The sequence below is a fragment of the Nonomuraea sp. NPDC050643 genome, from assembly GCF_040654715.1.
GTDB lineage: Bacteria > Actinomycetota > Actinomycetes > Streptosporangiales > Streptosporangiaceae > Nonomuraea.
Map to the genome: position 1 here is coordinate 284,032 of NZ_JBFAIM010000001.1, position 113,336 is coordinate 397,367.

General features: G+C 71.6%; 100 protein-coding genes, 1 tRNA gene and 1 pseudogene (3 of these 102 cut by a window edge). 50 read left to right on the top strand and 52 right to left on the bottom strand.

The window, feature by feature from the left end; genetic code table 11:
• Window positions 1-45, bottom strand: partial view of a DMT family transporter gene (locus tag AB0I15_RS01245; RefSeq protein ID WP_358088216.1) — the beginning only. The gene continues 795 nt to the left of window position 1, outside the view; the window shows 45 of its 840 coding nt (coding positions 1-45); its start codon is at window positions 43-45; its stop codon lies beyond the left edge, outside the window.
• Window positions 46-135: 90 nt separating this feature from the next.
• Here AB0I15_RS01245 and AB0I15_RS01250 point away from each other — a divergent pair, with 90 nt between their 5' ends.
• The 4 genes from AB0I15_RS01250 to AB0I15_RS01265 all read left to right on the top strand — a co-directional run bounded on the left by AB0I15_RS01250 (window position 136) and on the right by AB0I15_RS01265 (window position 2,739).
• On the top strand, window positions 136-711 hold the full coding sequence (locus AB0I15_RS01250; protein ID WP_358088219.1) for an XRE family transcriptional regulator: 576 nt from the start codon (window positions 136-138) through the stop codon (window positions 709-711).
• A gap of 216 nt (window positions 712-927) precedes the next feature.
• Complete coding sequence (locus AB0I15_RS01255) at window positions 928-1,233, top strand: hypothetical protein (RefSeq protein ID WP_358088222.1); 306 nt, start codon at window positions 928-930, stop codon at window positions 1,231-1,233.
• 30 nt (window positions 1,234-1,263) lie between these two features.
• A complete protein-coding gene (locus AB0I15_RS01260; protein ID WP_358088225.1) occupies window positions 1,264-2,058 on the top strand; it encodes a polysaccharide deacetylase family protein in 795 nt (264 codons plus the stop codon).
• Window positions 2,059-2,088: 30 nt separating this feature from the next.
• Window positions 2,089-2,739: a DUF2461 domain-containing protein gene (locus AB0I15_RS01265; protein ID WP_358088227.1), complete on the top strand. Its 651-nt coding sequence runs from the start codon at window positions 2,089-2,091 to the stop codon at window positions 2,737-2,739.
• A 2-nt stretch (window positions 2,740-2,741) separates the two neighbouring features.
• Here the strand turns inward: AB0I15_RS01265 and AB0I15_RS01270 are convergent, their stop codons facing one another.
• The 3 genes from AB0I15_RS01270 to AB0I15_RS01280 form a co-directional block, all read right to left on the bottom strand.
• A complete protein-coding gene (locus AB0I15_RS01270; protein ID WP_358088230.1) occupies window positions 2,742-5,264 on the bottom strand; it encodes a hypothetical protein in 2,523 nt (840 codons plus the stop codon).
• 234 nt (window positions 5,265-5,498) lie between these two features.
• Complete coding sequence (gene typA, locus AB0I15_RS01275; protein WP_358088232.1) at window positions 5,499-7,349, bottom strand: translational GTPase TypA; 1,851 nt, start codon at window positions 7,347-7,349, stop codon at window positions 5,499-5,501.
• Window positions 7,350-7,406: 57 nt separating this feature from the next.
• Window positions 7,407-7,955 carry a TetR family transcriptional regulator gene (locus AB0I15_RS01280; RefSeq protein WP_358088235.1) on the bottom strand — a complete coding sequence of 183 codons (549 nt, stop codon included), beginning with the start codon at window positions 7,953-7,955 and terminating at the stop codon, window positions 7,407-7,409.
• 86 nt (window positions 7,956-8,041) lie between these two features.
• Between AB0I15_RS01280 and AB0I15_RS01285 the strand changes: the two genes are divergently transcribed.
• The 5 genes from AB0I15_RS01285 to AB0I15_RS01305 all read left to right on the top strand — a co-directional run bounded on the left by AB0I15_RS01285 (window position 8,042) and on the right by AB0I15_RS01305 (window position 14,988).
• Window positions 8,042-8,785, top strand: coding sequence for an AMP-binding protein (locus AB0I15_RS01285; RefSeq protein WP_358088238.1), 744 nt, complete (start codon window positions 8,042-8,044; stop codon window positions 8,783-8,785).
• Window positions 8,786-8,837: 52 nt separating this feature from the next.
• Complete coding sequence (locus AB0I15_RS01290; protein ID WP_358088241.1) at window positions 8,838-11,243, top strand: LuxR C-terminal-related transcriptional regulator; 2,406 nt, start codon at window positions 8,838-8,840, stop codon at window positions 11,241-11,243.
• An 88-nt stretch (window positions 11,244-11,331) separates the two neighbouring features.
• A complete protein-coding gene (locus tag AB0I15_RS01295; protein WP_358088244.1) occupies window positions 11,332-11,760 on the top strand; it encodes an AMP-binding protein in 429 nt (142 codons plus the stop codon).
• Between the two features lie 38 nt (window positions 11,761-11,798).
• Window positions 11,799-14,225: a LuxR C-terminal-related transcriptional regulator gene (locus AB0I15_RS01300; RefSeq protein WP_358088247.1), complete on the top strand. Its 2,427-nt coding sequence runs from the start codon at window positions 11,799-11,801 to the stop codon at window positions 14,223-14,225.
• A gap of 10 nt (window positions 14,226-14,235) precedes the next feature.
• Window positions 14,236-14,988 (top strand): alpha/beta fold hydrolase, encoded by a 753-nt coding sequence (locus tag AB0I15_RS01305; protein WP_358088250.1) that lies wholly within the window; start codon window positions 14,236-14,238, stop codon window positions 14,986-14,988.
• Window positions 14,989-15,234: 246 nt separating this feature from the next.
• On the opposite strand, the gene AB0I15_RS01310 is transcribed toward AB0I15_RS01305, so the two are convergent.
• Together AB0I15_RS01310 and AB0I15_RS01315 are read right to left on the bottom strand one after the other, a co-directional pair.
• Window positions 15,235-16,668: an aldehyde dehydrogenase gene (locus AB0I15_RS01310; RefSeq protein WP_358088752.1), complete on the bottom strand. Its 1,434-nt coding sequence runs from the start codon at window positions 16,666-16,668 to the stop codon at window positions 15,235-15,237.
• Window positions 16,669-16,802: 134 nt separating this feature from the next.
• Window positions 16,803-19,838 carry a M14 family zinc carboxypeptidase gene (locus AB0I15_RS01315; RefSeq protein ID WP_358088253.1) on the bottom strand — a complete coding sequence of 1,012 codons (3,036 nt, stop codon included), beginning with the start codon at window positions 19,836-19,838 and terminating at the stop codon, window positions 16,803-16,805.
• A 207-nt stretch (window positions 19,839-20,045) separates the two neighbouring features.
• Here AB0I15_RS01315 and AB0I15_RS01320 point away from each other — a divergent pair, with 207 nt between their 5' ends.
• Window positions 20,046-20,936, top strand: a complete 891-nt coding sequence (locus AB0I15_RS01320) for a hypothetical protein (RefSeq protein ID WP_358088755.1) — start codon at window positions 20,046-20,048, stop codon at window positions 20,934-20,936.
• Here the strand turns inward: AB0I15_RS01320 and AB0I15_RS01325 are convergent.
• On the bottom strand, window positions 20,918-22,243 hold the full coding sequence (locus tag AB0I15_RS01325) for a GH1 family beta-glucosidase (protein WP_358088256.1): 1,326 nt from the start codon (window positions 22,241-22,243) through the stop codon (window positions 20,918-20,920). The two genes, AB0I15_RS01320 and AB0I15_RS01325, sit on opposite strands and share 19 nt — an antisense overlap.
• 95 nt (window positions 22,244-22,338) lie before the next feature.
• Here AB0I15_RS01325 and AB0I15_RS01330 point away from each other — a divergent pair, with 95 nt between their 5' ends.
• The 3 genes from AB0I15_RS01330 to AB0I15_RS01340 all read left to right on the top strand — a co-directional run bounded on the left by AB0I15_RS01330 (window position 22,339) and on the right by AB0I15_RS01340 (window position 24,952).
• Entirely contained in the window at window positions 22,339-22,977 is a 639-nt protein-coding gene (locus AB0I15_RS01330) for a TetR/AcrR family transcriptional regulator (protein WP_358088258.1), read from the top strand.
• Between the two features lie 121 nt (window positions 22,978-23,098).
• On the top strand, window positions 23,099-23,458 hold the full coding sequence (locus AB0I15_RS01335) for a MerR family transcriptional regulator (RefSeq protein WP_358088261.1): 360 nt from the start codon (window positions 23,099-23,101) through the stop codon (window positions 23,456-23,458).
• A 36-nt stretch (window positions 23,459-23,494) separates the two neighbouring features.
• Window positions 23,495-24,952, top strand: a complete 1,458-nt coding sequence (locus AB0I15_RS01340) for a penicillin-binding transpeptidase domain-containing protein (protein WP_358088263.1) — start codon at window positions 23,495-23,497, stop codon at window positions 24,950-24,952.
• Between the two features lie 4 nt (window positions 24,953-24,956).
• Here AB0I15_RS01340 and AB0I15_RS01345 read toward each other — a convergent pair whose 3' ends face one another.
• Window positions 24,957-26,819 carry an ABC transporter ATP-binding protein gene (locus tag AB0I15_RS01345; protein ID WP_358088266.1) on the bottom strand — a complete coding sequence of 621 codons (1,863 nt, stop codon included), beginning with the start codon at window positions 26,817-26,819 and terminating at the stop codon, window positions 24,957-24,959.
• Window positions 26,820-26,902: 83 nt separating this feature from the next.
• Here AB0I15_RS01345 and AB0I15_RS01350 point away from each other — a divergent pair, with 83 nt between their 5' ends.
• From AB0I15_RS01350 to AB0I15_RS01370, 5 genes are all read left to right on the top strand, one after another.
• The gene (locus AB0I15_RS01350; RefSeq protein ID WP_358088269.1) at window positions 26,903-29,257 is read left to right on the top strand and encodes a tetratricopeptide repeat protein; all 2,355 of its coding nucleotides are present in this window, start codon (window positions 26,903-26,905) and stop codon (window positions 29,255-29,257) included.
• A gap of 339 nt (window positions 29,258-29,596) precedes the next feature.
• Complete coding sequence (locus AB0I15_RS01355; RefSeq protein WP_358088272.1) at window positions 29,597-30,370, top strand: AMP-binding protein; 774 nt, start codon at window positions 29,597-29,599, stop codon at window positions 30,368-30,370.
• 126 nt (window positions 30,371-30,496) lie between these two features.
• A complete protein-coding gene (locus tag AB0I15_RS01360; RefSeq protein ID WP_358088275.1) occupies window positions 30,497-31,795 on the top strand; it encodes an extracellular solute-binding protein in 1,299 nt (432 codons plus the stop codon).
• A 49-nt stretch (window positions 31,796-31,844) separates the two neighbouring features.
• A complete protein-coding gene (locus tag AB0I15_RS01365) occupies window positions 31,845-32,732 on the top strand; it encodes a sugar ABC transporter permease (protein WP_358088277.1) in 888 nt (295 codons plus the stop codon).
• Between the two features lie 23 nt (window positions 32,733-32,755).
• Window positions 32,756-33,589: a carbohydrate ABC transporter permease gene (locus AB0I15_RS01370; protein ID WP_358088758.1), complete on the top strand. Its 834-nt coding sequence runs from the start codon at window positions 32,756-32,758 to the stop codon at window positions 33,587-33,589.
• Here the strand turns inward: AB0I15_RS01370 and AB0I15_RS01375 are convergent.
• The 9 genes from AB0I15_RS01375 to AB0I15_RS01415 all read right to left on the bottom strand — a co-directional run bounded on the left by AB0I15_RS01375 (window position 33,579) and on the right by AB0I15_RS01415 (window position 43,381).
• Window positions 33,579-34,583 (bottom strand): 2-hydroxyacid dehydrogenase, encoded by a 1,005-nt coding sequence (locus AB0I15_RS01375; protein ID WP_358088280.1) that lies wholly within the window; start codon window positions 34,581-34,583, stop codon window positions 33,579-33,581. The two genes, AB0I15_RS01370 and AB0I15_RS01375, sit on opposite strands and share 11 nt — an antisense overlap.
• Window positions 34,580-35,194 (bottom strand): histidine phosphatase family protein, encoded by a 615-nt coding sequence (locus tag AB0I15_RS01380; protein WP_358088283.1) that lies wholly within the window; start codon window positions 35,192-35,194, stop codon window positions 34,580-34,582. The genes AB0I15_RS01375 and AB0I15_RS01380 overlap by 4 nt, the downstream gene beginning before the upstream one ends.
• Window positions 35,191-36,669: an FGGY family carbohydrate kinase gene (locus AB0I15_RS01385; RefSeq protein ID WP_358088286.1), complete on the bottom strand. Its 1,479-nt coding sequence runs from the start codon at window positions 36,667-36,669 to the stop codon at window positions 35,191-35,193. Before AB0I15_RS01385 ends, AB0I15_RS01380 begins: the two co-directional genes overlap by 4 nt.
• Window positions 36,666-38,141 (bottom strand): FGGY-family carbohydrate kinase, encoded by a 1,476-nt coding sequence (locus AB0I15_RS01390; protein ID WP_358088289.1) that lies wholly within the window; start codon window positions 38,139-38,141, stop codon window positions 36,666-36,668. The genes AB0I15_RS01385 and AB0I15_RS01390 overlap by 4 nt, the downstream gene beginning before the upstream one ends.
• The gene (locus tag AB0I15_RS01395; RefSeq protein WP_358088293.1) at window positions 38,141-39,373 is read right to left on the bottom strand and encodes a sugar ABC transporter permease; all 1,233 of its coding nucleotides are present in this window, start codon (window positions 39,371-39,373) and stop codon (window positions 38,141-38,143) included. The genes AB0I15_RS01390 and AB0I15_RS01395 overlap by 1 nt, the downstream gene beginning before the upstream one ends.
• Window positions 39,370-40,128 carry an ATP-binding cassette domain-containing protein gene (locus AB0I15_RS01400; RefSeq protein WP_358088296.1) on the bottom strand — a complete coding sequence of 253 codons (759 nt, stop codon included), beginning with the start codon at window positions 40,126-40,128 and terminating at the stop codon, window positions 39,370-39,372. Before AB0I15_RS01400 ends, AB0I15_RS01395 begins: the two co-directional genes overlap by 4 nt.
• Window positions 40,129-40,138: 10 nt before the next feature.
• Complete coding sequence (locus AB0I15_RS01405; RefSeq protein ID WP_358088299.1) at window positions 40,139-41,227, bottom strand: sugar ABC transporter substrate-binding protein; 1,089 nt, start codon at window positions 41,225-41,227, stop codon at window positions 40,139-40,141.
• Window positions 41,228-41,352: 125 nt separating this feature from the next.
• On the bottom strand, window positions 41,353-42,321 hold the full coding sequence (locus tag AB0I15_RS01410; protein WP_358088302.1) for a sugar-binding domain-containing protein: 969 nt from the start codon (window positions 42,319-42,321) through the stop codon (window positions 41,353-41,355).
• 79 nt (window positions 42,322-42,400) lie between these two features.
• Complete coding sequence (locus AB0I15_RS01415; RefSeq protein WP_358088305.1) at window positions 42,401-43,381, bottom strand: winged helix-turn-helix domain-containing protein; 981 nt, start codon at window positions 43,379-43,381, stop codon at window positions 42,401-42,403.
• A gap of 59 nt (window positions 43,382-43,440) precedes the next feature.
• Here AB0I15_RS01415 and AB0I15_RS01420 point away from each other — a divergent pair, with 59 nt between their 5' ends.
• Window positions 43,441-44,661 carry an MFS transporter gene (locus tag AB0I15_RS01420; RefSeq protein ID WP_358088307.1) on the top strand — a complete coding sequence of 407 codons (1,221 nt, stop codon included), beginning with the start codon at window positions 43,441-43,443 and terminating at the stop codon, window positions 44,659-44,661.
• On the opposite strand, the gene AB0I15_RS01425 is transcribed toward AB0I15_RS01420, so the two are convergent.
• Window positions 44,618-45,598 carry a LacI family DNA-binding transcriptional regulator gene (locus AB0I15_RS01425; RefSeq protein ID WP_358088761.1) on the bottom strand — a complete coding sequence of 327 codons (981 nt, stop codon included), beginning with the start codon at window positions 45,596-45,598 and terminating at the stop codon, window positions 44,618-44,620. The genes AB0I15_RS01420 and AB0I15_RS01425 overlap by 44 nt on opposite strands.
• Window positions 45,599-45,678: 80 nt before the next feature.
• Here AB0I15_RS01425 and AB0I15_RS01430 point away from each other — a divergent pair, with 80 nt between their 5' ends.
• Entirely contained in the window at window positions 45,679-46,851 is a 1,173-nt protein-coding gene (locus tag AB0I15_RS01430) for an MFS transporter (RefSeq protein ID WP_358088311.1), read from the top strand.
• Window positions 46,852-46,909: 58 nt separating this feature from the next.
• Here the strand turns inward: AB0I15_RS01430 and AB0I15_RS01435 are convergent, their stop codons facing one another.
• A complete protein-coding gene (locus AB0I15_RS01435) occupies window positions 46,910-47,449 on the bottom strand; it encodes a cysteine dioxygenase family protein (protein WP_358088314.1) in 540 nt (179 codons plus the stop codon).
• Window positions 47,446-48,306, bottom strand: a complete 861-nt coding sequence (locus tag AB0I15_RS01440; protein ID WP_358088317.1) for an amidohydrolase — start codon at window positions 48,304-48,306, stop codon at window positions 47,446-47,448. Before AB0I15_RS01440 ends, AB0I15_RS01435 begins: the two co-directional genes overlap by 4 nt.
• A gap of 256 nt (window positions 48,307-48,562) precedes the next feature.
• On the opposite strand from AB0I15_RS01440, the gene AB0I15_RS01445 reads away from it, so the two are divergent.
• A complete protein-coding gene (locus tag AB0I15_RS01445) occupies window positions 48,563-49,552 on the top strand; it encodes a LacI family DNA-binding transcriptional regulator (protein ID WP_358088320.1) in 990 nt (329 codons plus the stop codon).
• A gap of 45 nt (window positions 49,553-49,597) precedes the next feature.
• On the opposite strand, the gene AB0I15_RS01450 is transcribed toward AB0I15_RS01445, so the two are convergent.
• Window positions 49,598-50,920, bottom strand: a complete 1,323-nt coding sequence (locus AB0I15_RS01450; protein ID WP_358088323.1) for an aromatic amino acid ammonia-lyase — start codon at window positions 50,918-50,920, stop codon at window positions 49,598-49,600.
• Window positions 50,921-50,925: 5 nt separating this feature from the next.
• Window positions 50,926-51,306, bottom strand: coding sequence for a phage holin family protein (locus tag AB0I15_RS01455; RefSeq protein WP_358088326.1), 381 nt, complete (start codon window positions 51,304-51,306; stop codon window positions 50,926-50,928).
• A 132-nt stretch (window positions 51,307-51,438) separates the two neighbouring features.
• Here AB0I15_RS01455 and AB0I15_RS01460 point away from each other — a divergent pair, with 132 nt between their 5' ends.
• Window positions 51,439-51,714 (top strand): hypothetical protein, encoded by a 276-nt coding sequence (locus AB0I15_RS01460; RefSeq protein ID WP_358088329.1) that lies wholly within the window; start codon window positions 51,439-51,441, stop codon window positions 51,712-51,714.
• Window positions 51,715-51,739: 25 nt separating this feature from the next.
• Here the strand turns inward: AB0I15_RS01460 and AB0I15_RS01465 are convergent, their stop codons facing one another.
• Window positions 51,740-52,516, bottom strand: coding sequence for an FAD:protein FMN transferase (locus AB0I15_RS01465; RefSeq protein WP_358088331.1), 777 nt, complete (start codon window positions 52,514-52,516; stop codon window positions 51,740-51,742).
• 49 nt (window positions 52,517-52,565) lie between these two features.
• Window positions 52,566-53,267: a hypothetical protein gene (locus AB0I15_RS01470; RefSeq protein ID WP_358088334.1), complete on the bottom strand. Its 702-nt coding sequence runs from the start codon at window positions 53,265-53,267 to the stop codon at window positions 52,566-52,568.
• A gap of 52 nt (window positions 53,268-53,319) precedes the next feature.
• Here AB0I15_RS01470 and AB0I15_RS01475 point away from each other — a divergent pair, with 52 nt between their 5' ends.
• The 3 genes from AB0I15_RS01475 to AB0I15_RS01485 all read left to right on the top strand — a co-directional run bounded on the left by AB0I15_RS01475 (window position 53,320) and on the right by AB0I15_RS01485 (window position 55,030).
• On the top strand, window positions 53,320-53,712 hold the full coding sequence (locus AB0I15_RS01475; RefSeq protein WP_358088337.1) for an OsmC family protein: 393 nt from the start codon (window positions 53,320-53,322) through the stop codon (window positions 53,710-53,712).
• Between the two features lie 279 nt (window positions 53,713-53,991).
• On the top strand, window positions 53,992-54,909 hold the full coding sequence (locus AB0I15_RS01480) for a nucleoside hydrolase (protein WP_358088340.1): 918 nt from the start codon (window positions 53,992-53,994) through the stop codon (window positions 54,907-54,909).
• A 44-nt stretch (window positions 54,910-54,953) separates the two neighbouring features.
• Window positions 54,954-55,030 (top strand) — tRNA-Lys (locus AB0I15_RS01485).
• Between the two features lie 111 nt (window positions 55,031-55,141).
• On the opposite strand, the gene AB0I15_RS01490 is transcribed toward AB0I15_RS01485, so the two are convergent.
• Window positions 55,142-55,474: a hypothetical protein gene (locus tag AB0I15_RS01490; protein WP_358088342.1), complete on the bottom strand. Its 333-nt coding sequence runs from the start codon at window positions 55,472-55,474 to the stop codon at window positions 55,142-55,144.
• Between the two features lie 89 nt (window positions 55,475-55,563).
• On the bottom strand, window positions 55,564-56,424 hold the full coding sequence (locus AB0I15_RS01495) for a DUF4429 domain-containing protein (protein WP_358088344.1): 861 nt from the start codon (window positions 56,422-56,424) through the stop codon (window positions 55,564-55,566).
• 63 nt (window positions 56,425-56,487) lie between these two features.
• On the opposite strand from AB0I15_RS01495, the gene AB0I15_RS01500 reads away from it, so the two are divergent.
• Window positions 56,488-57,072 (top strand): HD domain-containing protein, encoded by a 585-nt coding sequence (locus tag AB0I15_RS01500; protein ID WP_358088347.1) that lies wholly within the window; start codon window positions 56,488-56,490, stop codon window positions 57,070-57,072.
• Here the strand turns inward: AB0I15_RS01500 and AB0I15_RS01505 are convergent.
• Entirely contained in the window at window positions 57,069-57,779 is a 711-nt protein-coding gene (locus AB0I15_RS01505; protein WP_358088349.1) for an FCD domain-containing protein, read from the bottom strand. The two genes, AB0I15_RS01500 and AB0I15_RS01505, sit on opposite strands and share 4 nt — an antisense overlap.
• A 133-nt stretch (window positions 57,780-57,912) precedes the next feature.
• Between AB0I15_RS01505 and AB0I15_RS01510 the strand changes: the two genes are divergently transcribed.
• Genes AB0I15_RS01510 through AB0I15_RS01530 form a run of 5 tightly spaced genes read left to right on the top strand, consistent with a single transcriptional unit; the run spans window position 57,913 to window position 64,309 of the window.
• Window positions 57,913-59,517 (top strand): ABC transporter substrate-binding protein, encoded by a 1,605-nt coding sequence (locus tag AB0I15_RS01510; protein WP_358088351.1) that lies wholly within the window; start codon window positions 57,913-57,915, stop codon window positions 59,515-59,517.
• Complete coding sequence (locus AB0I15_RS01515) at window positions 59,514-60,473, top strand: ABC transporter permease (RefSeq protein WP_358088353.1); 960 nt, start codon at window positions 59,514-59,516, stop codon at window positions 60,471-60,473. The genes AB0I15_RS01510 and AB0I15_RS01515 overlap by 4 nt, the downstream gene beginning before the upstream one ends.
• Window positions 60,470-62,425, top strand: coding sequence for a dipeptide/oligopeptide/nickel ABC transporter permease/ATP-binding protein (locus AB0I15_RS01520; RefSeq protein ID WP_358088356.1), 1,956 nt, complete (start codon window positions 60,470-60,472; stop codon window positions 62,423-62,425). Before AB0I15_RS01515 ends, AB0I15_RS01520 begins: the two co-directional genes overlap by 4 nt.
• Window positions 62,418-63,407, top strand: a complete 990-nt coding sequence (locus tag AB0I15_RS01525) for an ABC transporter ATP-binding protein (RefSeq protein ID WP_358088359.1) — start codon at window positions 62,418-62,420, stop codon at window positions 63,405-63,407. Before AB0I15_RS01520 ends, AB0I15_RS01525 begins: the two co-directional genes overlap by 8 nt.
• On the top strand, window positions 63,404-64,309 hold the full coding sequence (locus AB0I15_RS01530; RefSeq protein WP_358088362.1) for a dihydrodipicolinate synthase family protein: 906 nt from the start codon (window positions 63,404-63,406) through the stop codon (window positions 64,307-64,309). The genes AB0I15_RS01525 and AB0I15_RS01530 overlap by 4 nt, the downstream gene beginning before the upstream one ends.
• A gap of 16 nt (window positions 64,310-64,325) precedes the next feature.
• Here the strand turns inward: AB0I15_RS01530 and AB0I15_RS01535 are convergent, their stop codons facing one another.
• Window positions 64,326-64,583: a DUF1876 domain-containing protein gene (locus tag AB0I15_RS01535; protein WP_358088365.1), complete on the bottom strand. Its 258-nt coding sequence runs from the start codon at window positions 64,581-64,583 to the stop codon at window positions 64,326-64,328.
• Between the two features lie 156 nt (window positions 64,584-64,739).
• Between AB0I15_RS01535 and AB0I15_RS01540 the strand changes: the two genes are divergently transcribed.
• Entirely contained in the window at window positions 64,740-65,393 is a 654-nt protein-coding gene (locus AB0I15_RS01540) for a hemerythrin domain-containing protein (protein ID WP_358088368.1), read from the top strand.
• A 35-nt stretch (window positions 65,394-65,428) separates the two neighbouring features.
• On the opposite strand, the gene AB0I15_RS01545 is transcribed toward AB0I15_RS01540, so the two are convergent.
• The 5 genes from AB0I15_RS01545 to AB0I15_RS01565 form a co-directional block, all read right to left on the bottom strand.
• Entirely contained in the window at window positions 65,429-66,373 is a 945-nt protein-coding gene (locus tag AB0I15_RS01545) for a sugar kinase (RefSeq protein ID WP_358088370.1), read from the bottom strand.
• Window positions 66,370-67,137 (bottom strand): IclR family transcriptional regulator, encoded by a 768-nt coding sequence (locus AB0I15_RS01550; RefSeq protein WP_358088373.1) that lies wholly within the window; start codon window positions 67,135-67,137, stop codon window positions 66,370-66,372. Before AB0I15_RS01550 ends, AB0I15_RS01545 begins: the two co-directional genes overlap by 4 nt.
• A 173-nt stretch (window positions 67,138-67,310) precedes the next feature.
• The gene (locus AB0I15_RS01555; protein ID WP_358088376.1) at window positions 67,311-68,414 is read right to left on the bottom strand and encodes a winged helix DNA-binding domain-containing protein; all 1,104 of its coding nucleotides are present in this window, start codon (window positions 68,412-68,414) and stop codon (window positions 67,311-67,313) included.
• 82 nt (window positions 68,415-68,496) lie between these two features.
• On the bottom strand, window positions 68,497-70,080 hold the full coding sequence (locus tag AB0I15_RS01560) for a clostripain-related cysteine peptidase (RefSeq protein WP_358088379.1): 1,584 nt from the start codon (window positions 70,078-70,080) through the stop codon (window positions 68,497-68,499).
• Window positions 70,050-71,045, bottom strand: coding sequence for a hypothetical protein (locus AB0I15_RS01565; RefSeq protein ID WP_358088382.1), 996 nt, complete (start codon window positions 71,043-71,045; stop codon window positions 70,050-70,052). The genes AB0I15_RS01560 and AB0I15_RS01565 overlap by 31 nt, the downstream gene beginning before the upstream one ends.
• Window positions 71,046-71,256: 211 nt before the next feature.
• On the opposite strand from AB0I15_RS01565, the gene AB0I15_RS01570 reads away from it, so the two are divergent.
• From AB0I15_RS01570 to AB0I15_RS01590, 5 genes are read left to right on the top strand one after another with little or no spacing between them, the layout of a single operon-like run.
• Window positions 71,257-74,076, top strand: coding sequence for an AAA family ATPase (locus AB0I15_RS01570; RefSeq protein ID WP_358088384.1), 2,820 nt, complete (start codon window positions 71,257-71,259; stop codon window positions 74,074-74,076).
• Window positions 74,077-74,097: 21 nt separating this feature from the next.
• Window positions 74,098-77,307 (top strand): BTAD domain-containing putative transcriptional regulator, encoded by a 3,210-nt coding sequence (locus AB0I15_RS01575; protein WP_358088387.1) that lies wholly within the window; start codon window positions 74,098-74,100, stop codon window positions 77,305-77,307.
• A gap of 43 nt (window positions 77,308-77,350) precedes the next feature.
• Complete coding sequence (locus AB0I15_RS01580) at window positions 77,351-78,403, top strand: substrate-binding domain-containing protein (protein WP_358088390.1); 1,053 nt, start codon at window positions 77,351-77,353, stop codon at window positions 78,401-78,403.
• Between the two features lie 34 nt (window positions 78,404-78,437).
• Entirely contained in the window at window positions 78,438-79,439 is a 1,002-nt protein-coding gene (locus AB0I15_RS01585) for a hydroxyacid dehydrogenase (protein WP_358088393.1), read from the top strand.
• A gap of 49 nt (window positions 79,440-79,488) precedes the next feature.
• Window positions 79,489-81,420: a serine/threonine-protein kinase gene (locus AB0I15_RS01590; protein ID WP_358088396.1), complete on the top strand. Its 1,932-nt coding sequence runs from the start codon at window positions 79,489-79,491 to the stop codon at window positions 81,418-81,420.
• On the opposite strand, the gene AB0I15_RS01595 is transcribed toward AB0I15_RS01590, so the two are convergent.
• From AB0I15_RS01595 to AB0I15_RS01610, 4 genes are all read right to left on the bottom strand, one after another.
• Window positions 81,398-82,075, bottom strand: coding sequence for a hemerythrin domain-containing protein (locus AB0I15_RS01595; RefSeq protein WP_358088399.1), 678 nt, complete (start codon window positions 82,073-82,075; stop codon window positions 81,398-81,400). The genes AB0I15_RS01590 and AB0I15_RS01595 overlap by 23 nt on opposite strands.
• A 70-nt stretch (window positions 82,076-82,145) precedes the next feature.
• Window positions 82,146-85,721 (bottom strand): protein kinase, encoded by a 3,576-nt coding sequence (locus tag AB0I15_RS01600; protein ID WP_358088401.1) that lies wholly within the window; start codon window positions 85,719-85,721, stop codon window positions 82,146-82,148.
• A 118-nt stretch (window positions 85,722-85,839) separates the two neighbouring features.
• On the bottom strand, window positions 85,840-86,382 hold the full coding sequence (locus tag AB0I15_RS01605) for a GNAT family protein (protein ID WP_358088404.1): 543 nt from the start codon (window positions 86,380-86,382) through the stop codon (window positions 85,840-85,842).
• A gap of 12 nt (window positions 86,383-86,394) precedes the next feature.
• Entirely contained in the window at window positions 86,395-86,883 is a 489-nt protein-coding gene (locus AB0I15_RS01610) for a shikimate kinase (RefSeq protein WP_358088407.1), read from the bottom strand.
• Window positions 86,884-86,942: 59 nt separating this feature from the next.
• On the opposite strand from AB0I15_RS01610, the gene AB0I15_RS01615 reads away from it, so the two are divergent.
• On the top strand, window positions 86,943-87,224 hold the full coding sequence (locus AB0I15_RS01615; protein ID WP_138694333.1) for a hypothetical protein: 282 nt from the start codon (window positions 86,943-86,945) through the stop codon (window positions 87,222-87,224).
• Between the two features lie 13 nt (window positions 87,225-87,237).
• Window positions 87,238-87,615, top strand: a pseudogene (locus AB0I15_RS01620) (ChaB family protein); the annotation flags it as partial.
• 464 nt (window positions 87,616-88,079) lie between these two features.
• Here the strand turns inward: AB0I15_RS01620 and AB0I15_RS01625 are convergent.
• The 3 genes from AB0I15_RS01625 to AB0I15_RS01635 form a co-directional block, all read right to left on the bottom strand.
• The gene (locus tag AB0I15_RS01625) at window positions 88,080-89,909 is read right to left on the bottom strand and encodes a transketolase (RefSeq protein WP_358088411.1); all 1,830 of its coding nucleotides are present in this window, start codon (window positions 89,907-89,909) and stop codon (window positions 88,080-88,082) included.
• A 117-nt stretch (window positions 89,910-90,026) separates the two neighbouring features.
• A complete protein-coding gene (locus tag AB0I15_RS01630; protein ID WP_358088414.1) occupies window positions 90,027-91,040 on the bottom strand; it encodes an SDR family oxidoreductase in 1,014 nt (337 codons plus the stop codon).
• A gap of 7 nt (window positions 91,041-91,047) precedes the next feature.
• The gene (locus AB0I15_RS01635) at window positions 91,048-91,254 is read right to left on the bottom strand and encodes a hypothetical protein (RefSeq protein ID WP_358088417.1); all 207 of its coding nucleotides are present in this window, start codon (window positions 91,252-91,254) and stop codon (window positions 91,048-91,050) included.
• 106 nt (window positions 91,255-91,360) lie between these two features.
• Here AB0I15_RS01635 and AB0I15_RS01640 point away from each other — a divergent pair, with 106 nt between their 5' ends.
• From AB0I15_RS01640 to AB0I15_RS01650, 3 genes are read left to right on the top strand one after another with little or no spacing between them, the layout of a single operon-like run.
• The gene (locus tag AB0I15_RS01640) at window positions 91,361-92,413 is read left to right on the top strand and encodes a DNA topoisomerase IB (protein ID WP_358088420.1); all 1,053 of its coding nucleotides are present in this window, start codon (window positions 91,361-91,363) and stop codon (window positions 92,411-92,413) included.
• 45 nt (window positions 92,414-92,458) lie between these two features.
• Complete coding sequence (locus AB0I15_RS01645) at window positions 92,459-92,707, top strand: BON domain-containing protein (RefSeq protein WP_358088423.1); 249 nt, start codon at window positions 92,459-92,461, stop codon at window positions 92,705-92,707.
• Window positions 92,691-93,446, top strand: coding sequence for a metallophosphoesterase (locus AB0I15_RS01650; protein WP_358088426.1), 756 nt, complete (start codon window positions 92,691-92,693; stop codon window positions 93,444-93,446). The genes AB0I15_RS01645 and AB0I15_RS01650 overlap by 17 nt, the downstream gene beginning before the upstream one ends.
• Here the strand turns inward: AB0I15_RS01650 and AB0I15_RS01655 are convergent.
• The 3 genes from AB0I15_RS01655 to AB0I15_RS01665 all read right to left on the bottom strand — a co-directional run bounded on the left by AB0I15_RS01655 (window position 93,443) and on the right by AB0I15_RS01665 (window position 96,111).
• Window positions 93,443-95,224 (bottom strand): SpoIIE family protein phosphatase, encoded by a 1,782-nt coding sequence (locus AB0I15_RS01655; RefSeq protein WP_358088429.1) that lies wholly within the window; start codon window positions 95,222-95,224, stop codon window positions 93,443-93,445. The genes AB0I15_RS01650 and AB0I15_RS01655 overlap by 4 nt on opposite strands.
• 136 nt (window positions 95,225-95,360) lie before the next feature.
• Complete coding sequence (locus AB0I15_RS01660) at window positions 95,361-95,510, bottom strand: GPGG-motif small membrane protein (protein ID WP_020543887.1); 150 nt, start codon at window positions 95,508-95,510, stop codon at window positions 95,361-95,363.
• Between the two features lie 106 nt (window positions 95,511-95,616).
• Entirely contained in the window at window positions 95,617-96,111 is a 495-nt protein-coding gene (locus AB0I15_RS01665; protein WP_358088432.1) for a DUF1360 domain-containing protein, read from the bottom strand.
• A gap of 95 nt (window positions 96,112-96,206) precedes the next feature.
• Between AB0I15_RS01665 and AB0I15_RS01670 the strand changes: the two genes are divergently transcribed.
• Window positions 96,207-96,803: a nucleotidyltransferase gene (locus tag AB0I15_RS01670; protein ID WP_358088435.1), complete on the top strand. Its 597-nt coding sequence runs from the start codon at window positions 96,207-96,209 to the stop codon at window positions 96,801-96,803.
• Here AB0I15_RS01670 and secA2 read toward each other — a convergent pair whose 3' ends face one another.
• From secA2 to AB0I15_RS01690, 4 genes are all read right to left on the bottom strand, one after another.
• Window positions 96,804-99,005, bottom strand: a complete 2,202-nt coding sequence (secA2, locus tag AB0I15_RS01675) for an accessory Sec system translocase SecA2 (protein WP_358088438.1) — start codon at window positions 99,003-99,005, stop codon at window positions 96,804-96,806.
• A 121-nt stretch (window positions 99,006-99,126) separates the two neighbouring features.
• On the bottom strand, window positions 99,127-100,077 hold the full coding sequence (locus AB0I15_RS01680) for an EamA family transporter (protein ID WP_358088441.1): 951 nt from the start codon (window positions 100,075-100,077) through the stop codon (window positions 99,127-99,129).
• 208 nt (window positions 100,078-100,285) lie between these two features.
• Entirely contained in the window at window positions 100,286-101,101 is an 816-nt protein-coding gene (locus AB0I15_RS01685; protein ID WP_358088444.1) for an SAM-dependent methyltransferase, read from the bottom strand.
• Between the two features lie 89 nt (window positions 101,102-101,190).
• A complete protein-coding gene (locus AB0I15_RS01690) occupies window positions 101,191-102,270 on the bottom strand; it encodes an acyltransferase (RefSeq protein WP_358088447.1) in 1,080 nt (359 codons plus the stop codon).
• A 151-nt stretch (window positions 102,271-102,421) separates the two neighbouring features.
• On the opposite strand from AB0I15_RS01690, the gene AB0I15_RS01695 reads away from it, so the two are divergent.
• The 3 genes from AB0I15_RS01695 to AB0I15_RS01705 all read left to right on the top strand — a co-directional run bounded on the left by AB0I15_RS01695 (window position 102,422) and on the right by AB0I15_RS01705 (window position 104,385).
• Complete coding sequence (locus AB0I15_RS01695; RefSeq protein WP_358088450.1) at window positions 102,422-102,766, top strand: PRC-barrel domain-containing protein; 345 nt, start codon at window positions 102,422-102,424, stop codon at window positions 102,764-102,766.
• A gap of 118 nt (window positions 102,767-102,884) precedes the next feature.
• Entirely contained in the window at window positions 102,885-103,259 is a 375-nt protein-coding gene (locus AB0I15_RS01700) for a VOC family protein (RefSeq protein ID WP_358088453.1), read from the top strand.
• Between the two features lie 169 nt (window positions 103,260-103,428).
• On the top strand, window positions 103,429-104,385 hold the full coding sequence (locus AB0I15_RS01705; protein ID WP_358088455.1) for a hypothetical protein: 957 nt from the start codon (window positions 103,429-103,431) through the stop codon (window positions 104,383-104,385).
• On the opposite strand, the gene AB0I15_RS01710 is transcribed toward AB0I15_RS01705, so the two are convergent.
• Window positions 104,312-105,448, bottom strand: coding sequence for an FAD-dependent monooxygenase (locus AB0I15_RS01710; protein ID WP_358088458.1), 1,137 nt, complete (start codon window positions 105,446-105,448; stop codon window positions 104,312-104,314). The two genes, AB0I15_RS01705 and AB0I15_RS01710, sit on opposite strands and share 74 nt — an antisense overlap.
• An 84-nt stretch (window positions 105,449-105,532) precedes the next feature.
• Between AB0I15_RS01710 and AB0I15_RS01715 the strand changes: the two genes are divergently transcribed.
• Complete coding sequence (locus AB0I15_RS01715; protein ID WP_358088461.1) at window positions 105,533-106,099, top strand: TetR/AcrR family transcriptional regulator; 567 nt, start codon at window positions 105,533-105,535, stop codon at window positions 106,097-106,099.
• A 22-nt stretch (window positions 106,100-106,121) separates the two neighbouring features.
• Here the strand turns inward: AB0I15_RS01715 and AB0I15_RS01720 are convergent, their stop codons facing one another.
• The 3 genes from AB0I15_RS01720 to AB0I15_RS01730 are packed head-to-tail and all read right to left on the bottom strand — an operon-like array spanning window position 106,122 to window position 109,843.
• Window positions 106,122-106,757, bottom strand: coding sequence for a VOC family protein (locus tag AB0I15_RS01720; protein ID WP_358088463.1), 636 nt, complete (start codon window positions 106,755-106,757; stop codon window positions 106,122-106,124).
• Between the two features lie 22 nt (window positions 106,758-106,779).
• The gene (locus AB0I15_RS01725) at window positions 106,780-109,242 is read right to left on the bottom strand and encodes a hypothetical protein (RefSeq protein WP_358088466.1); all 2,463 of its coding nucleotides are present in this window, start codon (window positions 109,240-109,242) and stop codon (window positions 106,780-106,782) included.
• Between the two features lie 25 nt (window positions 109,243-109,267).
• Window positions 109,268-109,843 carry a GNAT family protein gene (locus AB0I15_RS01730; protein WP_358088469.1) on the bottom strand — a complete coding sequence of 192 codons (576 nt, stop codon included), beginning with the start codon at window positions 109,841-109,843 and terminating at the stop codon, window positions 109,268-109,270.
• A gap of 107 nt (window positions 109,844-109,950) precedes the next feature.
• Here AB0I15_RS01730 and AB0I15_RS01735 point away from each other — a divergent pair, with 107 nt between their 5' ends.
• The 3 genes in view from AB0I15_RS01735 to AB0I15_RS01745 are tightly spaced (each overlapping or abutting the next) and all read left to right on the top strand, a layout consistent with a single transcriptional unit that may run on beyond the window.
• On the top strand, window positions 109,951-111,165 hold the full coding sequence (locus AB0I15_RS01735) for an acyl-CoA dehydrogenase family protein (protein ID WP_358088472.1): 1,215 nt from the start codon (window positions 109,951-109,953) through the stop codon (window positions 111,163-111,165).
• Window positions 111,162-112,325, top strand: coding sequence for an acyl-CoA dehydrogenase family protein (locus AB0I15_RS01740; RefSeq protein WP_358088475.1), 1,164 nt, complete (start codon window positions 111,162-111,164; stop codon window positions 112,323-112,325). Before AB0I15_RS01735 ends, AB0I15_RS01740 begins: the two co-directional genes overlap by 4 nt.
• Window positions 112,322-113,336 carry the 5' portion of an acyl-CoA dehydrogenase family protein gene (locus tag AB0I15_RS01745; RefSeq protein ID WP_358088477.1) on the top strand. The gene runs 29 nt beyond the window's last position, so only the first 1,015 of its 1,044 coding nucleotides appear in the window; the start codon lies at window positions 112,322-112,324; the stop codon falls past the right edge of the window. Before AB0I15_RS01740 ends, AB0I15_RS01745 begins: the two co-directional genes overlap by 4 nt.
• A protein-coding gene (locus AB0I15_RS01750; protein WP_358088480.1) for a TetR/AcrR family transcriptional regulator crosses the window boundary here: on the bottom strand, window position 113,336 shows a 1-nt sliver of it. 590 nt of this gene lie beyond the right edge of the window; a 1-nt sliver of its 591-nt coding sequence is all that appears in the window; the start codon falls outside the window, past its right edge — the gene reads right to left on this strand; only part of the stop codon is in view: it crosses the right edge, with 1 base visible at window position 113,336. The two genes, AB0I15_RS01745 and AB0I15_RS01750, sit on opposite strands and share 30 nt — an antisense overlap.

The window sequence follows — 113,336 nt, forward strand, 5'->3', positions numbered from 1 at the left end:
CGTGCCGTACACGATGGCGCACGCCGTCGCCAGGATCACTGTCATGGATGTGCCCTTCGGTTCAACAGGTTGCACTGTTAGTACAACACACAGGGTACATTTCACTGCAAATCAAATTCACTAGACTGCACTCCCATGGAAGATCCGGAGCTGATCACCCAGGCCATCGCGAGCAACGTCCGAGCACAGCGCGCGCACCGCGGGCTGACGCTGGACGCGCTGGCCGCCAGGTCGGGCGTGAGCAGGGGCATGCTCGTCCAGGTGGAGCAGGCCCGGACGAATCCGAGCGTCTCCACGCTCACCCGCATCGCCTCCGCGCTGGGTGTGACCGTGGCCAGACTCGTCGAGGTCGCCGACGTGCCGACGGTGCGGGTGGTGGACAAGTCCGACGTGGTCACGTTCCACCAGGGCGACGTGCAGGCCCGGCTGCTGGTCGGCGCGGACGTGCCGATGATCCTCGAGCTGTGGGACTGGCGCCTGGCGCCCGACGGGCACCACGACGGCGACGCCCACCCGCCCGGCACCCGCGAGATGTGCACGGTGCTGGAGGGCGAGCTGACGCTCACCGTGTACGGAAAGAGTCATGTGATCGGCAAGGATGACGCGGTGCTCTTCACCGCCGACCGCCCCCATCGCTATGCGAACAGGGGCAAGGAGGAACTCAGGTTCGTGATGGTGGTCGCCGAGCCGCGTGAGACCCATGACCAATAACCGCGAACGGCCCCCGGATCACCCGGTGGAGTTTCATGATTACTCCATGTCTTGGACGGCTGATGCCCGTTGCTGGGTACATCCCTTGTGTACGGAGGCCGCGTGGGGCGGTCGCCGCAGGTCGCGATATTCGCACCGAGGTCGGTCCGTTTACAGCGGTCCTACCGCAGGTCGCGCAGGGTGCACCTATGGCGGAACGTCGGCAGGGGGTGGCGTGTGAGTGAGGCCCGAGCGGCGACGGAGAAGCTCCAGGTGGAGCTTCATGGTCTGGGCGTCACCACAGCGTACGAGGTGGGCGACGATGCCACCATCTCGGTGTGGATAGGCCTGGTCGTCCGCTATAGGGATGGGTTTTACCGCTGGCAGGAAGGGCCGGTGAAACGTCGGCATCTGGGTACGGATCCGGTCGGATGTGCCATGCGTGTGGCGCGCCGCTACAAGGAATTGCAGGCGGATATCCCACTCTGGTGGGACGACCTGGCCAGGGAGCTGCGGGGGGAACCGGCCCAGGACTATCCGTAGGCCCCCGCATGCGGCGTTTCGGGGGGAACCATGCGTGTGTGGGCCTTGCCGCTGGCCCTGCTCGCCCTGGTGAGCTGCGTCACCCAGTCGGTGCCGCACAACCGGCAGCAGACAAGTGCACCGATCGTGCCGATCAGGCCGGTCGTCGTCGATCCGGTGGTCCTGGCCAGACGGCTGGCCTCGATGCAGGCGGGCTGGCCGCGCAGCCGCAGGTTCGACTGCGCCCGGCTCAAGTGCGTGGCCCTGACCTTCGACGACGGCCCCGGCGAGCACACGGGCCGGCTGCTCGACGTGCTGAGCACACGTGACGTCAAGGCCACGTTCTTCGTCATCGGGCAGATGGTGGCCGCCGACAAGGGCGGGCACACCACCCGGCGGATCGTGGACGACGGGCACGAGATCGGCAACCATTCCTGGAGCCATCCGGCGCTCTCCGGGCTGCCGCACGAGGCGCTCAAACGCGAGCTCAAGCACACCGAGAACATCGTGCAGAGGCTGACGGGGGTGCGGATGCGGGTGATGCGGCCGCCGTACGGGGCCACCGACGACGACGTCGCCGCCGAGACGCGCCGCGAGGGCCTGGCCCAGATCCTGTGGAACGTCGACACGCTGGACTGGCGGGACCGCGTCTCCACGACCGTGGCCAAGCGGGCCGGCGAGGCCAAGCCCGGCTCGATCATCCTGCTCCACGACATCCACCGCACCACGGTGGACGCCGTGCCGGCGATGCTCGACAAGCTCGGCAAGAAGGGCTACACCTTCGTCACGGTCTCGGAGCTGTACGGCAAAACGCCCGCGCCCGGCAAGACGTACACCGAGCGGTGAGGTGTCAGTGCCACGTGGCACCCTTGTCGCATGGGTTTCACCGGCTTCCCCGACGAGGCGTTCCTCTTTTACGAGGGCCTCGAGGCGGATAATTCCAAGGCGTATTTCGCGCAGCACAAACATCTCTACGAGGAGGCCGTGCGGGCGCCCATGCTGGCGCTCACCGACGAGCTGGCCGCCGAGTTCGGGCAGGCCCAGCTCTTCCGGCCCTACCGGGACGTGCGCTTCGCCAAGGACAAGTCGCCCTACAAGACCCACCAGGGCGCGTTCGTCGACATGGAGCCCGGGATCGGGCTCTACGTCGAGCTCAGCGCGGAGGGCCTGTTCACCGCGGGCGGCATCTACACGCAGGCCACCGACCAGGTGGCCCGCTTCCGGGCGGCCGTCGACGAGGACCTGTCGGGCAAGCCGCTGGAGTCCATCACCGACGCGCTGGTGTCGGCGGGCTACGAGCTGCGCGGCGAGCGGCTCAAGACCAGGCCGCGCGGCTTCGACGAAGACCATCCGCGCATCGAGCTGCTGCGGCACAAGTCGCTCTACGCCGGGATGCGGTTCGAGCCGGCGCGGTGGGTGCACACGGCGGAGGTGCGCGAGCGGGTGGCGCACACGTGGCGCGCCTTCGCCCCGCTGGTCGAGTGGCTCACCACCCACGTGCGGGGCAGCGAGCTGCCCCGCCGCTGACGTCACCGGGGAGCGGTGGTGGTGGTGATCGCCACCTGGTCGCCCTTGAGGATGCGGTCCACCGTCTGGCCCGCCGCCGAGGTCGCCGCCGTCGTCCCCGCCGCCAGCACCAGGGCCAGCGTCGGGGCCGCCAGGCTGCGGATGCTGCGCAGGTTGCGCACGCGCGCCCACGGCTCCCCGGCCAGGTGCATCGTCCGCCACTCCCAGAACAGCCCCAGCCCGACGCAGACCATCGTCACCTGCCCCACCACTATGCCCACCACCTGCGCCTTGTCGACGAACCCGATGTCCGGCTCCACCAGCGTCGACAGATAGCCCGACAGCTCCGTCAGCAAGGCCGCCACCGTGAGGTGGAGCGCCTTGGTCATCGGCTGGGTGCCCCGGACGCGCGGGTAGAAGTAGCCGAACAGGAAGCCGAAGGCGGGCAGCGTGATCAGGTAGCGGCCGTCGAAGATGAAGCTGGTCAGGTCCACGCCTTCGGGCAGGCCGTACACCATGGTGAAGGGCAGGCTGTGCAGCAGGCTGACGGTGAAGGCGTGCACGCCGTTGTGCCAGGGCGTGCACCCGCACGCCGTGGCGAACGCGGTCTCCGGGTGCCTGCCGTGCCGGTTCAGCGCCGCCTCCAGGGTGTTGCGCTGGTCCTCGAAGTCGGCCATCGACATCTCGCCCGCCCCGATCCGGCCCCGCCCGATGCGGTAGAGCTCCTGCTCGGAGATGAGCAGCAGCCGTTTGTGCAGGGCGGCCCTGATGAGCCGGCGGTGCTCCTCCTGCGTGATGGGCTCGGCGATGGCCGGGCGCGGGCCCGCGAGCAGCCAGCGGGAGGTCGCCCAGGCCACGATCGAGGTGATGGCCAGCAGGGGCAGCGGCACGTCGATGTCGGCGAGGGTCGTGCTGCCGCTCGGGGTGATGTAGAGCACCATCAGTACGGCGATCATGGTGGACTCCGCGACCGGGTTGTCGATCGCGGAGAGCCGCCCGCCCAGCCGCCGCAGCCGTAGCACCAGCATCACGAAGCCGAGCAGGAGCAACCCCAGCACCCCGCGTACGAGCGGGGTCAGCGCGAGGCTGCCGATCGTGGGCACCTCCTCCGGCACGGCCAGGCTCCACGACCCCGCGTCCAGCCACTCGGTCGGCCAGCCCTGCACCAGCATGCTGATGACCACGGCGACCGCCACGGCGCCGCGCTGCCACTGCTTGGTCGCCACGGCCACGGCGGCGACCGGGATCATGGCCCAGCCCAGCGCCAGGACCAGCCGGATGCTGTCGGGCGGGTACACCCCGTTCAGCAGCGCCCGCAGCCACAGCGCCAGCGCCAGGAGCCCGATCGCGGCCTCGGCCGACAGCACCGCCAGCCGGATGATCACCGGCCTGACCCCCAGGTCCACGCTGAACGCGACCGCCGCCCCCGCCGCCGCGAGCGCGGCCACCGCGCCGCCCATCAGCAGGGACTGGCCGCTGAGCTGCCCGTGCAGCCACGACCAGCTCAGCATGCCGAGGCCGACGAGCAGCCCGAGGCCGGTCACGATCAGCAGGTCGCGGGTGTCCCAGGGCGGGCTGGTGGGCAGCACCCGCCCGGCGTGCCGCAGGGCGAGCGCGGGCACGGCCACGAACAGGACCACGTACGCCACCGGCGACCAGTCCTCCGCGAACAGCGGGATCAGCAGCGTGGGCGCGGCCAGCCCCAGCCCGACGACGAGCTCCTTGTTGGCGAGCCGCCCCCACCAGCCGTGGCCGAGCGAGCGCAGCAGGAAGACGATCAGCGCGAACGCGGTGAGCACGCCGAGCGCGGTGGCCCAGGAGAAGTCGTCCGGCACGACCACGTCGGCGAACCCGTACGAGTCCGGCGCCAGCGTCATGCTCACCGGATAGGCCCCGATGGTGAACTCGAGCCGCTCCTCCTGCTCCCGCTCCGGCGTGATGCCCTCCAGCCGCAGCACCGTCCACTCGCCGGGCAGCACGGCGATCGAGCGGCCGGTGACGATCAGCGGGAACGCGTTGGGCGCGTTGAAGTTCAGTTTCAGCAGCTCGTCCCGTTCGAGCTGGCGCAGCAGGGTCACCGTGAACCTGGCCGTGGTCTGCCGTGTGCCGGAGGTGAGGACGGGCGCGAGGCGCGTGGTGGGGGCCAGGGCCGGGCCGTCCACCTTGATGGCGCCGAACGCGGCGTCGGTGACCTGCTGAAGTGTTCCCGGGAAGCCGCCGCCCTGGCGTAACGCCTCGATGAGCGGGTCCTTGACGTTCATCCGCAGCCGGTGCAGGACGGTCACCTTGATCTGGCGCTGGCGGGGGTCGAGCCGTCCTTCAGGCACCGGCTCCAGGTCGTTCCCGCCGGTCCTGGTGACCATCACCTCGGTGGTCGCCACGCGGGCCCAGCCCACGAGGGGATCGGCGCGGGCGGCGGCGGCCACCCACGGGTTGGGCGCTGCGGTGCCCTTGGGGGGCGCAGGCCCCGCTACCGGTCTGGCTGCGACGGTGCACCAAACGATCGCCCCCAACGACACCAGAGCCAGCCCGAACGCGATTGCCATTCGGAGCTTTCCCACAATTTGGATGATTCTCCGGCATACGCGAATGTTCTATGTCATGAGGTCACGGTGTGATTACAGCTATTCCCATGACAACTTTCCTTTACGGTGAGACACGGGAGAGCCCTTTCATCGCACGTGGCGAAGCCGGGACGCTGACTGCCCGTACTTACCCGAAAGCCGCGCTTCGCTCGCAAAAAGCGAGCGAAACGCGGCCGGTGTGAAACGAAACTCCCGTCAGGCGCGCTTGGCGCGGGCGGCGGCGCGGCCACGGATCGCGGCGTCGAGCACCACCTTGCGGATGCGAACGTGCTCAGGGGTGATCTCCACGCATTCGTCCTCGCGGATGAACTCCAGCGCCTGCTCCAGCGACAGGACGCGCGGCGGGATCACCTTCTCCGTCTCCTCGCTGGTGGAGGAGCGCATGTTGGTGAGCTTCTTCTCCTTGGTGATGTTCACGTCCATGTCGTCGGAGCGCGAGTTCTCGCCGACGATCATGCCCTCGTAGACCTCGGTGGTCGGCGAGACGAACAGCGTGCCGCGCTCCTGCAGGTTGAGCATCGCGAACGCGGTCACCGGGCCGGACCTGTCGGCCACCAGGGAGCCGTTGTTGCGGGTGCGCAGCTCGCCGAACCACGGCTCGTAGGAGTCGAACACGTGGTGCACCAGGCCGGTGCCGCGCGTCTCGGTCAGGAATTCCGTACGGAACCCGATCAGGCCGCGGGCCGGCACCACGAACTCCATCCGGATCCAGCCGGTGCCGTGGTTGGTCATGTGCTCCATGCGGCCCTTGCGCACGGCCAGGAGCTGGGTGACCGCGCCGAGGTATTCCTCGGGGCAGTCGACGGTCAGCCGCTCGACGGGCTCGTGCACCTTGCCGTCGATGGTCTTGGTGACCACCTGCGGCTTGCCGACGGTCAGCTCGTAGCCCTCGCGGCGCATCTGCTCGACCAGGATGGCCAGCGCCAGCTCGCCACGGCCCTGCACCTCCCACGCGTCGGGCCGGTCGGTCGGCAGCACGCGCAGCGAGACGTTGCCGACGAGCTCCTTCTCGAGGCGGTCCTTGACCATGCGGGCGGTGACCTTCGAGCCCTTGACCCGGCCCACCAGCGGCGAGGTGTTGGTGCCGATGGTCATCGAGATGGCCGGCTCGTCCACCGTGATCAGCGGCAGCGGGCGCGGGTCCTCGGGGTCGGCCAGCGTCTCACCGATCATGATCTCGGGGATGCCGGCGATGGCGATGATGTCGCCGGGGCCGGCCTCCTCGGCCGGCTTGCGCTCAAGGGCCTCGGTCATCAGCAGCTCGGTGATCTTGACCCGCTGGATCGACCCGTCGGTACGGCACCAGGCCACCTGCTGGCCCTTGCGCAGCACACCCTGGTGGATCCGGCAGAGCGCGATCCGGCCCAGGTAGGAGGAGGCGTCGAGGTTGGTGACGTGGGCCTGCAGCGGCGCGTTGGGGTCGTAGGTGGGCGCCGGGATCGTCGACTTGATGATGTCGAACAGCGGCTCGAGGTCCTCGGAGTCGGGCATGCCGCCGTCGTCGGGACGGTTCAGCGAGGCGCGGCCGGCCTTGGCGGAGGCGTAGACGATCGGGAAGTCGATCTGCTCCTCGGTGGCGTCGAGGTCCATGAACAACTCGTAGACCTCGTCCACGACGTCCTTGATCCGGGCGTCGGGGCGGTCGACCTTGTTGATGCACAGGATGACCGGCATCTTCGCGGCGAACGCCTTGCGCAGCACGAAGCGGGTCTGGGGCAGGGGGCCTTCCGAGGCGTCCACCAGCAGCACGACACCGTCGACCATCGACAACCCGCGCTCGACCTCGCCGCCGAAGTCGGCGTGGCCGGGGGTGTCGATGATGTTGAGGGTCATGCCGCCGTGCTTGACCGCGGTGTTCTTCGCGAGAATGGTGATGCCCTTCTCGCGCTCGAGGTCGTTGGAGTCCATGACGCGGTCGTCGACGTCCTGGTTCGCACGGAAGGCCCCGGACTGCCAGAGCATGGCGTCGACCAGCGTAGTCTTGCCATGGTCGACGTGCGCGATGATCGCGATGTTCCGCAGGTCGTCGCGGCTGTTCAAAGGCATGATGACGTCTCGCTCTGTGTCGTGGGGGCGGCCGCGCGAAGTCGCGACCTTATAAGTCTAGTTGATCCCCTCTGATGGCAAGAGCGGGACGAGGTGGCGATGAGCGTAAGCGCGGGCGTCGTCGTCGTTACGGAGCGGAATCGCGCTGTCGGGAACGAGCACGAACGACAATGCCACACGGACGAACGTCTCGGCCACCTCGGCGTCGCCCACGTGGGCCGTCAGATAGTCCCTGGCCACGGTCAGATAGGCCCCGGCCTCCACCGTGAGCAGGGGCAGGATCGTCCCGGGCTCGGTCGCGATCAGCCTGCTCAGCAGTGGGTGCCCGCGGACGAGCCGTAACGTGATCGCGAACCCCTCCGCCACCTGGTCGGCGCGCGTCGGCAGCGGGGCCAGCGCCTGCTCGAACGCCCGCAGGAAACGTCTCAGCTCGCGCAGGATCACCGCCTGGATCAGGTCGCCCTTGCGCGCGAAGCGCCGGTAGACGGTGACGCGCGACAGCCCCGCGCGGCGGGCGACCTCGTCCATGGTCAACCGGCGCAGGCCCTGCTCCAGCAGCCCCGCGTAGGCGGCGTCGAGGATGCGATCGAGGGAGTCGTCCGGCATGGATCAAGCCTAGGCCGCCGCACCTACATAGCCGGTTGCACAATTGTGCGCATGGCAATCTTGGGCCGGATCCCTAGATTGACGGCATGACCTGGACAGAGCTGGTTATGGCCGCGGCACCGATGCAAGGCGATCAGCCCGCGGTGAGCGACGTCAGGACCGGTGAGGTGCTGTCCTACGCGGCGTTCGCCCGGCGGGTCACCAGAGCCGCGGCGGGCCTGCACCGCCAGGGTCTGCGCTACGGCGAGCAGGTGCTCGTCAACGTCCCTCTCGGGGCCACGCTCCCCGTGGCCGTCCACGCCGTCGCCTGGGCCGGCGGGGTCGCGGTGCCGGCGACCGCGGGCTCGGCCCGCCTGATGATCAGCCAGGGCCCCTACGACCCCACCGCGTTCAAGGTGGAGCAGGTCTTCTCCTTCCGGCCGGCCCCGGGCACCAGGCCGTTCAGCGAACTGCTGGCCGAGGGCGCGCACGAGTTCGGGCCGCTGGCGGGCCCCGCGCTCACCCTCGACGGCGTGCGGCTGTTCGACCACGACGAGCTGGCGGGCGATCTGCGCAGGCTCGCCACCCGGCTGGTGATCGGCAAGGACGACGTCGTCATCGCGGCCGTGAGCGAGCCCTTCCGCGGCCTGCGGCTGATCGATCTGGCCATGACGGCCGGCGCCCACGTCGTGGTCGCCCACGAGCCCAGCCTGGTCGGCTGCCGGGTGCTGGCCGCCGAGCGCCGGGCCACCATGGTCGTCGCGCCATATGACCTGGCCAGGAAGCTGCTGGGCGATCCGGTTCTGCGCGTCATCGACGAAAGGGCGGTCGTAAGCTCGCTTGGTCTGTGAAAAGTGCGACACTGTGGGAGAGTGTGATCCTTCCGCGACGCAGGGTGACCACATGCCAGACTCCCCCCGGCACAACCTTCCAGCAGAGCCCAACCGGTTCGTGGGGCGCGAGAGAGATCTCGACGATCTGAGCGCCCTGTTCGGCGAGACGCGCGTGGTGACGCTGTGCGGGGTCGGCGGCATCGGCAAGACCCGGCTGGCCCTCCGGGTGGCCGCCGGGCTCATGTCCGCCTACCCTGACGGCGTCTGGTTGGTCGAGCTGGCCAGGTTCGGCCGTCCCGAGCTCGTCGAGCAGGAGATCGCCCGGGTGCTCGGCGTGCGCGAGGAGACCGGCACGCCGCTGCTCGACACCGTGACCGCCCGGCTGCGCGCCCTGCGCTGCCTGCTGCTGCTCGACAACTGCGAGCACCTGGTCGACAGGTGCGCCGAGGTGGCCACGACGCTCGTGGCGGCCTGCCCCCGGCTGAGCGTGCTGGCCACCAGCAGAGAGCCGCTGCGCATCGCCAGCGAGCTGATCTGGCGGGTGCCGCCGCTCGACCTGCCCGACCCGGGCGCCGCTGACGCCGAGTCCGTGCACCTGTTCATGGACCGGGCGGTGGCCGCGGGCACCCGGCTGGGTCCCGAGAGCCTGCCCGACGTGGTGCGCCTGTGCCGGGCGCTCGACGGGCTGCCGCTGGCGCTGGAGCTGGCCGCCGCCCGTACGAGCCTGCTCAGCCCCGGCCAGATCGCCGACCGCATCGACGACCGGTTCTCGCTGCTCACCACCGGCGGGCGCACCGCCCCCGCCCGGCAGCGCACCCTGCTGGCGGCCGTGGAGTGGAGCTACGACCTGCTGGCGGCCAAGGAGCAGGTGCTGCTGCGCCGGCTGTCGGTGTTCGCCCGCGGGTTCGACCTCGACCTGGCCGAGCAGGTCTGCGCCGAGCGGCCCATCGGCGGCGCGGAGATCGTCGACCTGCTCGGCGGCCTGGTCGACAAGTCCCTCGTGCTCTGCGACGAGCGCCGCAGGCGCTACTGGCTGCTCGAGACCATCAAGCGCTACGCGGTCGAGCGCCTGGAGCAGGCCGGAGAGCTCGAGGTCCTGCGCGAGCGGCACCTCAACGTGCTCTGCGAGCTGCAGGAGCGCCACTTCACGACCGAGATGGTGACGCCGGGCGTGCCGTGGCCGCGCCGGTTCGAGGCGCTGACCGCGAGCAAGGACCTGCTCGACGACCAGCGGGTGGCGCTCGACTGGGCCGCCGAGTCCGGCAACGTGCCGCTGGGGCTGCGCCTGTGCGCGACCAGCACGGGGTTGCTGCCCATCGGGGGCAACCTGACGGAGATCGTGGGCTGGATCGAGCGGCTGCTCTCGCTCGACCTGACGCACGTGCCGGTGGAGCAGGTCGCGCACGCCAAGGCCTATCTGGCCTATGGGCTGGAGGCGCGAGACGAGCTGAGCCGCTCGCTGGAGGTGGCCGAGCAGAGCCTGGCCGGGCTGTCGCCGTCGAACGAGTTCCCGCGCTGCGTCATGCACAGCCTCATGGTCGTGGTGCTGCTCCGCATGGGCCGGGCCGACCAGGCGCTGCGCCACGCGGAGGAGGGGCTGGCCCTGGCCAACGCCTCCGGCGACGCGTGGAACCAGGCGGCGGGGCTGGCCGGGCTGTCGGCGGTCGCGCTGACCAGGGGGCGACTGCGCGAGGCGCAGCGGCACGGCGAGGAGGCGCTGGCGCGGGCGCGTGAGCACGGCCATCGCTGGATCATGGCCAGGTCCGCCGCCCAGCTCGGCGCGGTGGCCGAGGCCCGCGGCGACCTGGTGACCGCGCAGGCGCAATACGAGATGGCCGTCCCCTGGCTGCGGGATCTGGGCAGCGATCCGGAGCTGGCGCGCTGCCTGGCCAGGATCGGCCGGGTGGCGGCGATGCTGCACGAGTTCGGCATCGCGCGGGAGCGGCTGGCCGCGAGCCTCGCGCTGGCCAGGGACACGGGCCAGCGGCAGGGGGTGGCCCGGTGCCTGGTGGGGCTGTCGGTGCTGGCGGAGTACGAAGGCGACCTCGAGGGCGCCGTGCTCGCCGCGGCGGCGGCGACGACGCTGCGTGAGGCCTTCGGCCAGCACTCGGCCACGATCAGGATCGAGGAGCTGCTCGGCCGGGCCCGCACCAAGCTGGGCGACGGCCGCACGATGTCGCTGTGGTCGCGGGGCCGGGCGACGAGCCCCGACGACGCCGCCCGGCACGTGCTGGAGGGCGAGCGGCTGGCGCCGCGGACACCCGTGGCGGCCGAGCCCGTCAAGCACTCGCTGCTGACCGCGCGCGAGCAGGAGATCGCCGCCCTGCTCACCAGGGGCCTGTCCAACCGGGCCATCGCGGAGGAGCTGGTGATCAGTCCCGCGACCGTGGCCCGCCACATCGCCAACATCATGGAGAAGCTCGGCTACACCTCACGGGCCCAGATCGCGGTGTGGGCGTCGGAGCATCCGCTCTGATCGTGGACGCGTCCGCGCCTGCTTCTGCATAGGGATCTGCATATTCCGCCCCATGTGTGCATCAGATGCCCTCCCTACCGTGGGCGACATGGATGAGCGCATCGTGATGGTGGACTCGGGCACCGGCCTGAAGCTCACCGAGGAACAACTGGACGAGAGGTGCGCGGTGGCGATCGTCCAGTTGCGGCGCAGAGGGGTGCGCGTTGGCGACACCGTGCTCATCTGCCTGCCCGTCGGGCCCGATCTGCTGGTGGCGACCGACGCGGTGATCGCCGCCGGCGGCGTCGTCTGGCCGCTGCCCGCCGATCTCGACACGGGCACGTTCCGGGATCGCATCCAGGAGAGCGGGGCCCGCGTGATGATCTCCAACGTCCAGCGGGCGCTGGACGCGGCGGACGAGTCACGCGTACGGATCGTGATGAGCGTCGCAGACCTGAGCGCTGCACATTCGTATCCGACGAGTCGCCAACTCTGCACGGAAAGTGATCGCATCGGCCCGCGCGCCGGAGGAGACTGAGCTCGAAGGTGATCCTCCCGCGACCACTTGGGCCCGACATGACTGCGCACGTGCTGCACAACCTCCCGGCAGAGCCCAACCGTTTCATCGGACGCGCGCGCGACGTGGCGGAGCTGAGCGCGCTGGTGCGCGAGGAACGCGTGGTCACGCTCAGCGGCGTGGGCGGCATCGGCAAGACGCGGCTGTCGTTGCGGGTGGCGGCGCGGGCGGTGCCCTGGTTCGCCGACGGGGTGTGGCTGGTGGAGCTGGGCCGGGTGGGCGACCCGGCGCTGGTCGCCGGCGAGCTGGCCGGGGTGCTGGGCGTCCATGAGGAGCTGCCGGGGCACCTGCTCGACGGCCTGCGCGTACGCCTGCGCGAGGCCGGCGCGCTGATCGTGCTGGACAACTGCGAGCACCTGGTCGAGTGCTGCGCGGAGCTGGTGGCCGGGCTCCTCGCCGACTGCCCTGACCTGCGATTCCTGCTCACCAGCCGGGAGCCGCTGCGCATCCCGGGAGAGCTGGTCTGGCGGGTGCCGCCCCTGGAGTTGCCCGACGCCCGCCATCCCGACGCCGAGTCGGTGCTGCTGTTCGTGGAGCGGGCGCTGGCGGCCGGGGCGCGCGGGGTGAGCGACAACATGGACGACATCGCGCGCCTGTGCCGGGCGCTCGACGGCCTGCCGCTGGCCCTGGAGCTGGCGGCGGCCCGCACCAGCCTGCTGAGCCCCGGCCGCATCGCCGACCGCATCGGCGACCGGTTCAGGCTGCTCACCACCGGCGACCGCTGCGCCCCCGCCCGGCAGCGCACGCTGCTCGCCACGGTGGAGTGGAGCCACGACCTGCTCAAACCCAAGGAGCGGGTGCTGCTGCGCCGGCTGTCGGTGTTCGCGGGGCTGTTCGACCTCGAGCCGGCCGAGCGGGTGTGCGCCGACGGCGGGATCCTGCGCCGGGCCGAGCTGCTCGACCTGCTCGCCGGCCTGGTCGACAAGTCGCTGGTGCTGCACGACGGCGCGGCCGGCCGCTACCGCCTGCTCGAGACGATCCGCCAGTACGCCGCCGACCGCCTGACCGAGGCCGGTGAGGCCGACCGGCTGCGCGACCGGCACCTGCGGACGGTCTGCGAGGAGATGGAGCGCTGCCACGAGGGCGGCTCGCTCGACCACCGGATGCCGTGGCCGGAGCGGTTCGCGTACTTCGCCAGGGGGCGGGGCCTGCTCGACGACTGCAGGGTGGCGGTGGACCGGGCGGTGGAGTCGGGCGACGCGGCGACCGGGCTGCGCCTGGCCCGTGCGGCCCTGGCCGTCATGGCCCTGCGGGGAGACCTGCGCGAGTGCGTCGGCTGGCACGAGCGGCTGCTCGCGATGGACCTGTCGCAGGTGCCGCCCGACCTGGTGGCGGTGGCCAAGGGGGCGCTGGCGTACGGGCTGGAGCTCGGCGACGAGCTGCGGCGGGCCGAGGAGCTCATCGTGCAGGCGGTCGAGGAGCAGAAGAGGCACCCCTACACCCACTGGCTCGGCATCACCTACGGCGTGGCGCTGACCGTGTTCTTCCGCACCGGGCAGAGCGAGAAGGCGCTGCGCTACCTGGAGGAGCTGGAGGCGGCGGCCACCGCTCACGACGACCTGTTCAACCTGGCCACGGTCCGCATCGCCCAGCTCAACCTGGCGCTGTTCCACGGCCGGCTGCGGCACGCGCAGCGCCGCGGCGAGGAGGCGCTCGCCCTGGCTAGGCGGTCGGGGCACCCCTGGACCCAGGCCAGGGCACTGACCCACCTCGCCGCGGTCGCCGAGGCGGCGGGCGACCTGGAGGCGGCCATGGCGCACCACGTGGCCGCGCTGCCGCTGCTGGAGGGCCTGGACAACGGGGTCGAGCTGGCCCGCTGCCGGGCCCAGACGGGCCGGGTGGCGGTCGGGCTGCGCGACTACGCCGCCGCCCGAGACCACGTGGCCGCCGCTCTGGAGCTGAGCAGGCAGGCGGGGCAGCGCAGGGGGATCATCCGCGCGCTCATGGCCCTGTCGGCCCTGGCACAGGCCCAGGACGACCTGGAGGGCGCGGTGCTGGCCGGTTCGGCCGCCACCGCACTCCGGGAGTCGATCGGGCAGTTCGGCACGCCTGGGCGCGTTCAGGAGCTGCTGACGCTGGCGGGGGCCAGGCTCGGGGAGGGCCGCGTGACGCTGCTGTGGGCCAGGGGCATGGAGTGGCCGACCGAGCAGGTGGTCCGGCGGGTGCTCGGCGGCGAGGGCGGCCGCATGCCGTTGCCGGCCCTCCGGCCCGGTGCCCTCCACGGCGCGCTGACCGCCAGGGAGCGGGAGATCGCCACCCTGCTCGCGCGTGGCCTGTCCAACCGGGTCATCGGGGAGGAACTGGTGATCAGTCCCGCCACCGTGGCCCGGCACATCGCCAACATCATGGACAAGATGGGCTTCGCCTCCCGCTCCCAGATCGCGGTGTGGGCGGCCGGGCGTGAGGTGGAAACCGGGCGTACCTAAGCTCATACGCATGCCTTTCGCGCCCAGCTTTCCCGTCATGCTCCGGACCGAGGACGGGGTCCGCATCGACGCCACGCACACTCCTTCCAGCCGCACGGACATGGGCATCGTGTTCGCGCACGGTTTCACCGGCTCGTGGCGGGACCGTACGGCGCGGCGCATCGTCCACGTGCTGAGCGGCCACGGCGGCGTGATCGCCTTCGACTTCCGCGGCCACGGGCGCTCCGGGGGCGAGACCACGGTGGGCGACCTGGAGATCCTCGACCTGGAGGCCGCCGTCCGGCACGCCCGGGTGGTGGGCTACTCCAAGATCGCGGTCGTGGGCTTCTCCATGGGGGCGGCGGTGGCCGTGCGCCACGCGGGGCTGCGCGGCGGGGTGGACGCGGTGGTGGCGGTGAGCGGCCCGGCCCGGTGGTACTACCGGGGCACGAGGCCGATGCGGCAGGTGCACTGGGCGATCGAGCGGCCGTTCGGGCGGTGGGCGGCCAGGCTGGCCAAGCGTACGAGGATCACCCGGGCCGAGTGGGACCCCGTCCCGATGCCGCCCCATGAGGCCGCGGCGCTCGTCTCACCCACTCCGCTGCTGATCGTGCACGGCGACGCGGACGCGTTCTTCCCGCTGGATCACGCCCATCAGCTCTACGCCGGGGCGCGGGAGCCGAAGGAGCTCTGGGTCGAGCCCGGCTACGGTCACGCGGAGTCCGCGGCGAGCCCCGAACTCATTCGCCGAATCGGCAAATGGATCTCCTCGAACCTTTCGTGAGTAATACACGTCTACCTATGGCGGATGGAAGGAAACCGCCGGGAGAAAGTCTCTGGGGAAGGAAACCGCCTATGCGGTGGACGTGGGACATACTTCTGTAGTCAGGCGGTCGCGCACGGTGGCCCGCATCCAGCGGGCCGCGGGTGGGCGAGAGTGGCACCTAGCGTTGCGGGGGCGCGCTGGGTGCCCCATCCCGCGTGACGAAGGGCCCCGCGGTTCGCCGCGGGGCCCTTCGCGTGGCGGTTCTCAGCCGAGGCGGGCGATGGACTTGTACTCGAGGTAGGAGCTCAGGCCCTCGGGGCCGAGCTCGCGGCCGACGCCGCTGGCCTTGTAGCCGCCGAAGGGGGCGTTGGTCTCCAGCATGAAGCAGTTGACGCCGTAGGTCCCGGTGCGGACCTGGCGGGCCACGTCCATGCCGCGCTCGGTGTCGGCCGTCCAGACCGTCCCGGCCAGGCCGTAGTCGCTGTCGTTGGCGATGCGTACGGCGTCCGCCTCGTCCTCGTACGGGATCACCGCCAGGACGGGACCGAAGATCTCCTCCCTGGCGATGCGCATGTCGTTGGAGACCCCGGCGAAGACGGTGGGGGAGACGTACCAGCCGCGGTCGTGGGGCCGGTCCAGGCCGCCCACGACGACCTTGGCGCCCTCGTCGATGCCGATCTTGATGTATCCCTCGACCCGGTCCTGCTGGCGCTTGGCCACCAGCGGGCCGATGCCGGTCGCCGGGTCGGCGGGGTCGCCGACGGCCTGCCCGGCCACCATGCCCGCGACCGCGTCGACGACCTCGTCGTAGCGGTGGCGCGAGGCCAGGATGCGGGTCTGGGCCACGCACGCCTGGCCGTTGTTCATGAGGGAGGCCATGGACAGGAAGCCCATGCTGGCGGCCAGGTCGGCGTCGTCCAGGATGATCGCGGCCGACTTGCCGCCCAGCTCCAGGCTGACCCGCTTGAGCTGCTCGCCGCAGATGGCCGCGATGCGCCGCCCGGCGGCCGTCGAGCCGGTGAAGGCCACCTTGTCCACGTCCGCGTGCGAGATCAGGTGCTCGCCGACCTCGCGGCCCGCGACCACGATGTTGAGCACGCCCGCCGGCACGCCCGCCTCGGCCACCCATTCGGCCAGCAGGTACGCGTCCAGCGGCGTCTCCGGCGCCGGCTTGAGCACCACCGTGCACCCGGCCAGCAGCGCGGGCGCGAGCTTGGTCATGGTGACGAACTGGGGCACGTTCCACGGCACCACGGCCGCGACCACGCCCACCGGCTCCCTGCGCACGGTGGTCGGGCCGAACAGTCCGGGCCGCTGCTCCTCCTGCTCGAACGTCTTGCCCAGCTCGGCGTAGTACTGCAGCATGCCGAGCGGCTGCGGCGCCTGCGCGAGGTTGGAGAAGGTGATCGGCGAGCCCATCTCCTCCGTGATGAGCTGGGCCATCTCGCCCTGGCGCTCGTTGTAGATCGCGGCCAGCCTGCCGATCACCTCGGCCCGCTCGGCGAACGTCATGCGCGGCCACGGCCCGTGGTCGAACGCCTGCCTGGCGGCCGCGACGGCGCGGTCCATGTCCTCGGCGGTGCCCTCGGGCACCCGGCCGACGACCTCTTCGGTGTGGGGTGAGACGACGTCGATAGTCCCGGTGCCCGCCGGGGCCACCCATTCGCCCCCGATGAACAGCGTGTCGTGCTGGCGCATGTCGTGAGCCTCCTGCTTGACCGAATGCTTGCTTGCTACCGCCATGCCACAAGGTGACCGAACCATGTTCTGTCCGTGCACGCAAGAGGGGCGCGGCGCACGCGCGCCGCGCCCCTCAGCCTGTCCTCAGGGCCTCAGCGAGGATCGCCGAGCAGGTGCCGCATGGACCGCTTGACCAGGTCCGTACGCGTGGCCTGGTCGCTCACCGTCTCGATGCCGAAGCCGAGGTAGACGGTGTCCTTGGTGACGATGCCACCGCCCTCCTCGAAGACCTGGTCCGTACGGAACCAGTTGTTGACCGACGGCGACGAGCCCGCGGGCGGGGCGCCGACGGCCCAGCCGCTCAGGTCGGTCTCGAACGACGTCGTCTCGGCCGTCGCGCCGTCCAGCGTGACCGTGAAGTCGTCGAGGAAGACGCCCGCGCCCTGGGTGGACCAGTCGCTGACGTAGGAGATGGACAGCTCGACCCGCTTGCCCGCGTACGGGGTCAGGTCGACCTTCCACTGCTGCCAGCCGCCCGAGTTGCCCGAGGCCGCGTTCCAGGAGCCGGAGGTGCCGGTCGGCCCGCAGTCGGCGCCCTGGTAGCGCTGGGTGAACGGGTGGATCGTGCGCCAGCCGCCGCTGTTCTCCGTCAGGCAACTGTCGCCGGTCTCCTGGGTGGTGTGCCCGTTCGCGTCGGGCAGCGTGGTCCAGTCGTCGCCGCCCGCCGTCCGGGCCTCGACGGTCAGGAAGTCCCAGTTGGCCTCGGTGTCGTACGACGTCCAGAACGACAGGTCGCCGCTCGACTTCCCGGTCAGGTCGACGGTCTTGGTCAGGCGCTTCCACGAGACGTCGGCGATGCCGCTGTAGACGTCCCAGGAGCCCGTGTGCGGGTCGAACGGGCCGCCCGGGCGTGCCCACTTGACCTGCGCCGAGCTCGCGAACAGCGGGAACTGGGTGGCGGGCAGGATGGCCGAGGTGGCCACGAACGAGTTGGTGTGGCTCGGCTGGATCGTGGCGTTGAACCCCTCGAACCTGCCGCCGTTGCCCCGCAGGGCGAAGGGCTGTCCCGTGTCGTGGTCGGTGCCCGCGTCGTCGAAGAAGACGTAGGCGCCGAGGTAGTACTGCTGGAAGTCGTTGAACACCGGGATGCACGGCGGGTCGTCGGCGACCGTGCACTCGGGGTTCTCGGGCTGGTCGGGCTCGTAGTAGTAGGAGCCGTTGAAGTTGGCCGCGTACGACGGGTACTTGCCGGCGTGCAGCAGCTTGCCGCCCTCGTTCAGGTAGTCGCGGACCGCCAGCTCGGTGTCCACGCCGCCCTTGGACGTCGTGCCCGGCACCTGGCCCACGGACCTCGTGATGACGTCGTCGCCGGTCTCCCAGACGACCGCGCGGTAGTGGCTCAGCACGCCGAGCGGGTGCGGGGCCTTGCGGCCCGACTTGTCCATGTCGTACACGTCGGAGGAGTAGCCGGCGGCCTGGAGCGCGGCGGCGTACTCGTCGGCGTACTTGGCCTCGGTCACGCCCTGCGCGGGGCTGAGGCCGGTGACGTCCTCGGTGGCCAGGACCAGCACGTCGCCGCCGATGTCGCTCGCGACCGTGTAGGTGAAGTCGGCGCTGTTCGGCTTGCCGTACGAGCTGAACCAGACCTTGACCCGGTCACCCGGTTTCGTGGCGGTGATCTTGCCGCGGAGGCGGTGGTAGTAGCGGTCGTAGCCGGCGCCGTACCGTTCGCCGCCCTCCCACTCCTGGTTGCTGATCAGCGTCGCCTTCGTGGGGCCGCCGTTGACCTGGTAGTTCAGGAACACCCGGCCGAGGTTGCGCTTGGCGTTGACCTGGACGACCTGCTCCTTGCCGTGACTGACCTCGAAGGGGTCGATCACGAAGTCGGGGGTCTTGTTGCCCAGGTGGCTGACCGGCTCGGACGGGTCGACCGCGGACTTGGCCACGTCGAGCGCGAACGGCAGGCCCTTCTCGAACTCCTCCTGGACCAGCGCCTCGTTGTCGGGGAAGACGAAGCCGCAGCCGTCGCAGCCCTCGTTGAGCTCGGGCGTCCAGGACAGCGTGCCGTAGCGGAAGTGCGCCTGGTCGTTGGTGTCGCCGTTGGTGGTGTACAGCTCGGCGCCGAGGTCGGGGTCGAAGCCGGGGATGGCCGGGTTGACGTCGTCGCCGCTGAGCGCCTCGTAGATGGGGTTGTCGGCGCTCTCCGTGGCGATCTGTATGCCGAGCGGGTAGAGCAGCAGCGGGCCGTACGAGTGGTAGTTGAGCTGCATCTCGAACCCGACGCGCCGCAGCAGGCCGTCCATGGCCTTGGTCTCGGGCTCGCTGGCCGGGCCCGTGCCTCGGTAGGTGTCGCTGCTGGGGATGCTCGACGAGCCTTCCTCGTCGTAGTGGAAGTTCGTGGGGAAGTTCCGGTTCGGGTCGACGCCGTCGCCGCCCGTGATCTGTCCGTCTCCGTTGTTGTCGCGCAGGTTCTTGCGCCACAGGCGGTTGCCCTCGGTGAAGGTGAAGTCGTACCCGTCGGGGTTGGCCACCGGCACGAACCACAGCTCGGTCCTGTCGAGCAGGTCCTTGAGCGCGGCCTTGTTCGCGACCACGTACTTCAGCAGCCGCATGTCCACCTCGGTGGCGATCCACTCGCGGGCGTGCTGGGTGGCCGAGTAGAGCGTGGAGGGCTTGGCGCCGTCGCGCGACTGACCGGCGCCCGTGGTCACCTTGGCCGCGAGGATGTCCTGGCCGCGCAGCGACTTGCCGATCGACTGGAGGTCGACGACGTCCTTGTTGGCCTCCGCTATCGCCTTGAGCTGGTCGGCGATGCCGCCGGGCTCGGAGTAGGACTTGAAGACGGTGTAGCCGCCGGCGGCCTGGGCCCTGGCCGCCTCGAGCTGGGTCTGGCCCTGCGGATTGCGCACGGGCTCCGGTTCGTAGCCGAGCTTCTTCAGGGCGTAGAGGTCCGTCTGGGCGGCGGTCAGCTCGATGTGCTCCTTGCCGCCCGCGGAGCGCTGCTGGACGACGTCGAAGCCCTTCTCCCTGAGCGCCTGCCCGGTGCCCGGCGGGCTGTCGAGTTCGTACAGTTCGATGCGGTCGCGGGGCGGCAGCGGATCCACGGACGCCTGCGCGGAGCCGGTGGCCACAAGGGACGTGCCTAAGCCGAGGATGACGGCCGCGGCGAGGTTGAGTGTTCGAGACACGGTCTGCCCTTCGCGGAGACGGAATCGATCGCCATCCCAGACCTTTGGAGCGATCTATACAAGACCCAACTTTTAGGGCTGTCTTAATTCGGACAAATCACTCGAAAACTCGCCAAAGGTGCGCCAGTTCGGTCGTTCGGATGACAGAGATCAAGATCATCTTCTATAGTTTCGGTCCGTCTATGAGAGGAGGGGACGGGTGTGAGAATGTGGCGGGTCGCCGTTCTTGCCACCGTCCTCGCCGGGCTGCTCGGACTTCCCGCGGCCGAGCCCGCCCTGGCCGATCCGAGCCCGGCCGAACTGCGCAAACTCACCAAACAGGCGACTCAGCTCAGCGAGCGCTACCGCGGCCAGATCCAGGTCCTGGAGGAGATCAGGGTCCAGGCGAAGAAGGCCACGGACACCTCGGGCAACCTCGAGGCTCAGCTCAGGGCCGCCCAGGCCGAGGTGGGCCGCATCGCGCAGAGCGTCTACATGGTGGGGCCCGTCGACGGCATGCAGCTCCTCGCCCCCAGCGTCGACCCGTACAAGCTGCTGGGCCAGGCGGCCAACATGATCTACATGGCCGACGAGCGCACCAAGCGCGTCGAGAGCATCCAGAAGCTGATCGACAAGTCCAAAGAGGCCAAGCTCAACGCCAACGAGAAGATCGAGAAGCTGCGCAAAGAGATCAAGACCATGCTGAGCAGGCGCAAGGAGATCGAGCGCCTGCTCAACAAGTACGGCTTCCAGCAGCCGGGCGGCGCCGAGGGCCTGACCCCGCGCCTGATCTCGGTCCGCGCGGAGATCATGCAGAACTTCCCCATGAAGTACGGCGTCGGCTGCCTGCGCCCCGGTGATCCCGGCGAGCACGGCAAGGGCCGGGCCTGCGACTTCATGATGTCCAGAGGCGGCACCATGGCCGCCGGGGCCGACGCCGCCAACGGTGACGCGCTGGCCGCCTGGCTGATCAAGAACGGCGCCCGGCTCGGCGTCATGTACATCATCTGGAAGCAGCGCTACTACGACATCCGCTCAGGCGGCGGCTGGGACCCCATGTCGGACCGCGGCGGGGTGACCGCCAACCACTACGACCACGTTCACGTGTCGGTGTTCTGAGTCCTGTTCTGGGCTTTCAGGAACTCCCTGAACCAGTGGTAGGAGCGCTTCGGCGTGCGGCGCTGGGTGGCGAAGTCCACGTGCACCAGGCCGAAGCGCTGGTGGTAGCCCTCGGCCCACTCGAAGTTGTCCAGCAGGGACCAGGCGAAGTAGCCGCGCACGTCCACGCCCTCGGCCATGGCCTGCCGCATCGCGGCGAGGTGGCCCTCCAGGAAGGCGACGCGGGCGGTGTCCTCGATCGTGCCGTCGTCGGCGGGCACGTCGTCCTGGGAGCAGCCGTTCTCGGTGATCAGGATCGGGGGGAGCGCGGTGTCGTAGCGGGCCTTGAGGCCGGTGAGCAGCTCACGCAGGCCGTCGGGGACGACCGGCCAGCCGAAGGCGGTGGTCGGGAAGCCCGTGACGCCCGCGTCGGCGAAGGGCAGGCCGTCGGCCGTGGGGGCGGCGATGCGGGTGGGGTTGTAGTAGTTGATGCCCAGGGCGTCGATGGGGGTGGCGATGGTCGCCAGGTCGCCGTCCCGGAGGAAGTCCAGCGTCGGGATGTAGGCCGACATATCTGGATATTTGCCGAGAAGGAGTGGGTCGTTGAACAGGCGGTTGTGGAGGACGTCGTAGGCCTCGGCCGCCCTCAGGTCGGCCTCCTCCTGTGAGGCCGGCCAGACCGGGGTGCAGTTGTTGGTGAGCGCGACCTGGCGGGCGCCGGCCGCCCTGAGCGCCTGGACGGCCAGGCCGTGGCCGAGGAGCTGGTGGTGGGCGGCGGGGAGGGCGTCGGTCAGGAGGAGGTGGCCGGGGGCGTGCAGGCCCATGGCGTAGCCGTAGGCCATGTGGACGAACGGCTCGTTCAGCGTGATCCACAGCGGGACGCGGTCGGCCAGGCGGCCGGCGACCGTGGCGGCGTACTCGGCGAAGACGGCGGCGGTGTCGCGGTTCAGCCACCCGCCGCGATCCTCCAGGGCCTGGGGCAGGTCCCAGTGGAACAGCGTGGGCACCGGCTGGATGCCCGCCGCCAGCAGGGCGTCCACGAGCCGGTCGTAGAAGTCCAGGCCCCTGGCGTTGACCTCGCCGCGGCCCTGGGCCAGCACGCGCGGCCAGGCGATCGAGAAGCGGTAGGCGTTCAGGCCGAGGCCGGACATGAGGGCCACGTCCTCGCGCCAGCGGTGGTAGTGGTCGCACGCCACGTCGCCGGTGTGGCCGTCTCTGGTGCGGCCCGGCTCGTGGGCGAAGGTGTCCCAGATGGAGACGCCCCTGCCGTCCTCGCGGGCGGCGCCTTCGATCTGGTACGCGGCCGTGGCCGTACCCCATAGGAACATCCCGTGCTCCCCACTGCTATATGCGAGTGTGACTCATGTTACTTGACCCGAAAACTTCCCCACTCAATCTCGCGGCGATACGCAAGGATGGGGGCATGACCAGTACCTTGCGCCGCCGCCCCGCCCAGCGCCGGAGCGTCGAGCGGGTGGAGCGGATGCTCGACGAGTGCGCGCGCCTGCTCGACGAGGTCGGCTACGAGGCGCTGACCACGAAAGAGGTCGCGCGCCGGGCGGAGGTGCCGATCGGCACGTTCTACCAGTTCTTCCACGACAAGCAGGGGCTGGTGCGGGCGCTGGCGCGGCGCAACCTCGAGGCGTTCCTCCAGCGGATCATCGAGCGCATCCCGGCGGCCGACCTCGGGCACTGGACCGACCTGGTCGATCTGGCCATCGACGAGTTCGTCGACATGAAGCGCACCACCCCGGGGTTCGCCGTGGTGGACTTCGGCGAGGTGCTCGCCGCTCCCGGCGGGCCCGCCGTCGGCGGCAGCAAGCGGGCGCTCGACGGGACGCAGGAGAACAACGTCGTCGTGGCCGAGCGCCTGCGCGCCCTGACGCTGGAGCTCCTGGACGCCCCCGTGGGCCCGGGGCTCGACCGGGCGCTGCTGGTGGCGGTCGAGGCCACCGACGCGGTGCTCAAGCTGGCCTTCCGGGCCGACCCGGGCGGCGACCCCGAGCTGATCGCCGAGTGCAAGCAGCTCGTCCGCCGCTACCTGGACGACCACCTGCCGTAGACGCGGGTTCCGGTCCTCATGGTGCGGCCAATACACACCGATGTAGTCTGTCCGCAATCCGCCGGGCGGCCTGCCGGCCCCGGTTGACCTGGAGTGGACTCCAGGTGCGATCCTAGGGACCGTGAGCGTCTTTACACCGGCCGAAGTGGTCGAGGAGACCGGCTTCAGCATCGACACGCTGCGCTACTACGAGAAGATCGGCCTGCTGGAGCGCGTGGGCCGGAACTCGGCCGGGCAGCGCCGGTTCAGCCAGGAGGACGTGGGCTGGCTCGGCATGGTCCGCTGCCTGCGCGACACGGGCATGCCGATCGCCACGATGCTGCGCTTCGCCGAGCTCGTACGCGCGGGCGACCACACGATCCCCGACCGCATCAGGCTGCTGGAGGAGCACGACCGGCAGGTCCAGGCCCAGATCGACAACCTCGCCGAGCGTCAGCGCTACATCAACAACAAGATCTCCTACTACCGCAGCGTCCTCTAGCCCTTCCTTTGCCGCCCGCCTGTTAGACCAAGATCCATGGCGGGAACGAGGGCGAGCCAGATCAACGTGCCGCTGCACCGCGTGGCCAGGATCTGCTCGGTGATGCTGTTCGCGCTGCTGGCGCACATCACGTTCGTCCAGGCCTTCGGCTCCCAGCGGCTCAACGCCGACCGCAGGAACGAGCGTCCCCTGATCGCCAGGTTCGGCCACCCGCGCGGCGACATCCTCACCTACGACGGCACGCCCATCGCCACGAGCCGGCCGACCGGCGGCGGCCCGTACCGGTTCCGGCGGGCCTACAAGGACGGGGAGCTGTACGCGGCCGTCACCGGGCACGTGTCGCTGCACCGCACGACGGGGATCGAGCAGGCCCAGGAGGCCGTGCTGTCGGGCGAGGACCCCAAGGTCAAGGTCAGGTCGCTGGTCAGGGACGGAGCCGTCAAGGGGGCCGACGTCCGGCTGACGATCAGCGACCGGGCGCAGTGGGCGGCCTACCAAAGCCTCAAGGCGACCGGGATCCCCGGGGCGGCGGTGGCCGTCAACCCGGCGACCGGGGCGGTCCTGGCGCTGGCCACCTACCCGACGTACGACCCGAACGCGCTGGCCACCTTCGACCGGGCGCGGCTCGCCGAGGTCACGCGGCGGCTGCGGCTGGCGCCGTCGCAGCCGCTGCTCAACCGGGCGCTGAACCAGCTCTATCCGCCCGGGGCCACGTTCAAGCTGGTCACCGCGGCGGCGGCGCTGGCGTCGGGCGAGTACACGCCGTCCGCCCTGGTGGACGCGCCGGCCCGGTTGCAGCTTCCCGGGACGCCCACGTACCTGCAGAACGCCGGCGGCGGGGCCTGCGGGAACGCCCGGCCGACGCTGACGTACGCGTTCCAGGTGTCGTGCAACACGGCGTTCGCCAACATCGGGCTGCAGCTCGGGCAGGACCTGCTCAGGGACCAGGCGGAGGCGTTCGGCTTCAACGCGGCGCACCTGACGATCCCGCTGGCCGCGACCACGAGCCGGTACCCGCTGGCCATGGACCGGCCCCAGACCGCCCTGTCGGCCATCGGGCACCACGAGAACCGGGTGACGCCGCTGATGGTCGCCATGATGTCGGCGGCGGTGGCGAACAACGGGGTGCTGATGCGGCCGTACCTGGTGGAGGAGGTGCGGCTGGCGGACGGGTCGGTGATCAACCGGGCCGGGCCGGTGCCCTACCGCAGGACGATGTCGCCGGCGCTGGCGCGCTATCTGGCGGCGATGATGACGACGGTGACGCACGCCGGGGGGACGGGGGCGGGGGCGGCCATCCCCGGGGTGGAGGTGGCGGCCAAGACGGCCACGTCGGCGGACGTGCCCGGGATGGGAGACCACGCCCTGGTGACGGCCTTCGCCCCGGCGGACGCGCCCGAGGTGGCGGTGGGGGTGGTCCTGGAACGTCCGGGGGACCGGGCGAACGAGGTGGCCCCGATCGCCCGCGCCATCATCGAGGCGGCGCTGTCGTGACCGGTCAGCGGTAGGCGGTGGCCTGGAGGGTGTAGAGGTCGGCGTAGAGGCCGTTGAGGGACATCAGCGTCTCGTGGTCGCCCTGCTCGGTGACCTTGCCGTGGTCGAGCACGTAGATGCGGTCGGCGTAGCGGACGCTGGCCAGGCGGTGGGTGATGAGCAGGACCGTGCGGCCGTCGGAGTGGTCGCGGATGCGCTCGAACAGGGCGTGCTCGGCCCGGGCGTCGAGGGCGGCGGTGGGCTCGTCGCAGATGAGCAGGGCGGCGTCGCGGTGGAAGCCGCGGGCGACGGCGATGCGCTGCCACTGGCCGCCCGACAGCTCGTGGCCGTCCTTGAACCGGCGGTCGAGCAGGGTGCGGTAGCCATGGGGGAGGTCGGCGATCACCTCGTCGGCGCCGGCCACGGCGGCGGCCGCGTGCAGGGCGGGCTCGCCCTTGTCGGTGCCCATGGTGATGTTGTAGCGGGCGGTCAGCGGCCAGCGGGTGTGGTCCTGGGCGATGACGGCGGTGCGCAGGCGCAGCTCGTCGGGGCTGACGTCGCGCAGGTCGACGTCGTCCCAGCGGACGGTGCCGGTGCGCGGTTCGTACAGGCCCGACAGGATCTTGGCGAGCGTGGTCTTGCCGGAGCCGTTCTCGCCGACGAACGCGATGACCTCGCCGTGTTTGATCTCTATCGAGACGTCGCGCAGAGCCGGGTTCTCGGCGCCGGGGTAGGTGAACGTGACGCCCTCGGCCACGATGCTCTCGAAGCCCTCGGGCATGGCCGAACGGGGGGCGCGGGGCAGGCGGCGCTCGGCGTCGGCGCAGAACTCCAGGAAGTCGGTGAAGTAGAGGCCCTCTTCGTAGAGGTGGTTGGTGGCGTACATGAGGTTGCCCAGTGAGCTCTGGGCGGAGCGGATGGCCAGGACCGCCGTGCCCGCCACGGCGAGGGGGATGGCGGCGACGGCCAGCAGGACGCCGAGCGCCACGTAGACCAGGCCGCTGCCGAGGCCGCCGAGGGCCTCGCCCACCAGCCTGGCCACCGTCTGGCGTCTGGCCAGGCCCAGCATGACGTCCTGCTCCGCCTTGGCCACGGCGTCGTACATGCGCAGCAGGAAGCCGCGCATCGTGAACGAGCGGACCTCGGCGGCGGGGTCGCGGTCGGCCAGGAGCTCGCCGATGATCCACTTGCGCCGGTTGGCGGGGATGAGGGCGTAGAGGGTGGCGTAGCGCATCTTGGCGCTGCGGACCATGGCCCACGCGTCGGGCAGCACGGCCAGCAGGAGCAGCGGCAGCAGGACCGGGTGCAGGACGCCGAGCACGCCGGCCACGGCGGCGATGCCGACGGCGGCCGTCATCACGTCGATGGCGGAGGTCACCACCGAGTCGGCCATCGCCAGCCCGCGCAGCCGGGCGCGCTGCAGCGAGTCGTGGAACTCGGGGTCGTCGTAGGAGACCAGGTTCACCTGGCTGGTCAGGCCGTAGAGGCGCTCCTCGGTCAGGCGGGAGACCTGCGGGTCGAGGCGCGACTGCGCCCAGCCGGCGCCCGCCTGCATCACCGTGCGCAGCGTCGCCGCCGCGCCGACCAGGGCGAGGCTGGGCAGCGCCGCCATCACCCGGTCGGGCGTCGGGCCCTCGCTGAACAGCGCCGTCAGCACGCCCGTGGTGGCGAGCAGCCCGAACGCGGTGAACACGCCGCCCAGCAGGTTGAGCACGATCGTGGCCACGGTGTCGCGGGGGCTCGCGCGCCAGGCCATGCGCATCGCCTGCTTCACGAGGGACGGCAGGCGCCTGGCGATGGTGAGGAAACCCACCTCGGCCAGCTTGTCCGTGTGGGCGTGCCAGTCGGAGAAGGAGATCTCGCCGAGTTCCAGCGGCTCATCGGCCATGCTTTGAGTGTGCCCAGGGGTACGGAGAGTTCTCCATCGATTATCTCTGGGCGCAGGGCGTAGTTGATGACACACTCACAGTGATGCTGCGATCTGCCGACTTCAGCAATCTGCCGGCCGAACCGAACGCGTTCGTGGGCCGGGAGTCCGATATGGATGAGCTCGTCCACCTGATGCGTGTCTCACGCGCCGTGACCCTGTGCGGGGCGGGCGGCATCGGGAAGACCCGGCTGGCCCTGCGCCTGGCCGCCAGGATCGCCTCGGCGCACCCCGCCGGCGTCCACCTGGTGGAGCTGGCCGACCTGGAGAAGGGCGAGCTCAGAGGCCACGTCGCCGCCGCGCTCGGCATCGCGGGCGACCTGGCCGAGACGATCGGCGGCCGGCGCGTGCTCCTGCTGCTCGACAACTGCGAGCCGGTGATCGGCGAGTGCGCGGAGCTGTGCCGCGACCTGCTCGGCGCCTGTCCCGGGGTGACCGTGCTGGCCACCAGCCGCGAGCCGCTGCGGGTGCCCGGCGAGACGGTGTGGCGGGTGCCGCCGCTCTCGGTGCACGGCGAGGAGAGCGAGGCGACGCGGCTGTTCGTGGCCAGGGCCACGGCCGCCAGGCCCGGATTCGAGCTGACCGACGAGACGCGGCCGCTGGTCACGGAGCTGTGCCGGGCGCTCGACGGGCTGCCGCTGGCGATCGAGCTGGCCGCCGCCCTGGTGCGGGTCCTGTCGGTGGGCCAGCTCGTGGAGCGGCTCGACGACAGGTTCCGGTTGCTGGCCGGCGGCGCCCGTACGGCTCCCGCCCGCCACCGGACACTCAGGGCCGCGGTGGACTGGAGCTACCGGCTGCTCACCCCGCAGGAGCGGCTGCTGCTGCGCCGTACGGCCGCCTTCCGCTCCTCCTGGACCCTCGACCTGGCCGAATGGGTCTGCTCGGGCCCCGGCCTCGCGGAGGAGGACGTGCTGCCCCGGCTCTGCGACCTGGTGGACAAGTCGCTGGTCGCCCTCGACGGTGAGATCGCCGGCCAGGCGCGCTACCGGCTGCTGGAGACCGTCCGCGACTACGCGCTCGAGCAGCTCGCCGAGTCCGGTGAGGAGGCCGAGTTGCGGCGCCGGCACCTGACGGCGCTGGCCAGGCTGGCGGGCCGGTTCAAGGAGGTGCTGGCGCCGGGGGCGCGCACGTCGTGGCCCGTGGTCGAGCGCCACGTCAACCTCTTCGACGGCCTCAAGGTCGAGGTGAGCTCCGCCTGCGACTGGTCGATCGCCATCGGCATGCCGGAGACCGCGCTCGGCCTGCTGACCGACATCCGCTTCCTGCTGATCGGCAGCGGGCGCAAGCTGGACATGGCCGAGCGGCTCGACCGCCTGCTGGCCCTCGACGTCCCCCAGGTGCCGCGGGCGCTGCGCGGGCAGGCCATGATCCTGCGCGCCGAGCTGGCGCTGGCCGCGGGCGACCTGGAGCCGGCGATGCGCTGCGCGCGTGCCGGGCTGGAGCTGTGCGCCGCCGCCGCGGACGTCTACGGCGAGGCCGTCGGGATGGTCGTGCTGGCCCAGCTCACCGGCGAGCAGGAGGCGCTCGCTCGCGCGCTGGAGACCGCCAGGCAGTCGGGCGACCTCGTGCTGGAGTCGATGGCCCAGGGCACGAAGGCCCGTTTCGGCCTGCACCAGGGCCGCCTGCACGAGGCGCGGCGCGCGTTCGAGGAGGTCCTGGCGATCAGCGAGGAGCTCGACAACCACTACGGGCAGACCTTCAGCCACATCGGGCTGGCCCAGGTGGCCCGGCGCTCGGGTGACCTGGCGACCGCCAAGCGGCACTACGAGTCAGGGCTGAGCCTGCTGCGGCACGTGGACGCCAGGCAGTACACCGTGAGCTGCCTGGCCGGGCTCGGCCGGGTGGCGCTCGACCAGGGCGACCTGGTGGAGGCCAGGGCCAGGCTCACCGAGGCGCTCGTGCTCAGCCGCGACGCGGGGCTGCGCACCGGCATCGCCAGGCGGCTGGAGGCGTGGGCCGGCCTGGTGGCGGCCGAGGGCGACCAGCGGCGGGCGGTGCTGCTGGTGGCGGCCTCGGTGACGCTGAGCGGCCGGCAGCCGGACGCACGCACCGAGGACGTGCTGCGCCCCGCGCGGGCCGCGCTGGGCGAGGCCGTGGTCGGCGTGCTCTGGGCCGAGGGCATGAACCTGACGGCCGACCAGGCGGTCGCCTGCGCGCTCGACGGCGCGCTGCCCGAGCCGTCCGCCGCGCCGGTCGTGCCGGTCGGCCAGGAGAGCCGGCTCACGGCCAGGGAGCGGGAGATCGCGGAGCTGGTGGCCAGGGGGCTCAGCAACCGGGCGATCGCCGAGGAACTGGTCATCAGCCCGGCGACCGCGGCCCGGCACGTGGCCAACATCCTGTCGAAGCTGGGGTTCTCCACGCGTACACAGATCGCCGCATGGGTGATCGGCGGACGCTGAGCCGCCCCACCTCTCTACACATCGCCGCACCGGTCCGCTTACATCGTCGAATGGCCATGTCAGCGCATGTGCCGTCCCGGCCGCACGCCTACCGTTACATCTCGTGATCGGCCGCACACCGCGTACCCCGCCCCTCGCGTCGGAGGGGCCGCGGCCGATCGGCCGGGGACGTCACGCGTCCTCACGGAGCTGGGCCTCCTCGGAGGGGTGGGGGCCCGGTTCCGGGCGTGTGACAGCGGGCTCGAGTCGCGCAGGGCTCGGGCCCGCCCACGCGAATGCACAACGGCATACATACATCGGGGGATGCCGGCAGGTCGGGGCGGCCGTACGTTGTCCGGCATGAAGCCTGCCGCCTCGACCACCGGCACCGTCATCCATGAGGTGTTCCGCCGGGCCTACGAGCGCGGTGACCGCCCCGCGCTGATCGACCTGCGGGGCGGTCACGTCTACGGCTACCGCAGGCTGGTGACCGAGGTGACCAGGGCGGCGTCCGGGCTCGTGCGCAGGGGAGCGCGGCGTGACCAGGTGGTGGGCGTGCACGTCTCCACGGCGGGCGCGCAGACGCTGGCGGTGCACACGGTGGTGGCGGCCGGCGGGGTGGCGGCGCCCATCGATCCGGGTGCGGGGGCGTACGACATGGCCGCGTGGCTGCGCGAGTGCGACGCCCGCCTGCTGATCACCACACCCGACCTGGCCGAGACGGCGATCCTGGCGGCCGAGGAGTCCCGGGTGCGCCAGATCGTCTCGCTGGGTTCGGCGCTCGACACGATCGACTTCCGGGCCCTGCTCACGCTGGAGCCCACGGCGCTGCCCACGCTCGACGCCAAGCGCCAGGACGCCCTGCTGCTCACGGACGGCAGCCGCCTGTCCCACGCGGGGCTGCTGGGCCGGATGGCGGAGCTCGACCTGCCCGTGCGACTGGCCGAGTCCGACGTGGTGCTGGCCACGTGGCCGCCCGACGGCTGCGCAGACCTGGTCGCGCTGGTCGGCCTCGGTGTCTCGAAGGGCGCGCTGGTGGTCGCCGCGGGCGGTGGCGACCTTCCCGGCACCGGCCACGACTTCAGCGTGACCGTCGTGACGGGCCCGGACGGGGCGCTGGAACGCGTCGGATGAGCCTGAATATGCGGAGCTGTTACCGCCGATCCCTTGACGCAGAACCGCCGAAAGTGGGTTGATTGGCGTTGTTGACAACGTTGTCAAATCACCAACTTCGGGGGGATTTCGAAGGGATGGTGTGCGATGCGACGGTGGTTGGCGACCGTCTCGATCACGATGGTGAGCGTGCTGGGCCTGGCGGCCTGTGGTGGCGGAGGCGGAGGCACGCAAGCCTCGCAGTCGCCCGCCGCGGGCGGCGGCGGCAAACAGCAGGTTGAGGTCTTCTCCTGGTGGACGGGCCCTGGTGAGGCCGACGGTCTCAAGGCGATGCGAGAGATCTTCGAGAAACAGAATCCGAACTACACCTTCTTCGACGCCGCGGTGGCCGGTGGTTCCGGCGACAAGGCCAAGGCGTTGCTGCAGTCGAAGCTGCAGGCCAGCACGCCGCCCGACACCTTCCAGGGGCACGCGGGCGCCGAGCTGCAGGGCTACATCAAGGCGGGCAACCTGGAGGACCTGACCTCGCTCTATGACGAGCTGAAGCTGAAGGACGTCTTCCCCGCTCAGCTCGTCGACCAGATCAGCGTCGAAGGCAAGATCTACTCCGTGCCGGTGAACATCCACCGCTCGAACGTGCTGTGGTTCAACCCGACCGTCCTGAAGGACGCCGGGGTGGCCGCGGCGCCCAAGACGATCGAGGAGTTCGTCGCGGCCCTGGAGAAGGTCAAGGCCAAGGGCAAGATCCCGCTGTCGATCGGGTCGGAGTGGACGGTCACCCACCTGCTGGAGAGCGTCCTGCTCGGCTCGCTCGGCACCGACGCCTACAACGCCCTGTTCAAGCCGGGCGCCGACTGGAACAGCGCGCAGGTGACCACGGCGCTGCAGAGCTTCGCCAAGATCATGACGTACGCGGGCGACCCGCAGGACGACTGGCAGCCCGCGGCCAAGCAGGTGGCCGACGGCCAGGCGGCGTTCAACATCATGGGCGACTGGGCCTACGGCTACTTCCACAACCCGCCCGACGGCGGCCTGGGGAAGACCTCGAAGACGGACTTCGACTGGGCGCCCGCGCCCGGCACCGAGGGCACGTACATGTGGCTGTCCGACAGCTTCACCCTGCCCAAGGGCGCGAAGAACCGTGAAGGGGCGCTGGCCTGGCTGAAGGTCGCGGCCAGCAAGGAGGGCCAGGACGCCTTCAACCCGAAGAAGGGCTCCATCCCCGCCCGCAAGGACGCCGACCAGGCGCTCTACACCGACTACCTGGGCGACGCGCTGAAGGACTGGTCGGGCAACAAGCTCGCCGGCTCGATCCAGCACGGCGTGTCGGTGAACCAGCCGTGGCTGGCCGCCATCAACGAGTCGGTCGGGCTGTTCATCGGCAGCAAGGACGTCAAGGCCCTGCAGCAGGGGCTGGCCGACGCGGCCACGGCCAACGCTCAATAACTCGGTGCACCGGGTACGGCGGGCGCGCCCGCCGTACCCGTGGGAGGGAATGCTTGTGAGGCGGGCACGTACGTGGCTGCCCGGACTTCTCCTCGTCACGCCGTCGATCATCGCGATCGGCGTCTTCGTGTACGGCATGCTCGGCTGGAACTTCCGGGTGGCCATGACGGACCAGCACGATGCCGTGTCCGAGGGGAAGTTCGTGGGGCTGCAGAACTTCGTCGACATCTGGGACCAGCCCCGGTGGCACATCTCGGTGAACCACGCGATCGTGTTCACGGTCGTGTTCGTGCTGGGGGCGCTGCTGCTCGGGTGGCTGCTGGCGTTCCTCATGGAGAAGGGGATCAGGGGAGAGGGGACCTTCCGCGCGATCTACCTGTTCCCGATGGCGATCTCGTTCGTGGCGACCGGCATCGTGTGGCGGTGGCTGATGAACTCGGGGACAGGGGAGCGGGCGGTCGGGCTGAACCGGCTGTTCGACTGGGTCGGGCTGCCGCAGTGGCAGTGGTTCAGGGATCCGGACTGGGGGATGGCGGCGATGGCGTTGCCGGCCATCTGGCAGATGTCCGGATATGTCATGGCACTTTTCCTGGCGGGCTTCCGTGGCGTGCCCGAGGAACTGCGCGAGGCCGCGCGGGTCGACGGCTGCACCGAGTGGGGCGTCTACCGGCACGTGGTGCTGCCCCTGCTGCGGCCGGTCACGCTGTCGGCGCTGATCATCCTGGGGCACATCTCGCTCAAGGTGTTCGACCTGATCGTGGCGGTGTCCGGGAAGCAGATCGTCACGGACGTGCCCGCCGTGTTCATGTGGGTGGCGGTCTTCGACTCAGGCGATCCGGCCAAGGGGGCCACGATCGCCTCGTACATCGTGCTCAGTGTGGCGATCTTCGTGATCCCGTACCTGATCTGGTCGGTGCGTAAGGAGAGGCGCTCATGACGGCGGTGGCCGGGCGCAGGGCGATGGCCTTCACCTGGGCGAGGTTCGGCCTGCTGCTCCTGTTCGTGTTCGTCTTCCTCATCCCGATCTACGTCCTGCTGGCCACCAGCTTCAAGCCGCTCACCGAGGCGGACCCGGGCCAGGCCTGGAACCTGCCGCAGACGTGGACGGTCGAGGCATGGCGGGTGGCCTGGGAGAAGCTGGCGCCGGGGCTGTGGAACAGCGTGCTGCTCGCGGTGCCCGGGTCGCTGCTGTCGTGCGCGCTGGGGTCGATGAACGGCTATGTGCTGTCCAAGTGGCGCTTTCCCGGGGCGGACGTGCTGTTCACGCTGTTCCTGTTCGGGATGTTCATCCCCTACCAGGGGGTGATGATCCCGCTGGTGCAGCTCCTGGTGTGGGTGGACCAGCAGACCGGGCTGCAGGGGGTCTTCTACGGCGGCATCCCGGGGCTCGTGCTGGCGCACGTGGTCTACGGCATCCCGATCTGCACGCTGATCTTCCGCAACTACTACGTGACGATCCCCAACGAGCTGATCGAGGCGTCGCGGGTGGACGGCGCGGGAATGCTGCGGGCGTACTGGTCGGTGGTGCTGCCGGTGTCCGGGCCCGCGATCGCCGTGGTGATCATCTGGCAGTTCACCTCGTTGTGGAACGACTTCCTGTTCGCCGTCTTCCTCACCGGGCCGACGAGCTGGCCCACGACCGTGATGCTCAACAACATCGCGGGGGCGCAGGCCACCCCGTACAGCCAGCAGATGGCGGCGGCGATCCTGGCCTCCATCCCGACGATGGTGATCTACGTGGTGCTGGGCCGGTTCTTCATGCGCGGGCTCATGGCGGGAGCGCTCAAGGGGTAGCCGCGTGGAGGAGTGGCTCGCCGCGTACGTAGCGGGCCACGTCCGCGGCCACGATCGAGGCCGCCTTCATCGCCGTCTCCTTGCTGGCCCCGGCCAGGTGCGGGCTCATGACCAGGTTCGGGGTGGTGAGCAGGCGGGAGCCCGCCGGGATCGGCTCCTCGGGGAAGACGTCCATGGCGGCGCCGAACAGGTGGCCCGAGTCCAGGGCGTCGCACAGGGCGTCGTAGTCCAGCAGTGCGCCTCTGGCGCAGTTGACCAGGACCGAGCCCCTGGGCAGGGCGGCGATCTCGGCGGCGCCGATCATGCCGGCGGTCTCGGCGGTGGCGCGGGCGTGCAGGGAGACGAAGCGGGAGCGTTCGAGCAGCTCCGGCAGGTCCACGCGGCCGGGGACGTCCACGTACGGGTCGTGGACGAGGACGTCCGCGCCGAAGCCCGCCAGCATACGGGCCACGCGGCGGCCGATGGCACCGTAGCCGACCAGGCCGACCGTGCTGCCCTCCAGTTCGGGGCCGACGTTGTCGTAGACGTAGTAGTCGCCGCGCCACACGCCCCCGGCCAGGTCGGCGTGCGTCTGGGGGATCCTGCGGGTGGCGGCCAGCAGCATGGCGAGCGTGTGCTCGGCGGTGGCCACCGCGTTGCGGCCCGGCGCGTAGGTCACCGCCACCCCCGCCCGCGCCGCCGCCTCCAGGTTGGCGTTGACCGGCCCGCCCCTGCTCACGCAGAACAGCCGCAGGTCCGGTGAGGCGTCCAGCACGCGCTTGGTCAGGGGCGCCATCTGGGTCACGCAGACCTCGACGCCGCGCAGCGCCTCGATCAGCTCGTCCTCGACGTCGGAGGCCTCGTCCACCTCGCCCACCCGGCCGAACGGCTCGACCGGCCACGGCAGCGTCAGCTCGCTGATGTCCACCTCGCCGGGGACCTCACGCCTGAGGGCGTCGATGAGCAGGCGGTTCTGGACGAAGTGATCGCCTGCGGCGAGGACTCGGGTGGTCAACGAACGGCTCCAATCGGGGAGTTGTACTGCAGCAGCGCGGCCCGCCCGCCGCGCAGGCGCAGCTCGGTGAGGGCGCAGTTGTCCAGGCTCGGGAACAGCCGCCGGTACTCGCCGAGGGGCACCCCGATGAGCCGGCACAGGGTGAGCCTGATGGCGGTCGTGTGCGCCACCACCAGCACGCGGCCGGCCGGGTGCGCGGCGGCGATGTCGTGCAGGGCGGCCACGAAACGCTCGGCGGCCCGGTGCGGGTCCTCGCCGCCCGGCAGCGGATGCCCGGCCGGGTCGGCCTCGAAGGCGGCCCTGGCCTCGGGGAAGCGGGCCTTCATCTCGGCCGACGTGAGCCCCTCGCCCTGGCCGAAGTCCAGCTCGCACAGCCGGGGGTCGGCCTGGGCGGGATGGCCGGCCTTGGCGGCGGCGGTCTCGGCGGTGATCCTGGCGCGGCCGAGGGTGGAGGACCACACCGCCGCGAGGCCCGCGCCGGCGGCCCAGTCCGCGAGCCGGGCGGCCTGGTCGTGGCCGCGCGGGGTCAGCTCGATGTCGCTGATCCCGGCGTAGCGGTTCTCGGCGTGCCAGACGGTCTCGCCGTGGCGGACGAGCACGAGGTCGGTCATGGGAGGGTCCTCTCGCGGGCGTGTTCCGCGGCGGTCGCGGTGAGCCAGCCGCGCCGCTCCAGCTCGGAGACGAAACGCAGGTACGGCTCGTGCAGGTCGGCCCCCGACGGGTCGACCACGGCGCGGGTCCTGATCATGCGGGCCGGGTCGCCGCCGGCCAGGACGGCCATGCCGAGCGCGGGCTCGGCGTTCTCCCGCAGCGTCACGGGACGTCCCAGGACGTCGGCCCTGAGCTGGGTCCAGTACGCGCTGCGGGTGGCGCCGCCGGTCAGGATGATCTCGCCGTCCACGGGGGCGCCGAGCAGGTCGAGGTAGTCGAAGCACAGACGTTCGATGAAGGCCGCGCCAAGCAGGATGGCGGCGTAGCGCTCGACGTCGTCGGCCGGCTCCCCGAGGGTGAACCCTTCGGCGCCGGGAGCGGCGAACGGGAACCGCTCACCCCGCGAGACCAGGGGGTAGGTGACGGCGGGCGGAAGGGCGCGACCTGGGCCGGACCCGGCCGGGAGCCCACCTGTGGGCACGGCGGATCCGAAGCGGGCGGCGGCCTGCTCGCTCAGGGTGGCCAGGTCGCGGCCCGGCAGGTCGCGGGTCAGGGCGCCCGCGCCGGTGCTGGAGGCGCCGCCCGGCAGCCAGGAGCCGTCGGGGGCGCGGTGGGAGTAGACCACTCCCAGCGGGTCGTCGATGAGCTCCTTCGTCACGCCCTTCAGCACCAGCGTCGTGCCCAGCACCGAGTTCCAGCTCCCGGCCCGCGACGCGCCCGCGCCGAGCTGGGCGGCGCAGCCGTCGGTGGTCCCGGCGACGATCGGTGTGCCCGCCGGGAGGCCGGTCTCCTCGGCCGCCGCCGCGCACACCGTGCCGAGCCGGGTGCCCGGCCGGACGACCTCGGGCAGGATCTCCGGCGGCACGCCCAGCGCGTCGAACACCTCCAGCGGCCAGCGTTCCTCGATCAGGTCCACGCCCGTCTTGAGCGCGTTGCTCAGGTCGGTGGCCACCTCGTGCCCCGCCAGGCGGCGGTTGACGAAGTCGCTCTGGTGGGCGAGCCGCGCCCCGGCCGGGGCGTCGCGCAGCAGCCACAGCAGCTTCGGCAGCGCCCAGTTGGGCTGCATGCGCCGGTAGCCGAGCCGTTCCCACACGGGCGCGCCGGCCTCGTTCGCCCGGTCGGCGTCCGCGCGCCGGTCGTCGTACATGAGGGCGGGGGTCAGGGCACGGCCGGAGGAGTCGGTGAGGAGGACCGTTCCAGATGTGGCGTCGACGGCCACGCCCTCGATCCGCTCGCCGGCGGGCACGTCGCGCAGGGCCTCCCGGGTGGCGGCGGCGAGCTCGCGCCACCACTGCTCGGGGTCCTGCTCGTGCCGGGGCCCGTCGCGGTGGCTGGTCAGGGGACGGCTCGCGGTGCCGAGCACCCGTCCGTCGCCGGCGACGGCCAGCGCCCGTACGCTCTGTGTCCCGAGGTCGACGCCGATCCACACGCTCATGTACGACTCCGCATGCCGCCCAGCAATGGCCACGTGCCCGCGTTGTCCGCGCGCAGGGTGAGGAAGTCTTCGAACAACCGATCGTAGAACGCCCGCCGCGCGGGGTCGGGCTCGACCGCGTCGCGCAGGCGTACGTGCCCGGCCGCCGCGACGGCGACGGACGGCGCCGCACCCGTGGCGGTCAGCCCCACCAGGTACGCCCCCCGCGCCCCCACCTCGGCGTCGACCGAGCGGCGCACGGGCAGGCCGGTGACGTCGGCGATCATCCGCAGCCAGGTCGCATTGGCCGAGCCGCCCCCGCACACCCGCAGCTCCGTCGGCGCGGCCCCGGTGGCCACCAGGCAGTCGCGGATGACCATCGTCAGCCCTTCGAGCGCCGCCCTGGCCACGTGCTCACGCCCGTGCTCGAACGACAGGCCCAGCAGCGCGCCCCTGGCCAGCGGGTCGGAGAACGGCGCCCGCTCACCGGCCGGCGACAGGTACGGCAGGAACGCCAGCCCGCCCGCCCCCGGCTCGCTCAGCAGCGCCAGGTCGCCCAGCTCGCCGGGCTCTGACAGCCCCAGCAGGCCGCACGTCCACCGCACCACTTCGGTGCCCGCGAACGTGGGGAAGGCCCGCAGGTAGCCGCCGGGCAGCGCGATCGTGATGCCGATCGGCGGGCCCTCCAGGTCGGGGGACTCGACGACGACCTCGGTGCACAGGGTGGTGCCGAGGATGCCGCACGCCTGGCCGGGCGCCACCGCGCCCGCGCCCAGCGCCGTCGCGGCGATGTCGTAGGGGGCCATGACGACCGGTGTGCCGGCGGGCAGGCCCAGCGTGGCGGCGGCGGCCCCGGTCAGCTCGGCGACCGGGCAGGAACGCGCCGGGGGCAGCAGCCGCTCGGCCCACTCCAGGCCGAACATGCGCGGCAGCGACGGCGAGTAGGCCCGCTCCCGCAGGTCCATGAACGGCGCCGAGGCGTCGGACTCCTCGGCCACCACCTCGCCGGTCATCCTGGCGAAGATCCAGCCGCCGCAGGTCAGCATGGCGCTCGACCGTTCGAGCCGGTCGGGGTCGTTCGCGCGCAGCCAGGTCAGGATCGCGTGCGGCAGCCCCGAGGCGGCCGAGGAGCCGTTGAGCCGGAAGGCCGCCTCCGCCAGCCCGGTACGGATCCAGCCGTCCACCGCCGTGGCGGCCCTGGCGTCGTTCCAGAGGATCGCGGGCCCGGTCGGCTCGCCGTCGGGGCCGACCAGCCAGCAGCCGTCGCCCTGGGCCGTGACCGCCACGAAGTCGACGGGGCCCACCCGGGCGGCGACCTCGCGCACGGTGGCGGCGACCGCGTCCCAGACCGCGCCCATGTCCTGCTCGGCGTGGCCGGGCGCGGGCCTGGACACGACGGTCTCGCGGCGGGCGACGGCCGTTTCCGCGCCGGCGGAGTCGTAGCCGACCGCCTTGATGACCGTGGTCCCGGCGTCCACGCAGATGATCGCCATCAGGCCCTGCCGTGGGAGGTCCTCGAGCGGCGCGACACGGAGTCGACGATCACCGCGAGGAGCAGCACCGCCCCGGTCACCACGAACCTGATCGAGGAGTCCAGGTTGAGCAGGGTCAGCCCGCTGGAGATGGACTGGATCACGATGATCCCGAGCAGCGCCCCGAACGCCGTGCCGCGCCCGCCGAACAGGCTCGTCCCGCCGATCACGGCCGCGGCGATCGCGTTGAGGTTGACGTCGCCCGAGCCGCTGCTCTGGTTGGCCGCCGCCAGCCGGGCCGCGGCCAGGATGCCGCCCACTGCGGCGAACGTCGAGCAGAGCACGAACACGGAGGTGTAGATGGCCTTGACGTTGATGCCGGCCCGGCGCGCGGCCTCCTCGTTGCCGCCGACGGCGTAGACCGCGCGGCCCCACTTCGTCCGCGACAGCAGGTAGTGCATGATCAGCACCAGCGCCACGAAGAACACGAACATCCAGCCCACGCCGCGCGTCTGCCCGAGGTACCAGACCACGAAGGCCAGCACCACCAGCAGCGCCACGCTCCGCAGCGCCAGCGTGGAGACGCTTCTCGCCGACAGGCCCGCCCTGCGGCGCTCCTGGGCGTGCAGGAACCCGCTGGCGAACAGCCAGACCGCGGCGATCGCGGCGAACGTGTACGACAACCACGCCGGTACGAAGTCGAGCTGGGCGAAGTTCACCAGCCCCGAGTCGAACGGCAGGTTGATCGACCCCTTGGTGCCCAGCACGTAGAGCTGGAGCCCGAGGAAGGCCAGCAGCCCGGCCAGCGTGATCACGAAGCTGGGCACGCCGAACCGGTTGAAGAGCTGCCCGTACAGCCATCCGATCACCGCGCCCATGAGGACGGCGGCCGCGATCGCCAGCCAGACCGGCAGCCCCTCGCCCACGAACAGCACCGCGAGCACCGCACCCGACAGTCCGCTGACCGAGCCGACGGACAGGTCGATCTGGCCGACCAGCAGTACGCACACGATGCCGAGCGCGATGATGCCGACGGCGGCGGACTCCAGGGTGAGGTTCACCAGGTTCGCGCTGGACAGGAAGATCGGGTTGAGGATCTGGAACACCGACCAGATGACGATGAGCCCCACGACGACCGGGATGACGCCCAGGTCGCCGCCCTGGGCCCGCTCGACGATGTCGGCGAGCGCGCCGCGCAGTCCTTCCCGATGCCGCAACCGCTCGTCCTGGCGGTCGGTTGTCACGGTGGTCACGACTGTCCTCTCTCCGCTCGCCTGGACACCGCGTTGTCCGTGGCGCCGGTGATGGCGGCGATGATGTCCTCGGTGGAGACCTGGCCCACGTCGAACACTCCGTTGTTGCGGCCCAGCCGCAGCACCGCCACGGTGTCGGCCACGGCCTTCACGTCCGCCATGTTGTGGCTGATCATGATGACGCCCAGTCCGTTCTCGCGCAGCCGCTCGACCAGGTTGAGCACCTCGGCCGTCTGGGCCACGCCGAGCGCGGCGGTGGGCTCGTCGAGGATGATGACCTTGGGGTCGCCGAGCAGCGACCTGGCGATGGCCACCGTCTGCCGCTGACCGCCCGACAGGGCCGCGACCGGCACCCGCACGCTGGGGATCTTGGCGGACAACTGCCGGAGCAGCTCCCACGAGCGGGTCTCCATGGCCACGTCGTTCAGCCGCAGCGGGCGGATCTCCTGGCCGAGGAACAGGTTCTGGATCACGTTCAGGTTCTCGCAGAGCGCCAGGTCCTGGAAGACGGTGGCGATGCCGAGCCGGTGGGCGGCGGCCGGGGTCGGGATCTCGACCGCGCGCCCCTCGAACGTGATCGTGCCCGCGTCCGGCGGGTGCACGCCCGACAGGATCTTGACCAGCGTCGACTTGCCCGCGCCGTTGTCGCCCACGATCGCGACGACCTGGCCGGCGGCCACGTCGAGCTCGATGTCGGTGAGCGCGGCCACCGCGCCGAAGGTCTTGCTGATCCCGCGCAAGGACAGGACGGTCATCCGCGCACTCCTACTTGATGCCGAGCTCTTCGCAGCCCTTGGCGTACTCGCCCGCGCACACCTCGGCGGCCTTCATGATGCCGCTGTCGAACAGCACTTCCTTGATGTTGTCCGTGGTGACGACCGTGGGGACGAACAGCTCGGAGGGCGTGTTGTAGAGCGTGCTCTTGCCCGCGGGCTTCTTGCCCTGCATGAATTCCCAGGCCACGTTCGCCGACGCCTCGGCCACGATCTTGATGGGCTTGGAGATCGTGTTGTACTGGTCGCCCGCGATGATCCGCTGCGCGGCGGCGACCTCGGCGTCGTTGCCGGTCACGGGCGGCACCTTCACGCCCGCGGCCTTGAACGCGGCGATCGAGCCGCCGCCGGTCCCGTCGTTGGCCGCGACCACGCCCACGATCTGGTCCTTGAACTGGGTGATCTGGCCGCTGACCCAGGTCTGCGCCTTCTCCGGCTGCCAGTCGGGGGTGTCGTACTCGGCCAGCAGCTTGAACCCGCTCGAGTCGACCGCGCTGTGGATGCCCTTCTTGATCAGCCCGGCCGCCGCGTCCGTGGGCGAGCCGTTGACCTGGAGGATCCCGCCCTCGGCCTTCTCGGCCTTGAGGTGGTCCACGAGGGACTGGGCGATCATGGCGCCGATCTTCTCGTTGTCGAACGAGATGTAGTAGTCGGCGGGCGTGGACGGGATCGGGCGGTCGTAGGCGATGACCGGCACCTGCTGCGACTGGGCCGACTTGACGATGGTGGCCGCGGCGGCGGAGTCGACGGGGTCGATCACGATGGCCTTGACGCCCTGGGCGAGCGCGGAGTTGGCCTGTTGCTGCTGCTTGGCGGCGTCGGAGTCGGCGTTCTGGTAGATGACCTCGCAGCTCGGGCAGAGCTGCTTCATCTTGGCCTCGAAGAGGGGCTTGTCCTGCAGCTCGTACCGGGTCGAGGCGAGGTCCGGCATGAGGAAGGCCACTTTGGCGTTCTCCAGGCCACCGCCGCCGCCGGTGTTCCCGCCGGCGGAGTCGGTGCCTCCGCCGCACGCGGCCAGCACCGAGCCTGCGAGCACTGCCACTGCGGCGAACGCGGAGGTCCGCATCTGAGCTCTGTTCACGGGTGTTCCTTAGGTTTTCTTGACGCTCGCTGCCCCCGAGACAGGGACATGCCCTCACAGGAGGGCACATCCTGTGGTGCGGCTCACGTTAGCGCGCGTTCAGAAACTTTGTCCAGCACAGATGTTCAAAGCTGGCGCGCGGCTGCCACCAGGCCCTCCGCCGTCGGCGTGTCCGTGACGAGCTGCCTGAAGTAGCCGCCCCTGGCGCCGGCGACGATCGAGAGCACCTTCTCGGCGCCGACCGCGACGGCGATCGTGTGCGGGATCCGGCGCAGCTCCTCCAGCTTCGGGGCGACCAGGCGCTCGCTGCCCGGGTAGGTGACCGGGGCCCCGTCGCGGTCGTAGATCCGCATGCACACGTCGCCCACGGCCTGGCGCAGGTTCTCGGTGTCGCGCGGCATGAAGGCGGGCATCATCTGCCGCATGAGCGGCGCCGAGCCGACGCCGACGATGGCGCACTTGGCGTGCGCCCACAGGTCCATGACGCGGCGCACGGACGGCTCGTGCTGCAGCGAGTAGAACAGCTCGGGCCCCGGCAGCGCGGGCGCGTAGAGGTAGGCGGGCACGCCGCCGACGCGTTCGGCCAGGATGCGGGTGGTCTCGTTGGTCTGGAACCAGGGCTGCGGCTCCTCCTGACCGCCCACGGCGGGCGCGATCGTCACCCCCGGGTACTGGCCGAGGCCCTCGCGGGCGCATTCGTACACCGTGGTGCCCGAGGAGACCAGCACGACGTCGCCCGACTCCAGGCCGACCCCGGCCAGCGCCCTGGTCACGCCGGGGGCCAGCCACGGGCCGAGGGCCGGGCCGCTGACCTTGGGGACCAGGTAGACGCGCTCCAGGTCGAGCGCCCGCGCGACCTCGGCGGCCAGCGGGCCGTCCTCGAGCGTGGCGGGCCGGTGCACCTTGATCTCGACGATGCCCTGCCGGCGCGCCTCGGTGAGCAGCCGGCTCACGGTCGCCCTGCTGACCCCCAGGCGCTTGGCGATGTCGCCCTGGGTGGCGTCCTCCATGTAGTACTGCTGGGCCGCGGTGTACATCAGTTCGTGGGGGAAGCGGGCCTGCTGCGCATCGGGTGCGACGTCGGCGGCGTTCATGCGCGTTCTCCTGTGAACAATTTTGCTGAACTGATGCGCAAATGACTATACCTTCGTGCTCTCCACGGACAGGCTAGCGTCAGCCGTTGACGAGGGCGTCGCCGAGCGGGGTGCGGGCGTACAGGACGCTGCGGCCCGTGCGGGTGCCGGTGATCAGGCCCGTCCGGCGCAACGCCGCGATGTGGCCGCCCGTGGTGCCCAGGCTCTGGCCGAGCAGGGCGGCGAGCTGCGTGGTGGTGGCGGGCTCGGCCAGCTCGGCGAGGACGCGGGCGCGGCTGCGGCCGATCAGCGTGGCCAGGCCGTCGCCGCCGCGGGCGGGCGGCGTGGCCGCGATGCCCCGGGCGGGGTAGACGAGCGCGTACGGCCAGGCGTCCTCGAGATAGGCCCCGATCGTCTCCATGAACGCCGACGGCAGGAAGAGCAGGCCCTTGCCCCCGAGCCGGTGCGGCCCCTCGAGCGAGGTCAGCCCGACCTCGATGTGCCCGCCGTCGAGCCAGCGGACACGAGGGCTCAGGTCCTCCAGCGCCGCCCGCCAGCCGTAGACCGCCAGCCGGCCCGCGCGGTGGACGATGTCGCGCTGCAGCACCGCCCGGAAACGCGGCCAGTCGTGGGACAGGATCTCCGTCCAGAGCGCCTGGTACGCCCGCGCCAGCCGCTCTACCACGTCGGGCCCCAGCAGGAACTCCCGGGTGTCGAGCGGCACTTGGGGGCGTTTGGCCAGCACCTTGGCGATCTCGGCGTGCGCCTGCGCCAGCGGGGTCGCGCGCATGGCGGCCAGCTCGGCCTCGAACGGGACGTCCACGGCCGTTGGGGGAGGGGCGATGAAGTCGACGTTCGCGTCCCCCATGTTCCCGCTGATCGCCGCCGCGGCCCGCAGCGCGGGATGCTCCCGCACCAGCCCCCTGTACGTCTCCCGCCACCGCGCCACCCACGGCCCGTTCATCCCGGCCTGGTAGCGGCCCGCCAGCGCCCACTGCGCGTGCATGGTCTCGATCAGCGGCGAGATGGCGAACCTGGTCGCCATCAGGTCCTGAGGGACGACCTCGATCGTCACCGGCATCTTTCGGTTATATCCGAAGAAGTCGCTTCCGTGTGGGCCGGCCCCGCAGCATCGGGGTCGTGAAGGGCGCGACGTTCGGCGAGGTGTTCGCCGTCAAGGAATTCCGGGTGCTGTTCGGCAGCTTCGCGCTGCTCGTGGGCGGCGACTCGATCAAGATGCTGGCCCTGTCCGTGCTGGTGTACACGCGGACCGGCTCTCCCGGGCTGTCGGCGGCGGCGTACATGGCGGGGTGGCTGCCGTACATCGTGGGCGGGCTGCTGCTGCTCTCGCTGGCCGACCGGATCGCGCCGCGGGCGCTGATGGTGGCGGGCGAGCTGGTCAGGGCGGTCACGTGCCTGCTGCTGGCGTACGCGGGGCTGCCGGTGTGGGCGTTGATGGGGCTGGTGCTGGTCACCGGGCTGTTCTCGCCGGTGTTCTTCGCGGCGCGGGCGGCGATGCTGCCCGAGGTGCTGCCGGGGGACGCGTTCGTGCTCGGGCGGTCGGTCCTGAACGTGGCCTCGGCGAGCGCGCAGATCGCGGGGCTGGCGGTCGGGGGCGCGTTCCTGGCCTTCGCGGGGCCGTCCGGCGCGCTGGCCGTCACCGCCGGGCTGTCCCTGGTGGCGGCCGTGGTGCTGCGGGCCGGGCTGCCGTACCGGGCGGCGCGGGGCGCGGCCCGGCGGGGCGCGGTGCGGGAGACGCTGCGGGTGAACCGGCGGCTGCTGGCCGACGTCCGGGTGCGGGGGCTGATGCTGGCCCAGTGGCTGCCGTGCGTCTGCCTGGCGGGGGCGGAGGCGATGGTGGTGCCGTATCTGGGCGGGCAGGGGCAGGCCGGGGTCGTGCTCGCGGCGGCGGCCTGCGGGATGGCGGTGGGGGAGTTCGCGGTGGGGCGGTTCGCGGCGCCGGTGACGCGGGAGCGGCTGTCGTTGCCGCTGGCGGTGCTGCTCGGGGTGCCGTGGCTGGCGTTCGCGGCCATGCCGGGGGTCGTGTGGGCGGCCGTGCTGGCGGGGGTGGCGACGGCCGGGCTGGCGTACCAGCTCGGGTTGCAGCGGCGGTTCGTGGACGCGGTGCCGGAGGAGGTGCGGGGGCAGGCGTTCGGGCTGCAGTCGGCCGGGCTGATGACCGGGCAGGCCGCCGGGGCGGCCGGGATCGGGGCGCTCGGGGAGGCCGTGGCGCCCGGGTACGCGATCGCCGTGGCGGGCGGGGCCGGCATCCTGGTGGCCCTGGCGCTGGCCCGCGTGCTGCGCCCGGCGAAGGCGCCTAGCACAGCTCCGGCGGAGGGAGCTCACCTGAGCCGCGGGTGATGAGGCGGACCGGCAGCTCGATGTGCTCGGACGGCCCCGTGTCGCCGCGCAGGCGGCGGAACAGCAGCTCGGCCGCCACCCGGCCCATCCAGGAGGGGTCCTGCGCCACCACGCTGACCCCCGGGGCCAGCAGGTCGGCCAGTTCGAAGTCGTCGAACCCGACCAGCGCCACCCGCCGCCCCGACAGAGCGCGCAGGGTGGTCACGGTGTAGCGGCCGTTGCCGGTGAACAGGGCCGTCGGCGGGTCGTCCAGGGCGAGCATGCGGTCGAGGTCCGCGCGTACGGTCGCGAGGGAGGGCGTGCGCATCGCCACCAGCCGCTGGTCGTACAGGCCGCCCAGCTCGTCGCGGTAGCCGCGCAGCCGCTCGGACGCCGTGAAGATGGCCGGGTCGTCGCCGAGGAAGGCGATCCGGCGGTGGCCGTGGGTCAGCAGGTGGCGGACCGCCTGCCCGGCCCCGCCCCGGTTGTCGGTCAGCACGGTGTCCACGTCGAGCCCCGCGCCCGGCGGCCGGTCCGCGAACACCACGGGCGTCCCGGTCTCCAGCTCCGGCCGCAGGTAGGTGTGGTCGTCCCCGGCGGGCACCACGATCAGGCCGTCCACCCTGCGCGCGCAGAACGTCTCGACCAGCTCGCGCTCCCTGCCCGGCTCCTCGCCGGACGAGCCGCTCAGCAGCAGGCAGCCGTGGTCGATGACGACCGCCTCCACGGCCCGGCTCAGCCCCGCGTAGAACGGGTCCGCCACGTCCTCGATGACCAGCCCTATCGTGGCGGTCCTGCCCCGGCGCAGCACTCTGGCGCTCTCGTTGCGGCTGTAGCCCAGCCGGTCGATGGCCACGCGTACGCGCTCGGCGGTGGCCGGGTGCACGCCGGGCTCACCGTTCACGACGCGCGAGACGGTCTTGAGCGCCACGCCCGCCGCCGAGGCGACGTCCTTCATCGTCGGTCTCACGCCAGGATCATTTCCTACTCGGGAGGGGCAGACAACGTTGTCAAGGGGCTATGCGAGAGTGGTCCCCTATGTCGTTGAGATCAGTCGTGCTCGTGGCCGGTTTCGTCCTGGCCGCGCTCAACCTGCGCCCGGCCATCGCGGGCGTCTCCCCGCTCCTCGACGAGATCATGAACGACGTCGGCCTCTCGCCCGCGGGCGGCGGCGCCGTCACCACGGTCATGGTGGTCTGCCTGGGCGTGTTCGGGCCGCTCACGCCGCTGCTGGCACGCCGCTTCGGCCTCGACCGCACGCTGCTGGCCGGGCTGCTCGTCATCGCCGCGGGCGTCGCGCTGCGCGGCCTCGACGGCGCCCCCGTGCTCTACCTCGGCTCCGCGCTGGCCGCCACGGCGATCGCCGCCATGAACGTCGCCATGCCCGGCATCGTCAAACAACACTTCCCCACCCGGGTCAACCTCATGACCGGCGTGTACGTCTCCTCCGTGGTGGCCGGCGCCACGATCGCCTCCGCCCTGGTCATCCCCATCGAGCACGCCACCGGGTACGACTGGCGCGCTGTCTCGGCGCTGCTGGCCGTACCGGCCCTGCTCGCGGCGCTGCTCTGGTTGCCGCAGGCGCTGCGCGAGCGCGAGGGGACCCAGAACGGGCCCAGGCCGTTCGGCATGGTGCTGCGCAGCCGCGTCACCTGGTACGTCACCGCCCTCATGGGCCTGCAGTCGCTGACCTTCTACGTCATGCTGGCCTGGCTCCCGACGATCTACCTGGAGGCCGGCCTGCCCGCCGACCAGGCAGGCTACCTGCTCAGCCTGACGAACCTGGTCCAGGTCGGCACCTCGCTGGCGGTCCCGGTCCTGGCCGGGCGGCGCGCCTCGCAGGTGCCGTACGTGGTCGGCGCGGGCGTGCTCACCGTGCTCGGCTACCTGGGCGTGCTGCTCGCCCCGATGGCCGCCCCCTGGCTGTGGATGATCGTGCTCGGGATCGGCCAGGGAGCCTCGTTCGCGCTGGCGCTGCTGATCATCGCGCTGCGCCCGGCCGACCCCGCCGGGGTGACCGCGCTGTCGGCCGTGGCCCAGTCCGTGGGCTATGTGATCGCGGCGCTGGGCCCGCTGCTGTTCGGATTCCTCAGGGAGTTGTCCGGTGGCTGGACGGTGCCGCTGACGGCGGGGCTGGGCGTGCTCGCCCTGCAGATCCTGGCCGGCTGGTTCGCCGGCCGCCCCGCCGCGTTGGGCAGGGCCGGCCGTTGAGTTCCGGCGCCTGAGTTCCGGCGCCTGAGTTCCAGCTTGCGGAGAGGCCGTCGCGGCCTCAGGCCACCGAGCCGATCGGGTCGTCCATCGGCCTGAGCTCGTCGGCGTAGCTCACCGAGACGCGGCGCATGACGCCGGTGTCGTCGATCGAGTACTGGCCGAGCCGCCACAGCGGCGGTGAGTAGGCGTGGATCGAGACGCTGTCGTCCACCGCGCCGGTCAGGCGGTGGATGTGGTCGGGGCCGAACGAGAACGACTGCCCCTCCGGCACCACGGTCTCCAGGTGCTCGCCGCCGATGCGCGGGTTGCACTCCTTCAGCGCGCCCTGCACGACGTGGACGGCGCCGGAGGAGATGTCGTGGTCGTGCCAGCCCGTGTCGTCCTCGGGGCGCCAGCACAGCAGCCAGACGTCCACGTACGCGTCCCGGTAGAGCGAGGCGTAGTGGCGTCCGCCACCCTCGGGGAACTCCACCTGGTCGTGCCACTCCTCCGGGCGGGCGGCCAGCTCGTTCACCAGGTCGCGCAGCTCACGCCGGTCCAGCGTGCGCTCCGGGAGCCGGGCACAGGTGCCCCCGTCCTGGATCTGCTCAGTGTTCACGTACGAGTCTCCTTCCGGCTGAATAGACGACGGGGGTTGACGACCTGGATGGCGTGGTTCGCGGCCGCGCCGAGGCCCGGGTCGGGTGCGGTGGCATAGGGGGCGTCGGAGCCGTTGACCACGACGTCGATGCCCAGCTCGCGGACGATCGCGTCGATCGCGCGCGGGCCGTAGGAGGAGGTCTCCACGAAGAAGTCCCTGTCGATCTGGCCACGCCCGTTGCCGCCCCTGGTGATCAGGCGCTCCGAGTGCAGCGGCGCCAGCCCGGCCAGCAGGGCGAAGCAGACGCGCAGCCTCGGGTGACGGGGACGGACGACCGCGTGGAAGTAGTGCCAGGCCGCGTGCATCTGCTGCACGTACGGCACCACCGCCGGCCACCACGGCGGCGTCCCCTTGGTGGGGGCGGCCGGGCCTGGGTGCACGAACAGCGGCAGGTCCCTGGCCGTCAGCTCCTCCAGGAGCCGATCGTCGGGCACGGCCGTCGCGGGGATCTGCAGGCCCGCGAAGCCGCGGTCGAGATCCTCGCCCAGGCGGACGGGGTCGGGCTCGCTGTGGCAGGTCGAGGCCCAGGCGCCGAAGGGCTCGCCGAGCCCCAGAGCGCCCTCGTGATAGGCGTCGAGGAGCGGCCAGCAGTCCTCGGGCGGCAGGAACTCGATGCCCAGCGGGCTCGACAGCGACACCACCGCCAGTTCGAGACCGGTAGTGTCGCGCTGCTCGTGGTCGGCGGGGTCCACCTCGTAGGGCGGCTCTCCGTCGAGGATCAACGTCCAGCCGTCCAGGTAGGGGGGCGAGGTGCGGGCGCGCAGGGCGTCGACGAACGAACGCGTCCACAGGTGCTGGTGCACATCGATGCTCACGGGCCTCACCTCCCCCTATTTCCTACTCACAATACATGTAAACCTGAAGTGGTGGGACGGCGGTGTTGTGAAACGCTTCAGTGATACGGTTCAGTGAACCGCTTCACATCCCGTTTTGTCAATCGGGTCGCGCGTCCGCCCGGCGTGGCGCCACGGGGATGGAAACCGATGGGCGTCCCTAAACAGTTGACGACAAACCTGACAAGCCTCCTGTGGGAACTCCGCTTCTGTCGGTGACACGCAATAGGCTGGTCGAATGCCTCGGAAGAGAGCGACCATCCGCGAGGTGGCCCAGGCCACTGGCCTGTCACCGGCGGCCGTCTCCTATGCGCTGCGCGGCCTGCAGGTGTCCGAGGAGACCATGGAGCGGGTGCGGGCGGCGGCGGCCGAGCTCGGCTACGAGGCCGACCCCATCGCCAGGGCCCTGGCCAGCGGGCGCACCGGCATGATCGGCCTGCTGTGCGGCTCGCTCGAGGACCTGTGGCAGCAGTCCCTCGCGGTCGGCATCGGCAGGGGCCTGCGGGAGAAAGATCGCTACGCGCTGATCCTCGACGCGGTCGGCGACGACACCAGAGAGCGGGCCCTGGCCCAGCAGCTCCGCGACCAGCGGGTCGACGGCCTGATCGTGCAGCCGATCAACCCGGCGGCGGCGTTCTGGCCCGAGCTGTGCGAGTCGGTGCCGGTGGTCGCCATCGGCGACTCGATCGCCGGCACCGCCGGAGAGGTCGTCTTCGACAACCGGCGCGGGGTGACGCTCGCCCTGGAGCATTTGCAGGCGCTGGGCCATCACAGCATCACCGTGCTCACGCCCACCCGCGACAGCACGCCCGACCGCCCGGCCGACGTGCACGTCACGGCCGAGGCCGACCGGCTCGGCCTCGACATCGAGCTCGCCTCCGCCCCCCACAGCCTGGCCGGGGCCACCTCGGCCGCCCACGAGCTGCTGACGGGGGAGAAGCCGAGCGCCGTGTTCTGCTTCTCCGACTCGATCGCCTACGGCGTCTACGCGGCGGCGCAGGACCTGGGGCTGTCGATCCCTGACGACGTCTCGGTCATGGGCTACGACGACCATCCCATGTCGGGGCTGCTCAACCCGGGGCTCACCACGGTCGACTGGGACATCGACGGCATCGTGCGGGCGGCGGTCCGGCTCATCACGGCGGCGGCCGACGGGGGCGCCCGGCGGCGGCGCGTGGTGCAGAAGCCGACGCTCATGGAGCGCGGGTCGGTCGCACAGCTGTCCTGACCGCCCCACGCTCGGAAAGCGCGGGGCGGTCGCGCCTGAGGGCGATCAACGGTGGAGGAAACGGCGGGACGTGTCGAGGGCGTCGGTGAGCGGGCCGTCGGGCGCCGGGGTCCGCAGGGCGCGGGTGGCGGCGGCGTGCTCGCAGGCCAGGACGATCTCCAGCGGCTCCAGACAGCGCAGCGTGTGGCGGGCGGCCTGGGTGGCGAAGCCCGCGTGGTCCTCCGCGCCCCGGGAGATCACCGCCGTACCCATGGTCACCGGGGCGGCGAGGTGGCGGAGCTCGGCCAGGGCGTCCTGGGCGACGTACTCGAAGATCAGGGCCCCCGACGCGCCCGGCCGGTCGGCCAGGAACGGCAGGCGGCCGGTGTAGGCCGGGTCCATGAGGGTGGTCAGGCGGGCCGTGCTGAGCTGGGCCGTCTGGACGAGCGCGGCCCGCAGCGCGTCGAGGGCCAGGGCCACGGGGGCGGAGTGGAAGTTGCCGTTGTGCCAGGCCAGCTCGCCGGAGATCAGGGGGTTCTCGGCGGAGGCGTTGAGGTCGATCTCGATCGTGGCCACGGCCCGGTCGAGCGCGTCGAGGGCGGCGCCGTGCACCTGGGCGAAGGCGCGGTAGCCGTACGGGTCCTGGACGCGGGTGGCGCCGTTCCTGGCGAGCAGGCCGCGCAGGCGGGTCGCCACGACGGCCTGGCCGGGGTGGGGGCGGGCCTCCTGCACGGCGGCGGCCAGCGGCTCGGCCGAGGCGTCCACGGCGGTGAAGGAGACCGCGGCCACGTCGACGGCGGCCTCGAGGAGCCGGCGCAGCCGGTGGCAGGCCAGAGCGGCGTCGGCGAGGGTGGCGGCCCCCGAGCTGATGAACGGCAGCGCGTCGCTGGGGGCGAGCGGGAAGGCGGGGACGGGGCCGGCGGACGACCCGCCGTGCCAGGGGAGCTCACCCAGCAGGCACAGGGCCGTGGCCGACAGGGACGTGAGGTCGCCGGTGCCGATGGCGCCGTAGGTGTGGAGCGGCGGGGTGTGGCCGCCGTTGATCGCCTCCGCCAGCACCGGGCAGACGGCCGGGTCGACGCCGGAGCCGCCCGCCAGAAGCTGGTTGAGCCGGACCACGAGCATCGCCCTGGCACGTTCGGGCTCGATCGGCGGCCCGGCGCCGCACACGTGGCTGCGCAGCAGGTCGAGGCCGAGGCCGGGGGGTTCGAGCGTGACGTCCTTGTTGGCGCCCACGCCGGTGCTCTGTCCGTAGAGGGGGCCGGTCAGTCCTTGGGCGGTGGCCCACGAGGCCCGGGCCCGATCCAGTGAGGCGATCGTGACCCGGGTCCCGCCGTACGCGACCTCGTGGACCTGCGCGCAGGTCAGGCCGGCGCCGTCAAGCCGCATGAACGTCAGTCGTTGTCGGGGATGAGCAGGCCCAGCAGCCAGCTCACCACGCTGATGATGATCGCGCCCCAGAACGCGGCCGGGTAGAAGTTGTCGACGTGGAAGGGGATGTCCAGCTCACCCGCGATCCAGCTCGTCAGCAGCAGCATGGCCGCGTTGATCACAAGGAGGAACAAGCCGAGTGTCAGGACGATGATCGCGCATCCCAGCGCCTTCACGATGGGCTTGACGATGGCGTTGATGAGGCCGAAGATCAACGCGACGAGGAGCAGGACGCCCCAGTATCTCGCCGAGTTGGTCGGTGCGCTGACCTCGATGCCGTCGATGAACTGGATGGCCACCCACAGGGCCACCGCCGCCGCGATCGTTCTGATGATGAATCTCACGCTGAATGATCCTCCCACTTCAAATCGGCACTGCGATAGAGGCGCGGTCACTACGATGCCGGCCGGTCACCGCCGGTAGTCACCGGTTATCGTCGGCCGCACGGGGAAGGGGCGTGCAAGGGAGGGAGTGAGATGGACGCGAACGGGCTCGAGTCGCTGCCGGCCAGCGAGTTGCACGAGCGGGCGGTGCGTTACGCCGTACGCCACGGGGACCTGGGGTTTCTGTGGGACCTGCTCAAGGTGATACCGGCCGCCGAGGCGGCGAGCGGTCACACCAACGAGAGCGCCAACGACCTCAGCAGGGTGTCCGCGTTGCTCAGTGACGCCATCGCGGCGGGCGAGGGCAAACTCGGCGAGGCGCTGCGCCCGATCTACATCGAATATCTGCGCAAACATCCCGACGCCTGACCGCCCGGGCCCGCCGCCGTGGGGATCACCCCGCGAGGCGGGCCTCGGCTCCGCTGTGGTCGCCGAAGCCGGGCGTGGCGATCTCCTGCCCGTCACGGCCGATGATCATCGTCTCGTACGGCCCCGTCTCGGCCAGGTCGGATGCGAACCGCCTGGCCAGGATGGGGCCCATGGCGTAGATGGCGGTGGAGTAGGCGTCGGCCAGGCCCAGGTCCGGTCCGATCACCGTGACCGAGCGCAGCCCCTTCTGCACCTCTCCCGTGCGCGGGTCGACGATGTCCGCCCCGCCCGAGGTGGCGATGCCCAGGTCGTGGGCGAAGACGACCTTGCGGACCAGGTCCCTGCGCGGGTCGCGGATCCCCACGCGCCAGCGCTTGCCGGGGGCGGCCGAGCCGCGCACCCTGATGTCGCCGCCCGCCGTGATGCGGTGGTCGCCCGCGCCGGCGTTGCACAGCGCGCGGGACAGCCGCTCGAGCGCCCAGCCCTTGATGTATCCGGACGGGTCGATCACACCGTTGATGCGGGCCTCGAACCAGCCGCCGGTGGCCTCGCTGATCTCGTCGCAGCGGTGCAGGACCTCGATGAGCTCCGGGATCTGCCTGATGGTCTGGCCGCGGTTGAGCCGGCCGATCTGGCTGTCCTCCTTGACCGGGCTGAAGGTGTCATCCACCCACCGCAGCCAGGCGAACGCGTCGTCCAGCAGCGGGGTCAGCTCACGGGCCGGGAGGGCCGTGCGGATGTCCACACTGACCGGCATGCCCATGACCATCTCGACACGGGCGCTTCCGGGGAAAGTCGTCACCTTGCCTCCTTGTCCGGGACCACCGTTTCAGACGGGACGTAATGTGGGCCTAAACCTTTTGCTGTGATTTGAAACGAATCTGTGATCTTGGGACGGCAAGGCGTGACAACGCGCCGCTGACATACCGCTTGAACTGGCGCGGGCCGGCCACGACCACCTCGCGCTCGGCGATGTCGGGAATCTCACGGCTCAGCCCGGAGGCGCTCACGCGCTCCTTGGCCCGCGGGTCGTGCTCGTCGCCCACGACGAGGATGAGGTTGTAGCGGGACTCCAGGTCGCGCAGCTCCTCGGTGGCGCGCGTGGTCCGGTAGACGGCCACGGTGTCGGTGTCGCCGGCCAGCCGCTCCCGCAGCGAGCCGGGGTCGAGACCGGCGGCGATCAGCAGGGCCGGCCTGGTCGTGTGCGGGACGCGGTGGCTCCAGACCGCCATCACGGCCGCCATCGCGTACAGGAGGAGCGAGCCCGTACGGCTCAGCTCGGTCACGTAGGCCGTGGAGCTGAACTGGTGTGCCACCAGCAGCGCGCCCGCCAGGTAACCGCCGAGCCGCAGCCGCTGCCTGGCCTCTTCGGTGCGCAGGTAGTCGGCGGCCCTGACACTGAGGAACCCGAGCGCCACGAGCAGCGCCGCCGCGGCGTACGCGGTCGGGGTCCACGGGTATCCGAAACCCGGCTGGATCGCGCCGAACTCGGCCACCGCGACCCCCGACCAGAAGAGGAGGGGGCCCTGATTAGCATTCGCCTTGCTAGCCATGCCTCTCACGATCCTGAATGAACATGAAAGGTTTCTGAGTAGGGTCTGAAACATGGCTAACGTGCGTGTTGAACGGACTGAAGAGGGCGGATTCCGGGCCACCAACGCCCGTGGCGCCGAGGTGCGGATCGGGAGCGGCGACGAGGACGGCGTGTTCACTCCCGTCGAGTTGCTGCTGGCGGCGGTGGGCGGGTGCAACATCGTGACCGTCGAGCCGCTCACCGCCAAGCGCGGGCAGCGGCTGCTGCGCCTGGCGATGACCGTGCGGGCGGAGAAGGTCGAGTCGAACAAGCTGGGCCCGGTGACGATCACCTACGACGTCGAGGTGCCGTCGGAGCAGGCCGACGAGGTGTTCAGGGCGGTCGCCGGGCGAGTGCACGAGAAGTACTGCACGGTGAGCAGGTCGCTGGAGGAGGGCACGGAGGTTCGATTGGAGCTTCCGTAGGTGGATTAAACAGATATTCGACCCTGTTATGACGCGACCGTTGCATTCGTCTCGGTAGCGTTGTAGCAGGTCAGGAGCACTGCGACTGACCGATGGACCTTCACCGATGCGGACGCGGAGGGGGACCGCGGTTCGCGAGAGCGGGACCGCCGGCGTTTTTGGGGGAAAGCGCCGGCCTGGACCGCCGCCGATCGGGCCGGGCAGCTTTGGGGGAACTGCCCGGCCCGATCCATGCCCGGACACTCTGGACACCCGTTTCCCTGCGTATCCTGCGGAGACGTGAATAAAGTTCTCATTGACTGTGATCCCGGCATCGACGACGCGCTCGCCCTGGCCCTGGCGGCCGGCTCCCTCGACGTGGTGGGCGTCACCACGGTGGGCGGCAACGTCGATCTCTCCCTGACCACGGCGAACGCGCTGGCGCTGCGCGAATTCCTCGACCTGGGCGACGTGCCCGTCACCCCGGGCAGCGCGGGCGCCCTGCTGCGGCAGACCGTCCGGGCGGCCCATGTGCACGGGACCTCGGGGCTCGGCGACGTCGTCCTGCCCGCGCCGGAGCGGGGGCCGTCGCCCGGACACGCGGTCGACTACATCGTGGAGACGCTGAAGGCGCACCCCGGTGAGATCACGCTCGTGGCCGTCGGGCCGCTGACGAACGTGGCCCTCGCCGTACGCAGGGAGCCCCGCGTCGTCGAGTGGGCCCGCGACCTGGTCATCATGGGTGGCTCCTACACCCGGGGGAACCACAATCCGGCGGCCGAGTTCAACATGCTGGCCGACCCCGAGGCCGCGGCCATCGTGTTCGAGGCCGGGTGGACGGTGACGATGCTGGGCCTCGACGTGACGCTGCGCGCGGTGGTGACGTCGGAGGTGCTGGAGCGGATGCGGGGGCTCGGGCGGCTGTCGGACCTGCTGGTGCCGGCCGCGCGGTTCTACGGGGTGGTGTCGGCCGAGGGCGGGCCGGCCATCCATGACGCGTGCGCGGTGGCGTACGTGCTGGATCCCTCCTTGTTCACCTGTGTGCCGGCGGTGGTGAACGTGGAGACGGCCGGGCAGTTCACGCGTGGCATGACCGTGACGGACTTCAAGGTCGGCGACCGGCGGGCGAACGCGTCGGTGGCGACCTCGGTGGACGTCACGCGGTTCTGGGATCTGGTGCTGGGGGCGTACGCGAGGCTGGGGGCCAGGCTGGGGTAGAGCGGCGCGGGCACCGTTCGGCGGCTGATAGAGTTACATCTGTTGCGCCGCTAGCTCAGTTGGTTAGAGCAGCTGACTCTTAATCAGCGGGTCCGGGGTTCGAGTCCCTGGCGGCGCACCATCTCTCCCAAAGCCGCCCGGTTTCGCCGGGCGGTTTTGCCGTTTCCGGGGCGTCGCGCTCCGCTGAGACCGTGACGCGGAAAGGCCCCCTGCGCCGGGGGCCTTGGGGCGTTCAGGCCGGGCGTTCGTCCACGCCGACGGCGCCGACGCCGCTGGTGAAGATGCCGCCGCAGTAGCCCTGCGATTCGCCGTAGCCGCCCGGCGGGAGCGTCACCCACTCGCCCACCACGTCGGGCGCCCGGCCGCAGACCACGACCGCCCGGAAGATCCAGTTCCGGCCCGTGGGGTTGCTGCACGCGGCGATGCCGAGATCGTTGTCGGCGGCGTGCACGAAGGTGCGGCAGTTGAGCACCGTGGCCGCCGCCGACGCGGGCGTGGCCGGGATCCCCGACACGAGCACGAGCGAGCCGGCCACCGCCGCGGCGACACGTCTTCCTCTGGACATTGCCCCTCCTATGCCTGGACGCTACTTTCCGCAGTTGATCGTATGCGGCGAGTAGCGGCTGGCCTAGGCGTCAGAGGCTGCGGCCTCGCTCATGAGTCCTGCAGGCGGCGGATCATGGCCTGCTTGGCCAGCGCGAACTCCTCGTCCGTCAGGACACCGGAGCGGTGTAACTGACCGAGCTCGGTCAGGCGGCGCAGGACCGCGTCGTGCACGTCGTCGGCCGCCGGCGCCGGCGGAGGCGGCAGCTCGGCCACGTCGCGCGGCAGCCGGGCCAGCACGGCCGCGGCCACCAGGGCCGTCGTGCCGCCGAAGCGCTGGATGCCCCACGACACGCAGTGCAGGTCCTTCTGCGGCGGCTTGGCCGGGCCCTCGCCCTTGATCCGGAAGCGCAGCGTGCCGTAGCCCATGCCGGACTGCGGCTTCCACTCCACACCGCTCACGTCGGAGAGCGGGAACTCCTGCGGCCCTGCCTTCTCCTTCTCCGTGCCGGCGAACCCCGTCCACTCCAGCCGCACCCGCTCCCCGTCGAAGACCGCCGTGCCGTCGCCGGCCGTGGCGGAGATGGGCACGCCGGGGACCGGCAGGAGGTAGTGCTCGCAGGCGGCGCTCGGCGTCTGGTAGACGAGCAGGGTGTCGCGGATCTCGTCGGCGAAGTATTCGGCGGCGCCGGTGCGCGTCTTCGGCACGGCCAGCCGGTAGGGGTCCGCCGGCGGCGCCAGCGTGCCGGCCACGACGTCGGACAGCGCGTCGGCCCCCTTGCGGAGCCGGAGCCGGAGGTGACCGCCCTTGCGGGCGGGCTCGAAGGTCACGCCCGCGATCGCCTCGAGCGGCACCGGCACCTCGCCGAGCGTCTTGCGCAGTTCGTGGACTTCCTTGTCGCTGCCGGGGACGATGCGGAGCATTTCCCCGTTGAACGTCCACGACCCGTCGGGGACGGCGATCTCGGCCATATTCTCAGCCTAGGACACGCTCGGGGACACGACCGCAGACGAGATCGCAGACGAAGGAGCGGGATGGAGATCTTCACGAGTTGGCCGTCGTGGGCGCACGCGGAAGGCCCGTTGGCCAAGGCGCTCCCGACGCCCACCGTGGACACCCTGCGCGAGGCGGTCGCCTTCGCCCGGCGGCAGCACGGGGTGCAGCAGCGGCCCACCGGGAGGCCCTACCTGGAGCACCTGCTCGAGGCGCTGGAGGTGGCCGTGACCGGCGCCCGGCTGGTCGACAGGGACATGCTGGTGGCGATCGTGCTGCACGACGTGCTGGAGGACACGCCGTGCACCGAGTCGGAGGTCGCGCGGCGGTTCGGCCCCCGGGCGGCCACGCTCGTGCGGTGGGTGACCAAGCCGCGCGGCGGTGTCAAGGCCGACTATCTGGCCTCGCTGGTCAAGGCGCCGCCGCAGGCCGTGCTGGTGAAACTGGCCGACCGGGTGAGCAACGTGCAGGAGTTGCAGCGGATGCCGTGGCGGTTCCAGCGGCGCTACTACCTGGAGACCGTCGCGTACATCATGCCGCTGGCGGGGGTCCACCCGTGGTTCGCGCAGTGGTTCGGGGAGTGGCGGGCTCAGTGGCGGCGGGTGGAGCGGTGGCCGGCGGGCTAGCCCTCGATCCTGGCCACGCGGTTGCGTACGCCTTCGAAGTGCGCGTGGACGGCCGCGACGGCGGCCGTCCTGTCGCCCCTGAGCACGGCGGTGTAGATGTCGCGGTGCCGTCTGGCCACGTCGCCGGGGGGTTCGTCGGGTGCGCCGAGGGCGCCGCGGAGCTGGTAGTAGACGTCCCAGAACGCGCCCAGAAGCTGGCTGACCAGGGGATTGCCGAGGGGACGGTAGAGGAGGTCGTGGAAGAGGCGGTCGGTCTCGGGGGAGACCAGGCCGGCCTCCGCCTCGGTCTCCATCCGCGCCATGACGTCCCCGACCGGGGTCAGGTCCACCTCGGGGCCCAGCTCGATCAGGCGCTGCACTAAGCCGCTCTCCAGGATCTCGCGGATCTCGACGAGGTGGGCGAGGTGGTGGGCGCCGTTCTGGAGGGTGATGCGGCTGTGGAAGGTCAGCTCGTCCACGAGCCCCGCCAGCGACATGCGGCCGACGAACATGCCGAAGCCGTGGCGGATGTCGACGATGCCCACCGCCTGGAGGGCCTTGAGCGCCTCCCGGACCGAGTTACGGCTGACCTGGAGCTCCTCCATGAGCTCGGATTCCGTGGGGAGAGGATCTCCGGCCACCAGTCCGCGCCGGACGATGAGGTCCTTGACGCCCTCCTGGGCCTCGGCGGCACGGCTGGGGCGCGCCGGACGCGGGACTGTGGTCATGAAGAATCCTTTCATCGTAGGTAACAATCCGGAAATCTTCCGTTGACCTCAAGCAGGCCTGGCGTTTAGCGTCCACCTTACGCACAAGATAGGACATGGGATGTCCCACGTTCTACCCCTTCAGGAGGCATCCGTGAGCTCTGAGTTCAGCCGCCGTGACTTCCTGCGTTACAGCGGGGCCACCGGGGCGGCGGCGTTCATCGCGGCCACGCTCTCCGCTTGTTCCGGAGGCCCGGCCTCGACCGGTTCGGTCGGTGCCGGAACCAACAAAGACCTGATCACCGCTGTGATCGGCTACGGCAACGACCAGAGCTGGGATCCGACGCAGACCGCCTCGGCCTTCGCGATGGCCGGGATCAGCCACGTCTACGAGGGGCTGCTCGACACCGACCCGGTCACCCGCGAGCCCTATCCGGCCCTCGCCACCGCGCTGCCGACCGACCTGAACGCCACCACGTGGACGTTCACGCTCAGGGACGGCGCCAAATGGCACGACGGGCAGCCGGTCACCGCCGACGACGTCGTCTTCACGTTCGAGCGGATCATGGGCCCCGACAACGTGCTGACCGGCAACTTCTTCAAGTCCTGGCTCCAGGAGGTGAAGAAGGTGGACGACAGGAACGTGGAGCTGGTGTTCAAGTTCCCGTTCCCCGACGCGGCGCCGCGACTGACGATCGCGAAGATCATGCCGAAGCACGTGTTCAGCCAGGCGGGCGCCTGGGACCAGGCCAAGGGCGGCAAGGCCGTGGGGTCGGGGCCGTACCAGCTGGTCGCGCACAACCCCAAGTCCAACAGCTCGTTCGAGGCGTTCGACGGCTACAACGGCCCGCGCCCGGCCACGGTCAAGAAGATGAACTGGCTGACGATCGTGGACGCCGCCGCCCGCGTGGCCAAGATCTCCGGCGGTTCGGCCGAGGCGCAGATCGCCGACAACATCCCGTACGCCAACGTCGAGCAGCTCAAGCAGCAGGGCCTGACGGTCGAGGGCGGCAAGGGCATGAACCACATGTTCCTGATGTTCAACACCGGCACCAAGCCCTTCGACGACGTACGCGTCCGCCGGGCGCTGCACTACGCCATCGACAAGCAGAAGATGATCGACGTGGCGCTCAAGGGCCACGGCACCGCCTCCAGCTCCTTCCTCAACGAGGGCCACCCCGACCACAAGCGGGCCTCGGTCGTCTACGACTACGACCCCGAGAAGGCCAAGGCGCTGCTCAAGGAGGCGGGCGTCACCGACCTGACGATCAACCTCATGGCCGTCAACGTGAGCTGGATCGCCGACTGCCTGCCCACCATCGCCTCCTCCTGGGAGGCCATCGGCGTCAAGACCACGCTGGAGCCGCAGGACACGGCCGCGCTGTTCACCAAGATGGACCAGTTCCAGGAGTATCAGGTCGTCGCGGCGGCCTCTAACCCGAACCAGTTCGGCATGGACGCCGACCTGATCCTGCACTACAACTACGTGCCCGGCGGCCTGTGGATGAAGTACAGCCACTGGGACGGCACCAAGGACGCCGAGAAGCTGTTCTCGATGATGGACGAGGCCGGCAAGGAGACGGACAAGGCCAAGAAGACCGCGCTGATCCACGAATATCTGGACTTCGTGGCCGAGCAGGCGATCCTCTACCCGGTCGTCCACAACGAGCTGATGACCGCCTGGGACCCGAAGAAGCTGTCCGGCATCCGGCCCCAGCCGTACCCGGGCATCAACCTGCTGCAGGCCAAGAGGACATGACGTTCGTCGCCAGGATGCTGCTGCGGCGGCTCCTCATCCTGATCCCGCTGCTGCTCGGCGTGGTCGCGTTCGTGTTCATCGTGATGCGCTTCTCCGGCAGCAAGCCGGAGTACGCCTACTTCCAGGGCGCGAACCCGACCCCCGAGCAGGTCCGTCAGTTCCAGCTCGAGAACGGCCTGCTGGACCCGCTCCCCCTCCGGTACGTGCGCTTCGTCGCCGACCTCGCGCAGGGCGACATGGGCACCAGCGTGCTGACCAAGAAGCCGGTCATCGAGTCCGTGACGACCGCGCTGCCGCTGACGTTGCAGCTCACGTTCCTGGGCCTGGCCGTGGCGGTGGTGCTCTCGCTGGCGTTCGGCGTGACGGCCGCGCTGTTCCGCGACCGCTGGCCCGACCAGGTGATCCGCATGGTGTCGCTGGTCGGGGTGGCGGCGCCGGCGTTCTGGCTGGCGCTGCTGATGATCCAGTGGCTGGCGGTCGGCGAGGGGCTGTTCCCGACCGGCGGGTACATCAACCCGGCCGACTCCCTGACCGGCTGGCTGCAGTCGATGACGCTGCCCGCCCTGTCGCTGTCGCTGCCGATCGCGGCCCAGCTCATCCGCATCATCCGCACGTCGATGGTGGAGGAGCTGGACCGCGACTACGTCCGGACCGCGATCGGCAGCGGGCTGCCGATGATCGTGGTCGTCGGCCGGAACGTGCTGCGCAACGCCCTGATCAACCCGCTGACCGTGCTGGGCCTGCGCATCGGCTACCTCATCGGCGGCACCGTCGTCATCGAGACGATCTACGGCCTGCCCGGCATGGGGCAGCTCATGATCAACGCGGTGCGCGACGGCGATCCGGCCGTCGTCCAGGGCGTCGTGCTCACCATCGCCGTCGGGTTCATGGTCGTCAACCTCGTCGTGGACGTCCTCTACCTGCTGGTCAACCCCCGCCTCAGGAGTGCCGCATGAGACCGTTCCGGATGAGAGGGGGGCTGACCGAGCGCCTGTCCCGGCCCGGTGTCGGGTTCCGCAGGCTGACGCCGCTGTCGTGGGTGTCGGTCGGCATCATCGCGGTGGTCGTGCTGGCGGCGCTGCTGGCGCCGTGGATCGCGCCGCACTCGCCGTACTTCCAGGAGGCCGCGGGGGGCGGGCCGTCCGCCGCGCACTGGATGGGGCTCGACAGCGCCAACCGCGACATCCTGTCCAGGCTCCTGTACGGCGCCCGCTGGTCGCTCATCATCGGTCTCGGCGCCACCGGGCTCGCCCTGGTGGCCGGGGCGATCGTGGGCGCGGTCGCGGCCACCTCGCGCCGGGCCGTGGACGAGACCCTCATGCGCGTGCTCGACGTGATCATGGCCTTCCCCGGCATCGCGCTGGCGGCCGTCCTCGTGGCGGTGTTCGGCGGCAGCATCCCGGTGCTGGTCATGGCCATGGCCTTCCTCTACATGCCGTCCGTGGCGAGGGTCGTGCGGGCCAACGTGATCGCCCAGTACGGCGAGGACTACGTCGCCGCCGAGCGCATCATCGGCGCCCGCACGCCGCACATCCTCATCAAGCACGTCGCGATCAACTGCGCCGCCCCCGTGCTCGTGTTCTGCACGGTGATGGTGGCCGACGCGATCGTGTTCGAGGCGTCGCTGTCGTTCATCGGCGCCGGCGTACGCCCCCCGAACCCCTCGTGGGGCAGCGTCATCGCCGACGGCAAGAACCTGGTCCTGCTCGGCGGCTGGTGGGCCACGGTCTTCCCCGGCCTGCTGATCCTGATCACCGTGCTGGCCCTGAACATCCTGTCCGAGGGCATCTCCGACGCCTGGGCCGCCCCGGCCGCCCGCAAGGCGTCGGTGAAGAAGGACGACGCCTTCGAGCAGGCCCGCCCCGGGTCCGGCGAGATCGTCGAGCTGCCCGGCCTGGCCGAGGCCGCGCGCCGGCTGGCCGAGCGGGCCCGCCCGCTGCCACAGGGCCCGCCGATCCTGGCGGTCGAGCGCTTGCGGATCGGGTTCGCCGAGGGCGTCGACATCGTGGACGGCATCGGCTTCGAGGTACGCCCCGGCGAGGTGCTCGGCCTGGTGGGCGAGTCCGGCTGCGGCAAGTCGCTGACCGCGCTGACCATCATGGGCCTGCAGCCCCGCGACGCCCGCGTCAGCGGCCACGTCCGGTTCGACCAGCGGGAGCTGCTGTCGGAGCCGCGCCGGGCGCGCAGGAAGCTGCTCGGCCACGAGATGGCGATGATCTACCAGGACGCCCTGTCCTCGCTGAACCCGGCCATGACCATCAAGGCCCAGCTCAAGCAGCTCACCCGGCGCGGCGGCCGGCGCAGCCCCGCCGAACTGCTCGAGCTCGTCGGCCTCGACGCCCGCCGTACGCTGTCGTCGTACCCGCACGAGTTGTCGGGCGGGCAGCGGCAGCGGGTGCTGATCGCGATGGCGCTGTCGCGCGAACCCAAGCTGATCGTCGCCGACGAGCCCACCACCGCGCTGGACGTGACCGTCCAGGCGCAGGTCATCGAGCTGCTGCTGAGGCTGCGCGAGGAGCTGGGGTTCGCGCTGATCCTCGTCTCGCACGACCTCGCGCTGGTGGCCGACGTGACCGACCGCGTGGTCGTCATGTACGGCGGCCAGATCGTCGAGACCGGCGTCACCTCGGCTCTGGTCGGGGCGCCCGCCCACCACTACGCCCGCGGCCTGCTGGGCTCGGTGCTGTCGCTGGAGGCGGGGGCCGAGCGGCTCACGCAGATCCCCGGCGTGGTGCCCGCCCCGGCGGACTTCCCGCGCGGCTGCCGGTTCGCCGATCGATGCCCGATGGTCACGGACGTGTGCCGTACCGAGACGCCGGTGCTGGAAGGGGACGCCACCCACGCGGTGGCCTGCCACCATCCGGCCCCGGGAAGGGTGAGCAGCGTGGGGAGTGAGCAACGTGCTTGAGCTGAAGGACGTGCACGTCGTGCACAAGGCCCGCTCCGGCGGCCTGCTGTCGCGGGACCGCGTGTACGCGCTGACCGAGGCCAACCTCACCGTCGGCCCCGGCGAGACGGTCGGCATCGTGGGGGAGTCGGGCTGCGGCAAGTCCACGCTGGCCAAGGTGCTGGTGGGCCTGCAGCGGCCGACCGAGGGCACCGTGACCTTCCGCGGCAAGGAGCTGTGGGGACTGAAGGAGTCCGAGCGGCGCGCGCTGGTGGGGTCGAGCGTAGGGATGATCTTCCAGGATCCGTCCACGGCGCTCAACCGGCGTCTGCCCATCCGGCAGGTGCTGCGCGACCCGCTCAACGTGCACGGCCGCGGCACCCCCGCCCAGCGTGACGAGCGGGTGCGGGAACTGCTCGACCTGGTGGGGCTGCCCCCGACCGTCGCCGACGCGCTGCCGAGCCAGTTGTCCGGCGGTCAGCGCCAGCGCGTGGCCGTGGCCAGGGCGCTCGCGCTGGAGCCGGACCTGGTGGTGGCGGACGAGCCGACCAGCGCGCTCGACGTGTCGGTGCGGGCGCAGATCCTCAACCTGCTGCTGGATCTGAAGGAGCGGCTCGGACTGGCGCTGGTGTTCGTCTCGCACGACATCCAGACCGTGCGCAGGATGAGCGACCGCGTGGTCACCATGTATCTGGGCAGGATCGTGGAGCAGACGCCGGCCCAGGCGGTGCCGCTGGGGGCGCGGCATCCGTACACGCGGGCGCTGTTCTCGGCCACACCCGGGCTGATCTCGCCGATCAACCCGATCCCGCTGGTGGGGGCCGTGCCCTCGGCCACGAAGCCGCCGAGCGGGTGCCCGTTCCGTACGCGGTGCTGGCGGGCGGACGACGTCTGTGCCGAGGAGATGCCCGCCGCCCGGACCGACGATGACCATCTCTTCCACTGCCATCATCCGGTGGCGGCGGGAGCGACCGATGTTGAGCTGATTCAGGAGCGTGTATGAGTTTGACCGGTGTGATCCCTCCCGTATGCACCCCCATGACCGCCGACTACGAGGTGGACGCCGCCTCGCTCGTCCGGCTGGTCGATCATCTGGTCGACGGCGGGGTGGACGCGTTGTTCGTGCTGGGGTCGTCGTCGGAGGTGGCGTACCTGACGGACGCGCAGCGGCGCACGGTGCTGGACACCGTGGTCGGCCACGTGGGCGGGCAGGTGCCGGTGCTGGCCGGGGTGATCGACATGACGACGCCGCGCGTGCTCGACCACGCGCGGGTCGCCGTCGAGGCCGGGGCGTCGGGACTGGTGGCGACGGCGCCGTTCTACACGCGTACGCATCCGGAGGAGATCCGGACCCATTTCCGCATCCTGGGCGCGCGGGCGGGGCTGCCGGTCTACGCCTATGACCTGCCGGTCTCCGTGCACACCAAGCTGAGCGCCGGGCTGCTGCTCGAGCTGGCCGCCGAGGGCGCGCTGGCCGGGGTCAAGGACTCCAGCGGCGACGACGGCGGCCTGCGCGAGGTCATCATGGGCCGCGAGGCGCCGTTCAGCGTGCTCACCGGCTCCGAGGTGACCGTGGACTCCGCGCTGTGGATGGGCGCCGACGGCGTGGTGCCCGGGCTGGGCAACGTGGACCCGCAGGGGTACGCCGAGCTGTACCGCTGCGCCTCCCGCGGTGACTGGGAGGCGGCCAGGGCGGAGCAGGAGCGGCTGGTCAGGCTGTTCGAGATCGTCAAGGTCGGCGGGTCGCGCATGGGCGGCAGTTCGTCCGGCCTCGGGGCGTTCAAGGCCGCGCTGCACCTGCGCGGCATCATCGACTGCCCGATCACCGCGCTTCCGCAGACCCCGCTGAACGACGACGAGGTCGGCCGGATCGGCAAGCTCCTGGCGACCGCCGGACTGCTCTGACCCGGCGGGGAGCCGCTCAGGCCGGGCTGGCCATCCGGGCCACGTCGTCGGCGCCGTCCTCGATCAGCTTCGCCGCCAGGTCCGACAGCGCCCGCCCGGCGGCCAGCTCGTCCCCGATGCCGGGCACGGGCCGGTCGTGCGGATTGCGGCGGGCGTGCCCCACGCTCTCGTGCCGTTTGCCGTCCGGGGTGAAGAGCACCGCCGTGGCCGTGGTCAGAGCGTCGTCATCGTCCTCGCTGATCCAGATCTGGATGTTCCACTGCTTGTACTCCATGACGACCACCTCCCTATGTCCGAGCCTCTCTCTGGGAGGCCCGGACGTAAAGGCGGCCGTCGGCTCCCGGCTTGAGCCGCCCGAAGCAGGTCTTCCCCATGGTGATTGCAGCGAGACGCAACCGTATGACAATCGGCGGCCAGCACCCTGGACACCGTGACTACTGATGACAAGCCCGCCGTCTGGGAGATGGTGGTCGTCCACCGCTTGTTCCGCCGCGAGCTCAAGCTCGCCCCGGAGCTCATCCGCCGGGTCACTCCCGGGGACACGGCGCGCGCCGCGGTGCTGGCCGCGCACGTCAAGGAGATCCTCGCCGGGCTGCACCATCACCACGAGGCCGAGGACAAGCTGCTCTGGCCGCTGCTGCTGGAGCGGGTGACGTTCGAGACCGAGCTGGTCAACACCATGGAGGCCCAGCACGAGCGCGTGGCCGACCACATCGAGGCCCTGAGCGGCCTGATCCCCGCCTGGGAGCGGAGCGCCGCCGCCGAGGACGGGGAGCGGGTGGCCGCCACCATCGAGCGGCTGCACGACGACCTCCTGGTCCATCTCGACCAGGAGGAGGAGCGCATCCTGCCGCTGGTCTCCGAGCACGTGACCAAGCAGGAGTGGGACCGGCTCGGCGAGTACGGCCGCTCCCACCTGTCCAAGGAACGGCTGCTCATCCAGCTCGGCGCGTTGCTGGAGGACGCCACGGACTGGGAGCGGCAGGCGTTCCTGGGGCTGCTGCCGCTGCCCGCCCGGGTCATGTGGGCCCTGGTCGGCGAGCGCCGGTACCGGAAGGAGATCGCCCGGGTGCGTGTCGCCTGATCAGCGGGCCGGAGTGCGGCGGTGGCCGCCGCCGGTCAGCGGCTCACGCCGTCGGCGGGGCGGCTCAGCAGGTCGAGGTCGGCGCGGCGGGGCAGGCTCTCCCAGTCGCCCTGGGAGGTCACCGCGAACGCGCCCGCCGCGCACGCGGTGCTGAGGCGCTGGTCCGGGTCGGCCCCGGCCAGCCAGTCGGCCAGCCAGCCGGCCGCGAACGCGTCGCCGGCCCCCACCGAGTCGACCTCCGTCACCCGGTAGGGGGACGCCCGTCGTACGACGCCGCCGGACAGCTCCATGGCCCCCTCCGCGCCGAACTTGACCAGCACGTGCCGGGGCCCCAGCGCCGCCAGCGCCTTGGCCAGCTCTTCCGCCCCCTCGATGTCGGCGATCAGCCGGCCCTCGGCCTCGGTGGCGAACAGCACGTCCACGTCGCCGACCGTCTCGCGCAGCCACGCCCCCGCCTCCTCGGGCGTCCACAGGGCCTTGCGGTAGTTGACGTCCAGCGAGATCGGCACCCCGGCGGCCCGGGCCGTGGCGATCGCGTGCCGCACGGCCTCCCGCGCGGAGGCCGACAGGGCCGGGGTGATCGCCGAGACGTGCAGCACCCGGGCCGACGCGATGAGGGCGGGGTCGAGGTCGGCGGCGGACAGCCGGGAGCCCGCGCTGTCCTTGCGGTAGTAACGCACGTCGATGAGGTCGGCCGTGCGCCTGCCCTTGATCATCAAACCGGTGGGCGCCCCGGGGTCGGGGATCGCGCGCACGTCCACGCCCTCGCCCGCGAGCGTGGCCCGGATGAGGTCGCCGAACTCGTCGGCCCCCACCCTGCCCACCCACGTGGCGTCGTGCCCGAGCCGGGCCACGCCGATCGCGACGTTCGACTCGGCGCCGCCCAGGCCCAGGTCGAAGTCGCGGGCGAAGCGCAGCGGGCCCGTGCGGCGGGCGGCGAACAGCGCCATGGTCTCACCGAAGGTCACCAGCTCGGTCATCGGTTCGGGCTACCCAGCTTTCTCGAGATCCGCGCCGCCGCCTCGGCCACCAGTGGTCCCAGCTCGCGCACCCGCGCGGCGGTGATCCGCGAGGTGAGCCCGGAGACGGAGATGGCCGCGGTGACGGCGTCGTCGTGGTTGAAGATCGGCGCCGCGACGCAGCGCACCTCGGGTTCGTTCTCGCGGTCGTCCACCGCGTAGCCGCGCCGGCGGATGTGCGTCAGCTCGGCGCGCAGCCGTTCGGGGTCGGTGATCGTGTGCCTGGTCCTGGGCTCCAGGACCAGCTCGGCCAGGGCCTCCTCGGGCTGCCAGGCCAGGATGGCCTTGCCGACCCCGGTGGAGTGGGCGGGGCCGCGACTGCCGATGCGCGAGGCCATGCGGACGTTCGCCTCGTTCTCCACCTTGTCGATGTAGACGACGTGCGGCGGGTCGTAGACGACCAGATGGACGGTCTCGCGCACCTCGCTCATCAGCCGGTGCGACTCCTCGGCGGCGACGGCGCGCAGGTCGAGCGTGGCCAGGTAGGACTGCCCGAGCCGGAGCGTGCCGTGCCCCAGCCGGTAGGCGCCGGTCCTGCGGTCGCGGTCGAGCAGCCTGGCCTCGATGAGGGGCACGGTCAGGCGCAGCACCGTGCTCTTGGACAGGCCCACGGCCTCGGAGAGCTGGGTGAGTGACAGGCCCGAGTGCTCGCGTACGTGGTCCAGCACGGCCAGCGCGCGTCTGAGCGAGGCTGACTGGTTGCGTTCCGGCACGTGGTCCAACATACCGGCGAAACGGCTATGCAACATATCGTTGTGCACTGCACAACAAGGCCGGATGGCGCGACCAGACCCCGCCCGCGGCGCTGCTCGTCCTCTTCGAGCCGGACGAGAACGACGGGGGCGGGATCAGGGAGGGGTCGGTGCTGACCTTCTTCGTGGCGGTGCGGCGGCGGGTGTCAGGGCTTGGCCGGGCGGTCAAAGACTGAAATATCGTGCTTGTCCCCGGGAGCCAGGAACTCCAGCAGCCGCCGCCCCTCCTCCTCGACCTCGTCCATGACGCCGATCGGCTCCCACTGGTGGAGGTTGAGCGTGGAGGTGCCCTTGGCGCGGGTGACCGTCCAGTCGCCGGCCGTGACGCCGTCCACCAGGATGGCGCGCGGCTGCACGTTGGTGCCCATGAAGCCCTGGATCGCGGCCAGGCCCGTCTCCGTGATCACCCGGGAGCGGTCGGCGTGGGACAGGAAGAGGTTGTCGAAGTCGTACATGAGGCGGACCGGCGCCGGGGTGTCCTCGCCGGGGCGCGGGGCGTCGGGCAGGTCGTACAGGGTCCTGCCGCTCTCGTCCCTGAACCGGAGCAGGTCCAGCCCCTCCACCACCTCGCCCAGCCGCGTCAGCCCCGACCACGTCTGCACGTCCATCACCGACGCCGGCCCGAACGCCGCCAGATACCGCCGCACCAGCTCGGGCAGCGTCATCGGCTCGACCTCGAGGCCCAGCAGCCAGGACTCGGCGCTCGTATGCGCGACCGGCCCGCTCCTGCCCCACAGGCCGCGCGGCGGCACCTGCACCAGCGGCACCAGCCAGCGCACGCCCTGGCCCAGCGCGTGGGGGTCGTTGTCCGGCCACCGCTCGGCCAGCGCCCGCCCCAGGTCGGCGAACGTCATGGGCCGCTCCTCCAGCAGCGCCCGCCCGGTCGCCGCCAGCTCGTCCAGATCCACCCCGGCCAGTTTCCTGCCGAAGGTCGTCCGCGTCCCCCGCTCGGTCACCGGCTGCAGGGGCGGTCGCATGGCCAGGCAGTCGCGGGCGGTGACCAGGTGGATGGTGGAGCGCTGCAGCGCGAGGCGGACCAGCTCGCGCGAGGCCAGCAGGTCGGAGGCGTCGGCGGGCTTGAAGCCCTCGATGCGGTTCCACAGGCCGGTGTACCAGGTGTGCGGGGTCTGCGCCTGCAGCCCGCCCAGGTGCTCCACGACCTCGGTCACGGAGCGGGTGGTGCGCCGCAGCAGGTGCTGACGCTCCAGCGTGGCCCGGTTGAGCGCCCTGCGGCTGATGAGGGGATCCATGACACCAAGGTAGGGGCTATTGCGGCCGGTCCCGGGCCGCAATAGCCCCAGCGAAGCCGGCGGATCGCCGGCGTGTGGCCTTCTAACGCCTGATGGTACGCGCGTTTCCGTACTCTCTGAGGAATTCATCCCAGTCGGTGTGCTGGGCGATGTGAAGATCGCCGTAGTAGCGCGAGATCGTACGCTCCATCGGGAAGTACGCGCTCAGCCCGCCGCATCCCTCCACCTTCTCGCCCTGGTGCGCCTCGTTGATCACGAAGCCGCCCGGGCCGTGGATGGCCAGCAGCTTGTCGGCCACCGAGGCCAGCGTCGGGTCGGTACGGGAGTCGGCGACCAGCGCCAGGCAGAGCGTACGCAGGTCCACCAGCGACCGGTCGACGTGGAAGCGGGTCGCCACCGACTGGACGCTGTCCACGACCGAGCGGTTGGTGTGCACCTGCTGCCGCAGCCCGCTCGCGAGCGTCTCGAACTCGCGCATGAACTCCTCGATCCGCGTCGCGTCGACCGCGCACTGCGTGACGGTCTGGTGCGTGGGGCGGAACGACCTGACGTACTCCTCGACCACGATCCGCCCCAGCTCGCGCGCGTCCATGCGCGGGTTCGCCGCCATGGCGGACAGGATCTCGGTGTACGGCCAGCCCTCGTTGGGCTCGACGTCCTCCGAGCCGACGACGACGCCGACGTGCTCGCGCAGCTCGTAGCAGACCTCGAGGTTGCTCATCAGGCAGGCGTCCATGCCCAGCAGGTCGAGCGGCCTGCCGAGGTCCTTGTGGATCCGCTCCATGACCCTGCGCAGCTCGATGGTGTCGAGCGAGTGCATCGTGCCGTCGTCGCTGGCGATCGCGCGCTCCTGTCCGCCCGGCAGCTTGAGCACCTCGCTCAGCGACGTCGTGAACACGGCCTTGGTGATCTCCGGGGTCTGCGTGAGCCTGGCCAGTTCGGAGAAGGCGGGCTCCCCGTCCGACACGGTCATGCGCGGGGTGCGCCGCACGTAGCCCGTCTCGACGTCACGCCGCACCCCGCGGCCTCTGACCTGCGTGTAGATCTGGTCCAGGTCGTCGGGGGTCCAGCCGCCGCCGTGGTTCCAGAGCACCAGCGCGTAGCGCTTGGCGGGCGCGTGCGCGGCGGCCCAGCGGACGAAGTCCACGACCGTCTGCGGATGCCCGGAATCGACGGGCGGCGACAGCTCCTCGATCCGGTCGGGCGCGCCGCCCGGGGAGATCTCCATGCGCCGGGCCCGGCCGCCGGCGTCCTGCCGCTTGACGAAGGCCGTGACCCGGACGCCGTTGTACGACCGCACGGCGCGCAACTCCTCCAGGTCGCGCCCCGCCGCGTCGGACAGGTTGTTGTTGCCCGCCATGTACACCATGACGTTCCACTCGGCCGGCTCGCCCGAGTACGCCGGGCGTTCGGCGGTCATGGTCCCCGGCGTGCGGCCGAGCGCCCGCCAGGTGGTGGGTCCCGCCACACCGTCGGCGGGCAGCCCCTCGCGCTGCTGGAGGCTGAGCAGGGCACCGTACGTGGAGCCGCCGAAGTACCCGTCGGCCCGTACGCGGTAGCCGCGGGCGCGCAGCAGCTCCTGCAGCCGCCTGACCTCTTCCCCTCTGCTGCCGAGCCGCAGCGTGGGCCCGGCCATCAGTCCGCGGCCCAGTGGAAGGTGAAGCACTTGCCGTCCGGCGACAGGTCACCGGTCGGGAGGATGTACATCGGGGTGTGGACGCCGAACATCTTGGCCTTCCACAGCACGATCGAGCCGCCGGTCTGCACGGACCGGGAGTCGAAGGTGGCGTGCGTGTCGCGGTCGGTCTCGACGAAGCAGATCTGCCGGTCGCTGTCGTCGGTGACCTGGATCCCCTTCCACCACAGGCCGTGGGGCGCCATGCTGAGCCGGATCTCGGTGGTGCCGGGCGGCGCGGGGGTCTCGGTCAGGTAGAGCACGTCGCCGTCGCGCAGCCGGTGGGCGTTGACGAGGTCGTTCCTGCTGATCCTGATGAGCTGCAGTGGGGCGCGTCCCGGCATGCGCTCGAAGCGCATGGGCGAGCGCTGGTCGCCGTGCACGATGGCGAGCAGTTCGGGTAGCTGCGAGATGATCGCGGGCAGGGTGGCCTGGAGGATGGGACCGAAGTACCGCTGGTTGAGCTCGCGGTCGGTGACGCGTACGGGGTGCTCGGCGTGCATGCCGCGCATGTTCTGCAGCAGGCCGGGGAGCACCTGCATCATGATCGGCGTGATGGTGCCGATGAGCTGCGGCACGAACTGCTGGAAACGGTCCTCCTCGTTCTGGTCGGTCTCCGCCTTGGCCGGGCCGAAGGAGAGCAACTGCTCCACCAGCGGCGGGATCATGGCCTGGACGACCGGCATGAGGATGGCCGCGACGTCCATGAAGGACCGGTCGGCGGCGAGCTGGGTGTAGGTCTCCTGGATGGTGTAGCGCTGCTGTTGCTGCTGGTACTCCACGGGCCGGTGCTCCATCCGCGGCCCCATCGGCAGCATGTGCGGCTGGTTCGGGCGTGCGCCGAACTGGTCCGCTGCCTGGTGGGTCAGCTGGAGGCCCTGGAGGATCATGGGGAACAGCACGTTCAGAATTCGTGCCTCCGCTCCCCGCTGCTCCTCTGCGATGTAGGACGGCATGATGTTCTCCCGGCGTTTTGGGGCATTCGTCCACGCTGGACGCTATGAACGGGCCCTGCCGCGAGCATCAGGGAACGCCCTGGGGATTACCCCGGGGTGAGTCCCTAATGACGGGAGGAACTGACTCGGGTCAAACGGACACTGGACGGTCGCCTGGCCAAGGCCCACCATGAATCTTGGCCAGGGCAACGCAGGCCAGGGGGTGAGTACGATGACAGCCCGCGCCCTCCGCAGCGGACCCGAGCGCTCCCGCGACGACCAGTTCGTCGGACGATGTCGTGAGCTGGCGGTACTCCATGCCCAGCTGGGCCGCGTCTGCGAGGGCCGCTCCAGTCTGGTGGTGCTGGAAGGGCCGGCCGGGGTCGGGAAGACGGCCCTGGCCGGGGAGTTCCTGTGCGCGATCGAGAACGCGGTGGTGCTGGAGGTCAGCGGGGACGAAGGGGAGTCGGGGCTGGCGTACGGGGTGCTGGGGCAACTGGGGACGCAGGCGCAGGCCGTACCGGAGGTGCTGGCCGGGGCGCAGGCGACAGTGCAGCCCACGGCCCCGGCGGCGCAGACCGGGGCGCACGGTGCCCGCACGCGGCCAGATCCGCTGGTCGTGGGGGCCGCGTTGCTGGAGTTGCTGGCCGAGCTGCAGCGCACGGCGCCCGTGGTCATCGCGATCGACGGGGCGGACTGGGCGGACCTGCCCTCGTTGCAGGCGCTGACGTTCGCGCTGCGCAGGCTGCGTACCGATCGGGTGCTGGCGATCCTGATCGCCAGGGAGAGCGACCACCCCCGGCTGCCCGACGGGCTGCGGCGGCTGCTGCGCAGCAGCGCCGCGCTCCGGCTGCCGCTGAACGGGCTGAGCGCGCGCGAGCTGCAGGCGCTCAGCGCCCGGCTCGGCCCGGTACGGCTGACGCCGCAGGCCGCCGAGCGGCTGCACGAGCACACCAAGGGCGTGCCGTTGCACGCGCGGGCGCTGCTGCAGCAGGTGCGGGCCGAGACCCTGGCCGACGTGGACGCGCCGCTGCCCGCGCCCAGGGCGTACACGACGCTGGTGCTGGAGCGGCTCGCGCAGTGCGGGCCGGCGGCGCAGCGGCTGCTGACGGCGGCCGCCGTGCTCGGCACGTCCGCGCCCCTGCACCTGGTGGCCCGCATGGCCGAGCTGGCCGAGCCGCTGCACCTGGTCGCCCGGATGGCGGAGCTGGCCGAGCCGCTGCCCGCGCTGGAGCAGGCGACGGGCGCCGGGCTGCTCGTGGAGTGGCGCACCGGGGCCGGGGTCTCGGTGGGGTTTCCGAACCCGCTGGTCAGGGCCGCCATCTACCACGATCTCGGGCCCGCCACGCGGCGCCGCCTGCACCTGCTGGCCGCCGACCTGGCGGACGACGTGGTGCACCGGCTGCACCACCGGCTCGCCGCCGCCGACCAGGTGGACGAGGCGCTGGTGCGGGAGGTGGCCAGGGTGGGGCGGCGGCAGGCGGCGGCCGGGCGCTGGTCGAGCGCGTGCGGCTGCCTGACCAGGGCGGTACAGCTCACGGCGGAGGGCCCCGGCAGGGACCGGCTGATCGCGGAGGCCGTCGAGGCGCTGCTGGCGGCCGGGCGCCCTGGGGACGCCGCGGCCCTGGCCGCCCAGGTGGCACCAGGGGCCGACCCTGGGGTCCGCGACTACGCGCTGGGGTCGGTGGCGCTGGTGGCGGGACGGGTACGTGAGGCGGTGGGGCGGCTGGACAACGCCGGGACGCACGCCGGGCAGGACGCCTCCCTGACCGCCTGCATCGCCGCCCGCCAGGCCATGGCGGCGCTGCTCACCGGCGAGGGGCGGGTCGCCACCCGCTGGGCCGGGCAGGCCGAGGGGGAGCTGGTGCGGTTCGCGGAGCTGGTGGGGCTGGGGCTGGCGGGACGCGGCGACGAGGGGCTGGCGCTGTGCCAGGAGCTGCCGGTGCCGGGGCAGGGCGGCCCCGGGGATCTGGACGCGCTGCTGGGGCGGGGGATGTTGCGGCTGTGGGCCGACGACCTGGCCGGGGCGCAGGCGGATCTGCTGGGCCTGCTCGGCATGGGCGCGGACCGGTCCGCGTCGTTCCAGGTGCTGGCGGCGATCGCGCTGGCGCAGGCCGAGTACCGGCTCGGGCGGTGGGACGAGGCGGTGGGGCACGCCGAGGTGGGCGCGTCGGCCGCCGACGACTTCGGGCAGGCGTGGCTGGGGAGCTACGCCCATGCCGCGGCGGCCCTGGTCCCGGCCGCACGGGGGGAGTGGGACCGGGCCGTCGCGCACGTACACGCCGCCCGCGCCGCCTGCTCGCCCGACAACCCCACCGCCCTCGTCTGTACGGCCGGCGCCGACGCCCTGGTGGCCACCGCCCGCGGCGACCACGAGGCCGTCATCGCCGCCCTCACCCCGCTCACCAGGACGGACCTGCCCGACGAGCCCTCCATCGTGCTCTGGCGCACCCTTCTCGCCGACGCCCTGATCGGCGCCGGCCGGCTCGACGAGGCCGAGGCGACCCTGGTGCCGTGCGAGTTGCTGGCCCTGGACAGGGAGCGGCGCAGCGTCCTGGCCGCCGCCGCGCGGGCCAGGGCCGGGCTGCACGCGGCCAGGCACGACCCGGCCGAGGCGGAGGCCGGCTACCAGGTGGCCCTGGAGCACACGGCCAAGATCGAGATGCCGTTCGAGGAGGCGAGGATCCGGCTCGCGTACGGGACGTTCCTGCGCCGCAGGGGCCGCAGGTCGGCCGCCGCGGAGCAGCTCGAGGCGGCCCAGCTCACGCTGTCGCGGCTGGGGGCGCTGCCGTACCTGGAGCAGTGCGATCTGGAGCTGGCCGCGAGCGGGCGGGCGGTGCTGCTGCCCCAGGACACCGCCCGGCTCGGCCTGACGCCGCAGGAGCACACGGTGGCGGTGCTGATCAGCAGAGGGCTGACCAACCGGCAGGCGGCGCGCAAACTCGTGCTGAGCGTCAAGACCGTCGAGTACCACCTGAGCCACATCTACACCAAGCTCGGGATAACCTCGCGTACCGCGCTGATCGGGCGCCTGGGCGACCTCGGTGAATAGGTGCCGTACCGTGGCTGCATTGTGCTGACCTTCCACGTGCTCGGGCCGCTCGCCGCGCGGCTCGACGGTGAGCCCGTCGCCCTGGGCAGGCCACGCCAGCGCTCGGTGCTGGGCCGCCTGCTGGCCGCCGGTGGCCAGGTCGTTCCGGTCGATCGCCTCATCGACGACCTCTACGCCGGCGAGGCGCCGCCCAAGGCGCTGGCCGCCGTCCAGTCCTACGTCTCCAACCTGCGCCGCGCCCTCGAACCGGGCCGGTCCCCGCGCGCCCAGGCCGGCGTGCTCGTCACCCAGCCGCCCGGTTACGCGCTGCGCCTGGAGGCCGGCGCGGTGGACGCCTGGCGGTTCGAGAGCGTGGTGGGCGACCCGGCGGCCGGGCACGAGCGGCTGGCCGAGGCGCTCGCGCTCTGGCACGGGCCCGCCTACCAGGAGTTCGCCGGCGCCCATTGGGCCGACGCGGAGGCGGGGCGGCTGGAGGAGCTGCGCCTGTCGGCGGTCGAGCGGCATGCCGGCGCGGTCATCGGGCTGGGGCGGGCTGCGCAGGCCGTACCGGAGCTGGAGCGGCTGGCCGGGGAGCATCCGCTGCGGGAAGGGGCGTGGGCGCTGCTGGCCAGGGCGCTCTACCGGTGCGGCCGGCAGGGCGAGGCGCTCGGCGCGCTGCGCAGGGCCCGCGCGCACCTGGCCGCGGAGCTGGGCGTGGATCCCGGGCCCGAGCTGCGGCGACTGGAGGAGGACATCCTCGCCCAGGCCGCCCACCTGAGCGAGGCCGCGCCCCCGCCCGCCCCGGCCGCCAGGATCGCCGTGGCGGGTCAGGCGTACGTCGGCCGCCGCGCCGAACTCGCCGCCGTGACCGCCCTCGACGGCGGCGCCGTGCTGGTCGGCGGCGAGCCCGGCGCGGGCAAGACCGCGTTCATGGAGCAGGTACGCGCCACGCTCGAGCGCAAGGGCTGGGCCGTCGGCTGGGGCCGCTGCCCCGAGCACGAGGGCGCACCGCCCGGCTGGGCCTGGGCCGAGCTGCTCAGGCAGTTGGCCGCCCGCTTCCCGCCCGGCGACCAGGAGGCTCTCGCGCCCCTGCTGTTCGACACCCCGGTACGCGGCGACGTGCCGGGCGCCCGGTTCCGGCTGCGCCGGGCGGTCGGCGCGTTCGTCACCTCGATCGGCCGCCCGCTCCTGCTCGTGCTCGACGACCTGCACCGGGCCGACGCCGAGACCCTGGCCATCCTCACCCACGTGATCGGCGAGGCCGCCGGGCCGCCGGTCCTGGTCGTGGGCAGCTACCGGCACACCGAGCCCAACGACCACCTCGCCGACGCCCTGGCCGCCATCGCCGCCCACGAGCCGCTGCGCGTCGAGCTGACCGGCCTGACCGCGACCGAGGTGGGCGAGCTGATCAGCGTCACCTGCGGCCGGCCCGCCACACCCGAGACGGTCGCGCGGGTCGCCGAGCGGACCGGCGGCAACCCGTTCTTCGTCAGGGAGACCGCCCGGCTGCTCGACGCCGAGGGCGTCGTGGCCATCCCGGCGGGGGTGCGCGACGTGCTGCGGCGCCGGGTGGCCAGACTGCCCGCGCAGGCGCAGACGATCCTGCGGCACGGCGCCGTCATCGGCCGCGAGAGCGACGTGGACGTCCTGACCGCCGTCAGCGGCGCCGACGAGGAGACCGTGCTGTCCGCCATCGAGTCCGGGCTGGTCACCGGGCTGCTGACCGAGCCGGAGGCGGGGCGGCTGAGGTTCGCGCACGCGCTCGTCCGCGACACCCTGTACGACGACCTGTCCCGCGTCCGCCGGGCCCGCCTGCACCTGCGCGTGGCCCGGGCCATCGAGGAGCACGACCCCGGCGACGTGGCCGCCCTCGCCCACCACTACACCGCCTCCGCCGCCGACCCCGGCAAGGCCGTGCGCTACACCAGGCTCGCCGCCGAGCAGGCCGAGCGCCGCTTCGCCCACCACGAGGCCGCCGCCCTCTGGCAGCAGGCGCTCGACGCCTGCGCCGGTGACCCGCGTGAGCGGCTCGACCTCACGCTGTCGCTGGTGTCCGCGCTGGCCGCCACCGGCAGGCTGGGCACCGCCCGGGCCTACCGGGAGGGCGCCGTACGCGACGTGCGGCCTCTGGACGACCCTCACCTGCTGGCCCAGGTGATCGTCTCGTTCGACGTGCCCACGTTCTGGAGCAACCGGGAGTACGGCACGTTCGACGCGGAGCTGGTCGCGGCCGTCGAGGAGGCGCTCGACCGGCTCCCGCCCGGCGACGGCGGGACCCGCTGCCGGCTGCTGACCGCGCTCGGCTACGAGCTGGAGGGCGAGCCGGGCGAGCGCGGCTACCTCGCCTCCCAGGAGGCCGTCGCGATGGCCCGCCGCCTCGGCGAGCGCCACCTGCTCGTGCTGGCCCTCAACGGCCGCCTGCACCAGAGCTTCCGCTACGGAGGCACCGCCGAGCGCGAACGGATCGGCGCCGAGCTGCTGAGCCTGTCCGGCTCGGACGTGACGGTCGAGGTGCTCGGCCACCTCGTCCTGATGCAGACCGCGGTCAACCGGGCCGACCTCGATGCGGCCGACCGGCACGCCGCCAGGGCCGCCCACCTCGCCGGACTGTACGACCTGCCGCTCACCCTGGCCGTGACCGGCTTCTACGACGGCCTGCGGGCCGCGCTGGCCGGCGACCACGAGGGCGCGGAGTCCCATTACCGCACCGCCGCCGAGCTGGCCGGGCGGCTGGGCATGTGGCAGCACGAGGTGGGGATCCACCTGCTCGCCCGCTACGGCCTGCACCTCATGCGCGGCGACCTGACGCCCCTGCTGCCGGTCGTCGAGCCCTTCACCACCACGGGGACGTGGCAGGAGCAGGCCCGCGAGCTGTACGCGCTGGCCCTCTGCCACGCGGGGCGGGACGCCGAGGCGCGGGCCGTGGTGCCGGCCGAGCCGCGGCCGCTCCGGCGGGACTACTTCTGGCACGTGCTGACGGCGGTGCGCGGGCTGCTCGGCGTCGCGATCGGGGACCGGGGGCGGGCGGAGGCGGCGTACGAGGCGTTGCTGCCGTTCTCGGCCGAGCCCGTGGGCGGCACCGGCTATCTGGCCGTCTGGCCGACGGCGCAGGTGCTGGGCGAGCTGGCGGTGTACCTGGAGCGGCCGGCCGGGCCGCATTTCCGCGAGGCGCTGGCCGTCGGGGAGCGGGCGGGGGTCAGGCCCTGGATCGAGGCCGCCCGGAACGGCTTGACGATCGAAAAACGATCATAACGAAAGCGTAGGATCGAGCCACCATCCCGAAGGAGGGGTCCGGGTGTCCGTGCAACAGCGTCGTCAACGGCTCATCCTGCGCCGGCTCCGCGACCGGGGCTCCGCGCGGCTCACCGACCTGGCCAGAGAGCTCGGCGTCTCCGCCGTCACCCTGCGCAGGGACGTCGAGCACCTCGCCGAGCAGGGGCTGCTCACCAGGACGCACGGCGGCGTCACGCTGCCCTCCGACCTCGACCGGCCCGCCGCCGAGACTCCCTCGCTGACGATCGGCATGGTGGTGCCCACGGCCCACTACTACTACCCGGCCATGATCAAGGGCGCCCAGGAGCAGGCCGCCCAGGCGGGGGCGCGGCTCGTGCTCGGCATCTCGCACTACTCCGACGCCGAGGACCGGGCCCAGGTGCGCCAGCTCGTCGACGACGGCATCGACGGCCTGCTGCTCACGCCCAGCAGGCATCCCGACGAGTCCCACGCCGAGTGGCTGGCCGGGCTGCCCGTCCCCACCGTGCTCGTGGAGCGGCGGGCCGAGCTCGCCGGTCCCGCCTCGACGCTCGACGCGGTCGCCTCCGACCACGCCCACGGCGCCTACCTGGCCGCACGCCACCTGGCCGGGCTGGGCCACCGCGGGCTCGCGCTCGTCGCCAACGCCAGCCCCACCCTGCCGGGCATCAGGGCGGGCCTGTCGGCGGCCGCCGCCGCGCTCGGCCTGGAGGCTCCCGCGGAGATCGTCATCGACCGCGAGCGCCCCGAGGAGGCGGTGGCCGGCGTGCTGCGCCTCGTGCGCGACGGTGGCGTGACGGGCCTGCTCGTGCACAACGACGAAGACGCGATCTCCCTGGTCAGGCGACTGAACGCGGCCGGGGTGCACCTGCCGGGCGAGATGTCGCTGGTCGCCTACGACGACGAGGTGGCCGCCTTCTGCTCACCCTCGCTCACCGCCGTGGCGCCGCCCAAGGAGGAGGTCGGCCGCTGCGCGGTGGACCTGCTGGTCACCCGCCTCACCGGCCTCGCCCGGCGGCCCGGCGCGGCCGGCCGCCACGTCGCCCTCCTGCCCGAGCTACGGGTACGCGAATCGACGGCGTCGATTTCGTTATGATCGAATTGACCGTATTGTGGTTCGGGGAGAGCACATGACCAACGCACGGCCGAAGACCCTGCTCGCCATGGCGCCGGAGATCGCCGCCCGCCTCATCACCGGCGAGGCGCGCGAGCGCCTGGTCACGATCGCCGACGTGGACCCCGGCCTGGTGGCCGCCGACTTCGCCGACCCGGCCGTGGCGGGGGCGCTGGCCGAGGCCGAGGTGCTCTACACGAGCTGGTGGTGCCCGCCGATCACCGAGGACGTGCTGGCCAGGGCGCCCAGGCTGCGGGCGGTCGTGCACGCGGCCGGCACCGTGAAACACCACGTCACCGAGGCGTGCTGGCGGCGCGGCATCGCCGTCTCGTCCGCGGCGGCGGCCAACGCCGAGCCGGTCGCCGAATACACGCTGGCCTCGATCCTGTTCGCCAACAAGCGGGTGCTGGACGTCGCCAGGCTCTACCGCGAGGAGCGGGCACGGCTCGACCTGGACGCGCGCTTTCCCGGGTTCGGCAACTACCGGCGTACGGTCGGGGTCGTCGGGGCCTCCAAGATCGGCCGGCGGGTGATCGAGCTGCTGCGGCCGTTCGAGCTGGACGTGCTGGTCGCGGACCCGTACCTGAGCGAGGACCTGGGCGTGGCGCAGGTCGAGCTGGACGAGTTGTTCGAGCGGTGCGACGTGATCACCCTGCACGCGCCCGCGCTGCCGGAGACCCGCCACCTCATCGACGCCGCCCGGCTGGCCCGCATGCCCGACCGCGCGACCCTGATCAACACCGCCCGCGGCGCACTCGTCGACCAGGACGCGCTCATCGCCGAGCTGGCCTCCGGCCGCCTGTACGCCGTCATCGACGTGACCGAGCCCGACCTCCTGCCGCCCGACTCGCCCCTCTACGACCTGCCCAACGTCCTGCTCACCCCGCACATGGCCGGCTCGCTCGGCGGCGAGCTGGCCCGTATCGCCCACCTGGCCCTCGACGAGCTCGCCCGCTACGCCGCCGGCCGGCCCTTCGCGCACGGCGTCGCGGCGGAGGCCCTCACCATCAGCGCCTGATCAGGGCCCCTGATGACGGCGGGGGCGCGTCGGCCCTACGCTGCTCTGCATGCACAAACGCGTGATCGACGACCGCTTCGAGCTCATGGAGCGGCTCGGTGGCGGGGGCATGGGCCTGGTGTGGCGGGCCTGGGACGTGGCCCTGCACCGTGAGGTCGCGCTCAAGGAAGTGCGCCCTCCCGACCCCTCCATGGACGAGCACGACCCGGCCGGCGCCCGCGAGCTGCGGGCCCGGGTGCTGCGCGAGGCCCGCGCCCTGGCCCGGCTGAACCATCCGCACGTGGCCACCATCCACCACATCGTGGACCCGGGCGAGCAGGGTTACCCGTGGATCGTCATGGAGCTGGTCTCCGGCGGCTCGCTGCAGGACCGCATCCAACGCGATCCGATGCCGCAGCAGGAGGTGGCGCGCCTCGGCCGCGAGGTCTTATCGGCGCTGCGGGCCGCGCACGCGGTGGGCATCCAGCACCGCGACGTCAAGCCCGCCAACGTGCTGCTGCGCGATGACGGCCGGTCGGTGCTGACCGACTTCGGCATCGCCGCGGTGCGCGAGTCCACGAGCCTGACGGCCACCGGGTCGTTCATCGGCTCGCCCGAGTACATGGCGCCCGAGCGCATCAACGGCGTCGAAGGCGATCCGGCCTCCGACCTGTGGTCGCTGGGCATGATGCTGTACGTGGCGGTGGAGGGGCGGCATCCGCTGCGCCGGAGCACCACACTGGCGACGCTGGCCGCCGTGCTCAACCAGGACGTGCCCCCGCCTGAGCGGGCCGGGTCACTCGGCCCCGTCCTGCACGCCCTCCTCAACCGGAATCCGGCCGCGCGCCCGGACGCCGACACCCTGGACCGGATGCTGGCGGCGGCGGGCGGCGACTCGGGCCCGGCGCCCTTCGGACCACGCCACTCCGGCGCGCCCGCCCACGGCGCGCCACCCCTCTCAGGCCCACCGTCCCCTTCCGGTTCGCCATCGCATCCCGGCTCGCCATCCTCTTCCGGTTCGCCGTCCCATTCGGGTTCGCCATCGCATTCAGGGTCGCCTGCCCACTCCGGTCCGCAGGCTCATTCGGGCCCGCCGTCCCACATGGGCGCGCCTTCGCACGGAGGCGCGCCTTCGCACGGGGGCCCGCCGGTCTATGGAGGCCCGCCGGTCTACGGGGGGCCACCGGCTCACGGAGGGCCGTCCGGGAACACCGGGCCGCAGGGGTACGCAGGTCCGCCCGGCAGGGGCAACACCATGCCGCCCGGTTACGGCGGGCCGGGGTCGCCACCACCTCCGTGGGGGGCGACGCCGGTGCCGCACGCCGGGACCCTGAACACCCGCCGCTCCCGCCGCAAGGGTGTCGCCGGCGCGGCGGTCACGGTGTCCGTCGCGGCCGTCGTGGTCGTGGGCGTACTGGTGTGGCAGATGCTCCCCCCGGCGGACAGCGGGAACCGGCAGGCCGACGACGGGGGCGAGCGGACGTCCGACCCGGCGACGCCGGAAGAGACCGAGCGGACCACCGACCGGGCCACCGAAGAGGCCACCGAAGAGCCCGCCCCCAAGAACCTGCTGACCCCCGCCGGGATCCGGTCCGTGATCGCCGAACTCAAGCCGCTCGCCGGCGGCACCAAGGTCGTCAAGATGACGGTCTACCCGGAACACGTTTCCATCGACGTGCCGCTCAAGAGGGACCGGGAGCTCTACGACAGCTACACCTACCGCGACGGCACCCTCAGCCGCTGGACGGACGGCGGCAAGATCACCACGCCCCTGGTCGACCTCGGCAAGATCAACTGGGACGCCGTCCCCGCCCTGCTCAAGAGGGCCGACAAGGACCTCGGCGTGGCCAAGCCCAAGTCCCGCTACCTGATCGTGGACCCCGACTACGCGTTCGCCAGCACGCGGCAGGTGCTGCTCGTCTACGTGTCCGACGGCTACCGCTCGGGCTACCTGGTGGCCAGCCCACAGGGCAAGGTGCTCAAGCTCTACCCGGACGACTAGGGCCGAAGACCACGCGCTCGCGGCGGGCGTACCGGGCCTTGGTGAGGGCGACCAGCAGGCGCAGCGGCGCGCCCGCGCCCGCCAGCAGCCGGGCGGCCTCGTCCGCGGTGGCGTGACGCAGCAGCCACGGCGCCGTGAACGTGAGCTGACCCAGCGACGCCCGCCTGGCCACCTGCTTCTCCGTCCAGACGTAGGCGTCGTACGGCACGAACCTGGAGATGATCGGGAACAGGGCGGACTCCTCCTCGGCGATGTGGTCGTCGAGGAGTTCGAGCAGGTCGGTCAGGGCCCGGCCGAGCTCGTGCCGGTCGCCGCCGAGCGCGGCGCGGCACCGCTCCAGCACGGGGCCGAGCGCCTCGTGGTCGTCGGTGTACGGGCTGAGGTCCACCGCGTGCCCCGCCGTGCGCTCCACGATGGGCCACAGCAGGTCGTCCTCGTTGGCGTGGTGATGGTGCACCTCGGTCAGGATCGAGGCCGCGTACGCGCGGGCCTCCCTGTCCCGGTCACCGCTCAGCCGATCGGGCCCGCCGCACAGGCCGGCGAGACGCCGCAGGTCGGTCAGCATGGCGCGGTGGATGACGTACATGGAGGTGAGGTCCGGCTCGCGCTCCCCGCCGGTGCGGGGGGAGACGTCGGGGATCTGTACGGTTCTCATGCGGCCAGCATGGGCGGCGCGTCTTTTCGTCCTCTGGTCGCCGACTTGCCGCCCTGTTGGCAGGCGTCTGTCAGCAGACGTCCTGGTAGCCGCTCTCCGGGATCAGACGCGTCCACTCCGCCCTGCTCAGCGCCCCGCCCGCCCTGGCGCACACCTCTTTCGCCGTCAGCGCGGGATCGACCGGGCGCTCGCGTACGGTGCCGTCGAGCGCCACGCCGCGCAGCCGCCTGCCGTCCTGGCTGAAGGCCAGCCCGGCGGCCCACGACCCGACCTGGCCGACCTCGCGCAGCGTCCTGACGTCCCAGAGCGAGGTGCGGGTCGCGTCGATGGCCAGCAGGTCGCCCTTGGGGGAGAAGCGCAGCTCGTCCACCTGGGTCGTGCCCGTCTCGACCGTGCCGAGCGGCTCGCGCTCGCGTACGTCCCAGAGCAGCACCCGGCCGCTCTCCAGCCCGAACGCCAGCCGGCGGCCGTCGGGTGAGAAGGCCAGCGCGGTCGGGGCGGCCCCGCCGCCGGCCCTGGTGGCCAGGTCGAGCGGGGTGATCTGGCCGGTGCGCAGCGCCAGCAGCTTGGCCCCGGCCGCCAGGGTCGAGCCGTCGGGGCTGAAGGCCAGCGCCAGGTCGCCCGCGCCCTCGTACGCCTTGAGCCGGCGTCCCTGGCGCACGTCCCACGTCTCCAGCGTCTTGCCGCGCGCGGTGGCCAGCGTGGCGCCGTCGGGAGAGAGCGCCACGGCGAGCACGTCGCCGCCCGTTTCGATGGCGGCGACCTGCCTGCCGCCGGACACCTCCCACACGGTCACCGGGTCGCCCGCGACGGCGAGCAGCCGGCCGCTCGCGTCGAAGGCCAGGTCACCGGCGGCGGTGATGCGGCCGAGCCGCCTGCGCTCGACGGTGTCGGTGATCTCGATCGAGTCGCCGACCTCCTTGGCCACGACGCGGCCGTTGCCGGAGAAGGCGGCGGTCTGGACGTCGTCGGACGGGACCGGCAGGCCGGAGACGTCGAGTGAGAGGACGGAGCCGGTGCCGCTCAGGTAGCGCAGTGAGCGGCCGTCGGAGGAGAACGACAGGCCGTGGCCGGGGTCCTTGAGGGAGTAGGCGCCGGACAGGCGGCGTTCGGTGACGTTCCAGACCCGTACCTCGCCGTCGCCGGGCAGGGCGAGCAGGCGGCCGTCGGGGCTGAAGACGAGCGGGCCGGCCGCGGCCCCGGGCGACGCCTCCAGGCCGTCGACGACCTCGACACCCCACCCTCCGGTCGCCGGCCTGCGGCTCTTCGCCCGCGCCTCGGGCTCACGGGTCTTCACCGCCTCCGCGCTCTGCTCGGAACCGGCACGGAAGGCCTGCGCCTGCTCCGGGACCTCCACCCGCAACGCGTCCGCCCCAGGGCTCCGCGCGGCCTGCGCGCCCGGGGTCTGAACGGGCTGGGCGCTCTGAGACGCGGTGTCGTCCGGCGGGGCGGTGTCGTTCGGCAGGGCGGTGTCGTTCGGCGGGGCGTCGGCGTTCGCCTGCTGGGGCGGGGATGTGGGCGCGGACGTGGGTGCGGACGTCGGCGGGTTCTGGGGGGCGGCCGTGGGGGAGGGCGCCTGCGGCTGGGCGTCGGTCTCGTGCGGAGCTCCCGCCTGCCTGGCCGCCACGAGCGTGACCCCGTCGCGCCCGGCCACCGCCAGCGTGGTCCCGTCGGGGCTGAACGCCAGCGCCGGCGCCGCCGCGTCCGCCCCGGTGAGCGGCTGGACCTCCACGACCCCCGTCCGGGTGCGCGGCGCCAGGTCCCACAGCTCGACCCGCCCGTTGAGCCCGGAGAAGGCCGCCCTGGTCCCGTCGGGGGAGAGGGCCACCTTGCGGTCGGCCACGTCGAACAGCGCCTTCGTGCCCCGGTAGACCCGGGTCCGGTTCCCCCGGCTGATCGCGTAGGCCCCGCTGGACGGCGCCCGCCCGGTGGTCACGTCGAACGGCCTGCCCCCGGCCCCCTCCGCGAACCTCCCGTCGTCGCTCAGCGCCATGGCCCCCGCCGGCAGCACGTACGACGCCAGCCGCCGCTCATCCGCCACATCCCAGACCGTGACCGTCCCGGTGTCCCACTTGACCAGCTCGTCCCCGCGCAGCAGGTAGCGGGCCCGCTGGTCGGGAGCCGGGTCGCTGAACACGCCCAGCTCGGGCTGCACGAGCGAGGTCTGCAGCGCGGCCCGCGCCTCGATCACGGGCGACAGCCGCCACGCGGCCACGCTGAGCCGCATCGCCGTACGCGGATCGGCGGCCCGCATCGCCTCCGCCCTGGCGGCCACGGCCCTGGCGTCGGCCTCGATGAGCCGGCCGCGCAGATCGTTCTGGCCGTGCACGGACACCACGGACAGCGTCACCGCGACCGCCAGCACCGCCCCGACCGTCGCCAGCGAGGGGACGAGCAGCCTCCTGCGCTGCTTGGACAGGGCCACGCTGTCGTTGATGAAGTCGCGTTCGAGCTGGTTGAGCCGCAGGTGGCGGCGCTTGGTCGCGGCCCAGCCGAGCGCGGTGTCCAGCGACTGGCCGCGAAACAGGTGGCTCCGGCCACGGCGGTGCTCCGACCAGTGCCTGGCGGCCTCGCGGATCCCGCGGTGCACCTCTAAGCCGTCGCGCTCGTCGGCGACCCAGCCGCGCAGCCGGGGCCAGGCGCGGTAGAGCGCGGCGCTGGCCGGCGCCACCCGGTCGTCGCTGACGGCCACGAGCTTGCCCACGGAGGTCTCGACGGCCGGTACGCGGACGCTGCGGCGTACGAGCAGACCGGCGTCCATGAGCGGGCCGAGTACGTCGCCCTCGTCGTGCGGGCTGTCGCCGTCGAGCAGGCGCAGCAGCAGCCCCGGCACCTCCTGCTGCTGGGCGGGCGTGAGCGACAGGTAGACCTCCTCGGCCACCTCGCCCAGCGACCTCGGGCGTATGTGTCCTTCGGGCGGCCGCAGCTCGATCTCGCTCTCGACCGGCAGCTCGGAGGCCGCGGGACGCTCGGCGGGATCCTTGGCCAGCGCCCGCTCCACCGGCTCGCGCAGCGGCTCGGGCAGGCAGCTCAGGTCGGGGTCGACGGTCAGCAGCCGGTGCATGATCCCGCCCGGGCTCTCGCCGCGGAACGGGTCGCGCCCGGTGGCCGCGAACAGCACCACCGCGCCCCACGCGAACACGTCCGCCGCCGCCTCGGCCGCGTGCCCGGTCAGCACCTCCGGCGCCTGGTAGGTGTACGTCGCGCCCACCGGCCCGCCGGCGGGCAGTCCCAGCTCGATGACCTTGGGCCCGTCGGCGGCCAGCAGCACGCTCTCCGGGTTCAGCCCCCGATGCGTCAGCCCGGCCTCGTGCAGCGCGCCGAGCGCGGACGCCAGCGCGGCGGCCAGCGCCACCAGCTCGTCACCCTCGTAGGGCCCGTGCAGCTCGACGGCACGCCGCAGATCGGGCCCGTCGACGAACTCGCTCACCACGTAGGGCACGCCCTCGTCGGACCCGACGGCGACCACCTCCGCCAGATGGCGGCAGGTCACCCGCTCGAACCGGCGCCCGACCTCGCCCCGCGGCACCGTGACCGCGAACCGGCGTCCTTCGTCGTCGCACGCGTCGTAGACGACGCCGCGCCCGCCCGCGCCGAGCCTGGCCGCCAGCCAAAGGCCGCCAAGCCTCTCGGGGTCACCGGGCACCAAGCGCATCGTCACTGATGCTTAGACGCACGACACCGCCCATTTGTTGTCCGGAAGGACGCCACAGGTCCCCCGCGCGCCTCGGGGGACCCATGCGTCATGATCATTATGCCAGGCTTCAGGATCTTGCCTGCCATTCCGGTCGAAGGATGGACATGCGAACGGAGTCGTGCCACTCTCCGTCCCAGCGCAGGGCGTCGCGCTCCACGCCCTCCTCCACGAATCCGACCTTCTTGTAGACGTGCCGCGCCCGCTCGTTGAAGGTGAAGACGTCGAGCCTGATCCGGTGCAGCGGCGTCGTGGTGAAGGCGTGGCCGAGGACCAGTTCGAGCGCCTCGGTGCCGTAGCCCTTGCCGAACACCCGCGCGCCGATCAGCGCGATGCGCAGGTTGCAGGACAGGTTGTCGGTGTCGAGCTCGTTGAGGACGACCTCGCCGACGTACTCCTCGTCGGCCATGATGGCCAGGTCGAGGCGTTCGGTGTGTTCGCCGCGGGTGGCGTACCACTGGCGGGCCTGGTCGTCGTTGATGTGGCCGTGCGAACCCGTCAACCGGTGCACGTCGGGGTCGGAGATCAGCTCGATGAGGCCGTCGGTGTGCTCCGGGCCTGCCGGGCACAGCGTCACGTGCTTGCCCTTCAGCGTGGGTTTGTCGGCGAACATCCCCTCTGGGTATCAGTCCTGATCACCTGCGGGCAAACCCATTTCCCGCAGCGTGGCGTCCCGCACCTGTTCGGGCCGCAGGTCTCCGACGTCGCACACCAGGTCCGCCACCTCGCGGAAGTACGGCTCACGACGGGCCCGCATCGCGGCCGGGTCGAAGTCGGGGCGGTGGTCACTCGATCGCATCCGCTGGGCCAGCACCTCGTCGGCCGCGTCCACCCAGACCACGAACGCGTCGCGGAGCGCCTCCCGCACCTTGGGATCCTCGATCGTGCTGGCCGCCGCCGCGATCACCTTGGGCTCGCCGGCCAGCTCGTGCAGCACGTGCTCGGCCTCGTACCGGTGCAGTTCGTCCGCTCCGACGCGTCCGGCGATCTGCGCGGCGGTGCCTCCGTACCGCGCGACCAGGAACGGGTCGCTGTCGCTGAAGGGCAGGTCAAGGGCCTCACCGATCAGTCGGCCCGCGGTCGTCTTGCCGGATCCCATGAGTCCGATCACCACGATTGGTTTGTTTTTCGACATGTGGATAGATGTTCCTTCGCGTCAAGGAGGTAAATCTGATGACCATCGCCGGAAGCATCATCCTCATCATGCTCGGTGCGATTCTCACCTGGGCCGTCGAGTTCGATCTCGCCGGCCTCGACATCAACGTAGTGGGCGTCATCCTCATGCTCGGTGGTCTGGCCGGACTTCTGTTCGGCATATACCGGATCGCCGTGACGCGCAGGGCCGTCGGTCCGATCGACGAGCCGGTGCACCGTCACGAGATCTACGAGGAGCCGGAGACACGGAGGACCACCGTCTACGAGGAGCGGCGCCGCTACGACGAACCGCCGCTGTAGGAGGTAAATCGGCATGCCAGGAGTCGAAGAACTGCCGTCCACCATCAAGCGCTCGCCGAAGAAGGCGCAGAACACGTGGGTCAAGGCACACGATTCAGCCGTCAAGGAGTACGGCGAGGGACGACGCGCGCACATGACCGCGTTCGCCGCGCTGAAGCATTCTTTCGAGAAGATCGGCGACCATTGGGAGCCGAAGTCGGGGAAGGGCCCTTCCGACAAGGGCGCCACGACCCGGTCCGGAAAGACGGCCGAGGGCGTGAACGCCAATGCCAGCAAGGAGCACCTGCAGGGTGTGGCCGCCAAGCTCGGCGTGGTCGGCCGGTCGAAAATGACCAAGACCGAGCTGGTGGACGCCATCAGGAAGGCCAACAGAAGGGCCACGACGAAGGCGGCGACCACGGCCATGTCGAGGGCCGCCACAAAGTCCGCCACAAAATCCACGACAAAGGCCACCACGAAGAGCACGGCCAAGCCGAAGTCCACGGCCAAGGCCATGTCCAAGCCGAAGTCGACGACCACGACCACGGCGAGGGCGATGGCCAAGCCCAAGCCGACGACCACGGCGAAGGCCACCGTCAAGCCCAAGACCACAACGAAGGCCATGCCCAAGCCCAAGTCAACGGCGAAGGCGATGGCCAAGCCGAAGACCGCGGCCAAGGCGATGTCCACATCGATGCCCAAGGCCACGATGAAGGCAACGGCCAAGCCCAGGGCCACGGCGAAGGCCCGCTGACCGTTCCACCACACACCGGGGGCCGGCGACGGAGGCGATGGTGGCGACGAGCCACCCACCTCACCCGCCGGCCCTCACCCATGTCCCCGCCCGCCGTGCTGGAGGATGTGCCGGAGGATGTGTCAGAGGAGGCGCTTGACCGCCTCGACGATCGCGTTCTTGTCGATGTGGGCCTCCGCCAGTTGCTCCTCCGGCTTCGCCGACCCGGGCAGTCCCGTCACCGCCAGCTTCACCACCCGAGGCCCCAGCTCGCTCACGGCGTCCATCACCGCGTCGCCCAGCCCGCCCTCAAGGCGGTGGTCCTCCACCGTGATCAGGTTGCCCGTGGTGGTGGCCGCCTCCACCAGCACACCGGTGTCGACCGGCTTGATCGAGTACAGGTCGATCACCCCCACCGGGATGCCGGCGTCGCGCAGTTCGTCGGCCGCCGCCAGCGCCTCGTGCACGGTCACGCCGGCCGCCACGATCGTGGCCCGGTCGCCGGGGGAGTGCCGCAGCACCCGCGACCCGCCCACCGGGAACTGCTCGCCCGGCTGGTAGATCACCGGTGTGTCGCCCCGCGTGGTCCGCAGGTAGGAGACCCCGTCCAGGTCGGCCATCTCCGCGACCAGCGCCGCCGCCTGGTTGGCGTCGCAGGGGTAGAGGACGGTGCTGCCGTACACGGCCCGGATCATGGCCAGGTCCTCCAGGCCCATCTGTGAGGGCCCGTCCTCCCCGATCGCCACTCCGGCGTGCGACCCGACCAGCCGGATCGACGCCTCGCTCACCCCGGCCATCCTGATGAAGTCATAAGCCCTGGTCAGGAACGCCGCGAACGTGGCCGCGTACGGGACCCACCCGCGTACCTGGAACCCGATGGCGGCGGCCACGAGCTGCTGCTCGGCGATGTACATCTCGAAGAACCGCTCGGGGAACTCCTTGCCGAACGCCTCCGTCTTCGTCGAGTCGGCCACCTCGCCGTCCAGCGCCACGACGTCCCCCCGGGCCGCCCCGAGCGCCTTCAGCGCCTCCCCGTACGCCGTCCGCGTCGCGACCTTCTCCCCGGCCCGGTACGCGGGCAGCTTCAACGCCTTCGACTCGAACCGGTACGGCACCGCGTCGGCCATCTCGGGCCTGTGCACCTCGACCCGCACGGCACGAGACCCGCCGAGCTCCTCCACCGCCTTGTCCGGATCCTTGAGCGCCTTCCCGTGGGCGCCCTCGCGGTTCTCGACCTCCAGCACTCCTTCGCCCTTGCGGGTCTTGGCCAGGATCACGGTGGGCCGCCTGCGCGTGTTGCGGGCGTCGCCGAGCGCGTAGTCGATCTGCCCGGGATCGTGCCCGTCGATCTCGATCGTGTGCCATCCGAACGCCCCGAACCTGCGCGCGTAGGCCCCGGTGTCCCATCCGTGCCGGGTCGGCCCGCGCTGTCCGAGCCGGTTGACGTCCACGATCGCGGTCAGGTTGGCCAGCCCCTCGCACCCGGCGTGCTCGGCGGCCTCCCAGATGGACCCCTCGGCCAGCTCACTGTCGCCGCAGAGCACCCACACCCGGTACGGCAGCCGCTCCAGCCGCCCGGCCATCGCCACCCCGACTCCGACGGGCAACCCCTGCCCGAGCGATCCGGTGGCCACGTCGACCCAGGGCAGCCGCGGTGTCGGGTGGCCCTCCAGCCGGCTGCCACGCCGCCGGAACGACAGCAGTTCCTCGTCATCGATGACGCCGGCCGCCTTGAAGAGGGAGTAGAGCAGGGGGGAGGCGTGGCCCTTGGAGAAGATCAAGTGGTCGTTCGCGGGGCGGTCGGGGTGATCGAAGTCGTAGCGGAGGTGGCAGGCGAACAGCACGGCCATGAGGTCGGCCGAGGACATGGACGAGGTCGGATGGCCGGAACCGGCCTGCGCGGCCGCCCGTACGGAGTCGACGCGCAGTTGTGCGGCCAGCCCGGCCAAATACTGGAGATCGCGTTCAGGCATCGAGCCCTCCTCGAATGGGTTTCAGGCCGTCTACCCCCACGGGCAGGCTTAAGTCGGCGCCCCGTCACCTGCTGTGACGCTCGCCTGCCCGTATCGTGACGAACCTGAGTGCGGGGGTCAGGACCGCTTGGTGCGGCGCAGGGCCGCGAACGCGGCGGCCGCCGCTCCGCCGGCCAGCGAGAGCAGGACCGGACGCCGGTGCTGGGAGAGCCAGACCTGGGGGCTGCGCGCGTGGGAGCGGTCGTCGAAGGTGCCGTGGGCGCCGTAGTCGGTCGACTCGTCCGCCGGCTCCCACAGGTTCGACACCCCGCTCGGCTCCTTCTCGTCGGTCTGCTGGGATTTCGCGCCGGTCATCGCCACGTACCGGTCCACCAGTGCCGGGGCGACCCGCTGGGCCAGGAGGGTGGCCACCGTGCTGGTCCCCACCCAGTACTCCTTGCGCTCCGGGTGCTCGGCCGCGTACACGATCGCCCTGGCCGCGACCTCCGGCTGGTAGATGGGCGGTACGGGCTGGGGATGCCGGCGGAGCTTGGACAGCACCCACTCGAACTGGGGTGTGTTGACGGCCGGGAGCTGTACGAGCGTGATCCCGACGTTGCTGCCGTCGGCGAGCAGCTCGGTGCGCACCGACTCCGTGAAGCCCTTGATGGCGTGCTTGGCCCCGCAGTACGCCGACTGCAGGGGGATGCCGCGATACGACAGGGCCGAACCCGTCTGGACGATCGCTCCCGCGTTCCGCGGTCCCATCAGTTCCAGCGCCACCTTGGTGCCCCAGACATATCCGAGATACGTCACTTCGGTGGTGCGTTGAAACTCATCGGGGGAAATATCGGTGAATTTCGCGAACACCGAGGAAAACGCGGTGTTGATCCAGACGGAGATCGGACCCATCTCCGTCTCGATGCGCTCGGCCGCCTCGCGTACCTGGTCGTAGTCGGCGACGTCCGCCTCGTAGACCTGGCCGGTGCCGCCCTCGGTGCCGACGTCCACGGCGGCTGCGCCGAGCCCGGTCGTGCCCCGGGCGATCAGCGCCACCTTGGCGCCCTGGGCGCCCAGTTCGCGGACGACGGCGCGCCCGACGCCGCCGCTCGCACCCGTCACCACTACGACCCGCCCTCTCAGTGGTGCCATGTTGAAATCAGCCAGCCTCTCCGTTATGTCGTAGTTTCTGGCGGCGTGCCGCCAGTGTCATGTCGATCACTGTGATCACGGCCAGGACGATGGCGATGCCCGTCATGACCGGCGCCTGCGCGATGATTCCCAGCACCGCGAAAGCGAACAGGAACATCAGGATGAAAGAGCCGACCCTGAGGTGCACCACGTCACGCGGTGTGGCGGGCACCATGGCATGACCCTTCCGGTCCCTTTCCTCGTGCCACTCTCCGTTATCAGACATATCGCTCACCTGCCCTTGCCGTTTGTTACCTAACGTCTGGGGTAGCCCGCCTTGCGTGCCCGAGCCAGATCCCCGTGAGGAGCCCCGGTCCGGCGGTCACGCCGCCGAGCTGCATCCGAGCGACCAGAGTGAGCCGGGCATCTCGCGGCGCCGCCGCGGGCGCGGGTTCAGCTATGCGGGCCCCGACGGGAAGCCGGTCCGCGACCCCGCCACCCTGGAGCGCATCAAGGCGCTGGCCATCCCGCCGGCCTGGACCGACGTGTGGATCTGCGCCTCGCCCACCGGGCATCTGCAGGCCATCGGCACCGACTCCGCCGGGCGGCGGCAGTATCGCTACCACGACGTGTGGCGCGAGCAGCAGGACCGGGTCAAGTTCGACCGGATCCTCGAGGTGGCCGAGCGGCTGCCCGCGTTCAGGAAGTCCGTGGACGACCAGCTCAAAGGGCGCGGCCTGACCCGGGCGCGAGTGCTGGCGACGGCGGCCCGGCTGCTCGACATCGGCTTCTTCCGCATCGGCGGCGAGAGCTACGACACCTTCGGCCTGGCCACGCTGAGGATGGAGCACATCGTCTGCGCCGGCGGCATCATCACCTGCTCCTACCAGGCCAAGGGCGACATCCGCCGCGAGGTCGAGGTGGCCGATCCCGGCGCGTGCAAGGTGCTCAGGTCGCTCAAGGCCCTCGGCGTGGAGGGGGAGCTGCTGCGCTACCGCCACGAAGGCGGGTGGGCCGACATCAGAAGCGAGGACATCAACGACTACCTGCGCGAGACCATCGGGTACGAGGTCACCGCCAAGGACTTCCGCACCTGGCACGCCACGGTCCTGGCGGCCGTGGGGCTGGCGGTGTCCCGTCTGGCGGCGGACGAAGGAGAGGGCAGGAAGCAGCGGGCGATCGTCCGGGTGATGCGGGAGGTCGCCGAGTATCTCGGTAACACCCCGACCGTGGCCAGGGCGTCGTACGTGGACCCCCGTGTGGTGGAGGCGTACGACCAGGACAGGACGATCGCGGCGGTGCTCACCGAGCTGGGCGCGGACGTCGATTTCGGGCAGCTCGCCACGGCGGGCACGGTGGAGCAGGCCGTAATCGACCTAATTCGTGCCGTTTGAGCCGTTCGTGCCCGGGCATGCGCCGACAGAAGAAGGAGGAGAGCGATGGAAGCTCCGCAGTACGTCGCGGCCCGAGTCCAGCAGGCGCTGGCCGAGGACGCGCGCACGCACGAGCTCGGAATTCGCGTCGACATACGTGGCGACCAGTTGTTCCTGCGCGGGCAGGTGAGCGGCCCCGAGCAGCGGGAGAGGCTCGGCCAGGTAGCGAAGGAGGCCGCGCCCGAGCTCCACGTGCACAACGAGATCAACATCGTTCAGGCATCCAAGCCGGGAGAGGATGAGCACCTTGACTGACCTGCGTATTGCGGCCGTAGGCGACATCCACCTGGGCGAGGACGTCAGAGGCCAGTACAGGGCCAAGCTCGAGGGCATCGAGGACCGCGCCGACGTGTTCATGCTGGCGGGTGACCTGACCAGGCACGGCACGCTGGAGGAGGGCCGGCTGGTGGCCGACGAGCTGCGCGGCCTGGAGATCCCCATCGTCGCGGTGCTGGGCAACCACGACTACCACTCCGACCTGCAGTACGAGATCGCCGCGGAACTGCGCGACGCCGGCGTCGTCGTGCTGGACGACGACGGCGCCGTGGTCCAGTGCGGCGACAAGAAGCTGGGCGTGGTCGGCGGCAAGGGATTCGGCGGCGGGTACGCCGGCAAGAGCGCGAGCGAGTTCGGCGAGCGGGAGATCAAGAACTTCATCGCCCACACCCGCTACATCGCCGAGGCGTGGAAGGTGGCGCTGAAGGAGATCGTGGCCGACCAGCGCGTGGTGCTGTCGCACTATTCCCCCATCAAGGAGACGCTGGAGGGCGAGCCGCCGGAGATCTACCCCTTCCTCGGCAGCTACCTGCTGGCCGAGGCGGTCGACACGGCCGGCGCCGACCTGATCCTGCACGGGCACGCGCACAAGGGCAGGGAGAAGGGCATGACCCCCGGCGGCATCAGGGTGCGCAACGTCGCGCTGCCCGTGATCGGCAAGGCGTACGCCGTCTACTGCCTGAACTGCGACAACGGGTTCCCGGGCGAGGAAGGCTAGAGCACCCGGGCGGCGACGAGGCAGATGTCGTCCTCGGCGCTCTCACCGCCCAGCCGTCGGAGCAGGCACGCGATCACCTCTTCCGGATCGTCGCCGGCGCAGAAGCAGGCCGCCTGGACCAGGGCGTTCATGCCGATGTCCAGGTCCTGCCCGCGCCGCTCGACGAGCCCGTCGGTGTAGAGCACGAGCATGTCGCCGGACTCCAGGCGGGTGGTGCTCATCCGGTACTCGGTGGCGTCGAACGCCCCCAGCATCATCCCCGGCACCCCGTTCACCAGCTCGGCCCGGCCGTTCCTGATCAGCAGGGGAGCGAGATGGCCGGCGTTCGTCCAGGAGAAGGTGCGGCCCTCGGGGTCGAAGTGGCCGATGATCGTGGTGCCGGTCACCGTGATGCCCTCGCTGGAGTGCACGATGAGGTCGTTCAGCCAGGTGGTGAGCTGGTCGGCGGAGGCTCCCGTGTAGGCCAGGCCGGCCAGGCCCGAGCGCATCTGCAACATGATGCTCACCGCGGTCAGCCCGTGGCCCATGGCGTCCCCGATGGCCAGGAGCACTCTGCCGTCGGGGATCAGCCGGGCCTTGAACCAGTCGCCGCCCAGCCGGGTCGGCTCCTCACCGGGCAGATACCGTACGGCGACCGTCAGGCCCGGCAGGTGGACGAGGCCCCGGCGGAGCGGCAAGATCGTGTTCTGGAGCTGCACCGTGACCTGGTGCTCCTCCTCGGCCCGTTTACGCTGCCAATGGGCCTGCTCGTGCGCCACGGCCAGGGCCCGCTCCTTGCGCCGGTTCTTGGTCACGTCCTGGACGAGGTAGCGCACCTTGACCGGCAGGCCGTCGGTGTCGAGGATCGGCTCACTGAACACGCTGAGATGCCGCACGCCGTGCCGGTGCTGGATCCTGAACTCGGTCTCGACCGCCTCGCGGTACTCCAGCAGCGACCGTAGCTGCTCCTCGACCACCGGCAGGTCCTCCGGCATCACCACCGAGGGCAGCTCCTCCAGGGCCATCGGGCCGAAGGCGCGGTCGCGGCCGAACATCTCGTACATCTGGGGGGTCCACAGCGTGCGCGCCGTGGCCAGGTTCCACTCGCCCCAGCCCAGCTCGGCCAGGCGCTGGGCGCGTTCCCAGCCGGAGACGAGCAGCTCCTCGTCGTCGATGGTCCGCCAGCTCGCCAGCAGCCCGTCGTCCACCCGCGCCGCGCGCACGCTGAGCGTGGCCGGCCAGAGCAGGTAGTCCATCACCTCGACGAACTCCAGCGGCTCCCGGTGCAGGGGCTCGCCGCTCTCGTAGACGGTGATGTAGTCGTCGAGCAGGCCCGAGCTGGCCACGCCGGGGCTGACCGCCATGAGCCGGCGCCCGGCCAGCTCCGCGGAGGTACGGCCGGCCACGGTCCTGGCGTGCCGGTTGGCGGCGAGGATGAGGAAGTCCACGACGCGGTCCGTGGAGTCCTTGACGGGGGTGAGGTAGAGGGCCGAGGCGTGGACGGCCTCGAGCATGCCGCGTACCCACAGGGGAACCTCGAGTGGCCCCCGCTCCTCCTCGGGGGGCCGTTCGATGCCCTTGGCGACCTCGACGAGATCGAGGCCGCTGTGCTGGGCCATCCTGGCGAGCTGCTCGGCGGCCTCGCCGGGCCGTACGTTGAGCCCGATCGCGAGCCGCGCGGTGGCCTCGTCGAGGATGGCCTCGTTGCGCATGTGATGCCGCAGCCGCGCGAGCTGGTCCCGGACTCTCGCCGAGGCAGCGCCGCTCTCGTAGCGGCCGAACGGCGGATATTTGCTCACACGTTCCTCATGCCCGGGCACGCCGGGCTGAGGAGCGGTACTGACGATATTTCGGCAAAACTAAGGTACCGCTGGGCCGTTCTCGGAGAATCGGCCCAGCGGTAAGGATGAACAGGGACCGGGGCGGGTGACGCCCCTAGACATTGAAGATGCTGACCCCGCCAGGCCCGACCAGGAAACCGAGAACGATGAGCACGATCCCCCACAGCAGGTCGCGCCGGGCCAGGATGACGTAGATCCCGGCGATGACGAGGATTACTGCGATGATCCAGAGCAAAGTAGCCATGGGCCTGCAACTGCCCCCAGCGATGCCCGCTTAACATCTTTTTCCATTCGCTGACGGGCGAGTCGGAAATTCAGCTCGCTGTCCGGCCATTTTCCCGCAGGCGTCACTAGTCGCTCTCGCCGGCCGACTTCATCAGCTTCGCGTACGCGAGCTGCAGCCAGTCCGAGATGGCCACCGCCGTCATCGTGGCGCCCACGAGCCGGGTCGCCTTGGGCGCGAACACCAGGCCGGCGGCGTAGCCGGTGGCGATCCACTGCGCCAGGCAGAACGGGCAGGCGAGCAGCTCGCCCACCGCGCCGTGCGGCTTCTCCCGCACCTCCGCGGGACCGGACTGGCCCTCGTACCGGGTGAACGGGGCGCGCAGCGGGCTGGTGACGGGGTCCTTGGACAGGCGCCGCGACATCTTGTGCGTGCACGCCGCCATCAGCAGCAGGTCCATCGTCCCGAAGTGGTCGGGCGCCCTGCGTCCCGCCAGGAGGGCCGCGGCCGTGGCCATCGCGACCGTGCCCCCGTACGCGCTGAGGAGCCCGATGTAACCCTTCAGCGGTCTGTCGTGCCCCGCCTCGTAGTCCCGTTCCGTCTTCTGCAGCATTTCGGTCATAGCTCCTGGCGCTACCCCCAGCCCAGGCCCGTACTCTCGGCTCGGTTGCCCGGACGACGACGCCTAGTTGACGATCGTTTGGGTAGCCCGACCTCATGAGCAGCCATGGTCATGCCGTCACCGATGCCATCCTCGACACGCTCAAGCGGGCCAGCTCCGGGCTGAAGGATGCCGGAGTGAAGTTCGCGCTGGCCGGAGGATGCGCCGCCTACGCGCGGGGAGCCGCGCCCTCGCTGCACGACGTCGACTTCGTGCTGACCGAGCACGACGTGCCGGCCGCGCTGGAGGCGCTGCGCGGGCTGGGTTTCCAGACGGCCAAGCCGCCGGAGGACTGGCTGGTCAAGGCCTACGACGAGGGCCGGCTGGTGGACCTGATCTTCCGCGTGTCCGACCTGGCGATCACCGATGAGCTGCTCGACCGGGCCGAGCCGCTGAAGGCCTCGGCGGTGATCGTTCCCGTGCTGGAGGCCACCGACCTGGTCATCTCGTGGCTCCTGCCGCTGTCGGAGCACGCCTGCGACTACGGCGCGCTGCTGGCCCAGGTCCGCGCGCTGCGCGAGCAGGTCGACTGGCCGCGGGTGGCCGCCGTGACGGCGCACTCGCCGTACGCGGCCACGTTCATCACCCTGCTGGAGCGGCTGGGCGTGCTCACCGGGCCCGTGGAGCCGTCGGGCGACCCCAAGTGGCCGTGATCAGCCCCGCCGCGTGGCCGCGGTGACCCGCTTGAGGATGCGGTCCCACTCCGTGCCGAACGGGTTGTCCTGCACCAGGTAGGTCCACGTCGCCGCCGGCCGCTGCAGATCCGGCTCCGGCGCCTCGAACGACTCCAGCGAACGCCGCTCCACCTCGGCCAGCAGCGATTTGTACTCCGCCACCGCCTCCCGGTGGAACTCGTCGATCGGGCTCATCCGGCCTAGCGCCCGCAGGTGGATGCCCTCGCGCAGGTCCGTCAGGAACGCCAGGTGCTCGGTCCAGCAGCGGTCGATGGCGTGCAGGACGATCTGGCGGGCCGTCTCGTCACGCGTGTCCTCCGGCATGGACTCCCAGCGCTCGGGGTCGGCGGTGGCCAGCGCCGTGGCGGCGGCGTCGCCGTGCAGGACCTTGTCGCGCCACTCGAGGATCAGCTCGCGCTGGTGCTCGAGCAGGCGGGTGTAACGCCACGTGTTGCGGTGGATCTCCAGGTTGACGCCCTCGGCCACCCGCTGGGCGTGGCCCACGAGGTAGATGCCGCGCCGGTGGCGGACGACGCCGTCGGCGTCGGCGGCCGGAGGACGCTCGTCGGGGACGAACTGGGTGATCAGGTCGTCCTGCATGCTGACGAAGAACACCGAGCCGCCCGGGTCGCCCTGGCGGCCCGCGCGGCCGCGGAGCTGGTCGTCCAGTCGGCTGCTCGCGTGGCGGCCCGAGCCGATCACGTAGAGGCCGCCCAGCTCGCCGACACCGTCTCCGAGGCGGATGTCGGTGCCGCGCCCGGCCATCTGGGTCGAGACCGTGATGGCGTCGCGTTCGCCCGCCCTGGCGATGATCGCGGCCTCTTCGGCGTCGTTCTTGGCGTTGAGCACGACCGGCTCCAGGCCGCGCCGCTGCAGGAGCTTGGCGAGGTTCTCCGACTCGGCCACGTCGAGCGTGCCGATGAGGATGGGCCGGCCGGTGGCGTGGGCCTCCTGGATCTCCTCCACGAGCGCGGCGTCCTTGTCGGGGACGGTCGGGTAGATGCGGTCGGGCTCGTCGGTGCGCACGCAGGGCCGGTTGGGCGGGATCACCGCGACCTTGAGGCCGTAGAACTCGCCGAGCTGCTCGCTGACGGCCACGGCGGTGCCGGTCATGCCGCAGATCTGCGGATAGCGGCGGATCAGGCCCTGGACGGTGATCGAGTCGAGGATCTCGCCCTTCTCGCTCGGCGGCAGCGCCTCCTTGGCCTCCACGGCCGCCTGCAGGCCGTTCGGCCAGCGCTGCAGCAGCGCCACCCGGCCGCGCGAGGGGTTGATGAGCTGCACCTTGCCGTCGCGCACGATGTAGTCGACGTCGCGGGCCAGCAGCGCGTGGGCGTGCAGGGCCAGGTTGATCTCGATGAGCGCGCCGGGCTCGTGCTCGTCGTAGAGCTCGACGCCGAGCAGGTTCTCCACGCTGTCGGCGCCCTTGGGGGTGAGATAGACGTTGCGGGCCTGCTCGTCGATCTCGTAGTGGTAGCCGCGGACGAGCTGCCGCACCAGCGCCGCCATCTCCGGCACCGAGTCGCCGGGGTCGGCCGCCCCGGCCATGACCAGCGGCACGCGGGCCTCGTCGACCAGCACCGAGTCGGCCTCGTCGATCAGGGCGACCTCGGGGGCGGGCACGATGATCTCGCCCGCGTCGGTGCGCAGCCGGTCGCGCAGCACGTCGAACCCGATCTCGCTGACCGGCCCGTAGGTCACGTCCTTGGCGTACGCCTCGCGCCGCTCCTCGGGCGTGGAGTTCTGCCCGATCCAGCCCACGCTGACGCCGAGCGCCTCGTAGAAGGGGCCCATCCACTCGGCGTCACGCCTGGCCAGGTAGTCGTTGACCGAGATGACGTGCACGCGCTTGCCTTGCAGGGCGTAACCGGCCGCCGCCATGGCGCCGGAGAGGGTCTTGCCCTCGCCGGTCGCCATCTCCGCGACCTTCCCGTCGAGCAGGGCCAGCGTTCCGAGAAGCTGCACGTCGTACGGGCGCAGCCCCAGGGTCCGGTCGGCGGCCTCGCGCGCGAGGGCACAGAACTCGGCCAGATCGTCCATCTTCGGCACCGGCAGCTCGTCGAGCCCACCCACCCGGCCGGCCCGGCCGTCCGCCGCTTTGACGATCTTCTGGTAGGAAGTCAGGGGGACACCGCCTGGACGATCCAGGAGGTTCCTCAGTATTCCCTTAATCGAGGCCACAGTTCCTCCAACGCGCGCTTCGCCGACACCGTTCCCTCTTTCAAGGGAGGGGAGCGGAGCGACGATACGACAAGCGTCGCCGTACCGGACCCTAGCTCATCCGGCGGCTTACGCCGTCACATCACGCCGCATCGGCACGTGAGGCGAGCACGGCGACGGCGGCCAGCAGCAGCGCGCACCCGCACCAGGCCAGGGGCGTGAGCCGCTCGCCGAACACCGCCACGCCCAGCAGTGCCGCGCCGACCGCCTCGCCGAGCGAGATGATCGACACGGTGGTGGCCCGCAGCACGGTCAGCGCCCGGAAGAACAGCCCGTACGCGAGCGCGGTCGGCACCGCCCCCAAATACGCCAGCAGCGCCAGCGACGTCCAGCTCACCTCGGGCACCACCCCTTCCACCAGCGCGAACGGCGCCAGGCACACCGCGCCGACGACGAACCCGCCGATGGCCATGGCCTGCGGATCGTCGTCCTTGTGGCGGCGGGAGTGGAGGGTCACCCCGGCGTACCCGGCGGCCGAGACGAGGGCGAAGGCGATGCCGGTGACGGAGGAGGCCCGCAGCGCGCTCTCTCCGGTGAGCAGGACCAGCCCGGCCAGCGCGGCGACCAGGGAGCAGAGCGCGGTCCCGCCGAGACGCTCGCGGAGCAGGAAGCGGCTGCCGAGGGCGGTGAAGACGGGCGTGGCCCCCATCGTCACCACGGTCGCGACGGCCACGCCGGAGTGGGCGATCGCGGCGAAGTACGCGGCCTGGTAGACGGCCATCCCGGCGCCCGCGAGCAGGACGCGGCTGGTGAGCGGGCGGGCGCGGGCGGCCCCGTGAGCGGCTCCGCCAGTGGCACTGTGAGCGGCTCCGCCAGTGGCACTGTGAGCGGCACTGTCAGTGACGCCGCGGGTCACGCGGCGGGTGAGGATCAGCAGGAAGGCGGCGCCCAGGAGATAGCGCCACAGGGACACGCCGAGCGGGCCGAGGCCGCCCGTCTCGAAGAGCAGGGATCCGGCGGCGCCGCCGGTGCCCCAGGCGGTCGCGGCCACGGACACGTAGAAGGCGCCCCGCCGGGCGGAGACGTGGGTCATGACAGGTGTTCTCCGGAAGGAGTGGTCGGAATGGGCCCGTATGCGGGCAGCGACCACCCCCGGATCTGTCAGACCCGGAGATCTTCGGAAATGCCGCCCGCTAGCGGGCGGGCGGAGGGGAACAGATCAGACGTCGCGGCATGAGGGCCACCTTAGCGGGCGTGCGGCCACGGCCGCCTCAGGGTTTTCCGGCGCGGGACCGGCCGCCTCACGGTTTTCTGGCGACGCCGCCCAGCAGCAGCTCTTCCCAGGGCGCGAGCGGGCCGGGGATGCGGTCGTCGGGGTGCCATTCGGGGAAGTGCACCACCCCGGGCTCCACCAGGACCAGCCCGTCGAAGAAGCGGGTGATGGCGGCCCGGTCGCGGAAGTGGCCGGTGCCCATGGTGGCCTGCAGCATGACCTCCAGCGCCTTGGCCTTGGGGCTGTCGGAGGCCAGGAAGTTCGAGGCGGCCAGGTAGCCGCCCGGCCCCAGCGCGTCCATGTAGCGCCTGATGAGGCCGTAGGGGTCCTCCTCGTCGGAGAACAGGTGCAGCAGCCCGATGACGAGGATCGCCGTGGGCTGCGCGGGGTCGATCAGGCGGCGCAGCGCCGGGTGGCCGAGCACGGCGTCGACGTCGCGGGCGTCGGCGGTGATGGCGTCGGCGTACGGGTTGCCGTGCAGGATGGCGCGGGCGTGCGGCTCCACCATGGGGTCGATGTCCACGTAGACGACCCGGGCCGCGGGGTCGGCGAATTGCGCCACCTCATGGGTGTTCTCCACCGTGGGCAGTCCGGAGCCGAGGTCGACGATCTGCCTGATGCCCGCCTCGCGGATCAGGAAGTCCACGACCCTGCCGATGAAGGCGCGGTTGCACCAGACCAGGTCGACCACCTCGGGCACCGCGGCCTTCAGCTTGCGGGCCACCGAACGGTCCGAGGCGAAGTTCTCCATGCCACCGAGCAGCGCGTCGTGCACCCGGGCCACGCTGGGCCGCTCGGGGTCGACTCCGGGAGGAGCCCACTCGTGTCCATCACTGAGACTCATCCTGCTCCCCTTACAGTCCGTGACGCGGATCGTATCCACACGGCGAGCTTCGAGGCGCCGCTTGGCGGGCGGTTGTCAGGACAGTCAGCTCATCGGGTCGGGGTGCCCACCGGGACCGGCTCGGGGGCGGGTTCGCGCTTCGACAGCAGCCGTTTGATCCTGGGCGCGAGCGGCCGCTCGACGAACCGGTGCACCAGGTACGCCGCCCCCAGCATCACCAGGATCAGCCCGACGAGCAGCATGTACTTGTTGACCGTGTCCTGCAGCCTGGCCAGCAGGATGAAGCCGATGTGCGCGTGCAGCAGGTACAGCGGGTACGTCAGCGCGCCCGCCGTCACCAGCCCCGGCCGGGCCAGCGGCCGCGTCACCCGCAGCGCCACGAACGTCATCACCAGGAAGATGAGCACGACCACGGCCGTGATGATCGCGGGCGAGTACGTCACCGAGTAGCGGCCGCCGACCGCTTCGGCGTAACCGATCGCCCGGTAGACCGCGTTGCCCAGGCAGATCGGCACCAGCAGGGCGATCTGCCAGTTCAGCCCGAACTTGTAGAACATGAACAGCGCCATCCCGGCGATGAAGTAGTGCGAGAACTCCGACTGCACGATCAGGTCCGCTATCCCCGGCAGCAGGCCGAACTGCACCAGGAACGTCAGCCCCAGCCACGCCCACAGGGCCGCCATGATCCGGCCCTTCGTCATCCCGACAAAGGTGAAGGCCAGGATGAGCAGGTAGAACCGCATCTCCGCCCACAACGTCCAGTAGACGACGTCGACATCCTTGATGTCGGGCACGGACTGGAACATCGTCAGGTTCGCCAGCACCTGCGGCAGCGTCAGCTTGAACATGCCCTGACCCAGCGTCACGGTCACCACGGCGGTGATCGCGATGCCCACCCAGTACGCCGGATAGAGCCGCACCACCCGCGACACCACGAACTGGCGCGGGGTCCGGCCCCACGCGCTCATCAACACGACGAAGCCGCTGATAAGGAAGAACAGGTCGACACCCAAATAGCCGTACTTCGCCCACGCGCTCTCCGTGACGAACGTCACAGTCGTCTTGTCGCCGGCCCATCCGGAGAACACGTAGTGGTACAGGACGACGAACAGCGCCGCCAGCAGGCGAAGCCCGTCGATCTCGTATAACCGTTCTGCCTTGACTCGCATGTTGTCTCCCGTCTGATGTCAAGAGGGTGGTGGCAACAGCTTGATGGATGGTTAAAGAACGTCAAACGTACTCTTACGGGTTTACCGCGATACTGACGGGTAGCAGGGAGTTTGCCCGAGAAGACGGAAAGAAGAGAGGGAGAGAGCACCAATGGAGCTCTGGAACTATCGTCCCGACGTCTACGACCGTGGGCAGGCTCTGGACCTCGTGGGTTACCACGTTCAGGCCACCGACGGGAAGATCGGGTCCGTCGATGAGGCGACGTACGATGTGGGCGAGAGCTACATCATCGTCGACACCGGCCCGTGGATCTTCGGCAAGAAGGTCCTGCTCCCGGCCATGATGATCACGAGCATCGATCCCCAGGAACGCAACGTGTTCGTGGCACGCACCAAGGCCGAGATCAAGGCCGCGCCCGAGTTCGATGAGGGCACGTTCAAGGAACCCGAATACCGGACGCGGCTGGGGGACTACTACGGCCGCTTCCCTGGGTGACCCCGTGCCGTAAGAGGAGGGCCGCGTCCGCACAGGGCGCGGCCCTCTTCTCGTCTTCGCACCGGAAGGTCCGCGTACCTGACAGAAGGTGGCAGGTACGGCTGGCAGGCTGGTCCGCATGACGACGAAAGCAAGGCTTCTGGCCTTCACCATCGACTGCGCCGACCCCAGGGCTCTGGCGGCGTTCTACCACGAGGTCACCGGGATGGAGATCCAGTACTCCGAGGACGAGTACGCCGCCCTCGGCGACGGCTCCACCAGCATCTACTTCGGCCGGGTCGCCGACCGCAAGCCGGTCACCTGGCCCAGCCCCGACAAGCAGTTCCACCTCGACTTCCGGGTGCCGGACGTGGCGAAGGCGGTCGAGGAGTACGTCGCGCTGGGCGCCACCAAGCCGGAGTTCCAGCCCGGCGTCACGGAGGAGGGCACGCGCTGGATCGTGCTGCAGGATCCGGAGGGCCACCTGTTCTGCGTCTGCCCCGAACAGTCCTAATCCGGGGCTAATCGGGACCCCTGCCGGGCCCAAAGATGGGCCACATGTTCGTGCTGGTCACACACAACGTACGCCGACTTTTCAGCCTAAAGGATGATTCTGGAGCGGCGCCGGCCTCATAAGCTGGAGCAATGCTCTTGAAAGGATCCCTGTCCCTGCGCGGGCCGCGATGACCTGGGTCGGCATGCTGATCGCCCTGGCAGGGGCGTTGGGATACGCGCTCGGCGCGGCGCTGCAGCAGTACGAGGCCGTGGCCGAGGGCGCCTCGCTCAGGCTGGTGAAGCGCCCTCGCTGGTGGATCGGCGGCGCCATCAGCTTCACCGGCGCGTGCCTGCACGCCGTGGCGCTCAGCTTCGCCCCGCTGGTGGCCGTTCAGCCGATCAGTGTGGCCACGCTGGTGTTCGCCGTGCCGCTGGCCGCGTTCATGTACGGGCGCAAACCGTACAAGGGGGAGATCATCGGCTCGGTCGCGGTGGCCGTGGGCCTGCTCTGGCTCATGCTGCTGGTGCCCTCGCACAACGTGACGCCCCGGCTGGGCGACGGGGCCGCGCTCGGGTTCGTGGCCGTGATCGCGGTCATCACGCTGGCCACCCAGTTCGCCGCGAGCCGGGTGCACGGCTCGGCCAAGGCCCTGCTGCTCGCCGCCAGCGCCGGAGTGGCCACCGCGAGCGTGTCCACCTTCGTGCGCGTGGTCGGCGGCGGGATGCAGGGCGACTGGGGGCGGCTGATCCACTGGTTCAGCCTGGCCATCCCCGTGCTGCTGATCTGCGCCACGGTGCTGCTGCAACGCTCCTACGCCGTGGGCTACTTCGGCATCGCCTACGCCGGGGTCCAGGTCATCGACCCCATCACCTCGGTGCTGGCCGGCGCGATCCTGCTCGGTGAGCCGCTGCCCACCAACCCGTCCACCGCCATCCCCGCCCTGCTGGCCGCCGCGCTGACCATCGGCGGCACGATCACCCTCGGCCGGCTGGCCCCCGACCACCACGCCGCTCCCGCCCCCGCGAAGGCGGTGCGGCCGGTGAAGCCCGCCGTGCCGCTGGAGCGCAAGATCACCGTGTCGTCTCCGACGGTGGACGCCAGCGCAGCATCTCGTCCATCGACCGCAACATCAGATCTGGGCTGACCCGGGCCCCCACCGACAGCGCCAGGTCGCGCAGCCGGACCGCGACGGGGTTGCGGAGCCTGGTCATCCGGCACAACGTCATCGACCGCCGGACGATCTTCCTGGTCCGCTCCATGCGGGCGGCACTGTAGGCGGCCAGGTCGCCCCCGGCCACGTGCGCCAGCACCACCCCGTCCTCGATCGCCTGGCAGGCGCCCTGCCCCAGGTTCGGCGTCATCGCGTGCGCGGCGTCTCCGACCAGCGCCACTCTGCCCTGGTGGTAGGCGGGCAGCGGTTCGGCGTGGTGGTAGATGTCGTTGCGAATGATCCTGGCCGGGTCGGCCGCCTCCAGCAGGGCCCGGATCGGCTCGTGCCAGCCGCCGAACCTGCGCAGCAACTCCGCCCGCTCGTCCTCGTGCACGGTCCCCGCGGGCAGCACGTCGGTCGCGTAGACGTAGACGACGTCGCCCGCCAGCAGGTGGATGCCGAACACCGTGCCCCTGCCCCAGCTCTCCGACCTCGGGATGTCCAGGCCGCCCCGGGGGATGAGGCCGCGCCAGGCGGTCACGCCCGCGTACACGGGGCCGGGGTGCTCGGGGAAGAGCGCGTGCCGGGTGGCCGAGTGGATGCCGTCGGCGGCCACGATCAGGTCGGCGTCGAGGTCGCCCGCCTCCGTCCGTACGACGCCGTTGGCGGCGTCCACCTCCGTCACCGCCGTGTCCAGGCGCAGGCGCTCCCGGCCGAGGGCGTCGGCCAGCACGTCCAGCAGTGTGGCCCGCAGCATGACCACGACCGAGTCGCCGTACCTGGCGTCCGCGTCGGCCTCCGAGGTGTGCGTGAGCCACGTCCCGTCGGAGCGTCGCAGGCCCAGCCGCCCCTCGGCGGTGGCGAGCCTGCGGATGTCGTCGCCGAGGCCGACGGCGTCGAGGGCCTTGAGCGCGTTGGCCGAGATCGCCAGCCCGGAGCCGACGGGCTCGATCGCCGGCACGCGCTCCAGCACGGTCACGTCCCACCCCTTGCGGCGCAGCGCCACCCCGGCGGTCAGCCCGCCGACGCCGCCGCCGATCACCACAGCCCTGGCCATCGCAGACCCCTCTCGTACTACGTCTGTAGTGTCAGCCTACTACGCCTGTAGTTCGGGCCCACTACCCCCGTAGTATGGGATTCCGTGAAACGCTCAGAGGCCGTCGCCGACGCCGCCATCACCCTGCTGGCCGAGCGGGGCATGCGCGGCCTCACCCACCGGGCCGTCGACGAGGCCGCGGGCCTGCCGCCCGGCTCCACGTCCAACCTCGCCCGCACGCGCGCGGCCCTGCTGGAGCTGACGCTGTCGCGGCTCACGGAGCTGGAGGTCAAGGTCCTGGCCGGCGCCTACCAGGAGGACTCCTACGAGCGCTCCAGGCTGCCCGCCCTCATGGCGCAGGCGCTGCACCTGCAGCTCCTGGACCGCAGGCGCACGCTGGCCCGCTACGAGCTGGCCCTGGAGGCCACCAGACGGCCCGAGCTGCGCGTGATCTACGACGAGGCCGGCCGCCGCTTCCGCGACCCGGCCGTCGCCATGCTGGCCGCCATGGGCTCCCGTGACCCGGTGCGGCACGCCCGCCAGCTCGTGGCCTTCGGCGAGGGGCTCATGTTCGACGCCATCGCGGGCGCCGGCGCGGTGCCCACGCTCGAGGAACTCCACGACGGCCTGCGCGACCTGCTGACCGGCATGCTCGGCGAGACCAGGCCGTAGCCGCGCTCGCCGCCCGCGCGGATCAGGCGAGTGTCACGTCGCCGTGCCGCCCGGACAGGACGGCGCTCAGGTGCGGCCGTGGCGCCTGGACGAGCCGGGGTCCGCCGTCGTCGAGCGGAACGCCGACGGCCGCCAGGCGCCCGGCCACCGCGGCCGGGTCGGGGTGGGCGATGGTCAGCGACAGCAGCGCGATCGGCGGCAGGCCGCTCTCGGCCGGGTGCCGCGTGGCGCCCCAGTCGATGAGGAACGGCACCAGGCCACGCCCGGCCTGCGGGGGCGGGGTGAGCCGCCAGCTCAGCAGGTCGCCGGCCGGGGTGCGGCGCGACATGTCGCGCGGGTCGCCGGGATCGTGGCCCCGGGCGCGGGCCCGGGCCACGGCCGCGTCGATGTCCTCGACCGCCACGGCCCAGCTCACCAGCGCCGCGCCCGCCAGCTCGTCGATGCCGAACGGCCGGGGCCCGGCCGGCGTCTCCTGGCCGGGGTCGGGGCCGATGATCTCCAGATAGCTTCTGCCGCCGAGCCCGATCAGGTGGTTGCGGGTGCCGAGCCCGGGGTGCCGTCCGCCGGTCGCGGCCCGGACGCCGAGCGAGGCTTCCAGCTCCGCCACGGTGGCGTCCAGGTCGGGAGTGGCGTACACGAGGTGGTCCAGCGTCGTCACGGTGACATTGTGCCGCGCGAGGTCAGCACACCTCGCGGTAGGGGAGCTCCGGCAGGTGCCTGGACCACTCCCGCGGGGAGAGCCCGCCGTAGCGGGAGCAGACGTGCGCCGCGTGGTCGGCGGGCGCCGGCTGGGCGGTCAGGTCGAGGGTGAGGACGACGCCGCGGCCGGTCAGCACGCGCAGCCGGCGGCCGTCCGGCGTGAAGACGGCCCGCGCCGGGCGGTCCACGCCGGCCGCCGCCACCGGCCGGTCGACGATCGGCTCACCGCCGGTGGCGGTCACGGCGGCCTCGGGCCCGTCGCCGGGTCCCGCCGGCTCGCCGGACCGCGTGCCGCCGGTGAGGCGCCAGACCCGTACGTGGTCGTTGTCCGTGCTCGCCAGCAGCCTGCCGTCCGCGCTGAACCGCAGGTACCCGGGCGACGGCCGCAACCGGGGGTCGTTCGTGGGGAGCCCGTCGAGCCCGTAGATCTGGATGCCGCTCTCCTCCGCGATCGCCACCCGCCGTCCGTCCGGCGCGAACGTCGTGTACTCCCACGGCATCCGGTCCAGCCACGGCGCCGGCGACGTACGACCGGGCCGCCTGATCTCCGACCGTTTCCCGTCGAACACCAGCGCCACCCGCCCGCCCGGCCCGATCACCGCGTACTCGCCCACGTACGCCGCCCGCCCCGCCCGCAGATCCCACGCCCACCGCTCGCCCGACTGCCTGGCCGCCGCGAACAGCAGCTCACCGCCCGGGCTGAACCACGCGGCCTGCTCCCCGGGCGCTCCGAGCCCCCGGCCGAAGGGCGGCCCCACGGCGGAGGCACGGGTGTCCCACAGGTACGAGCGATCGACCCCGACCAGCGCCAGCGTCCGGTCGTCGGGTGACCAGGCCATGGCCCGCACGCTCTGGACGGGCCCGGCGGCCCGCGCGACCTCGCGGCCCGACGCGAGGTCGTACACCCGCAGCGTGTTCTCCTCCAGGGCCGCCAGCCTGGCGCCGTCGTCGCTGATGGCGTGCAGCGAGCGCGGCCCCGCCCACGGGTCGGTGAACACGGCCACCGCCGCGTCCGCCGTCGCCAGCGCCCGCCGGGCTTCGGGGACCGGCGCCAGCCGCCAGGCGGCGAGGCCGAGCTTGCGCGCCGTGACCGGATCCGTGAGCCGCAGCGCCTCCGACCGTGAGGCCGCCACCTTGGCCATCGCCTGTTCGAGTCGCCCGTCGGCGGCGTTCCGCTGCCAGAACGTCTGCCAGAACCCCAGGAGCAGCACCAGCGGCAGCAGCCCGGCCACGGCCGCCCAGCGCCGGCGTGACCGTCTGCGGCCCCGGGCGATGGCCGCGTCCAGGAAGGTCTGCTCGCCCGCGCTCAGCGTCACCCGCCGCCGCCCGCCGGCCGCCCAGGCCAGCGCCCTGTCCAGCGGCTCCCCTTGGAAGAGCTGCGCCTCCCGCCGCCCGCCCGCCTCCCACTGCCGGGCCGCCCCCGCCAGCTCCCGCTGCACGCCCAGCCCGTCCCGCTCGCCGTCCAGCCACTCGTGCAGCCGCGGCCAGGCCCGCAGCAGCGCCGCGTGCGTGATGGACGCCCCGCCGTTCTCGCTGATCAGTCCCGCCCCCGTGTACGCCGCCAGCACCCGCGCGATCGCGGACGCCTCCTCCGCGCCGCGTCCGGCGACCAGCTCTTCGGCGGCGGCCCCGACCACGGTGTCGGCGCCGTCGGAGTCCAGCCCCACCAGCCGCAGGAACACGTCGGGCACCCGGTCCTGCTCCGCCGGGCTGAGCCGCGCGTACACGGCCTCGGCGCGGGCCCCGAGCGGCGGGTCGTCGATGGGCTCGGGGGGCAGCAGGCGGCCCTGCTGGGACTGGGGCGCGTCGAGCAGGGACATCAGGAGCTGGCGGGCGCTCGGGCGGTGCTCGGGGTCGCGGTGGAGCGCGGCGGCCACCAGTCCGCGTAAGGGGCGGTCGAGGCGCTCGCCGCCGCCTAATCGCTCCTCGGGGCCGTACGCGGCGAAGATCAGCAGGCGTCCCCAGGCGTGCACGTCGGCGGGCGGCCCCCCGCCGTCGCCCGCGAGCCCCAGCCCGACGAGCCGCGGCCCCTCGGCCCCCAGGACGACCTTGTCCGGCGTGAGCGCCCCGTGCGCCGCGTGGGCCTCGTGCACGGCCGCCAGCGCGGTGGCCGTGGCGGCGGCCAGCCGGTAGAGGTCGTCGCCCGCGTACGGGCCGTGCCGGTCCACGACCTGACGCAGGGTGGGGCCCTCGATGTACTCGCTGACCAGGTAGGGGGGCTCGCCCTCCAGGCACGCCTCGGTCAGCCTGGCCACCGACAGGGAACGGACGTGCCCCGCCGCCTCCGCCGCCGCGGCGAGCCTGGCCCGGGCGGCGGCGTCCGGCAGGGCGGGCACGCCCAGCGCGTGACGCGCGCCCGACTCGTCGTAGGCCTCGCGGACGATGACCTGCCCGCCGCCGTCGATCCGGGCGCCGAGCCAGTAGCCCCCCAGCCGATCAGTCATGCGGGATGAGACGCCGCCTTCCCGGTTATCGGTTCAGCCGAGCCCGGTGCTGTGGCCATTCCTCTTGAAGGATGCCGAAATAGACGGTGTCGCGCCAGGTGCCGTCCGGCCTCTTACGGTGGCGGCGCAGGGTGCCCTCGTGCACGCCGCCGATGCGCCTGATGGCGTTCTGCGACCTCTCGTTGAGCACGTCGGTCTTGAGCAGGACGCGGTTGTAGCCCAGGTCGAACGCGTGCTCCACGAGCAGCAGCTTGCAGTTCGTGTTCACGGCCGTACGCCAGGACGCGCGGCCGTACCAGGTCCAGCCGATCTCGACGCTCGCCTCGAAGCCGGGCACGTCGGCGTACGTGCTCCAGCCCACGGCGCGCCCGCCCGCCTTCGGCACGACGGCGAACGGGACGTGCTTGTCGTCGTCGATCAGGCCGCGGGCGATCTTGCCCAGCTCCTCCTCCGTGCGCGGCGCGGCGGCCGGCATCCAGCGCCAGACCTCCTCGTCCCCGCCGCCGGCGGCGAACAGGTCGGGCACGTGGTCCATGGAGAGGGGCTCGAGGCGGACGACGTCGTTCTCGAGCACTACGGGGGTGGGCAACTTCGCGGTCATGGCGGCAACACTAGGACCAGCCCGAAGTCCTGATTATGGCCACCTGCCCTCTTTTGTGGGAAACCACCTGTCGACACTCATACCGGCCGGTCGGTAGGCTCACGGTCATGGACTTCGCCTTCGACACCGTCACCGAGGACCTGCGCGAGCGATTGCTCCGCTTCATGGACGAATGCGTCTATCCGGCCGAGCCGGCCTTCGAAGAACAGGCGGCGACCAGCGGCTGGAGCCCGCCACCGCTGCTCGACGACCTCAAGGACGAGGCCAGGAAGCGCGGCCTGTGGAACCTGTTCCTGCCCGGCGAGCACGGGCAGTCCCTGGGCGCGGGGCTGACGAACCTGCAGTACGCCCCGCTGGCGGAGATCATGGGCCGGAGCCCCTCCATCGCCCCCGTGGCCACCAACTGCGCCGCGCCCGACACGGGCAACATGGAAGTGCTGTCCATGTTCGGCAGCGAGTGGCAGCGCAAGGAGTGGCTGCGCCCGCTGCTCGACGGCGAGATCCGCTCGGCCTTCGCCATGACCGAGCCCGACGTGGCCTCCTCCGACGCCACCAACATCGCCACCTCCATCACCCGCGACGGCGACGAGTACGTCATCAACGGCCGCAAGTGGTTCATCTCCGGCGCCATGAACCCCAACTGCAAGATCTTCATCGTCATGGGCAAGACGAACCCCGACGCGCCCAAGCACCGCCAGCAGAGCATGATCCTGGTGCCCCGTGACACGCCCGGCCTGCACATCAAGCGCGGCATGCACGTGTTCGGCTACAGCGACGCCGACCACGGCGGCCACGCCGAGATCGTGTTCGAGGACGTACGCGTGCCGGCCGACAACCTCATCGGCGAGGACGGCGGCGGCTTCGCCATCGCCCAGGCCAGGCTCGGCCCCGGCCGCATCCACCACTGCATGCGCCTGATCGGCATGGCCGAGCGCGCGGTCGAGATGATGTGCCGGCGGGCCCTGTCCAGGACCACGTTCGGCAAGCCCGTGGCCCAGCAGGGCGTGGTCCAGGACTGGATCGCCGAGTCCCGCATCAAGATCGAGCAGGCCCGCCTGCTCGTGCTCAAGACGGCCTGGCTCATGGACACCGTGGGCAACCAGGGCGCCCACACCGAGATCCAGGCCATCAAGATCTCCACCCCGATCACGGTGGAGTGGATCCTCGACAAGGCCGTCCAGGTGCACGGGGCCGGCGGCGTCTCCCAGGACTTCCCGCTGGCCGCTCTCTGGGCGGGAGCGCGCTCGCTCCGCCTGGCGGACGGCCCGGACGAGGTGCACAAGCGGTCGCTGGCCTACCGAGAACTGAAGAGGTATGCGTGAACGAGGCGGAGATCAAGGAGCGGGTGGCGGCGTTCCTGGGGCAGCACGACCCGGTCGGGGACCGGCTGGAGTTCCTGCGGGCCAGGTTCGACGCCGGGCTGGCCTGGGTGTGGTTCCCCGCAGGGCTCGGCGGGCTGGGCGTCTCGCGGGAGCTGCAGCAGGTCGTGGAGCGGGAGCTGGCCGACACGCCGCAGATCAACGGCGGTCTCCAGGGCATCGGCCTCGGGATGGCGGCGCCGACGATCCTGGCGTTCGGGACCGAGGAGCAGAAGCGCCGGTTCCTGCGGCCGCTGTGGACCGGGGAGGAGATCTGGTGCCAGCTCTTCAGCGAGCCCGGCGCCGGGTCCGACCTGGCCACGCTCGGCACGCGGGCGGTCAGGGACGGCGACGAGTGGGTGGTGGACGGGCAGAAGGTGTGGACGTCGGGGGCGCACCACTCCCGGTGGGCCATCCTCGTCACCCGTACCGATCCGGACGTGCCGAAGCACCGCGGGATGACGTACTTCATCTGCGACATGCACGCGCCCGGCGTCGAGGTGCGGCCGCTGCGGCAGATCACCGGTGAGGCCGAGTTCAACGAGGTGTTCCTGACCGGCGTGCGGCTCTCCGACGACCTGCGGCTCGGTGAGGTCGGCGACGGCTGGCGGGTCGCGCAGACGACGCTGATGAACGAGCGGGTCGCGATCGGGGGCGCGCCCACGCGGCGCGGCGGCGGCATGGTGGCCTCCGTGCTGTCCGAGTGGCGGGAGCGGCCCGAGCTGCGCACCCACGAGCTGCACCAGCGGCTGCTGTCGTTGTGGGTGGAGGCCGAGGTCACCCGGCTGTCGGGGGCGCGGCTGCGCGAGCAGCTCGTCGCGGGCCATCCGGGGCCCGAGGGGTCGGGGATGAAGCTGTCGTTCGCCAAGCTCAACCAGGCGCTGTCGGGGTTCGACGTGGAGTTCCGGCGCGATCTCGGCTACGACGACTGGACCTTCCGCCGCTCCGAGGACGTCGACTTCTACGGCCGTGGTCCCGGCTATCGCTATCTGCGGGCCAAGGGCAACTCGATCGAGGGCGGCACCTCCGAGATCCTGCGCAACATCATCTCCGAGCGGGTGCTCGGCCTGCCCTCAGAACCCCGCGTCGACAAGGACGTGCCCTGGAAGGACCTGCCGCGATGACCCTGCTCTATTCGGAGGTCGAGGAGGAACTGCGGTCCGCCGTGCGCGGGCTGCTCGCCGACCGCTGCCCGCCCGCCGCGGTGCTCAGGCGCGTCGAGTCCGAACCCTACGACCTTGACCTGTGGAAGACGCTGGCGGGCGAGATCGGGGTGGCCGGGCTGCTGATCCCCGAGGAGCTCGGCGGCGCCGGGGCCTCGGCGAGCGAGGCGGCGGTGGTGCTGGAGGAGCTGGGCCGGGCGGTGGCGCCGGTGCCGTTCCTCACCAGCGCGGTGCTGGCCACGCAGGCGCTGCTGCCGGCCCGCGACGCCCTGCTCGGGGAGCTGGCCGAGGGGCGGAAGACGGCCGCGCTGGCCGTGTCGTTCGCGGCCTCCCCCTATCGGCCCGGCCGCGGCTCGTCGGTGCGGCTGGAGGGTGAGCGGCTGACCGGCACGGTCACGGGCGTGGCCGGGGCGGAGGTGGCCGACGTGCTGCTGGTGCCGGTGGACGGCGACCTGTACGCGGTCGAGGACGCCTCGGTGACCGTCGTGTCCTCGCTCGACCTGACCAGGCCGGTCGCCACGGTCACGTTCGACCGGGCGCGGGCTCGGCGGGTGGGGGCGTGCGATCTGGCCGGGGTGCTGCGGTTCGGGGCGGGGCTGCTGGCCTCGGAGCAGCTCGGGGTGGCCGAGTGGTGCCTGGACACGACGCTGGCCTACGTCAAGGAGCGTCACCAGTTCGCCCGGCCGGTCGGCTCCTTCCAGGCGATCAAGCACCGGCTGGCCGATCTCTGGCTGGACGTCGTACGCGCCAGGGCCGCGGCCCGTGGCGCCGCCGCCGACGCCTCGGCCGTCTCGGTGGCCGTGGCCCAGTCGTGGAACGCCGGAGTGGCCGTGCACGTCGCGGAGGAGGCCGTGCAACTGCATGGAGGGATCGGGATGACGTGGGAGCACCCCGTACATCTCTATCTCAAGCGGGCGAAGGCCACCGAGATCGCGCTGGGCACGCCGGGTGACCACCGTGCGGCGCTGGCCT

Bases quoted from the DNA above. Each gene is read 5' to 3' on its own strand.
- AB0I15_RS01250 (WP_358088219.1), top strand. From the start codon at position 136: ATGGAAGATCCGGAGCTGATCACCCAGGCCATCGCGAGCAACGTCCGA.
- AB0I15_RS01260 (WP_358088225.1), top strand. From the start codon at position 1,264: ATGCGTGTGTGGGCCTTGCCGCTGGCCCTGCTCGCCCTGGTGAGCTGC.
- AB0I15_RS01265 (WP_358088227.1), top strand. From the start codon at position 2,089: ATGGGTTTCACCGGCTTCCCCGACGAGGCGTTCCTCTTTTACGAGGGC.
- AB0I15_RS01270 (WP_358088230.1), bottom strand. From the start codon at position 5,264: ATGGCAATCGCGTTCGGGCTGGCTCTGGTGTCGTTGGGGGCGATCGTT.
- typA (WP_358088232.1), bottom strand. From the start codon at position 7,349: ATGCCTTTGAACAGCCGCGACGACCTGCGGAACATCGCGATCATCGCG.
- AB0I15_RS01280 (WP_358088235.1), bottom strand. From the start codon at position 7,955: ATGCCGGACGACTCCCTCGATCGCATCCTCGACGCCGCCTACGCGGGG.
- AB0I15_RS01285 (WP_358088238.1), top strand. From the start codon at position 8,042: ATGACCTGGACAGAGCTGGTTATGGCCGCGGCACCGATGCAAGGCGAT.
- AB0I15_RS01290 (WP_358088241.1), top strand. From the start codon at position 8,838: ATGCCAGACTCCCCCCGGCACAACCTTCCAGCAGAGCCCAACCGGTTC.
- AB0I15_RS01295 (WP_358088244.1), top strand. From the start codon at position 11,332: ATGGATGAGCGCATCGTGATGGTGGACTCGGGCACCGGCCTGAAGCTC.
- AB0I15_RS01300 (WP_358088247.1), top strand. From the start codon at position 11,799: ATGACTGCGCACGTGCTGCACAACCTCCCGGCAGAGCCCAACCGTTTC.
- AB0I15_RS01305 (WP_358088250.1), top strand. From the start codon at position 14,236: ATGCCTTTCGCGCCCAGCTTTCCCGTCATGCTCCGGACCGAGGACGGG.
- AB0I15_RS01310 (WP_358088752.1), bottom strand. From the start codon at position 16,668: ATGCGCCAGCACGACACGCTGTTCATCGGGGGCGAATGGGTGGCCCCG.
- AB0I15_RS01320 (WP_358088755.1), top strand. From the start codon at position 20,046: ATGTGGCGGGTCGCCGTTCTTGCCACCGTCCTCGCCGGGCTGCTCGGA.
- AB0I15_RS01325 (WP_358088256.1), bottom strand. From the start codon at position 22,243: ATGTTCCTATGGGGTACGGCCACGGCCGCGTACCAGATCGAAGGCGCC.
- AB0I15_RS01330 (WP_358088258.1), top strand. From the start codon at position 22,339: ATGACCAGTACCTTGCGCCGCCGCCCCGCCCAGCGCCGGAGCGTCGAG.
- AB0I15_RS01340 (WP_358088263.1), top strand. From the start codon at position 23,495: ATGGCGGGAACGAGGGCGAGCCAGATCAACGTGCCGCTGCACCGCGTG.
- AB0I15_RS01345 (WP_358088266.1), bottom strand. From the start codon at position 26,819: ATGGCCGATGAGCCGCTGGAACTCGGCGAGATCTCCTTCTCCGACTGG.
- AB0I15_RS01350 (WP_358088269.1), top strand. From the start codon at position 26,903: ATGCTGCGATCTGCCGACTTCAGCAATCTGCCGGCCGAACCGAACGCG.
- AB0I15_RS01355 (WP_358088272.1), top strand. From the start codon at position 29,597: ATGAAGCCTGCCGCCTCGACCACCGGCACCGTCATCCATGAGGTGTTC.
- AB0I15_RS01360 (WP_358088275.1), top strand. From the start codon at position 30,497: ATGCGACGGTGGTTGGCGACCGTCTCGATCACGATGGTGAGCGTGCTG.
- AB0I15_RS01365 (WP_358088277.1), top strand. From the start codon at position 31,845: ATGCTTGTGAGGCGGGCACGTACGTGGCTGCCCGGACTTCTCCTCGTC.
- AB0I15_RS01370 (WP_358088758.1), top strand. From the start codon at position 32,756: ATGGCCTTCACCTGGGCGAGGTTCGGCCTGCTGCTCCTGTTCGTGTTC.
- AB0I15_RS01380 (WP_358088283.1), bottom strand. From the start codon at position 35,194: ATGACCGACCTCGTGCTCGTCCGCCACGGCGAGACCGTCTGGCACGCC.
- AB0I15_RS01385 (WP_358088286.1), bottom strand. From the start codon at position 36,669: ATGAGCGTGTGGATCGGCGTCGACCTCGGGACACAGAGCGTACGGGCG.
- AB0I15_RS01390 (WP_358088289.1), bottom strand. From the start codon at position 38,141: ATGGCGATCATCTGCGTGGACGCCGGGACCACGGTCATCAAGGCGGTC.
- AB0I15_RS01400 (WP_358088296.1), bottom strand. From the start codon at position 40,128: ATGACCGTCCTGTCCTTGCGCGGGATCAGCAAGACCTTCGGCGCGGTG.
- AB0I15_RS01410 (WP_358088302.1), bottom strand. From the start codon at position 42,321: ATGAACGCCGCCGACGTCGCACCCGATGCGCAGCAGGCCCGCTTCCCC.
- AB0I15_RS01415 (WP_358088305.1), bottom strand. From the start codon at position 43,381: ATGCCGGTGACGATCGAGGTCGTCCCTCAGGACCTGATGGCGACCAGG.
- AB0I15_RS01425 (WP_358088761.1), bottom strand. From the start codon at position 45,598: ATGAAGGACGTCGCCTCGGCGGCGGGCGTGGCGCTCAAGACCGTCTCG.
- AB0I15_RS01430 (WP_358088311.1), top strand. From the start codon at position 45,679: ATGTCGTTGAGATCAGTCGTGCTCGTGGCCGGTTTCGTCCTGGCCGCG.
- AB0I15_RS01445 (WP_358088320.1), top strand. From the start codon at position 48,563: ATGCCTCGGAAGAGAGCGACCATCCGCGAGGTGGCCCAGGCCACTGGC.
- AB0I15_RS01450 (WP_358088323.1), bottom strand. From the start codon at position 50,920: ATGCGGCTTGACGGCGCCGGCCTGACCTGCGCGCAGGTCCACGAGGTC.
- AB0I15_RS01460 (WP_358088329.1), top strand. From the start codon at position 51,439: ATGGACGCGAACGGGCTCGAGTCGCTGCCGGCCAGCGAGTTGCACGAG.
- AB0I15_RS01470 (WP_358088334.1), bottom strand. From the start codon at position 53,267: ATGGCTAGCAAGGCGAATGCTAATCAGGGCCCCCTCCTCTTCTGGTCG.
- AB0I15_RS01475 (WP_358088337.1), top strand. From the start codon at position 53,320: ATGGCTAACGTGCGTGTTGAACGGACTGAAGAGGGCGGATTCCGGGCC.
- AB0I15_RS01490 (WP_358088342.1), bottom strand. From the start codon at position 55,474: ATGTCCAGAGGAAGACGTGTCGCCGCGGCGGTGGCCGGCTCGCTCGTG.
- AB0I15_RS01495 (WP_358088344.1), bottom strand. From the start codon at position 56,424: ATGGCCGAGATCGCCGTCCCCGACGGGTCGTGGACGTTCAACGGGGAA.
- AB0I15_RS01500 (WP_358088347.1), top strand. From the start codon at position 56,488: ATGGAGATCTTCACGAGTTGGCCGTCGTGGGCGCACGCGGAAGGCCCG.
- AB0I15_RS01505 (WP_358088349.1), bottom strand. From the start codon at position 57,779: ATGACCACAGTCCCGCGTCCGGCGCGCCCCAGCCGTGCCGCCGAGGCC.
- AB0I15_RS01515 (WP_358088353.1), top strand. From the start codon at position 59,514: ATGACGTTCGTCGCCAGGATGCTGCTGCGGCGGCTCCTCATCCTGATC.
- AB0I15_RS01520 (WP_358088356.1), top strand. From the start codon at position 60,470: ATGAGACCGTTCCGGATGAGAGGGGGGCTGACCGAGCGCCTGTCCCGG.
- AB0I15_RS01530 (WP_358088362.1), top strand. From the start codon at position 63,404: ATGAGTTTGACCGGTGTGATCCCTCCCGTATGCACCCCCATGACCGCC.
- AB0I15_RS01535 (WP_358088365.1), bottom strand. From the start codon at position 64,583: ATGGAGTACAAGCAGTGGAACATCCAGATCTGGATCAGCGAGGACGAT.
- AB0I15_RS01545 (WP_358088370.1), bottom strand. From the start codon at position 66,373: ATGACCGAGCTGGTGACCTTCGGTGAGACCATGGCGCTGTTCGCCGCC.
- AB0I15_RS01550 (WP_358088373.1), bottom strand. From the start codon at position 67,137: ATGTTGGACCACGTGCCGGAACGCAACCAGTCAGCCTCGCTCAGACGC.
- AB0I15_RS01555 (WP_358088376.1), bottom strand. From the start codon at position 68,414: ATGGATCCCCTCATCAGCCGCAGGGCGCTCAACCGGGCCACGCTGGAG.
- AB0I15_RS01565 (WP_358088382.1), bottom strand. From the start codon at position 71,045: ATGCCGTCCTACATCGCAGAGGAGCAGCGGGGAGCGGAGGCACGAATT.
- AB0I15_RS01570 (WP_358088384.1), top strand. From the start codon at position 71,257: ATGACAGCCCGCGCCCTCCGCAGCGGACCCGAGCGCTCCCGCGACGAC.
- AB0I15_RS01585 (WP_358088393.1), top strand. From the start codon at position 78,438: ATGACCAACGCACGGCCGAAGACCCTGCTCGCCATGGCGCCGGAGATC.
- AB0I15_RS01590 (WP_358088396.1), top strand. From the start codon at position 79,489: ATGCACAAACGCGTGATCGACGACCGCTTCGAGCTCATGGAGCGGCTC.
- AB0I15_RS01595 (WP_358088399.1), bottom strand. From the start codon at position 82,075: ATGAGAACCGTACAGATCCCCGACGTCTCCCCCCGCACCGGCGGGGAG.
- AB0I15_RS01605 (WP_358088404.1), bottom strand. From the start codon at position 86,382: ATGTTCGCCGACAAACCCACGCTGAAGGGCAAGCACGTGACGCTGTGC.
- AB0I15_RS01615 (WP_138694333.1), top strand. From the start codon at position 86,943: ATGACCATCGCCGGAAGCATCATCCTCATCATGCTCGGTGCGATTCTC.
- AB0I15_RS01625 (WP_358088411.1), bottom strand. From the start codon at position 89,909: ATGCCTGAACGCGATCTCCAGTATTTGGCCGGGCTGGCCGCACAACTG.
- AB0I15_RS01630 (WP_358088414.1), bottom strand. From the start codon at position 91,040: ATGGCACCACTGAGAGGGCGGGTCGTAGTGGTGACGGGTGCGAGCGGC.
- AB0I15_RS01635 (WP_358088417.1), bottom strand. From the start codon at position 91,254: ATGGTGCCCGCCACACCGCGTGACGTGGTGCACCTCAGGGTCGGCTCT.
- AB0I15_RS01645 (WP_358088423.1), top strand. From the start codon at position 92,459: ATGGAAGCTCCGCAGTACGTCGCGGCCCGAGTCCAGCAGGCGCTGGCC.
- AB0I15_RS01650 (WP_358088426.1), top strand. From the start codon at position 92,691: ATGAGCACCTTGACTGACCTGCGTATTGCGGCCGTAGGCGACATCCAC.
- AB0I15_RS01660 (WP_020543887.1), bottom strand. From the start codon at position 95,510: ATGGCTACTTTGCTCTGGATCATCGCAGTAATCCTCGTCATCGCCGGG.
- AB0I15_RS01665 (WP_358088432.1), bottom strand. From the start codon at position 96,111: ATGACCGAAATGCTGCAGAAGACGGAACGGGACTACGAGGCGGGGCAC.
- AB0I15_RS01670 (WP_358088435.1), top strand. From the start codon at position 96,207: ATGAGCAGCCATGGTCATGCCGTCACCGATGCCATCCTCGACACGCTC.
- AB0I15_RS01680 (WP_358088441.1), bottom strand. From the start codon at position 100,077: ATGACCCACGTCTCCGCCCGGCGGGGCGCCTTCTACGTGTCCGTGGCC.
- AB0I15_RS01685 (WP_358088444.1), bottom strand. From the start codon at position 101,101: ATGAGTCTCAGTGATGGACACGAGTGGGCTCCTCCCGGAGTCGACCCC.
- AB0I15_RS01690 (WP_358088447.1), bottom strand. From the start codon at position 102,270: ATGCGAGTCAAGGCAGAACGGTTATACGAGATCGACGGGCTTCGCCTG.
- AB0I15_RS01695 (WP_358088450.1), top strand. From the start codon at position 102,422: ATGGAGCTCTGGAACTATCGTCCCGACGTCTACGACCGTGGGCAGGCT.
- AB0I15_RS01700 (WP_358088453.1), top strand. From the start codon at position 102,885: ATGACGACGAAAGCAAGGCTTCTGGCCTTCACCATCGACTGCGCCGAC.
- AB0I15_RS01705 (WP_358088455.1), top strand. From the start codon at position 103,429: ATGACCTGGGTCGGCATGCTGATCGCCCTGGCAGGGGCGTTGGGATAC.
- AB0I15_RS01710 (WP_358088458.1), bottom strand. From the start codon at position 105,448: ATGGCCAGGGCTGTGGTGATCGGCGGCGGCGTCGGCGGGCTGACCGCC.
- AB0I15_RS01725 (WP_358088466.1), bottom strand. From the start codon at position 109,242: ATGACTGATCGGCTGGGGGGCTACTGGCTCGGCGCCCGGATCGACGGC.
- AB0I15_RS01730 (WP_358088469.1), bottom strand. From the start codon at position 109,843: ATGACCGCGAAGTTGCCCACCCCCGTAGTGCTCGAGAACGACGTCGTC.
- AB0I15_RS01735 (WP_358088472.1), top strand. From the start codon at position 109,951: ATGGACTTCGCCTTCGACACCGTCACCGAGGACCTGCGCGAGCGATTG.